This window comes from Mesorhizobium sp. LSJC269B00, assembly GCF_000502815.1.
Lineage (GTDB): Bacteria > Pseudomonadota > Alphaproteobacteria > Rhizobiales > Rhizobiaceae > Mesorhizobium.
Genome location: NZ_AYVN01000014.1, coordinates 1 through 113,184, shown reverse-complemented (window position 1 = coordinate 113,184; position 113,184 = coordinate 1). Strand labels below are relative to the sequence as shown.

At 63.8% G+C, this 113,184-nt stretch carries 112 protein-coding genes and 3 pseudogenes; 48 read left to right on the top strand and 67 right to left on the bottom strand.

What is annotated here, in order from left to right:
* Nucleotides 1-48: 48 nt before the first annotated feature.
* Entirely contained in the window at nt 49-894 is an 846-nt protein-coding gene (locus X771_RS140225; RefSeq protein WP_050587488.1) for a glycosyltransferase family 25 protein, read from the top strand.
* Between the two features lie 19 nt (nt 895-913).
* On the opposite strand, the gene msrA is transcribed toward X771_RS140225, so the two are convergent.
* The 9 genes from msrA to X771_RS140250 form a co-directional block, all read right to left on the bottom strand.
* The gene (msrA, locus tag X771_RS140230) at nt 914-1,432 is read right to left on the bottom strand and encodes a peptide-methionine (S)-S-oxide reductase MsrA (RefSeq protein WP_023689881.1); all 519 of its coding nucleotides are present in this window, start codon (nt 1,430-1,432) and stop codon (nt 914-916) included.
* Between the two features lie 68 nt (nt 1,433-1,500).
* A complete protein-coding gene (locus X771_RS140235) occupies nt 1,501-1,824 on the bottom strand; it encodes a hypothetical protein (protein WP_023689880.1) in 324 nt (107 codons plus the stop codon).
* 3 nt (nt 1,825-1,827) lie between these two features.
* A complete protein-coding gene (locus X771_RS140240) occupies nt 1,828-2,019 on the bottom strand; it encodes a hypothetical protein (protein ID WP_023671459.1) in 192 nt (63 codons plus the stop codon).
* 4 nt (nt 2,020-2,023) lie between these two features.
* Entirely contained in the window at nt 2,024-2,242 is a 219-nt protein-coding gene (locus X771_RS04595; RefSeq protein WP_023689879.1) for a hypothetical protein, read from the bottom strand.
* 96 nt (nt 2,243-2,338) lie between these two features.
* Nucleotides 2,339-2,542, bottom strand: a complete 204-nt coding sequence (locus X771_RS1000000168355) for a hypothetical protein (RefSeq protein ID WP_023689878.1) — start codon at nt 2,540-2,542, stop codon at nt 2,339-2,341.
* Nucleotides 2,543-2,566: 24 nt separating this feature from the next.
* On the bottom strand, nt 2,567-3,211 hold the full coding sequence (locus tag X771_RS01000000165420) for a glycosyl hydrolase 108 family protein (protein WP_023689877.1): 645 nt from the start codon (nt 3,209-3,211) through the stop codon (nt 2,567-2,569).
* Between the two features lie 170 nt (nt 3,212-3,381).
* Nucleotides 3,382-4,326: a glycosyltransferase gene (locus X771_RS0134970; protein WP_023723553.1), complete on the bottom strand. Its 945-nt coding sequence runs from the start codon at nt 4,324-4,326 to the stop codon at nt 3,382-3,384.
* 36 nt (nt 4,327-4,362) lie between these two features.
* Complete coding sequence (locus tag X771_RS1000000169445; RefSeq protein WP_023689874.1) at nt 4,363-6,012, bottom strand: terminase family protein; 1,650 nt, start codon at nt 6,010-6,012, stop codon at nt 4,363-4,365.
* A gap of 373 nt (nt 6,013-6,385) precedes the next feature.
* Nucleotides 6,386-6,931, bottom strand: coding sequence for a hypothetical protein (locus tag X771_RS140250; RefSeq protein ID WP_023689873.1), 546 nt, complete (start codon nt 6,929-6,931; stop codon nt 6,386-6,388).
* A 134-nt stretch (nt 6,932-7,065) separates the two neighbouring features.
* Here X771_RS140250 and X771_RS140255 point away from each other — a divergent pair, with 134 nt between their 5' ends.
* Nucleotides 7,066-7,953 (top strand): hypothetical protein, encoded by an 888-nt coding sequence (locus X771_RS140255; RefSeq protein ID WP_156936037.1) that lies wholly within the window; start codon nt 7,066-7,068, stop codon nt 7,951-7,953.
* A 331-nt stretch (nt 7,954-8,284) separates the two neighbouring features.
* Here X771_RS140255 and X771_RS140260 read toward each other — a convergent pair whose 3' ends face one another.
* From X771_RS140260 to X771_RS140265, 3 genes are read right to left on the bottom strand one after another with little or no spacing between them, the layout of a single operon-like run.
* Complete coding sequence (locus X771_RS140260; RefSeq protein WP_245262759.1) at nt 8,285-9,022, bottom strand: terminase family protein; 738 nt, start codon at nt 9,020-9,022, stop codon at nt 8,285-8,287.
* A complete protein-coding gene (locus tag X771_RS1000000167365) occupies nt 8,922-9,308 on the bottom strand; it encodes a hypothetical protein (protein WP_023689870.1) in 387 nt (128 codons plus the stop codon). The genes X771_RS140260 and X771_RS1000000167365 overlap by 101 nt, the downstream gene beginning before the upstream one ends.
* Complete coding sequence (locus X771_RS140265; protein WP_023689869.1) at nt 9,301-9,726, bottom strand: hypothetical protein; 426 nt, start codon at nt 9,724-9,726, stop codon at nt 9,301-9,303. The genes X771_RS1000000167365 and X771_RS140265 overlap by 8 nt, the downstream gene beginning before the upstream one ends.
* A gap of 440 nt (nt 9,727-10,166) precedes the next feature.
* Between X771_RS140265 and X771_RS140270 the strand changes: the two genes are divergently transcribed.
* The 5 genes from X771_RS140270 (at nt 10,167) to X771_RS140290 (ending at nt 12,661) form a co-directional block, all read left to right on the top strand.
* Nucleotides 10,167-10,982 carry a class I SAM-dependent methyltransferase gene (locus X771_RS140270; protein WP_023689868.1) on the top strand — a complete coding sequence of 272 codons (816 nt, stop codon included), beginning with the start codon at nt 10,167-10,169 and terminating at the stop codon, nt 10,980-10,982.
* Nucleotides 10,983-11,229: 247 nt separating this feature from the next.
* Nucleotides 11,230-11,691, top strand: a complete 462-nt coding sequence (locus X771_RS140275) for a MucR family transcriptional regulator (protein ID WP_050587487.1) — start codon at nt 11,230-11,232, stop codon at nt 11,689-11,691.
* Entirely contained in the window at nt 11,669-11,863 is a 195-nt protein-coding gene (locus X771_RS140280) for a hypothetical protein (RefSeq protein WP_023689866.1), read from the top strand. Before X771_RS140275 ends, X771_RS140280 begins: the two co-directional genes overlap by 23 nt.
* A gap of 128 nt (nt 11,864-11,991) precedes the next feature.
* Nucleotides 11,992-12,261 carry a hypothetical protein gene (locus tag X771_RS140285; protein ID WP_023689865.1) on the top strand — a complete coding sequence of 90 codons (270 nt, stop codon included), beginning with the start codon at nt 11,992-11,994 and terminating at the stop codon, nt 12,259-12,261.
* Between the two features lie 94 nt (nt 12,262-12,355).
* A complete protein-coding gene (locus X771_RS140290; RefSeq protein WP_023689864.1) occupies nt 12,356-12,661 on the top strand; it encodes a hypothetical protein in 306 nt (101 codons plus the stop codon).
* Nucleotides 12,662-12,683: 22 nt separating this feature from the next.
* Here X771_RS140290 and X771_RS140295 read toward each other — a convergent pair whose 3' ends face one another.
* The gene (locus X771_RS140295) at nt 12,684-13,097 is read right to left on the bottom strand and encodes a DoxX family protein (protein ID WP_031203112.1); all 414 of its coding nucleotides are present in this window, start codon (nt 13,095-13,097) and stop codon (nt 12,684-12,686) included.
* Between the two features lie 144 nt (nt 13,098-13,241).
* A complete protein-coding gene (locus X771_RS140300) occupies nt 13,242-13,715 on the bottom strand; it encodes an Lrp/AsnC family transcriptional regulator (protein ID WP_023693744.1) in 474 nt (157 codons plus the stop codon).
* A gap of 114 nt (nt 13,716-13,829) precedes the next feature.
* On the opposite strand from X771_RS140300, the gene X771_RS140305 reads away from it, so the two are divergent.
* Nucleotides 13,830-14,387, top strand: a complete 558-nt coding sequence (locus X771_RS140305; protein ID WP_023689861.1) for an alpha/beta hydrolase — start codon at nt 13,830-13,832, stop codon at nt 14,385-14,387.
* Between the two features lie 83 nt (nt 14,388-14,470).
* Nucleotides 14,471-14,836: a VOC family protein gene (locus X771_RS140310; protein ID WP_023689860.1), complete on the top strand. Its 366-nt coding sequence runs from the start codon at nt 14,471-14,473 to the stop codon at nt 14,834-14,836.
* Here X771_RS140310 and X771_RS140315 read toward each other — a convergent pair.
* Nucleotides 14,833-14,997 carry a hypothetical protein gene (locus X771_RS140315; RefSeq protein WP_023671439.1) on the bottom strand — a complete coding sequence of 55 codons (165 nt, stop codon included), beginning with the start codon at nt 14,995-14,997 and terminating at the stop codon, nt 14,833-14,835. The genes X771_RS140310 and X771_RS140315 overlap by 4 nt on opposite strands.
* 242 nt (nt 14,998-15,239) lie before the next feature.
* Between X771_RS140315 and X771_RS1000000168350 the strand changes: the two genes are divergently transcribed.
* Both X771_RS1000000168350 and X771_RS140320 read left to right on the top strand, forming a co-directional pair.
* A complete protein-coding gene (locus X771_RS1000000168350) occupies nt 15,240-15,416 on the top strand; it encodes a hypothetical protein (protein WP_023671438.1) in 177 nt (58 codons plus the stop codon).
* 113 nt (nt 15,417-15,529) lie between these two features.
* Nucleotides 15,530-15,823, top strand: a complete 294-nt coding sequence (locus X771_RS140320; RefSeq protein ID WP_023685943.1) for a DUF982 domain-containing protein — start codon at nt 15,530-15,532, stop codon at nt 15,821-15,823.
* A 49-nt stretch (nt 15,824-15,872) separates the two neighbouring features.
* Here the strand turns inward: X771_RS140320 and X771_RS140325 are convergent, their stop codons facing one another.
* Nucleotides 15,873-16,592, bottom strand: a complete 720-nt coding sequence (locus X771_RS140325) for a Crp/Fnr family transcriptional regulator (protein ID WP_023671436.1) — start codon at nt 16,590-16,592, stop codon at nt 15,873-15,875.
* Nucleotides 16,593-16,876: 284 nt separating this feature from the next.
* On the opposite strand from X771_RS140325, the gene X771_RS140330 reads away from it, so the two are divergent.
* Together X771_RS140330 and X771_RS140335 are read left to right on the top strand one after the other, a co-directional pair.
* Nucleotides 16,877-17,107 carry a hypothetical protein gene (locus X771_RS140330; RefSeq protein WP_023804964.1) on the top strand — a complete coding sequence of 77 codons (231 nt, stop codon included), beginning with the start codon at nt 16,877-16,879 and terminating at the stop codon, nt 17,105-17,107.
* A gap of 106 nt (nt 17,108-17,213) precedes the next feature.
* Nucleotides 17,214-17,636 (top strand): annotated as a pseudogene (locus X771_RS140335) (hypothetical protein); the annotation flags it as partial.
* Between the two features lie 116 nt (nt 17,637-17,752).
* Here the strand turns inward: X771_RS140335 and X771_RS140340 are convergent.
* From X771_RS140340 to X771_RS140350, 3 genes are all read right to left on the bottom strand, one after another.
* The gene (locus tag X771_RS140340; RefSeq protein ID WP_023689857.1) at nt 17,753-19,867 is read right to left on the bottom strand and encodes an EAL domain-containing protein; all 2,115 of its coding nucleotides are present in this window, start codon (nt 19,865-19,867) and stop codon (nt 17,753-17,755) included.
* Nucleotides 19,868-20,012: 145 nt separating this feature from the next.
* A complete protein-coding gene (locus tag X771_RS140345) occupies nt 20,013-20,570 on the bottom strand; it encodes an RNA polymerase sigma factor (RefSeq protein WP_023689856.1) in 558 nt (185 codons plus the stop codon).
* Nucleotides 20,571-20,721: 151 nt separating this feature from the next.
* The gene (locus X771_RS140350; RefSeq protein WP_023689855.1) at nt 20,722-21,111 is read right to left on the bottom strand and encodes a DUF427 domain-containing protein; all 390 of its coding nucleotides are present in this window, start codon (nt 21,109-21,111) and stop codon (nt 20,722-20,724) included.
* Between the two features lie 818 nt (nt 21,112-21,929).
* On the opposite strand from X771_RS140350, the gene X771_RS140355 reads away from it, so the two are divergent.
* Genes X771_RS140355 through X771_RS140370 form a run of 4 tightly spaced genes read left to right on the top strand, consistent with a single transcriptional unit; the run spans nt 21,930 to nt 26,530 of the window.
* Entirely contained in the window at nt 21,930-22,421 is a 492-nt protein-coding gene (locus X771_RS140355; RefSeq protein WP_023685937.1) for a spore coat U domain-containing protein, read from the top strand.
* Nucleotides 22,422-22,447: 26 nt separating this feature from the next.
* Nucleotides 22,448-23,170: a molecular chaperone gene (locus X771_RS140360; RefSeq protein WP_023715167.1), complete on the top strand. Its 723-nt coding sequence runs from the start codon at nt 22,448-22,450 to the stop codon at nt 23,168-23,170.
* The gene (locus tag X771_RS140365) at nt 23,142-25,559 is read left to right on the top strand and encodes a fimbria/pilus outer membrane usher protein (RefSeq protein ID WP_031203110.1); all 2,418 of its coding nucleotides are present in this window, start codon (nt 23,142-23,144) and stop codon (nt 25,557-25,559) included. Before X771_RS140360 ends, X771_RS140365 begins: the two co-directional genes overlap by 29 nt.
* Before the next feature lie 14 nt (nt 25,560-25,573).
* Nucleotides 25,574-26,530 (top strand): spore coat protein U domain-containing protein, encoded by a 957-nt coding sequence (locus tag X771_RS140370; protein ID WP_023689851.1) that lies wholly within the window; start codon nt 25,574-25,576, stop codon nt 26,528-26,530.
* On the opposite strand, the gene X771_RS140375 is transcribed toward X771_RS140370, so the two are convergent.
* From X771_RS140375 to X771_RS140400, 7 genes and pseudogenes are all read right to left on the bottom strand, one after another.
* Complete coding sequence (locus X771_RS140375; protein ID WP_023689850.1) at nt 26,524-27,510, bottom strand: branched-chain amino acid ABC transporter permease; 987 nt, start codon at nt 27,508-27,510, stop codon at nt 26,524-26,526. The genes X771_RS140370 and X771_RS140375 overlap by 7 nt on opposite strands.
* 1 nt (nt 27,511) lies before the next feature.
* A complete protein-coding gene (locus X771_RS140380; RefSeq protein ID WP_023671423.1) occupies nt 27,512-28,399 on the bottom strand; it encodes a branched-chain amino acid ABC transporter permease in 888 nt (295 codons plus the stop codon).
* Between the two features lie 174 nt (nt 28,400-28,573).
* Entirely contained in the window at nt 28,574-29,278 is a 705-nt protein-coding gene (locus X771_RS140385; protein WP_023671422.1) for an ABC transporter ATP-binding protein, read from the bottom strand.
* A pseudogene (locus tag X771_RS01000000165415) lies at nt 29,275-30,064 on the bottom strand (ABC transporter ATP-binding protein). Before X771_RS01000000165415 ends, X771_RS140385 begins: the two are co-directional and overlap by 4 nt.
* Complete coding sequence (locus tag X771_RS140390) at nt 30,061-31,269, bottom strand: ABC transporter substrate-binding protein (RefSeq protein WP_023689847.1); 1,209 nt, start codon at nt 31,267-31,269, stop codon at nt 30,061-30,063. The pseudogene X771_RS01000000165415 and the gene X771_RS140390 overlap by 4 nt, the downstream one beginning before the upstream one ends.
* A 202-nt stretch (nt 31,270-31,471) precedes the next feature.
* Nucleotides 31,472-32,530 (bottom strand): nucleotidyltransferase domain-containing protein, encoded by a 1,059-nt coding sequence (locus tag X771_RS140395; protein WP_023689846.1) that lies wholly within the window; start codon nt 32,528-32,530, stop codon nt 31,472-31,474.
* A 210-nt stretch (nt 32,531-32,740) separates the two neighbouring features.
* Nucleotides 32,741-33,337 (bottom strand): YdeI/OmpD-associated family protein, encoded by a 597-nt coding sequence (locus X771_RS140400; RefSeq protein ID WP_031203108.1) that lies wholly within the window; start codon nt 33,335-33,337, stop codon nt 32,741-32,743.
* Between the two features lie 171 nt (nt 33,338-33,508).
* Here X771_RS140400 and X771_RS140405 point away from each other — a divergent pair, with 171 nt between their 5' ends.
* A complete protein-coding gene (locus X771_RS140405) occupies nt 33,509-34,123 on the top strand; it encodes a hypothetical protein (protein ID WP_023835356.1) in 615 nt (204 codons plus the stop codon).
* A gap of 190 nt (nt 34,124-34,313) precedes the next feature.
* Here the strand turns inward: X771_RS140405 and X771_RS140410 are convergent, their stop codons facing one another.
* Complete coding sequence (locus tag X771_RS140410; RefSeq protein ID WP_023671416.1) at nt 34,314-35,225, bottom strand: S1C family serine protease; 912 nt, start codon at nt 35,223-35,225, stop codon at nt 34,314-34,316.
* A 427-nt stretch (nt 35,226-35,652) separates the two neighbouring features.
* On the opposite strand from X771_RS140410, the gene yghU reads away from it, so the two are divergent.
* Nucleotides 35,653-36,522 carry a glutathione-dependent disulfide-bond oxidoreductase gene (gene yghU, locus X771_RS140415; RefSeq protein ID WP_023689843.1) on the top strand — a complete coding sequence of 290 codons (870 nt, stop codon included), beginning with the start codon at nt 35,653-35,655 and terminating at the stop codon, nt 36,520-36,522.
* Nucleotides 36,523-36,674: 152 nt separating this feature from the next.
* Here the strand turns inward: yghU and X771_RS140420 are convergent, their stop codons facing one another.
* Nucleotides 36,675-37,871, bottom strand: coding sequence for a PLP-dependent aminotransferase family protein (locus X771_RS140420; RefSeq protein ID WP_023689842.1), 1,197 nt, complete (start codon nt 37,869-37,871; stop codon nt 36,675-36,677).
* Nucleotides 37,872-38,139: 268 nt separating this feature from the next.
* Between X771_RS140420 and X771_RS140425 the strand changes: the two genes are divergently transcribed.
* Complete coding sequence (locus tag X771_RS140425; RefSeq protein WP_023689841.1) at nt 38,140-38,880, top strand: sulfotransferase family protein; 741 nt, start codon at nt 38,140-38,142, stop codon at nt 38,878-38,880.
* Between the two features lie 22 nt (nt 38,881-38,902).
* Here the strand turns inward: X771_RS140425 and X771_RS04780 are convergent, their stop codons facing one another.
* The 4 genes from X771_RS04780 to X771_RS1000000168905 form a co-directional block, all read right to left on the bottom strand.
* Nucleotides 38,903-39,091 (bottom strand): hypothetical protein, encoded by a 189-nt coding sequence (locus tag X771_RS04780; protein ID WP_023671412.1) that lies wholly within the window; start codon nt 39,089-39,091, stop codon nt 38,903-38,905.
* A gap of 285 nt (nt 39,092-39,376) precedes the next feature.
* The gene (locus tag X771_RS140430; protein ID WP_023685922.1) at nt 39,377-40,081 is read right to left on the bottom strand and encodes a Crp/Fnr family transcriptional regulator; all 705 of its coding nucleotides are present in this window, start codon (nt 40,079-40,081) and stop codon (nt 39,377-39,379) included.
* A 171-nt stretch (nt 40,082-40,252) separates the two neighbouring features.
* The gene (locus tag X771_RS1000000168910) at nt 40,253-40,426 is read right to left on the bottom strand and encodes a hypothetical protein (protein WP_023689840.1); all 174 of its coding nucleotides are present in this window, start codon (nt 40,424-40,426) and stop codon (nt 40,253-40,255) included.
* A gap of 140 nt (nt 40,427-40,566) precedes the next feature.
* Nucleotides 40,567-40,722: a hypothetical protein gene (locus X771_RS1000000168905; RefSeq protein ID WP_023671409.1), complete on the bottom strand. Its 156-nt coding sequence runs from the start codon at nt 40,720-40,722 to the stop codon at nt 40,567-40,569.
* A 746-nt stretch (nt 40,723-41,468) separates the two neighbouring features.
* Here X771_RS1000000168905 and X771_RS140435 point away from each other — a divergent pair.
* Nucleotides 41,469-42,305, top strand: a complete 837-nt coding sequence (locus X771_RS140435; RefSeq protein WP_023689839.1) for a hypothetical protein — start codon at nt 41,469-41,471, stop codon at nt 42,303-42,305.
* A 645-nt stretch (nt 42,306-42,950) separates the two neighbouring features.
* On the opposite strand, the gene X771_RS1000000166015 is transcribed toward X771_RS140435, so the two are convergent.
* The 21 genes from X771_RS1000000166015 to X771_RS140535 all read right to left on the bottom strand — a co-directional run bounded on the left by X771_RS1000000166015 (nt 42,951) and on the right by X771_RS140535 (nt 68,934).
* Nucleotides 42,951-43,643 carry a hypothetical protein gene (locus X771_RS1000000166015; protein ID WP_155923581.1) on the bottom strand — a complete coding sequence of 231 codons (693 nt, stop codon included), beginning with the start codon at nt 43,641-43,643 and terminating at the stop codon, nt 42,951-42,953.
* Nucleotides 43,644-43,675: 32 nt separating this feature from the next.
* Nucleotides 43,676-44,854: a hypothetical protein gene (locus X771_RS140440; protein ID WP_023689836.1), complete on the bottom strand. Its 1,179-nt coding sequence runs from the start codon at nt 44,852-44,854 to the stop codon at nt 43,676-43,678.
* A 79-nt stretch (nt 44,855-44,933) separates the two neighbouring features.
* Complete coding sequence (locus X771_RS140445) at nt 44,934-45,656, bottom strand: TfuA-like protein (RefSeq protein WP_023689835.1); 723 nt, start codon at nt 45,654-45,656, stop codon at nt 44,934-44,936.
* A 5-nt stretch (nt 45,657-45,661) separates the two neighbouring features.
* On the bottom strand, nt 45,662-46,816 hold the full coding sequence (locus X771_RS0134940; RefSeq protein WP_023689834.1) for a YcaO-like family protein: 1,155 nt from the start codon (nt 46,814-46,816) through the stop codon (nt 45,662-45,664).
* A gap of 23 nt (nt 46,817-46,839) precedes the next feature.
* The gene (locus X771_RS140450; protein WP_023689833.1) at nt 46,840-50,001 is read right to left on the bottom strand and encodes an AAA family ATPase; all 3,162 of its coding nucleotides are present in this window, start codon (nt 49,999-50,001) and stop codon (nt 46,840-46,842) included.
* A 302-nt stretch (nt 50,002-50,303) separates the two neighbouring features.
* Nucleotides 50,304-51,287, bottom strand: a complete 984-nt coding sequence (locus tag X771_RS140460; protein ID WP_023689831.1) for a substrate-binding domain-containing protein — start codon at nt 51,285-51,287, stop codon at nt 50,304-50,306.
* Between the two features lie 120 nt (nt 51,288-51,407).
* Nucleotides 51,408-52,421, bottom strand: a complete 1,014-nt coding sequence (locus X771_RS140465) for an ABC transporter permease (protein ID WP_023689830.1) — start codon at nt 52,419-52,421, stop codon at nt 51,408-51,410.
* Between the two features lie 38 nt (nt 52,422-52,459).
* Nucleotides 52,460-53,977, bottom strand: coding sequence for a sugar ABC transporter ATP-binding protein (locus X771_RS140470; protein WP_023689829.1), 1,518 nt, complete (start codon nt 53,975-53,977; stop codon nt 52,460-52,462).
* Nucleotides 53,974-54,972 carry a LacI family DNA-binding transcriptional regulator gene (locus tag X771_RS140475; RefSeq protein ID WP_023735418.1) on the bottom strand — a complete coding sequence of 333 codons (999 nt, stop codon included), beginning with the start codon at nt 54,970-54,972 and terminating at the stop codon, nt 53,974-53,976. Before X771_RS140475 ends, X771_RS140470 begins: the two co-directional genes overlap by 4 nt.
* Before the next feature lie 330 nt (nt 54,973-55,302).
* On the bottom strand, nt 55,303-55,767 hold the full coding sequence (locus X771_RS140480; protein ID WP_023715154.1) for a GFA family protein: 465 nt from the start codon (nt 55,765-55,767) through the stop codon (nt 55,303-55,305).
* A gap of 31 nt (nt 55,768-55,798) precedes the next feature.
* Nucleotides 55,799-56,335: an isochorismatase family protein gene (locus tag X771_RS140485; RefSeq protein WP_023685909.1), complete on the bottom strand. Its 537-nt coding sequence runs from the start codon at nt 56,333-56,335 to the stop codon at nt 55,799-55,801.
* Nucleotides 56,336-56,414: 79 nt separating this feature from the next.
* Nucleotides 56,415-58,424 (bottom strand): amidase, encoded by a 2,010-nt coding sequence (locus X771_RS140490; protein ID WP_031203096.1) that lies wholly within the window; start codon nt 58,422-58,424, stop codon nt 56,415-56,417.
* 231 nt (nt 58,425-58,655) lie between these two features.
* On the bottom strand, nt 58,656-60,038 hold the full coding sequence (locus X771_RS140495) for a tetratricopeptide repeat protein (protein WP_156936036.1): 1,383 nt from the start codon (nt 60,036-60,038) through the stop codon (nt 58,656-58,658).
* 80 nt (nt 60,039-60,118) lie between these two features.
* Entirely contained in the window at nt 60,119-61,690 is a 1,572-nt protein-coding gene (locus X771_RS140500; protein WP_023689824.1) for a WD40 repeat domain-containing protein, read from the bottom strand.
* 106 nt (nt 61,691-61,796) lie between these two features.
* Nucleotides 61,797-62,567, bottom strand: a complete 771-nt coding sequence (locus tag X771_RS140505; RefSeq protein ID WP_023689823.1) for an exodeoxyribonuclease III — start codon at nt 62,565-62,567, stop codon at nt 61,797-61,799.
* Between the two features lie 7 nt (nt 62,568-62,574).
* Nucleotides 62,575-63,222, bottom strand: a complete 648-nt coding sequence (locus tag X771_RS140510) for an alpha/beta family hydrolase (RefSeq protein WP_023689822.1) — start codon at nt 63,220-63,222, stop codon at nt 62,575-62,577.
* Nucleotides 63,212-63,574, bottom strand: a complete 363-nt coding sequence (locus X771_RS140515) for a hypothetical protein (protein WP_155923794.1) — start codon at nt 63,572-63,574, stop codon at nt 63,212-63,214. The genes X771_RS140510 and X771_RS140515 overlap by 11 nt, the downstream gene beginning before the upstream one ends.
* A gap of 7 nt (nt 63,575-63,581) precedes the next feature.
* Nucleotides 63,582-64,664 carry a tetratricopeptide repeat protein gene (locus tag X771_RS140520; RefSeq protein ID WP_031203094.1) on the bottom strand — a complete coding sequence of 361 codons (1,083 nt, stop codon included), beginning with the start codon at nt 64,662-64,664 and terminating at the stop codon, nt 63,582-63,584.
* A 51-nt stretch (nt 64,665-64,715) separates the two neighbouring features.
* Complete coding sequence (locus X771_RS140525; RefSeq protein ID WP_023685883.1) at nt 64,716-65,621, bottom strand: Ku protein; 906 nt, start codon at nt 65,619-65,621, stop codon at nt 64,716-64,718.
* Nucleotides 65,622-65,893: 272 nt separating this feature from the next.
* Nucleotides 65,894-68,380 carry a DNA ligase D gene (gene ligD / locus X771_RS140530; RefSeq protein WP_023689820.1) on the bottom strand — a complete coding sequence of 829 codons (2,487 nt, stop codon included), beginning with the start codon at nt 68,378-68,380 and terminating at the stop codon, nt 65,894-65,896.
* Nucleotides 68,381-68,709: 329 nt separating this feature from the next.
* Nucleotides 68,710-68,934, bottom strand: coding sequence for a hypothetical protein (locus tag X771_RS140535; RefSeq protein WP_023689819.1), 225 nt, complete (start codon nt 68,932-68,934; stop codon nt 68,710-68,712).
* A gap of 397 nt (nt 68,935-69,331) precedes the next feature.
* Between X771_RS140535 and X771_RS140540 the strand changes: the two genes are divergently transcribed.
* From X771_RS140540 to X771_RS140555, 5 genes are all read left to right on the top strand, one after another.
* Nucleotides 69,332-70,339 carry an aldo/keto reductase gene (locus X771_RS140540; protein ID WP_023689818.1) on the top strand — a complete coding sequence of 336 codons (1,008 nt, stop codon included), beginning with the start codon at nt 69,332-69,334 and terminating at the stop codon, nt 70,337-70,339.
* Nucleotides 70,340-70,743: 404 nt separating this feature from the next.
* Nucleotides 70,744-71,691, top strand: a complete 948-nt coding sequence (locus tag X771_RS140545) for a substrate-binding domain-containing protein (protein ID WP_023673481.1) — start codon at nt 70,744-70,746, stop codon at nt 71,689-71,691.
* Between the two features lie 231 nt (nt 71,692-71,922).
* Nucleotides 71,923-73,494: a sugar ABC transporter ATP-binding protein gene (locus X771_RS140550; protein ID WP_023689817.1), complete on the top strand. Its 1,572-nt coding sequence runs from the start codon at nt 71,923-71,925 to the stop codon at nt 73,492-73,494.
* Nucleotides 73,491-74,618 carry an ABC transporter permease gene (locus X771_RS1000000166010; protein WP_023689816.1) on the top strand — a complete coding sequence of 376 codons (1,128 nt, stop codon included), beginning with the start codon at nt 73,491-73,493 and terminating at the stop codon, nt 74,616-74,618. Before X771_RS140550 ends, X771_RS1000000166010 begins: the two co-directional genes overlap by 4 nt.
* A 10-nt stretch (nt 74,619-74,628) precedes the next feature.
* The gene (locus X771_RS140555; protein WP_023689815.1) at nt 74,629-75,126 is read left to right on the top strand and encodes an N-acetyltransferase; all 498 of its coding nucleotides are present in this window, start codon (nt 74,629-74,631) and stop codon (nt 75,124-75,126) included.
* A 30-nt stretch (nt 75,127-75,156) separates the two neighbouring features.
* Here the strand turns inward: X771_RS140555 and X771_RS140560 are convergent, their stop codons facing one another.
* Nucleotides 75,157-75,405 (bottom strand): hypothetical protein, encoded by a 249-nt coding sequence (locus X771_RS140560; protein WP_031201948.1) that lies wholly within the window; start codon nt 75,403-75,405, stop codon nt 75,157-75,159.
* A gap of 147 nt (nt 75,406-75,552) precedes the next feature.
* On the bottom strand, nt 75,553-76,182 hold the full coding sequence (locus X771_RS140565; protein ID WP_023689813.1) for a glutathione S-transferase family protein: 630 nt from the start codon (nt 76,180-76,182) through the stop codon (nt 75,553-75,555).
* A 210-nt stretch (nt 76,183-76,392) separates the two neighbouring features.
* Between X771_RS140565 and X771_RS140570 the strand changes: the two genes are divergently transcribed.
* From X771_RS140570 to X771_RS140600, 7 genes are all read left to right on the top strand, one after another.
* On the top strand, nt 76,393-77,373 hold the full coding sequence (locus X771_RS140570; protein WP_023689812.1) for a sugar kinase: 981 nt from the start codon (nt 76,393-76,395) through the stop codon (nt 77,371-77,373).
* Nucleotides 77,373-78,647, top strand: coding sequence for a D-tagatose-bisphosphate aldolase, class II, non-catalytic subunit (locus tag X771_RS140575; protein WP_031203093.1), 1,275 nt, complete (start codon nt 77,373-77,375; stop codon nt 78,645-78,647). Before X771_RS140570 ends, X771_RS140575 begins: the two co-directional genes overlap by 1 nt.
* A gap of 53 nt (nt 78,648-78,700) precedes the next feature.
* Nucleotides 78,701-79,291, top strand: coding sequence for a DUF922 domain-containing protein (locus X771_RS140580; RefSeq protein ID WP_031203092.1), 591 nt, complete (start codon nt 78,701-78,703; stop codon nt 79,289-79,291).
* Between the two features lie 193 nt (nt 79,292-79,484).
* Nucleotides 79,485-80,570, top strand: a complete 1,086-nt coding sequence (gene ugpC / locus X771_RS140585; protein WP_023689809.1) for a sn-glycerol-3-phosphate ABC transporter ATP-binding protein UgpC — start codon at nt 79,485-79,487, stop codon at nt 80,568-80,570.
* Nucleotides 80,571-80,609: 39 nt separating this feature from the next.
* On the top strand, nt 80,610-81,935 hold the full coding sequence (locus X771_RS140590; RefSeq protein ID WP_023689808.1) for an ABC transporter substrate-binding protein: 1,326 nt from the start codon (nt 80,610-80,612) through the stop codon (nt 81,933-81,935).
* Nucleotides 81,936-82,037: 102 nt separating this feature from the next.
* Complete coding sequence (locus tag X771_RS140595; RefSeq protein WP_023673470.1) at nt 82,038-82,976, top strand: sugar ABC transporter permease; 939 nt, start codon at nt 82,038-82,040, stop codon at nt 82,974-82,976.
* Nucleotide 82,977: 1 nt separating this feature from the next.
* Complete coding sequence (locus tag X771_RS140600; RefSeq protein WP_023673469.1) at nt 82,978-83,880, top strand: carbohydrate ABC transporter permease; 903 nt, start codon at nt 82,978-82,980, stop codon at nt 83,878-83,880.
* Nucleotides 83,881-83,911: 31 nt separating this feature from the next.
* Here X771_RS140600 and X771_RS140605 read toward each other — a convergent pair whose 3' ends face one another.
* A complete protein-coding gene (locus tag X771_RS140605; RefSeq protein WP_023715144.1) occupies nt 83,912-84,616 on the bottom strand; it encodes an SDR family oxidoreductase in 705 nt (234 codons plus the stop codon).
* A 117-nt stretch (nt 84,617-84,733) separates the two neighbouring features.
* Here X771_RS140605 and gcvA point away from each other — a divergent pair, with 117 nt between their 5' ends.
* Nucleotides 84,734-85,633 carry a transcriptional regulator GcvA gene (gene gcvA / locus X771_RS140610; protein ID WP_023685899.1) on the top strand — a complete coding sequence of 300 codons (900 nt, stop codon included), beginning with the start codon at nt 84,734-84,736 and terminating at the stop codon, nt 85,631-85,633.
* A gap of 58 nt (nt 85,634-85,691) precedes the next feature.
* Here gcvA and X771_RS140615 read toward each other — a convergent pair whose 3' ends face one another.
* Together X771_RS140615 and X771_RS140620 are read right to left on the bottom strand one after the other, a co-directional pair.
* A complete protein-coding gene (locus X771_RS140615) occupies nt 85,692-86,795 on the bottom strand; it encodes an NAD(P)/FAD-dependent oxidoreductase (protein WP_023685900.1) in 1,104 nt (367 codons plus the stop codon).
* A gap of 450 nt (nt 86,796-87,245) precedes the next feature.
* A complete protein-coding gene (locus X771_RS140620) occupies nt 87,246-87,662 on the bottom strand; it encodes a helix-turn-helix domain-containing protein (RefSeq protein ID WP_023685902.1) in 417 nt (138 codons plus the stop codon).
* 136 nt (nt 87,663-87,798) lie between these two features.
* Between X771_RS140620 and X771_RS140625 the strand changes: the two genes are divergently transcribed.
* Nucleotides 87,799-88,386 (top strand): dihydrofolate reductase family protein, encoded by a 588-nt coding sequence (locus tag X771_RS140625; protein WP_023685903.1) that lies wholly within the window; start codon nt 87,799-87,801, stop codon nt 88,384-88,386.
* Between the two features lie 95 nt (nt 88,387-88,481).
* Here the strand turns inward: X771_RS140625 and X771_RS140630 are convergent, their stop codons facing one another.
* On the bottom strand, nt 88,482-88,910 hold the full coding sequence (locus tag X771_RS140630; protein ID WP_156936038.1) for a VOC family protein: 429 nt from the start codon (nt 88,908-88,910) through the stop codon (nt 88,482-88,484).
* A gap of 247 nt (nt 88,911-89,157) precedes the next feature.
* On the opposite strand from X771_RS140630, the gene X771_RS140635 reads away from it, so the two are divergent.
* Nucleotides 89,158-90,366, top strand: coding sequence for an MFS transporter (locus X771_RS140635; protein ID WP_023689806.1), 1,209 nt, complete (start codon nt 89,158-89,160; stop codon nt 90,364-90,366).
* A 30-nt stretch (nt 90,367-90,396) separates the two neighbouring features.
* Here X771_RS140635 and X771_RS140640 read toward each other — a convergent pair whose 3' ends face one another.
* The gene (locus tag X771_RS140640; RefSeq protein WP_023689805.1) at nt 90,397-92,691 is read right to left on the bottom strand and encodes a cation:proton antiporter; all 2,295 of its coding nucleotides are present in this window, start codon (nt 92,689-92,691) and stop codon (nt 90,397-90,399) included.
* A 238-nt stretch (nt 92,692-92,929) separates the two neighbouring features.
* Between X771_RS140640 and X771_RS140645 the strand changes: the two genes are divergently transcribed.
* Nucleotides 92,930-93,661 carry a DUF2270 domain-containing protein gene (locus X771_RS140645; protein WP_023673885.1) on the top strand — a complete coding sequence of 244 codons (732 nt, stop codon included), beginning with the start codon at nt 92,930-92,932 and terminating at the stop codon, nt 93,659-93,661.
* A gap of 37 nt (nt 93,662-93,698) precedes the next feature.
* On the opposite strand, the gene X771_RS140650 is transcribed toward X771_RS140645, so the two are convergent.
* On the bottom strand, nt 93,699-94,043 hold the full coding sequence (locus X771_RS140650; RefSeq protein WP_023673886.1) for a PQ-loop domain-containing transporter: 345 nt from the start codon (nt 94,041-94,043) through the stop codon (nt 93,699-93,701).
* A gap of 106 nt (nt 94,044-94,149) precedes the next feature.
* On the opposite strand from X771_RS140650, the pseudogene X771_RS1000000169440 reads away from it, so the two are divergent.
* Nucleotides 94,150-94,242, top strand: a pseudogene (locus tag X771_RS1000000169440) (oxidoreductase); the annotation flags it as partial.
* An 85-nt stretch (nt 94,243-94,327) separates the two neighbouring features.
* Nucleotides 94,328-94,633 (top strand): hypothetical protein, encoded by a 306-nt coding sequence (locus tag X771_RS140655; RefSeq protein ID WP_023689804.1) that lies wholly within the window; start codon nt 94,328-94,330, stop codon nt 94,631-94,633.
* Nucleotides 94,634-94,682: 49 nt separating this feature from the next.
* Here the strand turns inward: X771_RS140655 and X771_RS140660 are convergent, their stop codons facing one another.
* Together X771_RS140660 and X771_RS140665 are read right to left on the bottom strand one after the other, a co-directional pair.
* A complete protein-coding gene (locus X771_RS140660) occupies nt 94,683-95,330 on the bottom strand; it encodes a PQQ-binding-like beta-propeller repeat protein (RefSeq protein WP_023805574.1) in 648 nt (215 codons plus the stop codon).
* Nucleotides 95,331-95,359: 29 nt separating this feature from the next.
* The gene (locus X771_RS140665; protein WP_023689802.1) at nt 95,360-96,652 is read right to left on the bottom strand and encodes a hypothetical protein; all 1,293 of its coding nucleotides are present in this window, start codon (nt 96,650-96,652) and stop codon (nt 95,360-95,362) included.
* A 390-nt stretch (nt 96,653-97,042) separates the two neighbouring features.
* On the opposite strand from X771_RS140665, the gene X771_RS140670 reads away from it, so the two are divergent.
* From X771_RS140670 to X771_RS140680, 3 genes are all read left to right on the top strand, one after another.
* Nucleotides 97,043-97,795 carry a thioredoxin family protein gene (locus X771_RS140670; RefSeq protein WP_023695474.1) on the top strand — a complete coding sequence of 251 codons (753 nt, stop codon included), beginning with the start codon at nt 97,043-97,045 and terminating at the stop codon, nt 97,793-97,795.
* Nucleotides 97,796-97,881: 86 nt separating this feature from the next.
* Nucleotides 97,882-98,154, top strand: coding sequence for a hypothetical protein (locus X771_RS140675; protein WP_023685488.1), 273 nt, complete (start codon nt 97,882-97,884; stop codon nt 98,152-98,154).
* A gap of 48 nt (nt 98,155-98,202) precedes the next feature.
* Nucleotides 98,203-99,207, top strand: a complete 1,005-nt coding sequence (locus X771_RS140680; RefSeq protein WP_023689800.1) for an NAD(P)-dependent alcohol dehydrogenase — start codon at nt 98,203-98,205, stop codon at nt 99,205-99,207.
* 18 nt (nt 99,208-99,225) lie between these two features.
* Here the strand turns inward: X771_RS140680 and X771_RS1000000166005 are convergent, their stop codons facing one another.
* The 3 genes from X771_RS1000000166005 to X771_RS140690 form a co-directional block, all read right to left on the bottom strand.
* Complete coding sequence (locus X771_RS1000000166005; protein WP_081727290.1) at nt 99,226-101,088, bottom strand: ATP-binding cassette domain-containing protein; 1,863 nt, start codon at nt 101,086-101,088, stop codon at nt 99,226-99,228.
* A gap of 71 nt (nt 101,089-101,159) precedes the next feature.
* Nucleotides 101,160-102,305: a sugar ABC transporter substrate-binding protein gene (locus X771_RS140685; protein WP_032886623.1), complete on the bottom strand. Its 1,146-nt coding sequence runs from the start codon at nt 102,303-102,305 to the stop codon at nt 101,160-101,162.
* Between the two features lie 158 nt (nt 102,306-102,463).
* On the bottom strand, nt 102,464-103,120 hold the full coding sequence (locus X771_RS140690) for an SGNH/GDSL hydrolase family protein (protein WP_023742412.1): 657 nt from the start codon (nt 103,118-103,120) through the stop codon (nt 102,464-102,466).
* A gap of 166 nt (nt 103,121-103,286) precedes the next feature.
* Between X771_RS140690 and X771_RS140695 the strand changes: the two genes are divergently transcribed.
* From X771_RS140695 to X771_RS140705, 3 genes are all read left to right on the top strand, one after another.
* Complete coding sequence (locus tag X771_RS140695; protein WP_023672525.1) at nt 103,287-104,522, top strand: ROK family protein; 1,236 nt, start codon at nt 103,287-103,289, stop codon at nt 104,520-104,522.
* Between the two features lie 244 nt (nt 104,523-104,766).
* A complete protein-coding gene (locus tag X771_RS140700; protein ID WP_023689797.1) occupies nt 104,767-107,316 on the top strand; it encodes a caspase family protein in 2,550 nt (849 codons plus the stop codon).
* A 12-nt stretch (nt 107,317-107,328) separates the two neighbouring features.
* A complete protein-coding gene (locus tag X771_RS140705) occupies nt 107,329-107,637 on the top strand; it encodes a hypothetical protein (RefSeq protein ID WP_023689796.1) in 309 nt (102 codons plus the stop codon).
* Between the two features lie 312 nt (nt 107,638-107,949).
* Here X771_RS140705 and X771_RS140710 read toward each other — a convergent pair whose 3' ends face one another.
* Nucleotides 107,950-108,570: a TetR/AcrR family transcriptional regulator gene (locus tag X771_RS140710; RefSeq protein WP_031203088.1), complete on the bottom strand. Its 621-nt coding sequence runs from the start codon at nt 108,568-108,570 to the stop codon at nt 107,950-107,952.
* A 292-nt stretch (nt 108,571-108,862) separates the two neighbouring features.
* Between X771_RS140710 and X771_RS140715 the strand changes: the two genes are divergently transcribed.
* From X771_RS140715 to X771_RS140725, 3 genes are read left to right on the top strand one after another with little or no spacing between them, the layout of a single operon-like run.
* Nucleotides 108,863-109,342, top strand: coding sequence for a (2Fe-2S)-binding protein (locus tag X771_RS140715; RefSeq protein WP_023689794.1), 480 nt, complete (start codon nt 108,863-108,865; stop codon nt 109,340-109,342).
* A complete protein-coding gene (locus tag X771_RS140720) occupies nt 109,339-110,322 on the top strand; it encodes a xanthine dehydrogenase family protein subunit M (protein WP_023689793.1) in 984 nt (327 codons plus the stop codon). The genes X771_RS140715 and X771_RS140720 overlap by 4 nt, the downstream gene beginning before the upstream one ends.
* The gene (locus X771_RS140725; protein WP_023689792.1) at nt 110,319-112,619 is read left to right on the top strand and encodes a xanthine dehydrogenase family protein molybdopterin-binding subunit; all 2,301 of its coding nucleotides are present in this window, start codon (nt 110,319-110,321) and stop codon (nt 112,617-112,619) included. Before X771_RS140720 ends, X771_RS140725 begins: the two co-directional genes overlap by 4 nt.
* The last annotated feature ends 565 nt before the right edge of the window (nt 112,620-113,184 follow it).

The window sequence follows — 113,184 nt, the reverse complement described above, 5'->3', positions numbered from 1 at the left end:
CGTGATATTCACTGATCACCGGACAAGGGGGCGCTGATGAGGTGTCTGGTGATCAATCTTGATCGTTCTCGCGATCGGCTGGCGCATGTCGCGTCCGAGTTCGGCCGGATCGGAGTACCATTTGAGCGTGTCTCCGCCATCGATTGCCCCGATTGCTGCTCTGTCGCCAAAAGCCCGCTAAGCGCTGCTGAGGTTTGCTGTTTCCTGAGCCACCGCTCGTGTTGGGAGATCGTTGCGAACGGCGCGGATCAATATGGCGCGGTTTTCGAGGACGACGTCGTTTTCGGCGCGGGCGCCGGCTCGCTGCTTGCTTCCGATCGATGGGTGCCGCGCGATGCCGATGTGATCAAGCTGGAAACGCATTTTGCCAAAGTGAGGGTCGGACGCAAGGAAGTCGCTCTCGATGATGGGTTTTCGCTTGCCAGACTTTATGGCCTGCACGCGGGCGCCGCAGGCTATGTCATCTCCAGATCGGCAGCGCAAAGATTGCTGCGCAGGACCATGCATCTGAGAGGAGAGGTCGACTTCGTTCTTTTTCACCCAGGATTCATGACCTGCTCGCTCAACCGAATCTATCAGATCATGCCGGCGCTTTGCGCACAGCACCATTTTGTTTCGGGACGAGAGCGCTTTCCAAGCCTCGTGCGACGGCCCGGGAGGCGGCCAAAACCGTTTCTCGATCGAATTGTCGGAGAAGCGGTGCGAACCTTCGCCTATCTTCGAAACCAGAGCCTGACCGGAACAAAGAAGATCGAGGCCGTCGCGTTCTCAGGCTCTGAGGTCGACGGCAAACCCGTCCACGGCGCGTTCATCTATGGGCAGCCCGAGCACGGCCACCTCAACAAGGCGGCCGGCATACCGATCGCGCGGAAGAATAGTTCGACCGCCAGATAAGCAGACGATAGCGGCTGCGTTACGAAACAGCCTTTTCGCGGACCGGAAGCTTCCAGCCCGGCCTGACAAAGTGGCAGGTATAGCCGTTGGGGTATTTCTCGAGATAGTCCTGATGCTCTGGCTCCGCCTCCCAGAAATCGCCCACCGGCGCAAGCTCGGTGACGACCTTGCCCGGCCACAGTCCAGAGGCATCGACATCGGCGATGGTGTCTTCGGCGACGCGCTTCTGCTCGTCGCTGGTGTAGAAGATCGCCGAGCGATAGCTCATTCCGACATCGTTGCCCTGGCGGTTCCTGGTGGTCGGATCGTGGATCTGGAAAAAGGATTCGAGCAATGTGCGAAAGCTGATCCTGGCCGGATCGAAAACGATCTCGATGGCTTCGGCATGGCTGCCGTGGTTGCGATACGTGGCGTTGGGCACATCGCCACCGCTATAGCCGACGCGGGTAGAGATCACGCCGGAATAGCGCCGGATCAAATCCTGCATGCCCCAGAAACAGCCGCCGGCAAGGACTGCACGTTCGGTGGACGTCGCCATATCATACCTCCATTGGATTGCTCCTTAGGTAGGCATTGTCGCTGGCTTCTTCCAGCATCTCAAGTGCATCACTCGTTGCCGGCCGAGCCGAACCGCCGCACGATGACCTCGAAGACGATGTCGGAAATCCACATGGCCGAGACGCCGATCAAAAAGGCGGCGGCGAGCGTCGTGGTGTCGTCGGCCGGATCGGGGATAGGCATGCCGGTTGCCCTGAACCAGGCGACGGCAGGCAGCGTCAGATACGCAGCCGCCAGCGCCCCGCAGATCGGCGAGGCAATCATCTCGCGCAGCTTGTAGCGATGGCGCGACAGTGCTCGCAGCACGCCGCCGGCTAGCCCGGCGGCGACGACCGGTCCCTTGATGCCGAGCATGTCGAAGAGGTCGTGCATCGGCTAAGGCCTCCATCCGCAGAGCTTTTGTCCCTTGCGGTTGTGCGCCAAGAGCGCTCTCGCCTCGGCGTCCGACAGGACGTCGACGGCTTCGGCCGACAGGCGCAGCGGGCTCGAAATCGCGCAGAAGCCGCCCGAAGCAGTCGTGCACCCGGCAAGCGCCACAAGCAGCGCAAGCATCAGTCCCTTGCCCATGATTTCAGCTCCTTTGAACAGCGTCCGCCGGCAATGCGCCGATGTCGTTCTGCACCTGCTCAGCGACCGCACGCGCCGCGGCCTCAGCGGCCGCCAGTTTGCCGCGCTCGGCCCTGGCGCCGGCCAGCCGCTGGTGAGCGCCCCAGCAAAGGGCGGCGATGACCGATGCCAGGAAGCCCAGCAGCGCTTTGTTGCCAAGCAGGACGGCGAGGAGCGCGCTCACAGCAGCCACCCGGCGACAAGCCCGGCGGCAAAGCCGATAGCATAGGGTTTCGCGGCTTCGAGATAGGCGATGAGCAGTTGTTGAAACCCTTCCATGTCAGTGCTCCCAGCCGGATTTGCGGGCCAGCCAGTGCCAGGTCTCGGTGACCGAGGCGATGGCGAGACCGGCGGCGATCTCCAGACCAGCTTGAATGTCGGGGTCGGAAGAAAATGCCGCCGCGTCGTCGGCGCCGAGCAGGCCACGCGCGACCAGAACACCGGCGCCGTAACGCAAGCCGATGCGGATGAAGACGGCGATCATGTCGAACTCCTTGCGAAATTGATTTCAGGATTTGAAGCAGCGCACGCCAGAATCGCAGGCGTTCGACGGGGCTGATCGGCCCGCCGGTAGACACCGGCATCGCACTGCCGGGCTTCGGCGAGAGCGCTGGTGGCTGGGCCGGGGGCCCGGCGAAGGTGGGGCCAACATCAACAGCGCCTGGGAACGGACCGACCGGATGCGATCGCTCCAACCCTTGCCGAAAACCGGCCAGGTGGGCAGCCGCCGCAGGAATGCCAGGCGGGCATCGCAAAGATCGTCGATGACTGCGCCCGGTGGCCTGGCGCCGACAGCTTTGAGCGTGGGCGGGCCGATCCTGCCGTCCTGTGCGGTGCCAACTGCCGCCTGCAGATATTTAGCCGCCCTGCCCGGCCCACTGTTCACGGCGAAGTCGAAGACGGCATAGTCGACACCGCCGGGAAGCTCGGCGCCCGCAGCGGCATCCCAATAGAAGCGGCGATAGACCGTCGCCACCTGAGCATCCGTGATATGGCGAAGGTCGTCCTTCGTCGCATCCGCCTTCACGTAGCGGCGGAAATTGGCCAGCGTCACGCCCTTCATGGTTGCGCCGCCGCGATCGGCCGGATTGTCGGACCAGCCGCCTTCCGATTTGAGGACGAGCGCAAGCGCCCGCGCGAAGTTGCGGTCCATGGGTAACCTCAGGAGATTGTGGAATTTAGCTCGGAGACTTTAGCCAGTCACAGATCACGCACAGGAGACGAGTGTCCTGTTGATCCTGACTGTGCCGACGGCATGTCGGTTGGCCAGCTATAACGCTTCCTCACGGGAGAGGAATTTTGGATGGAGCGGCTAAAGCGGGCTCACGGAAGCACTTCGCCGTCAAGGATGCGTTTATAGAGTTCCAGATAGGCCGTTGCGGCTTTCTGGATCGGAAATCTTTCGGCTGCCGATTCACGGCATGTTCGCGCGGAAATGCTGTTGATCTCATTGAGACCGTGAGCAAACTCGTCATCGGTTTCGAAGAAACGCCCGCTGTCTGCATCGACCGTTTCGGCAAGCGCACCGCACGGAGTGGTCAGCACAGGCGTTCCGCACAGCATTGCTTCGACCGCCGCCATGCCGAACGGCTCTGCCCAGGAGATCGGGTTAAGGAAGGCGTACGCCTCGCCGAGCAATCGGAGCTTTTCCTCGCCATCGACAGTGCCGTGGAAGCGGTAGCGCGGCGATAAGCTCTTGAAGAACAGAGACTCTTTCCGGGTTTGGCTGCGCCCGAGCAACTTCCACCTCGAGCCACCCGCAATATCGAGAGCGAAGTTAAATTTCTTCGCCAGATCGACGGCCCGGTTGAGGCCCTTCCCGGCCCTCGCGATACCGCCCAAAAACAACAGCCGCTCACCTTTCCGATCTGCCAGCCGGTAGGCATCCACAGGGAAGCCGTTGTAAACAAACGTTTCTCGATCATGATGATGCGCGTGACTGGCGCTGACGAAGCTGTAATTTTGCCCCTTCCTCGGGGCGTTTGGAACATAGCCGTGCAGAGTGTAAAGCGCACGATATGGGCTTTCTACATCGTACCAGCCGTTGAAATGCACGATGTCAGTATTGATAGGGATCGCCCCCAGACATTCCACTACTGACGCGGCCTGCCGGACCTCGCAACGCGGATGGGTGGAGCCCACTCCGGCAATGAGTGTGATTTCATGTCCGAGAGATGCGAGTGCGCTGGCGAGCCAATCGATTTGCCGCTGGGTGCCGCCATAGCCTCGACAGGGAATTTTGCCTTGCACTGCAATAGTAATATGCATGTTCCAACGTTTAGACCGTTGCTCACATTTCGCTAGCTAGGCCCACGCTCTCACAACGAGTTTCCAGCTAGCGTTCGTTATGTCGTTAAAACCTGTTCCAGCCTTGTTAAGGACTTTAAGTGCGCCAGCAGCATTACCAATCCGCACATTCAAATTGGTCGCATCTGGCACGATGCTAATAGCTTGAGCGGTCGCATCAGTTGTATTGAGAGATGGGTTAATGGGTATCTCGTCACCAACCGAATACCCCGAATTAACCGTAGTACATTGAATGAAGGCCGCATAGAGCTTCGGCTTCACCCCCAGCCCATGAGCCAACGTCAGCGACCCGCCGGATGTGATGGTCTGTTGCGGGCTTTCATAAAACTTCTGAAGCAACGCCGTGGACGACTGGACATAGCGTGCATCCTGTTCGGCCTGCGACCATTGCAGCTTGATCCATCCTCCCCAGGCACCGCCAGCCTGCCTGCGCCGCCATAGCTTTTGGTCTGCCGCCGTAGTGTCGTTGACGAAATCATGCACCGTCTGCGTCCGGTAGCCAGTGCTTCCGTGCGCTTCCACAAACCCCAGGAACCAATTTACGCCGTTTGGCGCATTAGCCGCCGCCGAGGCCATATACCAGCCATTGTCCAGGGCGTTGTTCCAATCGGTGATCGTCTGCGCGACGACACCAAGGTTGGGTCGGCTATCAAGTTTCAGATCAAATCCAGCCTTGACGAACCCCGTTGTAGCCAATTGCGTGGTATTCGTTCCAGGCGCTGCGGTCGGCCCCGTTGGCGTCCCGGTAAATGTCGGGCTGGCCTTCGGCGCCAGGCTGGACACCGCGATCCCACTATCCTTCCCCACCTTGCCCGTCGTGCCCGCGAAAGTGACAATATTGTCGGTTGCCGAAGACGCAGGCCCCAAAAAATCTCCTACTCCCGTCCCGTCGGCGCCTCTGTCGCCGGCCCGGTCGAACATCAGCCAGATGCCGTTGGCCGTCGTCGGCAAAGTGCCGGCGCCACTGACATAGGCGAGCGTCAGTTTGCGGTAGCGCGTCGCGGCCATCAAATCGTCGCGCAGTTTCACCACCTTGCCGTCCTTGCGATGGTAAAGCCGAAATTCCTCGAACCAGGGCAGCAGCGACGAGAACACCTTGAAGCGGCCGGACTGCATGCGGTCGAGCATCTCCATCAGCCCGGCCTCGACCGAGACCGAGCCGTCGGCGAAGCGGGCGTGGCCCGACAGCATGTTCAGCCCATGCGCGGAATATTGTCTGGCAAGTGCGGTGCCCGCCCCTTCCAGCGTCTCGCGGCGGCCGTCGCGCGGCCAGGCCCAGGGCAGCCACTCGCCCCACGGCTTCAGGGCCAGTACCTGCATGGCCGGCGTCTGCTGCGAGGCCCGCGCCGCCTTGGAGATATAGACGACATCGGCCTCCGTATCCCAGGCCAGCTCGACCGCGGCCGACGGATGGTCCCAGCCGAAATCGAGGGCGCCGATCCGCGGCCAGTAGCGCGGCAGCCGGAACGGCTCGCAGGCGATCAGCTCCTCGGCAATCGGAAAGATGCGGCCGGAGCCCAGCACCGGAATGCCCTTGGCCCTCGCTTCGCGCTCATGTTCGGGATAGGCGGCGATGATCGCGGCACGCTCGTCCGGCGAATAGTGTTCGACGTCGTCTATGGTCATGAAGGTGACGTGACGGGTCATGCAAGCATGCTCCAATAGAGTGTGGCCATTGATACCACCGCTCATCAATGCGAAGCTGACCCAAGACTTGGGGGAACACATGATTCGGATTGCAATCGTTGTCGCCATTGCCGCCAGTGCATCGGCATGCACCAGCCAGGCGAATGTTCCTTACGATACGAGTAAAAAAATCTGCAGAACCCGTACCGATCCAGGAACAGGGTTCAAACGCGAGGTCTGCGTCCCCGACACTCCCAATCAATCCTGTATGCTCTATATATACCAGTATACCGGTCGAGAGAAAATATTGTGCGGCCCATTAACGCGCAAATCGCCAACCGCCGAGGGTCGTGCCAGGCAGCTTGCGGGCACCAAATATCCCTGATTGGACTCATCAACTGCCTTTGATGCGGATCACCTTTGGCGCCTGCGCATCCATGAACATGTAGCACCTGCCAAGCAGCGCCTTTTTGCCGAGCTCATCGAACACATTCTGCCCCAGCGGCGTGATCAGCACCTCGCCCGTAGCCAGCCCATCCTGGTGGCGGGCCTCGATCTCTTGCCAATGCGCATTCGCAACGTCGGAAAGCACGACATTGAAGGCTGGATGATTGTAGCTGACCAGCACGTTGCCATCATCCATGTCGGACGGCTTCATGTCCGGGTGATAGTTGTAAATCATGGCAAGCGTCTGGATGGCGGCCATGGCTGCCGCCTCATCGGACAGGCCGGCTTCCGTCAGCACGCAGGTGCCGTTTTCAAGGATGGCAAAGTCACGGCCTCTGTCGAAGTAATAGCCGAACCGTTCCTCGATGCGATCGATGGGTTGTGAAAACGAGGGTCGCCATTTGGGCACCTGGGGCTTTGATACCTCAGCACCACCCGCCGGCGACACGACAAGCGACGACAAACCGCCTGTCAATACCTGCCGCCTGTTCATGGACTTGGTTCCTCGACAACCTAGCCACTAGTCGCGGTTCGCGATTCCGCAACGCGCCGAAACGGGAAAGCTTCGCTCTCATCTTTTCCTTTATCGCTTTATGCGGTAGGTCTTGCCGTGCATCGGCGACATCGATGCGTCTGGGCTGGTGCATTCTGCGCGGCCTGTACTCTACGCGGGTGGGACAGCCACTCTTTGCCATGACAGATCTATTTGAGGCGATGCGCCTGTCCGCCGAGGACAGCGAGGTTGCTCATCTTTTTTTCAGCGAAGGCGGTAAGATCCTGCTGCCACTCGGCAAATCGACAAATGCCATGACAGGTCAGGAGATGCTGGAGCGGCTGCTGTCGTCCCCGCATGATGACGATGGCGCGCTTGCCAACGACCTTCTCGGCGAGCTCGGCAAGACGGTGCCGTTGGAAAGCCTTCGTCTCCTGCTGACATCTGCCAATGCTGAGACGCGAGCGGCGGGTGCGTTTATTGCCACCTTTCAAAACCAGAACATAAGTTCGATGGTGGGTGAGCTGGCCGCGCTGCTTGGGGACAGCAACCCGCGCACGCGCTTCGATGCCGTGGAGTCTATCTTGCGATGCAGTACGCGGAACGATGGTCAGCATCTCGCGCAGGCGTTGTTTGCCCTTGATGATTATCACGATGGTGTACGCATGGGAGCCGTCAAATTTGTGCGCTTTGCAAAAGACTGGCAGTTAAAGCTTGCGCGTCAGCACGCCGCGTTGCTCAGGCCGCAAACGCCGTTTTCGGCGATCGCCGATATCTCCGGGCAATGGCGAGATGATGCATCAGGCATGATCCGTGCGATGCTCGACCATTCAGAGCCGGTAGTGCGCCGTTACGGCCTGGGGCTGGCCAGCCGGGCGAGGTTGGTCGTTGTTGACGCGTTCGTCGAATGGGCGCAGGCGTCCGCCGATCCTGAAATCAGCAAACTGGCAACCGATTGCATCGAGCACAACCAGATATCGCACCACGCCGTATGGCAATCATCATTGCCGGCAATCGCCTGAGGCACCGCTGATCTCGAGGTCAAGATGCGACGTGACAGGACGTAGAGCCTGCCGAACTGATTCAAAGTAATGTCGTATGATGTTGTCCGCGCACGATATTTGCGCCGGGCGTGGCGGTTCTTACCTTCTCCCCTTGTGGGGTGAGAAGCGGTCCGCGTGGCGGACGAAAAGCCAATTGCTTGGCTTTTCGAGCTTCGAACGCCCTGAGCCTGCGAAGGGCCGGGTGGTGGCCGATCCAACCTGCCGGGTCCCCGCCGCTCCGCAGCGTCCCGGCATTCGCCGGCCTTTCGTCGTGCCACTGGCACGACGATTCGCTTCGCGAACCAGCTGCTCACCCCACAAGGGGGGAAGGGAGAACCTCCTGCGCCGTCAAGAACCGCAACACCACGTCGCTCATGCCCAGCAGCGGCGTGAACGTCACGATGGTGATGCCGCCCGTCGCGTTGGTGCGGGTCAGGCCTTCGGAATAGATATCGAGCGGCGGCTCCTCGTCGAACCAGACGCCGTGCAGGGTTTCGCCCTGCCACTTTTCGCGGCCCTTCTCATAGCTCTTGAACGAAAGCACCGATTCATCGGCCTGCACGTCGCCGCCGCCGCCCCAGCGCACCACGATGCTGTCGAGCGCGCCCGGGGCGCCGCGGCCCATGGTCGTGTGCAGGATGGCGTTGGCCGGGATCATGCCGGTGCCCCATGCCGCCTGCTGCTGCGGCGGGCCGACCAGCACGCGCTGCGGGTTGTCGCGCGTGCCCTCGCCCGTCACGCCGGCAGCCCATAGCCTGACGGGGGTGTCGAAGGTCTTGCCCTGCCACCACGCGGGGTAGCGGCCGGTGAGATGCATGGCCCATTCGGCGCCGCCGGCCTTGGTCTTGCCGAGCTGGTTGCCGGCCATGAACAGACGTTCCCGGTTCTGCGCGCCGGCGGCGTGAAACTGCGCCTGCCTGGGATAAGGCCGGTAGGCGGCAAGCTGGTTAGTCCTGCGCCTGCGGTCCAGCTCCTGCAGCAGCGCCAGATAGTGGCGGCGCGTCTTCAGGCTGGTCGCCAAACGGCCCGAGGACGGCTTCGAAGCCACGGATGCGACGGCGGATCTCGTCATCGCTCAGGGCTTCCAGATTGTCAGATGAAACATGCAAATCCTTGGCCAGATCCTTGGGCAGCACCGATTGCACGATCTTCAGATACTGGTCGGGCTTGTCGGCCCGGACCGCGGCAATCACGCCGGCGCCATGGGCGCGGAAATCGGCGCGAACCGCGTCGAGGAAATCATCGCCAAGCGTCTTCTCCGTCCGCTTCGGCTTGGCAGCGGCGGCAGTCGCCTTGCGGCCAGGGCGCGCACGCGGCGCCGTCCGGTCAGCCATGATCCGAGATCCCGGCGGGCTCGGCGGTCGCTGCCTGCTTCGCCTGCTTTGCCGGCCTTGCCCGCTTGATCTTGCCGGACTTGATCTTGCCGGACTTGCGCCGTGCCGATTTTGGCCCTGACCGTTTTGGGGCGGCCTTGCGGGCTGCATCAGCGGCCGGCGCGTGGCGCTTTCCGGCAGACGCGGCTTTCAGGCTTGCCCTGGCGATCGCCCTTGCGTCGTGCGCGCCGCGCGGAAAGCCGAAGCCGCCGATGGCATCGACAGGACCACCGCGAACCATGCCGATCAGCACGCCCGGCACGACCGGCTCCATACGGCCGATGCGCGCCTGCGGGGCAGCGCCCTCGAACACGCCAATGGCGCTGACGACCTCGCGGCCGTCATCGTCGGTGATGATGGTGGCATAGCGGTTGGACAAGGGAGGCCTCGCGGATAAGGCAGAATGAACCGAGGATAGCGTTCCTTCACGCCCCCCTCTGTCCTGCCGGACATCTCCCCCTCAAGGGGGGAGATTGGCAGCTCCAGGGTCGCGACCAATTTGCAGCGCCGACGATTGGCGAAAGCAAGGCGGCAGTCCGATCTCCCCCCTTGAGGGGGAGATGGCCGGCAGGCCAGAGGGGGGTGCTGTCCCGCCGACATCCGATATCCGCACGTTGTGGGCATCAGGAAAACAAAACCCGCCTCGTGGGCGGGTCGGTGGCGCAAATCAGCACCATGGACAAATCATAGCAAAGCTGCCCTCACCCGTCAATGCAAAAAAGGAAATAATTCCTACTTCGGTCAAAGCCGCGTCTTGGCGCGGCCGCGCATTGCGCAAGGGCAGCATCGATGGGATGCTGCGTCTCGTCGGAGAGCGCAATGAGCAATGTGACCAGTCACTATGGCAGCGGCGGCATCGTCGAGCGCATCCTGTCGGCTGTGCCGGACGCCAGGGCCGGCAGCCTCGCGGCCGAACAACTCTATCCGTTCGACCAGCTTCATGGCCGCGAGCTGATCGCCACGCAGGACCATGCCGCGCGTCTTGCGCCCTCCGCCGGCGATCGGGTTCTGGACATCGGCAGCGGCATTGGCGGCCCGGCCCGGTTCCTTGCCGAGACCTATGGGTGCAGCGTCGACGGCGTCGACCTGACGCAGGCGTTCGTCGAGGCATCCCGCCGATTGACCGAGCTCTGCGGCCTCAGTGACAAAGTGCGTTTCCATGAGGCCGATGCGACAAGGCTGCCTTTTGCAGACGACACATTCGACGCGGCAATCTGCTTCTATGTCGGCATGAATATCGCTGACAAGGCGGCGGTCATCGGGCAAGCGTGGCGCGTGCTGAAGCCGAAAGCCAGGCTTGTCTGGACCGAGGCGGTGCTGGCGGACGGCGAGCCTCACTATCCCTTGCCTTGGGCGGTGTCGTCGGCGGCCAGCCATCTTGTCGACGGCGAGACCCTGAAGGCTCTGTTTGCTTCAGCCGGATTCCGGGTCGACGATGTCATCGACGAAACCGGCGATCACGTCGAGCTGGCGTTGAAACGGGCAAATTCCGGCATCGTGCCCTCGCCCGCCCAGCAGCAGGCCAATGAGATCGTGCTCGGCGCCGAGTTCGTGCGTCGGCGAAAAAACTACATAAGCAGCCTGAGCGAGGGAAAACTCGCCTCACTGGCCGTTATTGTTTCCAAGCCGGCATGAAACAAAAACCCGCCTCGGCGGCGGGTTGCTGGCGCAAATCAGCACCATGAAAAAATTATAGCATAGCTGCCCTCACCGGTCAAGATATGTCAGGAAATAATTCCTACATCGACATCGATCGGAGACTCGGCGATGCTAGCGCTACCACATCCGGCGTCAAGTCATATGCATATGTTCTAAAGTGCCATGCCGTCGGCGGATGTTGTCTGATAATTTGCCCTTTGGCATCAAGGGGGCAAAAGAAGCCATGTCTGAGGACAAAATCCGAAATATAAATCTGACCGCCGACATCGTCGCGGCATTCGTGCGCAACAATTCAGTGCCTCCGGATAGCCTGCCGGCGTTGATCGAGAGCGTCAATGCAGCGCTCGCGGCCGTGGACAATCCCGTTGCTCCGCCGCAACCTGCGCCTGAGCCCGCGGTCAACCGCAAGCGCTCGGTGACGCCGAATTTCATTTACTGCCTCGAGGATGGCAAGAAGTTCAGGTCGCTGCGGCGTCATCTCGGCTCCGCCCACGGCATGACGCCGGAAGCCTATCGCGCCAAATGGGACCTGCCCGGCGACTATCCGATGACGGCGCCCAGCTACGCCGCCAAGCGCTCGGAGCTGGCAAAGGAGTTCGGGCTCNAAGACCAAGGCGTAAAGGCACGCCCCCTCCGTGCCGTACGCCTGCTGGAGGACGATCATGGTGGCCGGAGAGCCCAATGACGTTCGCGTGGAACGTGTCGACCGCCGCCAATGGGCGGTGCTGGTTGCCGAGAATGGCACGGTGACCCAGCATCTGTTCATGGCCCAGGAAGCGGCCGAGGAGTTTGCCGACGGCGAGCGGACAAGGCTCGGCCTTCCCGCCAGGCCGCCGGCGGCGGATCCGCTGGCCTGAACAGTCCTTCAACCGGCTGCAGCATATCGCCGGCACTTGCGGCGGATCACAAGACGCAGCCTTCTACAGGCATCGACCGACTGGTCATTAGCTGGCTCTTATGGAACTCCAACTCGGGGGAGAGCGGGATGGACAAACCAGCCATGGCATCCGTGTTCAGGATGCGGCAAGCGCCAGCCACTGTTTCGGGCGTTCGCAGCGTCGGCCAAGGCCAGGCCGATCCGGTCATCGGCAGAAGGCCGCTCGGCGAGGCGATCCGCTTCGTCATCGACGCCCACCCCCATTACGACATCAGCGGTGTTTCGATCGCCTATGGCGACGGCGCCGCCCCGCGCCTCGGCAGCCGGGAGGTCAAGGCGCTGTGGGCCGAATATGGCCGCCGCTGGATAGAAGAGTAGCGCAGGCCATCGACGGACGCCTATCGCTTGTATCCCCGTCCGGATCGTAACAGCGGCTCATGCGTTGAGCCTGAGCCAAATGGGAGCAACAGCCATGAACGTCGCCAATCTGCAACTCGAAGGCCTGCTGATGGCCGTCGCCTCGATCAATCAGGTGCTGGTGCGCAAGGGCCTGCTCACGGTGGAGGATATCGACATTGCGCTGCGCAAGGCCGAGGCCATGGAAACCGGCGAGGAGCGGTCCGACGGCATGTCGGAGTCCAACCGCGACGCCGTCAACTTTCCGATCCGACTGCTGGAACTGGCCAATCAATGCCAGCCGGAGGCGGACATGCCGTCCTTCTCGAAACTGGCCCGCATGGTCGGCCAGATGAAGGAACCCTACAACGACCAGATGTGAGGCGGTCTGCCGACGCGGGGCCTCACCCTCGGCCGAGCTTCGAGGCCAGCACGCTGCCCGGTCCATGCACGGCGGCGAACAACAAGCCGGCGGCGAACGGGAAATGGGACATGAAGGCGCCGACCTCGGCCTGGTTGCCGGTCCAGTGCGACGGACCGTGGAAGGCAAAGCCGAGGAAGACCACATAGACGGCGGCGACCAGGGCAGCCGGCGTGAAGAATGCTCCGGTCAGCAAGGCGATCACCAGCAGCGTTTCGAGGATCGCGGCGCACCAGGCCAGAAACAGCGGGAACGGGAAGCCGGCGGCGGCGATGTAGCCGGCAGTCATGCCCATGTCCGTAAACTTGAGGGCTGCCCCCATCGCGAACATGGCGGCCAGGGTCAGGCGGGCGATGAGAAGGGCCGCAGTCTGCCACGGCGATTGAACGGTTTCCATGATGTCCTCCAAGATTTGCTAGGGGTTTCGCCCCAAGGACGGGCGCGACGCCGCCGATCCGACATCGTCCCGCAAAATTCTTTCCCGGCGAAGCAGAACTTCTGAAAAGGCCGCCGCTTGCGGGCAAGCCTGATTGCCGCCCGCTCAGAGCTTCGCCATCAGCTCCCGCCCCAACCGCTTCGGCGGCTCGGCGCGCAGCACCACATTGGTCGTCACCGCGCCGTAGCGGCCGATGGCGTCGACGATGCTTTCGAGGTCGGGCGGCGACGGGACGACGACCTTGACCAGAAAACAATCCTCGCCGGTCACCCGCAGCACCTCAACCACTTCCGGCATGGCCGCGAATTTCTTCAGGCAGGTCTGGATGTGCTCATGCGTGGTGCGCAGGCGGATCATGGCCATGGTGCCGAGACCGAGGGCGGTGGGATCGATCGCAGCGCGGTAGCCGGCGATGATGCCGCGCTCCTCCAGCCGCTTCACCCGCTCCGACGTCGCGGGCTGGGACAGGCCGACGCGGCGGCCGAGTTCGGAAATGCCGATGCGGCCATCCTCCTGCATGATCTCGATGATTGCCATGTCGGTGGGGTCGAGCCGTGGCCGGTAATCGCCGTTTGCCATGAACACCTTCAATCCATCGGAATTCTTCGTCGCTTTCCGATGATCTCTCATTCCGCGAACAAGGAGAAGCCCTAGGATTGGGACATCATCTGCGGCGAAGAAACAGGATTTTCCATGACCGACTTCATCATTCTGCCGGGCAGCGGCGGATCGGGCGAGGCCCACTGGCAGACACGCTGGCAACAGGCCGACCCGGCGATGCGCCGCTTCAGCCCGGCAAGCTGGGAGCTGCCGGATTTCGACGACTGGGTGGCGGCGCTGGACGTCGCGGTGTCACAGGCACAGACCCCGCCGGTGCTCATCGCCCACAGTCTCAGCTGCCTGCTGGTCGCGCATTGGCAGGCGGTGTCGAGCCGTCGGATCGGCGGGGCGTTTCTGGTTGCGGTTCCCGACCCGGCCTCGCCGGTCTATCCCGCTTACGGAATTCCCTTCGCCGATACGCCGCGCGGGCCGCTTCGCTTCCCCTCGCTGATCGTGGCCAGCACCGACGATCCCTATGATCCGAACGGCTATGCCGGTGAGAAAGCCACACAATGGGGCAGCGAACTGCACATCGCCGGGCCGCTTGGTCACATCAACAGCAATAGCGGGCTGGGCGACTGGCCGGCGGGAATGGAGCTGCTGACGGCCTTCGTGAGAGAGAGACAGGCCGACCACGCAATCGCACCGTAGGCGCCCGAAGCGTGCGCGCGGGCTTGCCCCGACTTGTCCCGCCAGCTATCTCTCGGGAGGGGCCTTTGTGAGGGAGCCTGCGAATGGTGTCCGTCCGATATCTGGTCCGCGATGTCGATCTGTCCATCGCGTTTTATACGAGCCATCTGGGCTTCGCGCTGAAGCAGCAATTCGGTCCGGCGATGGCCATCCTGACGCGCGGCGACCTTTCGCTCTGGCTCGCCGGCCCCCTGGCGTCGGCAGCCAGGCCGATGCCGGACGGCCGGACACCCGAGCCGGGCGGATGCAACCGCTTTGTGCTCGAAGTCGAGCAATTGCCGGCAGTCGTGACTGAGATGCGAGAGGCCGGCGTGGGGTTCCGCAACGAGATCGTCGAAGGTCCGGGCGGGCGACAGATTCTTTGTGAAGATCCGTCCGGCAACGTGATCGAGCTGTTCGAGCCCAGCTAGGCTTCGGCCGTCGCCTCGGATTCGGCGCCGGGCTTTGCCTGGCCTTCCCACTGCCGCTCCGCCTCTGCTTTGCGCTTCGGACAATCCTCGTAGTCATGCTCTCGCGAACCGCAATAGGAGCAGCATTTTGCCGGCGTGTCGGTTCGAAGCATTGTGGCCATGCACAAGAATGCACGAAAATTCATCCGGTTGCAGCAGCGTCTGCGACGTCGCTGCTGGGATGCGTGACCGCCAGCCTGGCGACGCCGCTCAATAGCCGCCGCCGAGGATCGGCAGAATCTCGGCGGCAGACATTGCGCGCGGCGCGTATTCGTCCGGCCTATATCAAAGTTAAATGCGGATGGTGGGGGTGAGGTGGTAGGTGATCGCGATGGGGGGACTCTCAACGCGCTCGAGGTGTCCCATGGACGTTCGAAATCTGATTGCCAAATTGTCAGCCGCGGTATTGCACCGCCGCGCCGCGTCTTCGCCGATACTGTTCAGGCCGATCCGCAACTCGCTCGCCGACATCCCGTTGAAGCCGGCGCCGCGGCCGCCTTATCGTCCGCATCGGCCGATCTGGCCGGCAAGCAACATGTAGCTCGCCGGGCTGCAACCAGTTTGTGATTGCCTCGTTTATGGCGATCCCGTTTTCAAGGAGGCAAGTGATGAGATCGATCCGGGCGAGACGCGAATGGTTTGGATGGTGAGCGCATGAGCCGTTTTCTGCCCCTGACGATCAGATTCGTGGACGGAAGCGCGATGACGGTGTCGTCGATCGCCGACGCCAGGAGGGCGCTAGGCGGAACATGGAAGAACAAGCAGACGGCGGCCTACAAGGCGGCCGACAGGCTGGTGGACGACGCGTTGAACGGCATTTGCCGCCCGGACATCGCCTTTGCCGCTTTCCAGAATGCCGCCGCCCAACAGGGCTTGCTGAAGCCGGCCAAGCCAAGTGCCGCCCTTGCCATGCTCGACGAATTGGCGTCGCTGGATGGGCATCGTTGAAAGACCGGCTGACGGATTGCCTGCGATGTCATGGCGAACGCCGGATGGCCTATCTCGGCTCGCGATTCATGCTGAGATAAGTCGGGTCGAACTCGGCGATTTCCACCAGCTGCTGCCAGTCCAGAATGGTTACCATGTAATTCGCCCAGCCGATCACACCGATCTTGCGCAGCGCGCCGATGACCCGGTTCATGTGGACGACCGAAAGCCCAAGCACATCGGCCAGTTCCGCCTGCGACAGGGGAAGCCGGAAACTCATGCCGTTGGTCTGCTTGACGACCTGGAGCCGCACGAACAGCTCGCACACAAGATGCGCCAGGTGCGAAGTCTTGGACCGCCGGCCCATGGCCACGATCCATTCCCGATGGATGGCGCCATCGACGAGCGTGTCCAGCCAAAGCAAGCGGCTGAGATGAGGCGCCTGTTCGGTGATCGTCCTTAGCCGACTGTGGTCGGCGGCGATCACCCGGCATGGCGACAAAGCGATAATGCCATGGTCCATTGTCTTGAGCAGGAAGGCGTGCAAATCGACAAAATCGCCTGGCACCTGCAACGAGGTGAACTGGCGGCCGCCATCCTCCAGCACTTTGTAGCGCGCCGCCAGACCCTCGATGATGAGCGTGCTGTAGCCTGGCCTCGATCCCTCGGAAACGATGTCCTGACCGGTGGCAAAATCCATCTCGATGGTCATGGCGGCGGCCAGCAGCCCCTTTTCCTGCTCGGACAAAGCGTCATGCTGGCCAAGGTTGAGATAAAGCGGTTCTAGCATCGAGGATCCAGTTCGAGATTTCGTGGACATTGGTGGCCTAGCCAAACGCCGGAGATCGGGTGCGGTTGCAATCGGCCGGCACGGCGACGGCTCCTGGCAGTAAATCTGCTCAGGACACAGTCGCATGGAACCATGGGTGCGGGTTGGGATTTAATCCATGTCGCTCAAAAATGGCCCCGATTTTGAGACAACGACATGCATAAAAACACAGACCTGAAGCGCGTCGCCTGCGCCCTTTCAACCGCGACGCGCTTTAGCGTTCTCCAGCAGGGATGCTTGCACACATGGAACGGTTCTACTTCGACTTGTACAACGCCGAGACCCAGATTGACGAAGAGGGGCAGTTTTTTCCCAGCCGGGAGCGTGCGGGAGCCGAAGCGCTGCGCATATTGCACGATGTGGCGCGCGACGAGATTCCGGAGGGCGACCACCGGCGGATCACCGTCAAGATGCTGAACGAGAACAGGGAGCAGATATTCGAAGCGTCGCTGACCATGGCGTCGCTGTGGAGTTGAACTCGTCGACCCTGTCGAGGACTGTATGGAACCTCTTGCCCTCCCCTCTGTTTCCTAAGGAGGGGCCAGCGGCAGAAGCTGCCCGGCTGATTGACTGGAGGCATCTATGTCCTTGCAAAAGCTTCATCCCGAGCAGGTCGACGACACACGCAGGCTTGCCTATTCGACCTTTGCCCCGGCGCTGCTCGGTTCGCTCACCAAGCGTCTGGCGCGGTGTCAGGGCGTCAAGGAACTGGGCGCCCTCGAAAAGTCGCTCATCCGCCTGATCGAAGACTCTGATGTCGATGGGCCGCAAGCCGAGGCGATGAAAGAGTTCGCCATCGAGCTGGTGGTGTCGACGATATCGGAAGCCCGCGCTCACCCCGACACCAAGAGCGATGTGGAAGCCGTTGGCGAGCGCCGCGCCGAAGGCCGCTCCGAGAACCCGCAGACGCTCGAGGAGCAGTTGCAATCAGGGCTCGAAGATAGTTTTCCGGCCAGCGATCCGCCCGCCGTCGTCTCGACCGCCATTTCCGGCGCCTCGAAGGACCTTGTCGGCACCGACGAGGTGTTGCGCCGCAAGAAGGAGGCGGCGCAGCGAAAGCAGGAAAAGGCCGACGCCGGTTAGCCGGACAAGTCGCGCGAGCCCGAGGCGATGAGAAGCCGTCAGCCGAAGCGCTTTTCCGGCGACTGTCCGCTGGCCGGTGACTGTTCGCCGGCCCGCGCGACGATCGCCTCTAGCGGCTCCGGCCGGTGAAGCAGAAAACCCTGGCCATAGGCCACGCCCATGCCGCGCAAAATGTCGAGCGCTTCCTGCTGTTCGATCTTTTCGGCCACCACCGCGCAGCCGAGACTTTTGGCGATGCCCGCTATGGCCGAGACGATCTCGCGGTCGAAACGGCTTTCCGCGATATTCTCGATGAACGAGCCGTCGATCTTGATCTGATCGACCGGAAAGCGCCGCAAATATTCGAACGAGCTCATGCCGGCGCCGAAATCGTCGAGGCTGACGCGGCATTGCCGCTCGCGCGCCTTGCGCACGAACTGCTCGGCGGCGTCGAAATTGGTGACGGCCGCGGTCTCGGTGATCTCGAAGCCGATGCCGGAATGCGGCGCCCCGGTCTCGGCGATGACGGCGTCGACGAAATCCCACAGCAGCGGATCGCTCAGCGTCTGCGCCGACAGATTGAAGCCGAGCATGATGGCGCCTGACCGCATCGCCTTGCCATGCTGCGAAAGCGCTGTCCTGATGATCCAGCGGTCCAGCCGCGAGGCAATGCCGAAGCGCTCGGCGACCGGAATGAATTCGTTGGGCGGGATCAGCTTGCCATTGCGCCCGGCAAGCCGCGCCAGCACCTCGACATGGCGGCTCTCCTGCCAGGGCTGGCCGAGCAGATGGATTTCCTGGCCGAACAGTTTCAGCCGCCCGTCATCCATGGCGTCGACAGTGTCGGCGGCGACACGCGCAGCGTTGAGGCCGCCGGAGCCCGACGCCGCATCGGCCGAAAACACCGCGAAGCGATTGCGCCCGGCCGCCTTGGCCGCATAGCAGGCGTCGTCGGCGCAGGCCAACGCATCGGCAACCGTGGTGGTGGTGTCCTCGACGAAGGCGATGCCGATGCTGGCCGCGAGTTTTCGCGAGGTCACCGGCAGTCCGAGGTCGGCGTCACGGACCGCCGCAAGGATGGCGCCGGCCAGCGCCTCGGCCTTGGCCGGTTGGCAATTGGGCACCAGCAGCGCGAACTCGTCGCCACCGAGGCGCGCGGCACGCGCCGATGCCGGCAGGCAGCCCAGAATACCGGCGGCCACACCCTTCAGCGCCAGGTCGCCGGCGGCGTGGCCGGCGAAGTCGTTGAGCGCCTTGAAGTAGTCGAGATCGACGTAAAACACCGCCAGCGGCAAAGCCCGCTCGGTGGCGATGTGCACGGCCAGCAGCCGGTCGAAGGCGGCACGGTTCAAGAGGCCCGTCAGCGCATCGTGGTGAGCGGCGTAGGCGAGTTCCCGCTCGCGTTTCTTGTCCTCGGTGATATCGCGCACGGTGCCGAGAATCTGGCCCGCTGTCTCAGGCGCCGCGATGAAGCGCACCAGCGATTCGACATGGCGGATTTCGCCGTCGCGCCTGACGATGCGGTATTGCGCGGCGACGACGCCGTCGGTCGAAAGCGGCGCCAGATGGGCGCGCTCTGCGGCATCCTTGTCGTCGGGGTGCAGATAGGAATGCCAGAGGTCGGCGGCCACCTCGTCGGTGTCGGCGACCAGGCCGAATATCTCCCTGGTGCGGGCGTCCCAATAGCTCTTGTTGGCGTCGATATCGTGATGCCAGATGCCGGTGCCGCTGGCCGCCAGCGCCAGGCGAAAGCGCACATTGACCCGCTCCAGTTCGGCTTCCGCCTCTTTCTGCCGGCTGATGTCAGTCTGCACGCCCATCAGCCTGACAGGCCTGCCCGTCTCGTCACGCTCGACAATGCCGCCGCGGTCCAGCACCCAGATCCAGTGACCGTCCTTGTGCTTGAGGCGCAGCTCGGTCTCGATCGAGGCGGTCAGGCCGGAAATGTGCCGCTCTCCGCTGGCCAGCGCCCGCTGGCGGTCGTCGGGATGCGTCAGCTTCAGCCAGAGGTCGTCGCTGTTGGCAAGCTCGCCATCCTCATAACCCAGCATGTGCGACCAGGTCGGCGAATAGAAACAGTCGCCGCTCAAAATATCCCAGTCCCATACGCCGAGATGAGCGCGTTCGAGCGCAAGCGCCCAGAATTCGCCGTTGCGTATTTTCTCTTCAGCCATGCCCTGGTTTCGCTCACTCCGTCGCCGCCACTATGCACGCAAGCAGAGAAGAAAGCGTTACCGGGTGCGCCGCGCCCACAGTGCGGACAAGGCCTGCAATCGTGCCGGACCATGCCGTAAGGCGTCATCATGCGATTGGGGCTCGTCATGCCATTGGCGCCCTGATTGGAACCGCCCTGGCCGGGCCTGGCTCGACGATCCTTATCGCGCGGCGGCGCGCATTGTCCTCGAGCAGGCCGCGCAGTTCCTCGCGGCCGCGCGCGATGCGCGACATCAGCGTGCCGGCCGGCACGCCGAGCATCTCGGCGGCCTCGGCATAGGAGAAGCCTTCGATGGCGACCATGGTCAGCGGGGCACGGCGGTCGGGGCTGATCGCCTGCAGCGCGTCGATGATCTCGCGGGCCGCGACATTCTCCAGCTGGTCGGCGGGAGAGGCCTGCACCTCGCCGGCCTCCAGCGGCAGCATCGAGGCCTCGCCTCGCCGGTTCACCTTGCGCATCTGGTCGATGAACAGATGATGCATGATCGTGAACAGCCATTTTCGCGGGCTCTCTCCCGTCTGCCAGTTGTCCAGCCGCAGCAGCGCCCGCTCCAGGCAGTCCTGGACGAGATCGTCGGCGGAATCGCGGTCGCGCAGCAGCGAGCGCGCATAGCGGCGCAGGCGCGGGATTTCGTCGAGAATTGCTCTCTGCTTTTCGTCCATGACCTTTTGTCTTCGTTTCGGCATGCCGTTGCCGCAAAACCGCTGCGCCCCCGGGTGAGGACAGCTTTGGCTGATCTGAAAAATTCCTCTGTTCATGCCTGTCGTCGGCTCCAAAAACGCTGGGCACTTTTGGGCGACAGGCATGACGCGCTCAGCGCGGCGCGGCGTCGATGGTGACCCGGTGTGGGTAGAAGGCGCCGTGGTCGCGAATTTCAGTCATCTCGTCGAAAGGCTGCTCATAGGCCCACATCGCGTCGTTGCCGGTTTCACCCGCCGGCAGCACGTTCCAGTAGCTGGCGTCGCCCTTGTAGGGGCACAGCGTCGACCGCTCCGTCTTCTTGAGCTTGCGGAAGTCGATGTCCTCGAACGGGATGTAGAAGGAGAAGGGATGGGGCGGCTCGGTCACCATTTTGGCTTTTGCCGAGGAAGCGATGATGGTGCCGTTTGCAAACACGACGACACGCCCGTTGAAGGGCTCGACGGTGATCACCTTGCCCGGATTGCGCCTGAAGCCGGGTGACGGGTTCGCATGCTGATCCATGACTGCTCTCCTCGTCCGCTGGTGGTTCGATGCCGGTCGACGGCGTCAGCTCTCACTGGTCACTGATGGGCCGGCGACAGCGGTCACACGCGACAGCTTCTGGCGCTTTTCGAGCTGTGGCTTTTCATAGGTCTTCTTCATCGTTCTTCCTTTTCTGACGTCTGGCAGCCGGTCCGCGCGGCTGCCGGTCGTGGATCATGGCTCCAAGGGACAACAGGCGCATCTCCCGTCCGGCCGATGCGCCGCCGAAGGAAATCCGGGCCAGCGTGGCAAGAACGATTCGCATGTGTTTCGCCGCGATCCGACGGCGGTGGATTTATCTCAGCCGGGACGGCCATGCTTGGGCCGGGCGGAACACGGTTTTGGCGAATGCGGCCCTGTCAGCACGACCGCAAGGCTTGGACAGGCGCGAACAGCTACCGGCGCGGCTATGGCGATGGCTGCTTGGCGCCGGTGCACGCCGCGAAATATCGATAATAAAGGACGACAGGTGAGACTCTACAAATCAAGATGATTTGCCAGATATTTTCGCCTTTTCGGCACGAGAAGCAAAATAAATTTTCGACAGATGAACTTTCACTTCGGGAAAATGTCCATTTCATCTCTGTTAACCAAATATTAACCAAAATTATCCGATACATACCGAAGTTATTCGCTGTCGTAATCCGAATCTAAGTTGTAATAATCATTGCACAGTTCGCTTCTGACATTACTGTATCGTTGATGTCTTGCGAAGCATGCAACGGAGGAGCTGTAGGAGTGAAATCCGGGTCAAGACTGTGTTGCGAGGAACGGTCTGCCCGACGGAGGAAACACGCATGAGATTGCTGAAATATGCGCTGCTGGCGGGAGCGTCGCTGCTTCCCATCCTGCCCGCGATCGCCGCGACCGCGACGGGCAGCATGAATGTCCGCATCACGATTACCGACGAATGCAAGGTGCAGACGGCGAGCGATCTCGATTTCGGCTCGCACGGTGTCATTGATGCGAATGTCGACCAGACCAGCACCATCAACGTGCAATGCACGACCGGCAAGTCCTACAATGTTGGTCTGAGCGCCGGAGCGGGCGCGGGCGCAACGGTTGCTGTTCGCAAGATGACCGGGCCGGCGTCGGCGACGATCGACTACACCATCTACAGGGAAAGCACCCGGACGCAGCTTTGGGGCACCACGATCCCCACCGACACGGTCGGCGGAACCGGCAACGGCGCCATTCAGCCGCTGACGGTCTACGGGCGTGTTCCACCGCAGACGACACCGGCGGCGGGCCTCTACACCGACACCGTTGCGATCACCATAACGTACTGACAATCGATACCAACACGAGGACGATCATGCGATCCATGCTTTCACGCATCGGAGCCACGGCTGTTCTGTTGCTGTGCGCCGGTCTCTCACAAGCCGCTTCGCTCAGGGTGGCGCCGACAGGTCTCGAGCTGATCTCGCCCGACGCCTCGGCGGTTCTCAACCTCAGCAACGATGACCCCAAGCGGCCGATCAATGTGCAGATACGCGTCTTCGCCTGGAGCCAGGCTGGCGGGATCGAGACGCTGACGCCGACTACCGACGTCGTCGCCAGCCCGCCATCGACCAAACTCGGACCCAATGCCCAATACGTGGTTCGCGTCGTGCGCGTGTCGAAGGCGCCGGTGCGGGCCGAGGAAAGCTACCGCGTCATCGTCGACGAGTTACCCGACCCGTCGCGCAAGAAGGCCGGTACGGTCGCGCTCGCGCTGCGCTACTCCGTGCCGGTGTTTTTCCGCGACGCCGATGCGGCCGCGCCGGCAGTCGCCTGGAGTGTTTCGCGCAAGGGCGGCAGTCTTGTGCTGACAGCCAGCAATACCGGTGAAAGTCGTCTCCGCTTGTCCAACCTATCCCTGACCCAGAACGGCAAAAAGCTCGGCAACCGAAACGGGCTCGTCGGTTATGTCCTGGGCGGCGCGACCATGCAGTGGCCGATCGGCAGCGGCAAATCACTGTCCGCGGGCTCCGTGCTTTTGAAGGCACAGAGCGATCTTGGACCCTTCGATGCCAACGTTGCCGTCAAGGGCAAGTAGCGTCGCTGTCATCGTCGCGGTTGCGACTTTCACACCTTGCTTGGCGGTGCGTTCGCAGGAATTTCCGGCCGTGACGAACCTCGAACAGCCGGCTTCCGTTTTGCCAGCGGGCCGCAGCCTCTATCTCGAGGTGTTCATCAACGACGTTTCGACCAAGCTGGTCGGCAATTTTATCGAGATGCCGGATGGTGGGCTGGCGGCGGCGCCCCAAGAGCTGAAGGAGGTCGGCCTGAAACCGCCGGAGGACATAGCCGACGCCGGCGGCCTGGTCAGGCTCGACCAGTTGGCCGACGTTTCGTTTCGGATCGATGAGGTAGCCCAGCGCCTCTACGTCACCGCCGCCAATGACAGCCGCGAGGCGCGCATGGTGGACCTCGGCTTGCGCTTGCAGGACCGGCCGGCGCCGCAATCGGGCTTGGGAGCGGTTCTCAACTATTCGCTGTTTGCCAGCTCCAACACATTGTTCGACAAGGACGTCGAGCTGTTCCAGGGCGTTTCCGGCGGCTTCGATGCGCGCGCGTTCAGCCCCTATGGAACGCTCAGCCAATCCTTCATCGCCGGCTATTCCGACGGCAGGCTGGGCGGCTTCACGCGGCTCAACACGACATGGAGCTATTCCGACCCCGACCGGCTGATGACCTATCGGGCCGGCGACTTCATCTCCGGTGGATTGTCGTGGACGCGTCCGGTCTATCTCGGCGGCATCCAGGCGCAACGCAACTTCCACCTGCGATCGGACCTGGTGACGCTGCCCCTGCCCTCCTTCGGCGGCACGGCGGCTGTGCCGTCGACGCTCGAGGTCTATACGCAGAACGTGCGCACCTATTCCGGCGACATCCAGCCCGGGCCGTTCCAGGTCACCAATCTGCCGGTGTTCACGGGCGCCGGACAGGCGCAGGTGGTGCTGCGCGACAGCCTGGGCCGCGAGACCACGGCCACCTTGCCGTTCTATGCCTCCAGCATGCTGCTGCGCCAGGGACTGCTCGACTTTTCCGTCGAGGCAGGGATGGCGCGGCGCAATTTCGGCATCTCCTCCGACGATTATGACGGCCGCGTCATGGGGGTCGCCAGCGCGCGTTACGGCGTGACCGACCGGCTGACATTGGAAGCCCATGCCGAGGGCGGCGCCGATCTGATCAATGGCGGCATAGGTGCTGCCTTCCCGCTCGGGGCATATGGCGCGGCTTCGCTGGCGGTCGCCGGCAGCCATCATGACCGGCGCACCGGCTCGCTGGTCGATGCCAGTGTCGAATTCGGCTATGACGGCTGGGCGATCAACGCCCACATGCAGCGGGCCTTTGGCGGCTATGAAGACATCGCCTCGGTGACGGCGGAGCCGGTTCTCGACCCCGACGACTTCACCCGTTTCAGCGCTGGCGTGCCGCGCTCGGTCGACCAGGTGACGCTCAGCGTGCCGATGCCGATCGATTTCTCCAGCCTTAACCTGTCCTATACGCATTTGAAGAGCGCCGAGGGCGAAAACAGCCAGATCGTCGGCCTGTCCTACAGCCAGGCGATCTTCAAGCGCAGCACGCTCTATGCCACCGCCTTCGCCGATCTCGACGACGACAGCAGCTATGGCGTGTTCGCCGGGATTTCGATCCCGTTCAACGACGAGATCTCGGCGTCGACAGGCGTCGAGCAAGGCCCTGAGGGCCTCAATGTCACTGCCGACCTCGCCAAATCGGAGCGGGCCGAGGACGGCAGCATCGGCTGGCGGCTGCGCACCTCGGAGGGCGAGGTCCCCAATCGTTCGGCAGCGGTCAGCTACCGCGCGCCGTTTGCGCGTTTCGAGGCCGGCGCCCAGCAATTCGACAAGGACTTTCGCGTGACCGGCCAGATGGACGGCGCCATTGCGGTCGCAGGCGGCGGGGTGTTCGCCACCAACCGCATCGACGATGCCTTTGCCGTTGTCGATGTCGGCACGCCTGATGTCGAGGTCTTGCATCAGAACCGGCCGGTAGGCAGGACCGACAGCAAAGGCCGCATCCTGGTCACCGGGCTCAACTCCTATGAGCTGAACACGGTCTCCATCGACCCGAAGAATCTACCAGTCGACGCGGATGTCCCGGCTACCAAGGAGACCGTCGTCCCAGCCGACCGCAACGGCGTCGTGCTGAAGTTCGGCGTGTCCGAGGCGGCGCAGGCCGCGCTGGTGACGCTGGTCGACTCGAGCGGAACGCCGCTCGAAGCCGGACTGTCGGGACGCGTCGATGGCGGCACTGAAGACTTTGTCGTCGGCTATGACGGGCAGGCCTACATCAAGGGCCTCGGCAAGCAGAATTCAGTGCAGGTCGAGCGCGCTGACGGCGGTTCATGCCGGGCAGAGTTTCCCTTCGAGGCGGCGCGCGGCCGGCAAGTGGTGATCGGGAACGTGGTGTGCCAATGAGAGCTGGAGGAAAAATGCTGCGCGCCGTAATCATCGCCCTGCTGCTGGTGCTGCTCCCGTCGCTCGCCCGGGCGCAGAGCTGCAGTTACACCGTCACCAGTTTGAATTTCGGCCTCATCGACACGCTGTCGGGCACCGCGGCGACATCGACAGCCACCTTCACCGCGACTTGCAGCGGCAGTTTGCCATTGCTGCTGCCCGTCCTGGTCTGTCCGCATATTGCCGCCGGCACCGGCGGTGCAACCTCGGCGGCGGCCCGGCAGATGGCGAGCGGCGTCAACAGCCTCAACTATCAACTCTATTCGGACCCCGCAATGAGCGTTGTCTGGGGCACCTATAACTGGGCCTATGCCTCGCGCCCGCCACCGCTGCTGCTGAGCCCCAATCTCTTCGGCAACTCAATCGACACCCTGACGCTCTATGGCCGGGTTCCCGGCGGCCAGGCGACCGTTCCGCCGGGCACTTATCTGTCGACATTTTCGGGCGGGCAACTCGAGTTCCGCTCCCGGACAACCCTGTTGAGCAGCAGCTGCAACACCGGCGCGGGCAACTTGGGCACCAGTCCGACCTTCACCATCAACGCCACGGTCGCGGCAAACTGCCTGGTCGCCACCCAGAACATCGATTTCGGCTCCAAGGGCGTGCTCGACGCCAATGCCGATGCCACCGGCCAGGTCTCGGTCACCTGCACGCCGTCGACCGCCTATACGGTCTCCCTGAATGGCGGCACGACAGGCGGCACGCCGACCAATCGCAAAATGTCGAAGGGCGGCGAGCGGGTCACCTACGGCCTCTACAAGGACATTGCGCGCGCGCAGCCCTGGGGTGATGCCGGAACGCCGGGAAGCACGGTGGCCGGCACCGGAACCGGTACGGCCCAGGCGCTCACCGTCTATGGCCGCGTGCCGCCGCAGACGACGCCCTCGGCCGGCGTCTACACCGACACGGTGGTGGTGACCATCACCTATTGATCGCGGCCCTCCTCGCCGTTGGCCGGCGCCAGCCAGCGCGCGTAAATCTCGCCGACGATGCCGCGGCGAAAGACCAGCACGCAGATCATGAAGATCAGGCCGGTGGCGATGGTCACCGGGAAGCCGGAGGTGGCGAGGGTGTTTTCCAGCCCGACTACCAGGCCGGCGCCGACTACAGGACCGACCATGGTGCCGATGCCGCCGAGCAGTGTCATCAGGATCACCTCGCCCGACATCTGCCAGGTGACGTCGGTCAGCGTCGCGAACTGGAAGACGATCGCCTTGGTGGCGCCGGCAAGCCCAGCAAGGGCTGCCGACATGACGAAGGCGGCGAGCTTGTAGCGGCCGACCGAATAGCCCAGCGAGATGGCGCGGTTCTCGTTCTCGCGGATCGAACGCAGGATCATGCCGAAGGGCGAGTTGACGATGCGCCAGACGGCGAAGACGCCGATGAGGAAGACGGCAAGCACGACGAAATACATGTTGAGCGTGACGTTGAGATCGACGATGCCGAACAGATGCCCGCGCGGCACGCCCTGTATGCCGTCCTCGCCTTCGGTGAACGGCGCCTGGACGCAGAAGAAATAAAACATCTGCGCCAGCGCCAGCGTGATCATCGAGAAATAGATGCCTTGCCGGCGGATGGCGAGGAAGCCCATGACCAGGCCGAGCACGGCCGCTCCGGCGGTGCCGAGCAGGATGCCGGCCTCGGGCGGCCAGCCCCATGCCTTGACGGCGTAGGCGCAGAAATAGGCGGCGGCGCCGTAGAAGGTGGCGTGGCCGAACGACAACAGCCCGGTGTAGCCGAGCAGCAGGTTGAAGGCGCAGGCAAACAGCGCGAAGCACAGCATCTTCATCAGGAAGATCGGATAGACGAAGAAGGGCGCGGCTATCAGCGCCAGTATGGCCAATGCCAGCAATACCCGCTCCAGCCGCACGGAGGCGGCGGTGCGCTGTTGGTGAAGGGTTGCCTCGCTCATCTCAGGCGTCCCTTCCGAACAGGCCGGCGGGGCGCAGGAGCAGCACGACCGCCATGATGACGAAGACGACGAGGTTCGACGCCTCGGGATAGAACACCTTGGTCAGGCCCTCGGCGAGGCCGAGCATGTAGCCGGTGACGATGGCCCCGAGGATCGAACCCATGCCGCCGACCACGACGACGGCAAAGACGACGATGATGATATCGGAGCCCATCAGCGGACTGACCTGGTAGACGGGCGCGGCGAGAATACCGGCAAGGCCGGCGAGCGCCGCGCCGAGCCCATAGGTGAGCGTCAGCAGCAGCGGCACGTTGACGCCGAAGGCCTGCACCAGCTCGGGATTTTCGGTCGCGGCGCGCAGATAGGAGCCGAGCCTGGTCTTTTCGATCAGGAGCCAGGTGCCGATGCAGATAATGAGCGAGGCCACCACCACCCAGCCGCGATAGTTGGGCAGGAACATGAAGCCGAGATTGGTGCCGCCGGCAAGCTGCGCCGGAACGGCATAAGGGTTGCCCGACACGCCGTAGTAGAAACGGAACACGCCTTCGATGACCAGCGCCAGTCCGAAGGTGAACAGCAGCCCGTAGAGCGGATCCAGGCGGTAGAGCCGCGACAGCGCCACGCGCTCGACCGCCATGCCGAAGACGCCGACGATGAGCGGAACCAGGAGCAGCGCCGGCCAGTAGCCGATGCCGAGATGGACGAGCAGCAGGTAACCGATGAAGGCGCCGAGCATATAGAGTGCGCCATGGGCGAAATTGATGATCCGCAGCAGGCCGAAGATGACGGCCAGGCCGAGGCTCAGCATGGCGTAGAAGGAGCCGTTGATCAGCCCGACCAGCATCTGGCCGAGCAAGGCCTGGACGGGGATGCCGAAGATCATGGTCATGGCGTCACCGATGGTGTTGCAAGGGGGATGCGTCTGTGCGCACGTACCCCCACCCGGACCTTCGGTCCGACCTCCCCACAAGGGGGAGGTAGGGCGGTGGCCCTCCACCCTCCCCCTTATGGGGAGGGTCGCTGCGCAGCAGCGGGGTGGGGGTACTGCCGTGGGCTGTCGTCATCATACCCCCAACACCTCGTGCAGCTGTTGCGTGTGAGCGGCAAGCTCGCTTACGGCAAAACCCTCCACCACCTTGCCGTGCTCCATCAGGTAGAAGCGGTCGGCGATGCGGGCGGCGAAGCGGAAATTCTGCTCGACGAGCAGGATGGTCATGCCGCGCTTTTTCAAGGTCGCCAGCAGTTCGCCGATGCGCTGGACGATGACCGGCGCCAGGCCCTCGGTCGGCTCGTCGAGCAGCAGCATCTGCACGCCCGTCCGCAGGATGCGGGCGATGGCCAGCATCTGCTGTTCGCCGCCGGAGAGTTTGGTGCCGGGGCTGTTGCGGCGCTCCTTGAGGTTGGGAAAGAGATCGAAGATCTCGTCGACGCTCATGCCGCCCTTGGCCACCACCGGCGGCAGGATCAGGTTCTCGTCGACGGTGAGCGTGGCGAAGATGCCGCGTTCCTCCGGCACGAAGCCGATGCCGCGATGGGCAACACGATGCAGCGGCAGGCGCATCAGGTCGCTGCCGTCGAAGGCGACGCTGCCGCTGCGCTTGCGGACCAGCCCCATGATGGCGCGCAGCGTTGTGGTCTTGCCGACGCCGTTGCGGCCGAGCAGCGTCACGGTCTCACCGCGAAAAACGTCGAGGTTGACGCCATGCAGCGCATGGCCCTCGCCATACCAGGCATGGAGATCGCGCACGGCAAGCAGCGGCTCACTCATGCTCGGTCCCCCTGCTCGGTCCCCATGTAAGCGATCCTGACGCGCTCGTCCTTGCTCACCGTCGCGTAGTCGCCGGCGGCGAGCACCTGGCCGCGCTGCATGACGGTGATCCAGTCGCAGAGGTCGGCGACGACGGTGAGATTGTGCTCGACCATCAGCACGGCGCGGTCCGTTGCCAGCGAGCGGATGATGCCGGAAATGACGCCGACATCCTCGTGCCCCATGCCGGCCATCGGCTCGTCGAGCAGCAGCACTTTCGGGTCGAGCGCCAGCGTGGTGGCGATCTCGAGCACGCGCTTTCGGCCATAGGAGAGATCGCCGGCCGGACGATGCGCGACATCGTCGAGACCGACGACGGCAAGCAGTTCGCGCGCCCGTGGAGTCAGTTGGTCAAGCGCGGCCAGCGAGCGCCAGAACTGGAAGCCGAGCCCGCTCGGCCGCTGCAAGGCGACGCNGATGCGGAAAGATCGCCGATATCTGGAACGAGCGGACGAGACCCATGCGCGCCACCCTGGCCGGCGCGGTGCGGGTGATGTCGTTGCCCAACAGTTCGATCCTGCCGCTGCTCGGCTGCAGGAACTTGGTCAAGAGGTTGAAGATCGTCGTCTTGCCGGCGCCGTTCGGCCCGATCAGTGCATGGATCTGGCCGTGATGGACGTCGAGGTCGACATTGTTGACGGCGACGAAACCGGCAAAATCGCGCCGCAGGCCGCGGGCGGAGAGCACCACCCGCGGCTTGATTTCGGCACCGTCCGGCTGGACGGCCACGGCTTGCGCCAGCGTCACTTGGTGACGAGCGGGCAGCCGCTGTCTTCAGCCTTGATGAAGGCCTTGTCGCCCGGAATGGTCGCAAGGTAGGTGTAGTAGTCCCAGTCCTTCTTCGACTCCTCGGGCTTTTTGACCTGATAGAGATACATGTCGTGCACCATCGAGCCGTCGGCCTGTACCTTGCCGTTGGCGTTGATGATGTCGTCGACGGGCATTTCATGGAGTTGCTTGGCGACCGCCTCGGTTTCGTCGGTGCCGGCCTTGTCGATGGCCTTGAGATATTGCAGCACCGCCGAATAGGTGCCGGCCTGGATCATGTTGGGCATGCGGTTGGTGCGCTTGAAGAAGCGCCCGGCGAAGTCGCGGCTCTTGTCGTCGCGGTCCCAGTAAAACCCTTCGGTGAGCACCACGCCCTGCGCCGCCTGCAGGCCGAGGCCGTGCACCTCGGCAAGCGTGAACAGAAGTGCTGCCAGCCGCTGGCCGCCGGCGACGATGCCGAACTCGGCCGCCTGCTTGATGGTATTGGAGGTGTCGAGGCCGGCATTGGCAAGGCCGATAACCTTGGCGCCGGAGGACTGCGCCTGCAGCAGGAAGGAGGAATAATCCGTCGATCCCAAGGGGTAACGCACCTCGCCCAGCACTTTGCCGCCGCTTGCCTCAACAACCTTTGAGGTCTGCTCCTTCAGCGAATAGCCGAAGGCATAGTCGACGGTGATGAAATACCAGCTGTCGCCGCCCTGCTGCACCAGCGCGCCGCCGGTGCCGACCGCCTGCGAGTGGGTATCGTAAGCCCAGTGGAAACCGTAGGGCGAGCATTGCTTGCCGGTCAGGTCGGCCGATGCCGCTCCGGTGACGATGTCGATCTTCTTCTTTTCCTTGGACAACCCCTGGACGGCGAGCGCCACCGAGGATGTCGTCAGTTCCATGATCGCGTCGACCTGCTCGGTGTCGTACCACTGGCGCGCAATGTTGGAGGCAATGTCGGGCTTGTTCTGGTGATCGGCGTTGACGATCTCGATTGGCGCGCCCTGCACCTTGCCGCCAAAATCCTCGACCGCCATCCTGGCGGCCTCGACCGACCATTTGCCGCCGAAATCGGCATAGACGCCCGACTGGTCGTTGAGGATGCCGATCTTGACCTTGCCGTCGGAAATTTCGCCGGCCGCCGCCGGCATCGCAGTCGCCGCAAGCAGCGCGGCTGAGACGAGATAGGATGCTTTCACAGGTGGTTCCTCCCTTGTGGCCGACGCTGGAAAACGCGGCGGCCTTGCAATGGTTCAACAGCTCCGTCCGGTACTCGCTGAAATCCGGGCCAGCGCCCGCCACTTCTCCTCTTGGCAACCCCTCCGCCCTGGGTGCGCCGGGAACCGTAGCATCACATTTCGCAAGGGGAGAATGCTATTTTCGTAGCATGGCGTGTGGGCGCTACCAGTCCGGCTCAATTGGAAGGTCTTCGGAAAAGCCGCTCGGGCCAGGAAGGGACAGCGTTGCGGCCGCGGCGTCTCGCAATGCCGCCGGAGGCCTTTTGAGATGTTCGCTGTCCAGCGGAAGGGCAAGATAGGCGGTGGCAATGCGTGCAGCCGCTTCCGCCTGTTCACGATCTCTCATTGCCTTGACCGCAGACCGATCAGGCAGCGTGGCCAGCCAAGCCTTGTGCAGAGCGAACATTCGAGGGTCGACCGTCGGCATGCTTACGGGATAGCCACGCTCATCGATCGCCACAGCCTCCACCTTCGGGGCGTTGATGAGCCATTGCAGCCCCTCCATGGGTGCGCTGTCGAGATCGTCGGCATGCTGTGTAATCGAGGTAGTGGCGTTGTCCTTGAGGACATGTCTTGCCTGCGGACGGATCAGGTCGACCAGATAGCCATCACGGTTCGCTGCCCTGAAGGCCCGGGGCTGGAGCGGCTTGAAGGACCTGTCCACTTTACGCAACACGCCTATCAGGCCGGACTGGCTTACCCTCTCGCCGGTCACGAAGCTGATGCGACGTCGCGAATCGAAGAGCAGGTCGATGTCGCCGGTTGCCGTGAGACCGCTGGTGATCTGGACGCCCGCCAGAGCCTCGTAAGCGAACAGCGCATTCGTGCCGACAACCAGCAACTGCTTGCCCAGCAGGTCTGTTTCGGCGCACCGCCGCAATATCCGTGCGGCGATGGCCGGTACCCTGCCCAACCCCATTGCCACATTGACTTTCGCCAGGCCGTTCAGGCGATCGGCCAGACCTGCCAGCAGATCCTTGTTCTGCACCCTGCCCTCGGAAAACGCAGCGAACGCCTTCTCCGTCTGGCTGCTTTTCGGCCCGAGTGAATTCTCGACCTGCCGGACCTTCCGCAGCAGGTATTCAGCACCGCTGCGCTCAACCCAGCGCATGCTGCCTGCAAAGCGCCTTTGGCGCTGGTCATCAGCACGCTGCCAGGCCTCGTAGACCTGTTGCGTATCTATGAGTTGGCGCCGCTGCTCGCCGGTCAACTCTCTCAGCATCGTTTTCCACTCTTAAGCCAGGATCAAGTTAACATAGTGGAAAACTCTTAATTAACAATATGTTGTTACTTTTTTCCACTATCGCAGCTATCATCCGCACGACGAGTGGAAAATACCGTAAAGACAATATGTTATGTCCGTGCAAGCGAGGCCAGAACCTCACAAGCGGGTTTTTAGCTGCGCGCACCATGGCAGCCGCTTGCCGTCGCCTCACCGCTTCTGCGGATAGATCCTCTCGCCGCGCTTCAGCATCGCGACGAAAGCCTCGATCTTCTTCTTGCGCCCCGCCTCCGTCTTCATGTTGTGGGTGCGGAAGGCGAGCGCGAAGCGGTTTTGGGCGGAAAGCTTCGCCAGCATCTCTTTCGCCTTTGGCTCGGCATCGATGGCGGCCTGCAGATCGTCAGGGATCTTCATGTCCTTGCCTGAGGCATAGGCGCGGTCCCAGCGGCCGTCGGCCTTGGCCGCCTCGACCTGTTTCAGCCCGTGTTCAGTCATGCGGCCCTCCTCGACCAGGCGGGCGACATTGTCGATGTTGATCTTGCTCCAGATGCTCTTCTTGCCGCGCGGCGTGTAGCGCTGCAGAAAGCTCTTGTCGTCGAGCGGCTTGCGTATGGCGTCGATCCAGCCGAAGCACAGCGCCACGTCGATAGCCTGCTTCGGCGTGATCGAGGCGAGGCCCGAGCCGACCTTGTGGACCTTGATCCAGACCTCGCTCTCGCCGGCATGATTTTCGCGCAGCCAGGCGTAAAAACTGTCGGGATCGGGGAATTCATGAACCTTGTCGGGATCGACCTTGAACGGCGCCATCATCACCTCGTTGTTGCCGGGCCGGCTGTATCGGCTGTCGATGCCAGTTTCCGTCATCGGCGTCGATACCCCCTAGCCTATTGCGAGCCGGCTTGCGCCCAAGCCGGCGGTCATGGCAGTTTCCCGGCTGGTCGAGCCGGGCAAGGCAGACTGCAATTCGGGGGAAATGCCATGCGATCGATGTTACTCGGCCTCATCCTTCTGCTGCCGGCCTCGGCGCTCGCCGAACCCATCGAAACCCAGAAGATCATCACCGCGCTGACCGGCGACTTCAATGGGGACGGCGCCGCCGATCTGGCGATGATCGTCGAGACCGAGCCCGAAGATAGCACCATGGACATGCATTTCTTCCTGAGGGACAAAAAGTACAATTTTCTGAAACCCGCCGGCGTCGTGCATGAGCAGGTCTACGGCGAATGGAACGACTACGACCAGCCGCATTATGAGGGCTCCGGCATCGAACCGGAGTTGACCTTGCTGCCCAACGGCTCGATCAAGATCTATCTGCCGGGGCTGATCGGCCCCGGCGAGCGGACCGACATGACGCTGACCATCGCCTGGCGCAACGAGGCCTTCGTCGTCGCCGGCGTTGCCTATGACCATTACAAATACCAGTCTGTTGTCGTCTACAGCAGCTGCGACTACGACGTGCTGACCGGCAAGGGCAAAAGTATGCAGACGCAGGATGATGACAGCAAGGTGAACAGTATCGTGTCTGTCGAAGGCCAGGTCGTGCCCTTCGCGGAGTGGGACACGGGGACGCCTTTTAGGGTATGCGGGGATTGAGGGGGCAGCCAATCTCCCCCCTCGTGGGGGAGATGGCCGGCAGGGGGGCCGCTGTCCCGCCAACGCACCGGCCAGTGTCAGCCACGTTTATCCCGCGATTCTTGTCAGAAAATAGATCGAGAGGTCGCGATCCTTCGCGCCCCCCCCTCTGCCCTGCCGGGCATCCCCCCCACTTGGGGGGAGATTGGCTTCACTGCAGATGCGGTTTCTTCAAAAAGCTGTTTCGGTCGGCGGATTTCACTCGCAGCCAAGTCTCACGACCGTCACGCACGACCCTGAGAGGAATCTCCGAACCCGCCGGATTCTGCCATAGCTTGCGGTAGAAATCGGCGAGACCGTCGACCTCGCCATCGCGCACGTCGGAGATGATGTCGCCCTGGCGCAGGCCGGCCTTGGCGGCGGGGCCGCCTTCGGCGACGCTCATCACCACGACCGCACCGTTGCTCTCGGCCGAGAAGGCGCCGAGCCATGGGCGCGGCGGCTTCGCCACCTGGCCGCGCGTCAGGAGATCGTCGAGGATCGGGGTCAGAAGGTTGATCGGCACGACCATGTTGATGTCGGCGACCTCGCCGTTGCGGCTCATCTGCAAAAGCAGCGAACCGATGCCGAGCAGGCTGCCATCCTGGCCGATGAGCGCCGCGCCGCCCCAGGACGGATGCGCCGGGGCAATGAAGATCGCCTCGTCGAGCAGATATTCCCAATAGCCGGCGAATTCCTGCTTGGTGACGATGTGTGCCTTGACCGAGCGGCCGGTGCCGTCGGCAAACACCACGGGGTCGCCGATCTTGGCCTTCGAGGCGTCACCCAGCGCCACCGCCGGCAGGCCGAGCGGCGCCAGCGCCTGCACTAGGCCGAAGCCTGTCTCCTGGTCATAGGCCAGCGCATGCGCCGGCACGACGCGGCCGTCCTGGTCGGTCAGCCAGACCTCCTCGGCCTCGGTGATGAGATAGCCGATGGTGAGCACCAGCCCGTCGCCGCGGATGACGACGCCGCTGCCTTCCCGGCGCGTGCCCAGGGCATTGGCCGTGAAGGCATCGTCGGGAACCATGGCGCGCACGCCAACGACGGAGCGCAAGAGCGGGGAAACGGGATCGATCGGCATGCGGTCATCCTTGGCAGATATGCGTGGGCAGTATCCTCTATAGGTATGCCGCGCTGCACAGGGCGCAAGGGCTTAGGCAACAAGGCAATCATTTCAGAGGCTGGCGCTGCCCCTCATCCGCCTGCCGGCACCTTCTCCCCGTATAGTGACGGGGAGAAGGGAGATGGCCGCAACATCGGCGCTCTTGGCAACGCTGGCAATTGGGGAAATCAGTAGGCGACAGCGTCCTTCTCCCCGTCACTATACGGGGAGAAGTGCCCGGCAGGGCGATGAGGGGCGGCGCCGACATCGATAATAGTTCAACACAAGTTGAACCTTTCTGAATTGCACCTATGTGTTCCCGTATCTAGGTTCCGCCGACTTTTCCGCCATCAGTCTCGCGCCGTCGCGCAAGTCGTTTCGCCCGCCAAACCAAGGAATTTCCCGCATGACCGAATACACCCCGCCGAAAGTCTGGAGCTGGAAGAAAGCCAATGGCGGTACGTTCGCCAGCATCAACCGGCCTATTGCCGGTCCGACGCATGACAAGGTGCTGCCGGTCGGCAAGCATCCGCTGCAGCTCTATTCGCTGGCGACGCCGAATGGGGTCAAAGTGACTGTCATGCTGGAGGAGCTTCTGGCGCTCGGCCACAAGGGCGCCGAATACGACGCCTGGCTGATCCGCATCAACGATGGCGACCAGTTCGGCTCGGGCTTTGTCGAGGTCAACCCCAACTCCAAGATCCCGGCGCTGCTCGACCGCAGCGGCAAGACGCCTGTCCGCGTCTTCGAGTCCGGCTCGATCCTGCTTTATCTCGCGGAAAAGTTCGGCGAGTTCCTGCCGACCGAACAGCCGGCGCGCGCGGAAACCTTGTCCTGGCTGTTCTGGCAGATGGGTTCGGCGCCCTATCTCGGCGGCGGCTTCGGCCATTTCTACGCCTATGCGCCCGAAAAAATCGAATACGCCATCGACCGCTTCGCCATGGAGACCAAGCGCCAGTTCGACGTGCTCGACCGGCGGCTGGCGGAGACCGAATACCTCGGCGGCGCCTTCTATTCGATCGCCGACATGGCGGTATGGCCCTGGTATGGCGGCCTGGCGCTCGGCCGCATGTACAATGATTCCGCCGAGTTCCTGTCGGTGCAGGACTACGAGCACGTACAACGCTGGGCCAGGGCGATCGACGCCCGCCCGACCGTGCAACGCGGCCGCATGGTCAACCGCGCCTTCGGCGACCCCGCCATGCAACTGCACGAGCGCCACGACGCCAGCGATTTCGAGACGAAGACGCAGGATAAATTGGTGGTGGCGGAGTGAGCTAATCTCCCCCCTTGAGGGGGAGATGGCCGGCAGGCCAGAGGGGGTCGGCTCGACTGGGCGCGACCTCCTGCGACTGATGAAGGTTAGCGCTCCACGCGCGGCGACCCCCTCTGTCGCCTTCGGCGACATCTCCCCCTCGAGGGGGGAGATTAGCCCATCAATTTCGCCAGCCTCGGCACGCCCTCACCCACGGCGCGTTCATCAGCCAGCGTAAAGCTCATCCGCATCGTGTTGCGGCCCGAACCGTCGGCGTAGAATGCGTTGCCCGGCACGAACGCCACGCGGGCTTCCTTGACCGAGCGGGCGAGCAGTGCCGTGGCGTCCGCACCTTCGGGCAGCGTCAGCCAAACGAACATGCCGCCTTCCGGTCGGCTCCAGCTGACGCCATCCGGCATTTCCGCTTCGAGTGCTGCAAGCAAGCCGTCGCGGCGCTGGCGATAGGCGCCGATCAGCTTTTCCACCTGGCTGTCGTACACGGCCTCGGAGACGCGGTGCATGACCAGCTGGTTGATCGACGGGCTGTGCAGGTCCGACGCCTGCTTCATCAGCACCAGCCGCTCGACGACACGGCGCGGCGCGCAGACCCAGCCGACGCGCATGCCCGGCGACAGAATCTTTGAGAACGAGCCGCAATAGAGCGTGCGGGCGTTTTCGATGCCGCCGGAGCGTTCGCAGTCGAGCGCCAGGATCGGCGGCTGGCCCTCGCCGTCATAGCGCAGCGCGCGATAGGCGGCGTCCTCGATGACGGCAATGTCGAGCTCGCCGGCAAGGTCGAGCACCGCCTCGCGCTGCTGGCGGTTCAGCGTCTCGCCGGTCGGGTTGGCGAAATCGGGCACGAGATAGGCAAATTTCACCTTGCCGCCTGCAGCGGCAGCCGCCGCCTGGTAGGCGGCGGGCGTCATGTTGCCGCCATCCGGCGTCAGCCGGTGGTAGCGCGGCTCATAGGCGTTGAAGGCCTGCAACGCGCCGAGATAGGTCGGCCATGTCACGAGTGCTGTGTCGCCCGGCGACAGGAACAGCTTGCCGAGATAATCCAGCGCCTGCTGCGAGCCGGAGGTGATGAAGATGTTGTGCTCGTCGCAGGCGATGCCAAGCTTGCCCATCTGGCCCGCCAGCCATTTTCTGAGCGGCAGATAGCCTTCGGAGACCTGATACTGAAGTGCTGCGCTCGCCTCCGCACCGCCCAGCACCGAGGCATAGGCATCGGCGATCGCCTGGGCCGGAAACAAGGCCGGATCGGGGATGCCGCCGGCAAAGGAGATGATGTCGGGCTGGTCGAGCAGTTTGAGCAGCTCGCGGATTTCCGACGCCTTCATGCGCGAGGCGCGCGACGCCAACAGGTCCATCAAACTCACGAGCCCACCTCCCGGGATACGGCATCTGGTCCAGCATGACCGTTCTGGCCATGCGATTTAGGTCAATCTGACTGACCTATTATCAGGCTCCCTCACCCGCTGGAATAGCCAAACCCTCATTCCGCGTGGCCCAGACGAAAAAGCAAACACATTTCTGCCCTGGACAGGGAAAATTGTTGCGCGCCGAGGGGCGCGGATGCAACCTCATTCCGAGCGGACCGGCATAAAAAGAAAAGCGGTCTCAACAAGGGGGGTTAAAATGACGCTTGAGCTCATCGGGGCCGGATTCGGCCGCACCGGCACATGGTCGACCTTTGCCGCGCTGAACAGGCTGGGCCTTCCCAGCTATCACATGCAGGAAGTCATCCTCAACAAGGCCAACAACGGCCATCTCGACTTCTGGCGCAAGGTGGCCAACAGCCCGCCCGGCAGCCAGCACGACTGGACCAGAGTGTTTGCCAACTACAAGGCGACGGTCGACAATCCGGGATGCTGCGTGTGGCGCGAATTGATGGCCGCCTATCCCGACGCCAAGGTGCTTTTGACGCTGCATCCGCGCGGCGCCGAGGCCTGGTACGACAGCACCATCGACACCATCCACTTCACCGAGACATTGTGGCAGTTCAAGGTGCTGGAATGGCTGACGCCGTTCGGCCGCAAATTCGGCGACATGTCGCACAGACTGATCTGGGGCCGCACGCTTGCCGGCGTGATGGACGACCGCGCCAAGGCGGTGGCGCGCTACAACGCCTACACCGAGGAGGTGATAGCGGCCGTGCCGCCGGAGAAGCTTCTGGTGTTCAAGGTCAGCGATGGCTGGGCGCCGCTCTGCGGCTTCCTCGGCGTGGCGCTGCCCAACGAGCCCTTCCCCAACCTCAACGACCGCGAAAGCGTGAAGAAGATCATCCGCGACATCATCAAGGGCAGCTACATCATGCTGGGGCTGTCGGTGGCGGCGGTGCTTGCGGCGATCGCGGCGCTGTGGTGGTGGCTGGGGTAGCCGCCGGACCGTCAGAATATTGCTACTTGCGCGTGATCCAGCCGAGCAGATCCGGCTCGACGTCTTCGTGGTCGGTCAGGTCGCGAACCAGGGAGGCGGCGAGCGCGCGCCAGCGCTTTTCCGGGACATTGTCTTCCATCACCGATTTGATGAAGGCGGCGCGCAGGATGGCGCAATCGAAGGCGGATACATCGAAAAGCAGTTCTGCCATTTCGGTTTTCCCCGTTCACATCGGGCGCGCGAGCCTGTCGAAGCCTCAGGCGCCAGCGCCCCATATACATGGTCGACGACAGCAGATTCATACTCTTGCCGAACCAAGGTTCAACACAATTCGATTGTACGGTTTTTACCAAGCGATTGCGGTTCGTTGCCCGCTTTTGCGCCGATGCTAGATTTGCCGGGCGGCCTCTCCCCAGATGGCCGCAAATGGCCGGCGCGGCTCTGGCAACATGCTTTCACCGGCATTCGCGTCGGCCATTTCCAGCCCGTGCCAGGCTCAGCCCAGCAGGCGTTCGTATTCGGCCTCGGCTTGGCCGTAGAAACCGTCGGCGACGGCGATCAGGCCATCCCGGTCGCGAATGACGATCTCGCCGCGCCTCGACCGGATCAGGCCGCGCCCTTCCAGGATCTGCAGGCCGATGGTGACGCCGGGACGCCTGACGCCGAGCATGACGGACAGGAACTCATGCGTGATCTGGATCTGGTGGCCGACCACCCTGTCGTCACACATCAGGAGCCATCGGGCCAGCCGATCCTCGAGCTTGGCGCGGGCATTGCTCAGCGCCGTGGATTTGGTCTGGCCGTGCAGGTAGTGGGCATAGCGGAGCAGGAAGGCGCGAAGCGTCGGGCTTTTCTGCAGCGCTGCCTTGAACGGCTCGGAATCGATGCACACCGCCTCGCCTGGCATCTGCATGTAGCAATCATGGGGCGCCCAGTCGGCGCCCATCACCAGAGCGGAGCCCGACATGCCTTCGTGGCCGATGATGCCGACCTCGGTGTCGAGCCCCGGCCGGTTCCTCGCCACCACCGAGGCCAGGCCGCTTTCCAGGAAGCATACCGAGGCGACCGGCTCGCCCGCCATTTCGAGCGGGGCTTTGAGATCGAGCACACGATGATGCAAATGCGGCGCAAGCAGTGCGAAGTCGGCCGGGTTCATGCGGCGCAAAAGGCCGCTTTTCTCCTTGCTGACCGACTGGTCCATCGCTCTCTCCCCAAGGGCAAGAGCACATGTCATCTCCCAGCCGTCGGCGCCCTGCCCAAATGCAAACGGTCATTGGACGATAGCTGACTCGGATTCAGCCATTGTACTTCGTACAAAACCGACAAATCAGGGGCGACGCCCCATGGATCAATCCAGCAGCTTTTTCCTGGATCAGCGCTTCGGGCGGTCAGCCGCAACCATGCGCGCTTCGCGCACGATGGACGAGCGATCGTTGCCGATCAGCGATGCGATCTCTTGTATCTGCTGCTCGGAGGCCCCGGTTTCCCGCGCCAAGGCCGCGAGCGCCTCGGCGCTCAGACCGGACTGTCTCGGTTGCTCCGCCATGGCTCCAATGCCTCCTGTCGGGGCAGGAGTGCGATGGTCGCTCCCAAGCGTCAGCGCCCATTGATGTGGCTGACGATGCTATACTGTACGCTTCCGAACAATCGATGGCGAGCGATATATTAGCGACGCTGGATGCGGCCCTAGAACGGCAGCCTTATCTCATCGATCGACCTCGACTCCGTCCAGCCAATGTCCTTCTGGATCTCCGTCGGCAGCGCATTCAGTGCGCGCACGGTCTTCCTGTGCTTGCTGGCGCGCGCCAGGGCAGCGCGAATTCTGCTGAGACTTTCAAACATCGGTTACCTCCATGCAGCAGCAGAGCGCTGCCTCAGGCCCGCTCTTGCGCCACCTCTGTAACCGATCGATTGCGCGGCAACGGTGAAGCGCTTCACAAACCGATGCCGCCCAGAAACATTTGTATACAAATTAGTTGCGCTCCCGCGGTGGCGTGATCCGACCTTTGGCAGGACGACCGCATATGGCGCTCCCTCGGATTCGGCGACCCACCTTCCCTTCGTCGGCGCAAGGCGATCACATATGAGTTCTTACGAAGAGGACCCCCACCCTAACCCTCCCCACAAGGGGGAGGGAACGCTGCCGCAAGCCACCCATTCTGGCGTGGAACCTAGGCGATTTGCGGCGATCAGCGCCTACCAAGTCTCCCTCCCCCAAGGGTGGGGGTGTTCGCAGAGCGCAAACCCGTCATATGCGATTGCCTCGCTCCGCGGAGGGAGAGGAAATGCCAATCACCGAGGTCGCGGCCTTGATGGGCTTGGGTTCCCTCTCCCCATGGACATGGGGGAGGTGGCCGCGGCGGACGGAGTGGGGCTGGCGCCGCCTTATGCGATTGCCCTGCCCTCCTCCGCACCATTGCCCGCATCCTCGTCCGCCCGCTCGGCTATGGACGAATCCCATCATGCGCAATAAGGATGGGGTCTGCCGTGGCGCTTTCGCGCCGGGGCAGGCGACGTTCGATCAATGACGCTGCGCCGGGCGCCTTTGATGCCGCTCCGCAAACGTGTCGATACCGGGGGATCTGGTCATGACCGAAAACAAGCCGACCGTAGACGTTACCAAGGACTGGCAGGCAACGCAGGGCCAGAAGTCCGGCGCCACGCGGCTGCGCCTGTTCGCCGTGCTGTCGTGGGTCATCGCCATTGGCGGCGAGATCGCCGGGATCGTCTTGCTCTACAAGCACAAGTTCGACCAGGGCAACCTGCCGCTGCTGATCGGCATCCTGGTCGGCATCGCGATCTTCGCCATCGCCGGCAGCCTGCTCTGGAAGGCGGCCAACCGGAAGGACCCGGCCCGCGAATCCGACACGTTCCGGTTCTTCGTCCAGAACCAGCTCGGCGCGATCATCACCCTGATTGCCTTCCTGCCGCTGGTTATCTTGATCCTCAACGACAAGAACATGGACCCGAAGAGCAAGAAGGTGGCCGGCGGCATCGGCGCCGTGCTGGCCGTGCTGGCGACGCTGATCGGGGTCAGCTACCAGCCGCCATCGGTCGAGCAGTACACGCAGGACATGAACACCTGCGCGGAACAGATCAAGGCGGGGCAGCCGACCACGGCCTGTTCGCCCGAAGTCGCCGCCCAGGCGCAGGCGATCGCCACCGACTCCACCACGGTGGCCGCGGCGACGAAGGACGCGGCGCACCCCAATGGCCAGGATATCGTCTACTGGATCGCGCCGGAAAACGGCGCCGCCAAGTCCGACACCGAGCATGTCTTCCACCTCTGCGCAGCGGTCAGCCCGCTGAAGGACAAGACCGTCAACAGCGGCTCGGTAACGCAAGCCTACGCCCAGAACGCCATCCGCATCACGAAGCAGATCGAGATGGAACAGAAGCAGTGCGGGTTTACGGCTGCGCCGTGAATGAGGCTGCGGGCTGGCGTGGCCGATTGGGTGCGCCAAACTGGTGGTCCACATCATAGTTGTCCGTCAGTGGCGTGCGGTCCCTCGTGGCGCGAAGGCTTACATGGCGGGACTAGACGCAACGTAAGCGGCTGGGGCACGCCAAATCCCTGGCAGGGGCACGACGAAAATTGAATGTCGCATTTGGGCCGCTTCCTGCCTGTCCGGTTTCGGGTGGTAGCATTCGGAAAGCGGACACACTCGTTGACTGGCGCGACAGCTAAATCCCGTTTGCCGGACACGGCGAGGATGCCGAGGGCCTCTCGGATATCGATGTGATGAAGCCTTTCGCGTTCGTGTCGACAGGATTCAATGGATCTCGGCCGGCGGTGACAACCAGGGCGCACAACATGGCCATCGTGCGGAACTCCCGTCGCCAGTTATGTCGCCGAGCCGATGCGCCCCACGCCCGCCCTCTAGACCGAGGACAGCCCCGAGACCAAGACACGGAAGGCCGTACCCAACCCGCGGAATGAGAGTCTGATCAACCGTCGTCTCTGAGCTCCACCCCCAGCCCTGTGCAGCTTCAGCCGATCCGACTGCATGGCAAACCTGCCAAGCAGGCGAGCCTTCTTGCCTTCAACCTTTGACAGGGAACATGAGAGACTAGTCGTTCAGCTTTCCGCCACGGTGTCCCATCGTCATCTTGGATGCGTACATCGTCGGTGAACGCTTGCCTGGAAGGTTCGCCTCGAGGACGATCTGTTCGACAAAGCCCTGGTTCATCTCCAACTCCACGCATTCGTTGAGCTTATCGACGAGCCAAACCGCGTAGCCTTCAGGTTCCTTGGCGTCAAATTCCGAATCGTCCGCCGGAATCTTGGGTTCCGGAAACGCCGGGATGATCATTATCTTGGGCTTTGGCAAATCGTAGGTATGTCCCTCATAGGCATAACCGACAATTATCCCGCACGATGTTTTCTGTTCTGGAGATGATCCGAGCATGAAGGTACTGCCTACCGTTGAAAGGACCGCAGCGCCAAAATTCTTCAGGTCGATCTTGAAATGGTAGGAGACTCTGATTGGTATTTTTGGAAATGGGATATTTCCATTTATTATATCTTGGCGGCCTTTGTTGCTGTCATACTTCTTCAATACTTCAAGTGCGTTGACATGTTGCTCGTCGGTGATAGGTTCCCCAGGCGCGGTTTCGACATACATGCCGGTGTCACCAAAGGGTGCTGGCGCACCGGGCACGCTGAGTCCAATTTCCGCCCCCAAGCCATAGAGCCTAACCTGTGTTGCGTTGTAAGCGCCTGACGGAAAGGTTAGTGTCGGTCGGTGATAGTCGTCGCTCATTTTCCTCGCTCCTTTTTGCTGCATCCTTCAGTTCACAAGATCTCCCGCCAGCTGAAATTCTCATCGAATTTTTCCGCGAGCATCGGCGCGACGCGATCGCTGGAGTCCACCACCAACGCCGCGGCCTTTTCGAACGACAGGTCGTCCGCATCGAGGCGTGGCCATGCCTGAGCAAGTGCGAGAGCCACCTCGTCCCTTGCTCTGATCAGCATGCTCTTGAACATGAAGGGCCGAGCGCGGAAGGCGCGGGACGTGAAATCCGAAATGCGCTGCATGTCGGATTGGTCGACATCCTTGATATCGATCCCCAGCAGCCGCTCGTCGGCCAACCCCTCGTGCACCAGTGCCGCGTGGTAGACGTGGACGATCGTGTCGAACACAGCCCCCGTGAATGGCCGTGACCTGTCATGGATTTCCGCCGTCACCTCCGACATGCGGCGTGCGTTGCTGGCGAGGCGGATCTGCCGATCGCCAGTCAGCTCGGCAATCCGGTTCAACTCATTGAGAACAAGCAGGTTGCCATTGCAGTGCCGCAGCAGCCGGTCCATGCCGCTGTCGAAATTCAGGAAGGACAAGAGCGAGACCAGATCCGAGCTGGCTTCGTGGAACGGTCCGAAATCGCCTTGAGTCAGGCCGCCAGTTGGTGTCCCGAACAGCGAAAACAAGATTGCGTGGCCGACCTCATGTGCGATCACATCGAAGTTGAGCGCATAGGGATAGTTGCCTCCGTCGATGCCGCGCTCTCGGCCGAGTTCCAGATAGCCATAGCCCGATTGCGCATTCTCCCAGTCGACGAAGGGGATGATTTCGAGCCGCTCGAACGTCTCGGCGAAATACCAGACAATCGGTTTGCCGAGGTAGCTTTCCCAGATGTCCAGCACGCGGCTGACCGAGGCGAAAGCGTGCGCAGAAAGGAACTGCCGCGAGGTCAAGGAAAGCTGATCGAAATGGCCGTCAAAGCCAGCCTGTGCAGGTGGAAAGGTTTCGCCGACAAACGGTGGCAGATAAGGGTAGTCGTAAGGCTCCTTGTCGAGGAGCGGATCGCGAACGTAGATGCGGTGATCTTCCGGGCCGGAGCGGATCAGATCGGGTGGAGTAGAAATCCATACTGTTTCGGGTGTTCCGTAACCCGAAAGGTGAGGGACCTGCGGGTAGACCAGGAACCGCGTACCCAGCACACCTTGCGCAACGGCACGATCGACCGCGTCCAATTGCTTGGCCCCCTCTGACGATGCCACGCTATCACGGTGCTTACGTTACGTAAATCGTCGGCCGCCAAGAGGTCAGGGCCTATAGCGCCAGCCCCGCATCATCCATATCCTTGGAGAAGGCCGTGGTTAGCTGTAATTCCGGCACGGGGTATGCTTTTTCAAATGCTTGCTCTCGCAAAAGTTCGAGTGCCCGCAGGGCATCTTGCTTTTTTTGCTGGACGAAAGCGGCGCCGAGGTCCCTGCACAATTTCTCGACGTCGTCCTTGCCGTCGTGCGCATCCCGGACCATCCGTGCCAGGGTGCGATCGCGAAAATTGACGGCCTGTGCCGCACCCTCGAGCCTCGCCTGCTGTTCGGGTGAAATCACGCCGCGCCGGCAAGCAGCACGAAGGGTCCGGCGCAGGTCAATCAGCGCATGCGTCAATTGAGCGAAATTCACCTCGGCCGGTCCATGCAATACCGCTACTGCGTCGTCGGGTGCAAAGGCGCAGCGGCGATACCATCGGTAGATAAGCCCGACGCCTTGCATATGGGGGAACAGCTCGGCTGCTCGAAGGGCACCCATGCTGGCCGCGCCGACGACATGAATGCCGCGGCTGAGGGCCCACAGGATTTCCTTGTGCCGAACCGCCGGCTCGGTCTGAAAACCGCCATCTATGAGAAGGATCGCACTCGGGTCGAAATGCTGCACGGCCGAAACGATCGAGCCTTGCACGGCCGGGGGAAGGCATACCGCATCGACGACCTTCAACGCGTCGGAATGGGACACGGTAGGGCCAGTGAAGACGAGTTTCGGGCGCATAATCCCTACCCCTGCAAGAGCGGCTGCAAGGCAGGGATGACAATCCTGACAACCGACAGGGCGTCGAACGGTTTCGTTCCCACCCGGATTAGGTGAACCGCATCGAACCCTCTCTCTTCGAGAATTGCCAAGAGGACCGACAGCCCGTCCGACGCCGTGTTGAACTTCTGCTCGGCGAACGCGCCGAAATCCACGCTGCGCGGGCCGTCGCGGAGGAGCCGGCGATGCGCTGCAATCACCTGCCGATCGGGGTATTTCGGATAGGACGCGCGCGTCAGGTCATCGCGCGCGCCCGAGATCGCCGCCAGACGGGCCTGGGCCGCTTCGTAGATGGCGTGCACCGCCGCGCCGGCGGGACTGAAACCGGCAGCCGAGCCATCAGCCGGATGATCCAAAAGGACCGTTTCTGTCGGTTCGTCTTCCAGCAGATGGCACCACACCACCGGTATGCCCAACGGCGACAAAGCTTGCCAAAGGCCAACCAGCACGTTCTTGGCCGCCAAAGTTTCCAGGAGATCGCGGAGCGACGGATCATCGATCGTCTCGGGATCGATGCGTTGACGGTGGAAAAACCCGTGGGTCCGGTATGCCGTGGCGATCGCGTCGCGTTCGATGCATTCAAGCATGCCATGAACGATGGCATCCGGCTCCGCGAAGCCTGCTGCCAAACCGCTCGTCGATGCCGCGAAAATGCCGTCATGGGGCAGCGACGGCAACACATAGGCGGTGTGCACGAGCTCGAACGGGACCAGGTCGCGGCTGCCGGTAAGAAGATTGTCTGCGGCTACCCACGCGGTCTCCCTGCCGCGCCATCCCGGCGCGGTGCCCCCTTGGAGATACCTTTCGAAACGATCTGGCGGGATGCCCAATTGATCGGCGCAGCCGACGACTGGTTCGAAATTCGCCACCTGCTCTGCAAAGAAGCTCTCGGCCGATTCCAGCATGGCCGATATCCCGGCTTGCACCAGGGTGGCGCCCTTGCCTTGCGCGACCGCGTTGGAGAGCGAGAAAGGTCTTGTCACCTGCACGACCGGGATACCAAGCTGGTCGAGCCCGGTGATGTCGGCGATCCGCGTGATGCCCAGGCCTTCGCGCATCTTCATCAGCCTCGCCAGCGCCTCGTCGGGCGGCGGACCAAGGCGTTGATATCGCTCCAGCATCGCGGATGCTCTTGCAGGGCCCGCTAGTGCCGAACGGCCGATTCGGGATTGACGATCAGCGCGGCGCCCGGCTCGAGAGCGGATTTCGCACGTTCGACCCGATCGCGATAGCGCGACGACAGTTCAGGCGACAGGCCTGATGATTGAAGGGTCTCGTATGTACTGACGAGGAAAGGCACGGCACTTTGCTCCGCGGCTATGGCGATGCTCTTTTCGAGGGCAGCGATTACGTCCGCCTCCGCATCGCCCTGGAGAAGAAGTAGCTCCGCCCTTCGCCTGTAGAGCTCTGCCAGCCAGAAGCGGCTGCCGCCGGCCTCGGCCTGCGCCACAGCCGAGCCCAGCAACGCGAGCGCCTCATCGACCTCGGCAGTTCGTGTCAAAAGCTCTGCCAGCATGCCGCAATAGACCGGTTCGTCCTCAGGCGTCTGGAACTCGCCATGGAGGCCAAGGCCTTGCCGCATTTTCTCCCTGCCGCTCTCGACCTGGCCGGCGTTGCCGTCGCACCAGCCTTCGAAGATTTGCGCTGCGGCGGCGAGAGCGGGCATATAATGGCGCTCCGTCAAGTGGCGCAGATCCGCTATCACGCTTCGTAACCTCGAAAAATCTCGGCGATAGCAATGCAGCATCGCCTCGTTGAGATAGGCATGTGCGATGCTGCCGGCATGTCCGGTTTGCTGCGCCCAGCTCCTAGCTTCCGACATCGAATGGATCGCGCTTGCCGGCTTTCCGACAAACCAAAGCGACAAGGCGCGGTGGGCGAGCCCGCAGACCCTCGCGTCATGCCCGCCGAACAACGCAGCATTGGCTTTGCCCTGGCCGTGCTCATAGAGCGAAAGTCCTGCGTCGACTGCCGCGATGCAGCGGTCGTGGCGGCCAAGATTGAAGTCGATTGCCCACACGCAATGCCTGGCCTGGAGTTGCACTTCGGCATCCTCGACATCCCTGAGATCGCTGAGCACCACTTCCGCGCGCTCGCCGTCCATGACGGTATCCGTGAACCACCAGCCCCAGTAGATCGGGAACCACTTGGCCCGCTCGGCCACCGGCCGCCGCCGGGCTATCACCACGCCGTCCTCGTACAATTTGCGGGCGGGCCCCGAGTTCGGACCTTCGACAGCGGTCAGGATGGGACCGAGCACGATCATGGCCGATAGCCGCAGCGCGTCTCGCCTGTCGGCTGCCGCAACGTGCTCGCAGAGCGCCAATGCATGCTCGAGTATCTGCCTCGCTTCCGCCATTGCCGAGCGCGACGAGCTTTCCGTGCCTGCGATCACGAACTGAGCGATCGCGTCCTCCATAAGGCCTGCGCGCTCGGCGTGCTCGGCGACCTCGGCGGTGCTCAGCCACCCGGCCAGGTTTCGGTTGCGGCTCACCGCGGCAAACAGGTGGCGATGCAAGGCCTGCCGTTTCTTGCGCAGCGTTGCGTTGTAGATCGTCTCCTGGATAAGCGCATGGCGCACGCCATAGACCGGAACGCCAAAAGGCCGCACGCGGATCAGGAACCCGGCCTCGCTCAGTGAATCCAGCGCGTTTGCGATGAGTTCGCCGTCGAGCTCCGGCAACAACGCGCGCAACAATTCCTGATTGAAACGATTGCCCGCGACGGCCGCGGCGCGCGCGACTTCGCGTGCCGGCCCTAGCGTTTCGAGCCTGGCCTCGATCACGCTTTCAAACACCGAGGCATGACTACGCGTCGCGGTCTGCGCCAGCCGATCCGTTGCCGAGGCCGCGTTCTCGGCCATCCACTGGCAGATTTCTTCGATGAACAGCGGGACGCCTCCGGTCACGCGTTCCACCACGTCGAGCAATTCCGGGGAAGTTGAAGGCTTGCCTTGCGGCCACATGGCCGCGATCGCCAGCCGCGTTTGCTCGCGGTTGAGCGGCTTTAGCGAGATATGCCTTGGATTCGATGCTGCCAGCCAGCTCCCGGATTCAGGGCGCGTGGTCACGATGACAAGCGCCCGGAAGTGACGGGCCGACTGTGCAAGCTCAGCCAACAATTGTCTAGACGTCAGGTCGATCCAATGGATGTCCTCGACCACCAGGACGATCGGTCCGCTGGCGCACAGGGCTTCGAGCGAGTGGCGAACCGCCCAATTGGCTTTCGCGCGCATCGCCTCGGCGTCGATTTCCTTAAGCATCGGATCGGCTCCCGCAGCGCCGAGCAGGAACGAGAAGACGTCTATGATTTCAGGATCGCGGACGTCATGATCGCGGAATACTTCTGCCACAGCGGCAGCGCTCAGCTGTCCTTCGTTGCCGGCGAAATCGCCGCGTACGTTCTGTAGCAGCGGATGCAGCGCCGAGCGCAAGCCGCCGGGCGTGCACTGGAAGAGCAGCAGTTTCGCGCGCTGGTGACGCGTGCGCCGGCGCACTTCGTGAAGAATGCGCGACTTGCCGATCCCGGCCTCGCCCTCGATCACCACCACGCCGCCGTTTCCTGCAACGGCGCTGTCCCATGCTTCGGCGATCGTGGCAAGTTCGGCCTCGCGATCGACGAGCGGACTGCTCAGCCGCCCGAAGGCGAAGAAGCGGTCGACCTCGCGCTTGTGACTCAGCGCGCGCCAGACCAGCTCCGGCTCGGCAAAACCCTTGATCGTATGGCTGCCCCTAAAGCTGAACACATGCGACCGTCGCGCCAGGTTGCGTGTCGCCTCCGAGACTAACACCGTATCCGGCTGCGCGATGGCCTGGAGCCGCGTGGCCATCGCGAAGGCAGGGCCGGTGACATTGTCACGACCCGTCTCGGCGTCACCCTTCTGGATCAGGGTCATCGATGTCGCGATTCCGACCCGGACATGCAAATCGGCGCGGCCTTGGTTCGAACCGACGCGCCTGCAGGCGTCGATGATTTCGAGCCCGGCCCGGATCGCCAGCGATGCCGCATCCTTGGCGTCTATTTCGGCAGGAAACAAAGCAACGCCGCCATCGCCGACCTCGACCTCTACGGCACCCGAGCACGACGCGACCGCCTGTCTCGCCGCCCGCTGGAAGGCTGATATCAGTTCCTCGAACTCTTCAATGTCCAGGATGCCAAGAAGGTCAGTCGATCCGACCAGGTCGTAGCAGAGCGCGGTCAGGATCCGGCGCTCATGCCGGGCTTCCGACGCATTGTTACCGTTGCCGCCCAGAAAACCTGTTGCCACCGACGCCGCCGGCAACGCGACCGGACTCTTCTCCGACATGCTGGGATTTCCTCGCCGAGCACAGTGACGGCAATATTAGCAAAGTGCGATGCTGTTCACAAAACACTTGATCAGTAGGGAGGGCAGGAAAAAGCCGATGCTGGGATCATTATGGAGAGAAATGCTCACGGCGCAAACTCCCCATGGCGTTGACACCAACTGTGACCGCTTTTGGCGGGCGGCCGGGATGACTTCGATGACCGAGATGAGGCGCGAAGCGGCCGTTCCCATACGTTGCCGCAATGCAACAAGGCCCCTCGGGGCCTTGCGCATCACCTCAATAGACGCGCTCTGCCCGCCCCTCACTTCCCCATCAGCTGCTTGGCATTCTCGGCCGTGATCGCGGTGGTCTCCACCGTCACCGTCTTGTCCACCTCGGTGGCGCAGTCGAGCAGGATCTTTTTCGACATCTCGATCGCTTCCTTGGCGCCTGTCGGGTAGGTGAAGGTTGCGACCCAGTCGCCCTTGGCGACGGCCTCGATGCCGCCGGCCGGGCCCGGCAGGCCGTCGGTGCCGATGATCTTGACGTCCTTGCCTGCACCCTTGGCGGCGAGCAGCGCGCCGGCGGCCATCATGTCGTTGGAGGCGTAGAGCACCTTTATGTCGGGGTGCGCCTGCAGCATGGCGGCGAAGGCGACCTGCGCTTTGTCCGGCACCCAGTCGGCGGCCTGCTCGGCGACGATCTGGACCTTCGGGTTGCCTTTCACGCCTTCCTTGAAGCCGTTGAGGCGCTCGACGGCCGGCGTCGAGCTCGGCAGGCCTTGCAGCACCGCCGCCTCGCCGCCATCGGGCAGCAGCGTCTTGGCGGTGTATTTGCCGGCTTCCTCGGCGATCTTGAAATTGTCGCCGCCGATGAAGGCGGTGTAGTCCTTGCCGGGGTCGCCCACCGTCTTGCGGTCAAGCTCGATGACCGGGATGCCGGCATCCATGGCGCGCTTCACCGCCGGAGTCAGCGGCGCCGCCTCGAAGGGCGAGATCAAAAGGATATCGACCTTCTGGGTGATGAAATTGTCGACCTGCGAGGTCTGCGTGTTGACGTTGCCGGCGCCGTCGGCGATCTGCAGCGTGAAGCCAGGTACTTCCTTGGCCGCCGCCTCCAGCTCGTCATTGACGTGCTGGCGGTAGGGCTCGGCATTGTTGGCCTGCGAAAAACCGATGACGAACTGGCCGTCCTTGGCGCAGGCTTTCACCAGCGGCTCGGCGGCGTAAGCGGAGCCTGCAATGCACAGGCCCGCGCCGGCCAGCAGCACGGCCTTGAGGGTCGATCCTCTTAGTGTCGTTTTCATAACTCACTCTCCTCCTCGTCCGGCCGGGGGGCCAGATCTTGGTTTGACGTTCACGTGTTGCCGTCTCCTCCTTGTTTGTTTGTGCATGTCGTCATCGCAAAACCTTTTGCGCGACATGCACTAACGACCCAACCCCTCGCGGCGGCGAACGAGGGATTGAAGCACTGCCGCCAGAACGATGATCGCGGCGGTCGCGAGCAGTTGCATGGCGGGCGTGATGTTGTTGAGCTGCAGGATGTTGGCGAGCGCGCCCAGCATGATGGTGCCGGCTACGGTGCCGACCATCGAGCCGGCGCCGCCGAACAGGCTGGTGCCGCCGATGACCACGGCGGCTATGGCCGTCAGCTCATAGCCCATGCCGTCATTGGCGCTGCCGAAATTGAACTGGCCGGCATGGACGATGCCGGCAAGGGCGGCGGCAAAGCCGGTGATGGCGTAGACCGAGATTTTCACCATCGACACCGGCACGCCGGATATGCGCGCGGCGCGCTCATTGCCGCCGACGGCAAAGACATAGCGGCCGAAGCGCGTGGTGTTGAGCACGATGGTGGCGATCGCGGCAAAGACGACGAAGACGAGCGTTGCCACCGGCACGGTGTTGTTGAACAGCCGCTCGCCCAGCACGGCGAACACCGGCGGCGCCAGGCCCGGCCCTTCGCCATAGGAAATGTTGATGTACTGGTTGCCGGAGACGACCAGCGCCAGGCCGCGCGCGGCCTGGAGGCCGGCCAGCGTGACGATGAACGGCTCCAGCCGGAAACGGGTCGAGATAGTGCCCTGGATGGCGCCGAAGACGATGCCCAAAGCGAGCACGGCGAGGATGGTGGGGATCAGGCCGAAGCCGCCGGAGATCATCATCGATGCGGTGACGACGCTGGACAGGCCAAGCACTGCGCCGACCGACAGGTCGATGCCGGCGGTGATGATGACGAAGGTCATGCCGATGGCGATGATGCCGGTCTCCGACACGGCGCGCACGATGTTGGCGATGTTGTCGGGGTTGAGGAACAGGATTTCGCCGTGGCGGCGCGGCGAGAAGATGATGCCGCCGATCGCCACCAGCACCAGGCCGATCAGGCTCTGGAAGCGCACGATGAGCGCCAGCGGGTCGCGATGCTTTTGAGGCGCCGCCATCACCGGGCTCGCTGCCACTGGGTTGTTGTCCTGAGACATCAGGCCTCCCTGCCGTTAGCCGCGGCCAGCACCGTGTGCTCGTCGACGCCGCCCAAGAATTCCGCCACATTGCGCCCCTGGCGCAGCACCACGATGCGGTCGCACAGACCGATCAGTTCCGGCATCTCGCTGGACGCCACCAGAATGCCGAGCCCTTGCGCGGCGAGTGCCCTGAGCCGCTGGTAGATCTCGCCCTTGGCACCGACATCGACGCCGCGCGTCGGCTCGTCGAGCAGCAACAGGCGGGGGTTGCCGAGGATTTCTTTTGCCAGCACCACCTTCTGCTGGTTGCCGCCGGACAGTGCGCCGACGGCGATATCAGGGTTCTTCGGCCGGATGTCGAACTGACCGAAGGATTCCTTCACCGCCTCGGCCTGGCGGCGCGGCGAGACCAGCCAGTTCGGCGAGATTCTGGATATGACCGACATCACCAGATTGAGGCCGACCGCCATGCGCAGCATCAGGCCCGAGCCCCGGCGATCGTCGGTGACGAAGGCGATGCCGGCGTGGCGGGCAGCACTGATCGAATCCAGTTTCACCGGCTTGCCCGATATGGCGACCTCGCCCTCCCAGCGGCCGGACAGGCCGGTGCCGTATAGCGCGGAGAGCAGTTCGGTGCGCCCTGCCCCCATAATGCCGGCCAGGCCGACGATCTCGCCTTCATGGACATCGAGCGAAACACCTTGCGGCGCCTGCCAGCCGGCGCTATCGCGGGCGAGCCTGAAGCTGGCGTTCCTCAGGCTGAGCAGCGGCTTGCCCGCCGCTTTGGCGCGCTGCGGATAGAGCTCGTCCAGGGGACGTCCGACCAGCAGCCTGACCAGCTCCGCCTGCGGCGCGTGCGGCTCGGTGATGCCGGCGACGCGGCCGTCGCGCATCACCGTCACCCGGTCGGCAATCCCTGGCACTTCCTCCAGCCGATGCGAGATATAGACGATGCCGACGCCGGTGGCTGCGAGTTTTCTCATGATGTCGAACAGCCGCTCGACTTCGCCGACGGTAAGTGCGGCCGTCGGCTCGTCCATAATCAGCACGCGCGAGGCGTAGGACAGCGCCTTGACGATCGCCACCACCTGGCGCTGGCCGATCGACAGGTCCGCCACCATGGCGGACGGATCGATGGCGATCTCGATCGCCTCCAGCCGCTTCTTCGCCTCACGGCGCATTGCCGGCACGTCGAGGAAGCCGCCCGGAAGCATCAGTTCGCGGCCGAGGAAAAGATTGGCCGCGACATCCAGCGACGGCACCAGGTCGAGCTCCTGGAAGATGGTGGCGATGCCCGCCGCTTGCGCCTCGCGCGGGTTGTTGAAGCGCACGGGTCTGCCGTCGATCTCGATCATGCCTTCGTCCGGCGTGTAGACGCCCGACAGAAGGTTCATCAGCGTCGACTTGCCGGCGCCGTTTTCGCCGAGCAGCGCATGGATCTCGCCCGCCTTGAGGTCGAAGTCGACGCCGCGCAGCGCCTGCACGCCGCCGAAGCGTTTGACGGCGCCCGTCATCACCAGAAGCGGCGCCTTCATTTCGGCCTCCCGCAGGAGGCGCGCGCCCGCAGCGTCGCCTGCAGCCGCACCGAACGTGGCTCTGAACCGGTCGCCGCGATGCGGGCGCTGAGCAGGGCTGCCGCCTGCCTGCCTATCTCGGTGCAGGGCTGCGCGACCAGCGTCAGGCGCGGTTCGAAACAATCGGCCCATTCGAAATCGTCGAAGCCGGCCAGCGACAGATCGCCCGGAATGGTGAGGCCTTTTTCGCGGATGGCGCGGACGGCTCCGATCGTCGTCATGTTGTTGCCGGTGACCAGTGCGGTTGGTGGCGACGGCAGCGACAGGATGGCGTGGGTGGATGCGGTCGCCGCCGCCGTGTCGACATTCTCGGCCGAGAGATAGTGCGGCACGCTTTCAAGTCCATTGGCGGCGAGCGAAGCCTGGAACGCCTCGATGCGCTCGCGCGTCGTCGTCAGGCCGGGCTGTCCGGCGATATAGCCGATGCGCTTGTGGCCGAAGGAGGCGACATGGTCGATCAGCGCGCGCATCGACGTTTCGTTCTCGACGCCGATCTGATCGAAGCGCTCGTCGGCGAAACGGTCGATCAGAACGCATGGCATCTTCTTGTCGGCGAGGTAATCGATGGCGCGCTGCGGCGAGCCCGACGGGGCCAGGATGACGCCGTCGACGCGGCGCTGATGGAAAGCGCGCACCACCTGCAGCTCGCGGTCGGGATCTTCCTGGGTGTCCGACAGGAAGACCATCAGCCCGAGCCGCGCGCATTCGGCCTCGACCGCGCAGATGATGTCGGTGAAATAAGGGTTGGAGATCGCCGAGATCGCCAGGCCGACGCTGTTGGTGGTCGAGGCCTTCAGTGAGCGCGCCAGCTCGTTGGGCTGGTAGCCCATGGCGGCAATGGCGTCGTTGATCAGCCTCGCCTTTTCCAGCGAAACGAAGCGCGTGTTGTTGACGACATGCGAGACGGTCGACACCGACACACCGGCGCGCCGCGCCACTTCAGCCATTGTCGGCAAGACAAATAAGCGCCTGCAAGCGCTCCTCCCTATGCGTTTCCCGTCCGCTCTGATGGCGGATTTTGAGGGAGTTTAGGGCCATCGAAACGTTTGCGCAATCGATTCGATGCAAATTTTTAGCGGGGCTTATCTCCCCCCTCGAGGGGGAGATGTCGCCGAAGGCGACAGAGGGGGTCGCCGCGCGTGNGCGGCTAATCTCCCCCCTCGAGGGGGAGATGTCGCCGAAGGCGACAGAGGGGGTCGCCGCGCGTGAAGCGCCAACCTTCCATCTGCAGCAAGGACGTCGAGCCCAGTCGCACCGACCCCCTCTGGCCTGCCGCCATCTCCCCCTCAAGTGGGGAGACTCGCGGTTTCAGCAAACTCCGCCACCAGCCCTTCATATTCCTCAAAGGCCGGCAGCGCCTCATAACTGTGCACCGCAGGCGTCGTCGCCCAGGGCAGCTTCTCGCTGGTCCATGTCTCGATGAACGGCGTGAACCAGCCGGGCTCGTCGAGCATGGTCGGACGCAGATTGACGAACCAGTCGAGCCCTTCGGGGCGCGTGAACATCCAGCTCATGCAATGTGGGCAGAAGAAATGTTTCGAGGCGCCGTGCAGCCCGCCGATCACCGGCTCGCCTAGCGTGATCTCGAAGCCGTCGGAGCGAATGGCGGCGCTTAGCGAATAGGCGCTGGCCGACATGGTCTGGCAGCCGGTGCAATGACAAGCCATGGTCAAAAGCGGCTTTGCGGAAATCTTGAGCCGCACGCGTCCGCAGCGGCATCCGCCTTCGGCCGGCAATTTCAGGGTTGGCACGGCAGTCTCCCACTCTTCGAAGCGCGGTGCTTCAGTCGCCGGTCAGCGCCTTCGTCGTCACCAGCGTGACGCCGGCATCGGTGAAATCAGCATTGTACCGGGCGATGATCTCGGTCGCGGTTTCGCCTTCAGTGTCCAGCGTCGAGTGCGCATCGGAAACGACAGTGACGCCGAGGCCCTCGGCCAGGGCGCCCTTGACGGTGCCGGCGATGCAGAAATCGGTTTGCGCTCCGGCGAGCACGACTTCGCCGGCCCCCTGCCCGGCCACCCAGGCGCCAAGCTCGGCATTCGAGAATGCGTTGCGGACGGTCTTGGAGAATGTCGGCTCGTCCTTGGCCTGGCCGAGTTCCGGCCATACCGGCCAACCCGGCTCGCCCGGCGCCAGCGGATCGCCGGCCGGCCCGTCATGCCGCACGAACGCGATTTTTCGCCCGCTGCGCCGTGCCCAGTCGATCAATGAGCGGGTACGCTCGGCTATGCCCGGCGCATCATGGATCGGCGGCTCGACGCGCCCGTCGAACATGTTGGTCTGGAGATCGATGACGATGAGGGGAGCGAGGTTTGGCATGGCGAGAAGATAACGCGGGCGATGGGAGGGTCAAGACGGCGAAGCTGCTGATCTCCCCCTTGGGGAGATTACATGTACCTCACCCGATTCCACCCGCGACCACGTAAGCACCAGCCGTGCGTCCATCCTCCAGCCGTATGACGGCCGTAACGATCGAGCCGTAAGCGCCTCGCCACACACTGTGCATTCTTTCGTGCTCGCCGGCGGGCACCAGGATGCGACCGTGAAAGCTTGTGCCGCTGCGCCGCAGAGCGACCGGTTCGCCATTGACGTGAACCTTGACGCCAGCGGTCTCCGCATCGAGTTCAACCGTCACGGCGATCTCGGCCTGGTCTCCTCGCCGCGTCGTCTCGGCAACAAGCGTAAGCCTCGGCGCCGGCGCATCGCTGGCCCGCAATCCACCAGGCCGCCCCGCAAACACATCGTCCGGCAATTCCGGCGTGCGCGGCGGGCTGGTGCGGCGTTGGGTGGCGCGCTCGTAATCGCCGGCGAGCCGCAGCAACTCCGCATCATCATAGGCCTTGCCCGCAAAGGTCAGCCCGACCGGCATGCCGATATCGGCCATCGTTCCCATAGGCACGGTGACGGTCGGAATGCCGAGATGACGCCACACCAGATTGCCGTTGGCAACCCAGGTGCCGTTGCGCCAGGCGATTGCTGCAGAGGTCTCGTTGACGTCGGCATCGGCCGGGCCGACATCGGCGACCGCCGGCAGCACGACGGCGTCGAGCCGGTTCGCGTCCAGCCAGTCCTCGAAGTCGATGCGCCGCGTCGCCTCCAATCCCTTGAGACCTTCCGCCAGCGTTGGGATATCCAGCAATGGCATCACGCCCTGCTTGGCGCTCGTGACGTAGTCGGCCAGATCGAAACCGTCGTCGCCATAGCGGTCCGGCAGCGCGCCCGGCGGCTGCGGGAAAATCTTTGGGCCGTCGACCGCAGCCAGATCGGGGATCGCCGGATCGGCATTTGCGCGCAGGAAATCGTCCCAGCCCCAGATGCAGAGATCCCAGATTTCGCGCTCTGCAAAGGCTTCCGGCACCAGCCCGCGTTCGACCATGGTTTTTGTGCCCGGACGGTCGCGCTCATAGTTCGAGACGACGGGGAAATCGACCTCGACCACCTCCGCGCCGAGCTTTTCAAGGTCACGCGCCGCCTGCCGCCAGAGGTCGAGCACCGAGGCGCGGGTCTCGATGGGTTTGGGCGCGCCGCCATCGCGGCCGATATACATTTTCGGCACGCCGAGGCGTTTGCCTTGTAATGAGCCTTGCAGTTGGAGCGCAGTGTAGCTTGGCGGCCTGAGAGCAGCGCTCTTCGCGATCGACACCCAGGGCTGCACACGCCAGAAATCGCCGCGCGTCTCGGCATCGTCGGCGACGATCACGTCGAGCAGTTCCAGCATGTCGGCGATGCCGCGCGTGTGCGGCACCACCACATCCATGGTCGGCACCAGCGGCCAGTTGCCCCTGACCGAGATGACGCCGCGCGACGGCGTGTAGGCGACAAGTGCATTGTTGGACGCCGGCGCGCGGCCGGAAGACCATGTCTCCTCGCCCAGCCCGAAAGCGGCAAAGCTCGCAGCGGTCGCGGTGCCGGAACCGTTGGACGAGCCGGAAGCGAAGGCGGCGGTCAAATAGTCGGCATTGTAGGGGCTCTCGGCGCGGCCATAGACGCCACGCTGCATGCCGCCATTGGCCATAGGCGGCATGTTGGTCAGCCCGATCAGCACAGCACCACCGGCCCTCAGCCTGGCAATGGTGAAAGCGTCCTCGTTGGCGACGAGATGCTCGAAGGCGGGCGAGCCGGCGGCCACCGTCAGGCCCTTCACCTTATAGCTGTCCTTGGCGGTGTAGGGGATGCCGTCGAGCGGCCCGAGGGTGGCACCATTGCGCCGCCGCAGGTCGGACGCCGCCGCCTCCTCGAACATTGCCGGGTTAAGCACCGGCACGGCATTGAGCGCGATGCCATGGCGGTCGTAATGCGCGATGCGCCTGAGATAAGCGCCCACCAGCTCGACGCTGGTGACGGTGCCGGCCTCCAGCGCCCGGCGCAGGTCGGCGATCGTGGCTTCGACGAGCTGGAGGTTGGGCATGGGATTCTCGAGATGCAGCGGCAAATGAGTCTTCGCATCGTGCGATGCGAGTGTCACGCCGCAAACGAAAGGCGTGACGGCGACGCTGCTGATTTCCCCCAAGTGGGGAGATGGCCGGCAGGCATAAGTGGCCTCCGAAATTGACTGATGAAAGACAGTTTTGGTATCCGCTGCCGATGTCCATTATGGACACGACCTCACCGACGTCATCGGCGTTGCCTGACCCTGAGCTCACAGCGTCTTGCTGTCGAACTGGCCTTTTTCCTTCATCATTTCGAGGAAGGTCCTGGCCTCCGCATTTCCGTGGCTTGCCGATGTGGAAAACCACTTGGCAGATTCCGGATAGTTCGGCTTGCCGCCGATCCCGGTGTAATAAAGCTTGCCAAGGTTGAGTTCTGCTTCGACATTTCCCACCTTGGCTGCCTCCAGCAACCAGAATTCGGCGGATTTGTCATCCTTGGCTATCCCTCTGCCGCGGGCATAGGCAACAGCCAGGTACAGTTCAGACGAAACGTCCCCCTGCTTTGCGGCCTTGAGCCACCACGAAACGGCATCAGCGTCGCTCTGGGTCAGTCCGACGCCCGTCCAATATGCAAGGCCGAGGTTCGCCTGCGCATAAGCGTCTCCCTGGCTCGCCGCCTTCAGCCACCAGGACGATGCTTCGGCATCACTTTTGGCAGTGCCCTTGCCCGTAGCATAGGCATAGGCCAGCGCAGACTGCGCCCGGACATTGTCCTGTTCCGCCGCCTTGACCAACCAGGCGAACGACTGGGCGTCGTCCTTGCCGATGCCTTTTCCCAATTCATACGCATTTGCTAATGAGTATTGCGCTTCCGGCACACCGGCGACCGCGGCCTTCATCCACCATTCGAAGGCCAGGCGGTCATCCTGACCGACGCCGTGGCCAAGCGAATACAGCGTGCCCAACAGAGACTGGGCATTCGGCTCACCCTTGTCGACCGCCTTTCGCACCCACGTCACGGCGAGCTGATCGTCCTTCTCAACACCTTCACCGAGATAATAGGATCGACCGATGCAGTAGGCAGCTTCGGTACTGCCGCCATCGGCTGCCTTGCGCCACCAGGAGAGAGCTTGCTCATAGCTTTGCGGAACACCTTGGCCCTGCGCGTACAGGGTGCCGATGGCATAGTAACCATTCGCGTTGCCCTTGTCGGCCGACTGTGTGGCAAATTTTAACGCCAGCTGGTCGTTTCTTTCGACACCTCGGCCATGGGAATAGGCCTGGGCGAGCAAGGATGCCGCATCTGCATTTCCTTGCTCGGCTGCTTTGCCCCACCAGTAGGTCGCCTGCCTGTCATTTTGGGCAATACCCTGGCCACGCCAGTACATTAATCCCAGATTGTACTGTGCGTCAGCATTTCCCAGGTCGGCCAGCACGGAGATCTGATGGAATTGCTCGCGATAATCCTTTGCCAGGACAGCCGCTTGAATCTTCTTAATGGCCGACCACTGCACATAGCAATTTCGGCCAGGACCGAGCAGCACAAAAGCCGCCAGCAACACCAGAACGACGGTAAGGACCCCTCGGCGACGCGACTTGGGCGGGCTGTAGACAGGTGTATCCACTTTGGGCGCCCAGTCGTTGTTGCTCACCGTCCCCAATCCATTTGCAGCCACCAGTAATCCATAGCGCAAGCCAGGCTGTTCTGGAATATCCAAAGCATTTGATATCGCTACTGCGCCGCGCCGGCAAAGAGGATCTCGCCATCGCCGCCAGCCGCCGGCCAATCCCTGATGGTGCGATCGTTGCCGCCGGTGAGCAGTGTGCCGTCGGCGGCGAAGGCAACGGCGTAGATCGGGCCGGTGCGGCTGTCGAACATGGCGATCTGGTCGCCGGTGCCGACATCCCACAGCCGCGCCGTGCCGTCGAGCGAGCCGGAGGCCAGGCGCTCGCCGTCGGCCGACAGGGCCAGCGTATAGACGGTGCCTTCGTGGCCCTCGAAGCGGCGCAATTCCCTAAACGTGTCGAGGTCCCAGAGCTTGATCGTGTAGTCGCCGCTGCCGGTGACGACATGATGGCCGTCGGCGGTGAAGACAGCGCCGTAAGTGCCCTGCTCGTGGCCGTGCCAGCTTCGCAATTGCTTGCCGCTTTCGACGTCCCAGAATTTCAGCGTGCCGTCGATGGAGCCGCTGAGCGCGCGCGTGCCGTCGGGCGAGATTGCGACCGTGCTGATCGGCCAGTCATGTCCGGTCATCACATGCAGCACCGATTTGTTGACGAGATCCCAGACGATGACGTTGCCGGTGTCGTGGCCACTGACGGCGCGCTTGCCGTCCGGGCTGATCGCCAGCTTGCGCACGCCGCCATTCGCGCCCGACGAGAAGACATGCAGCACCGCGCCGTCGGCAAGCTTTCGCAGCACGATCTCGCCATCGTCGCCGGCGGTCAGCGCGGTTGCGCCGTCGGGCATGAACAGCGCCGTGCGCGCCATGTCCTTGTGTTCACCAAGGTTGCGGATCAGCCGCTTGCCGGCGATGTCCCAGAGCTTGATCATATGGTCGGTGCTGGCGCTCATGATGTCGCGGCCATCGGCCGAGACGGCGAGCCAGACGACGGCGTCGCGATGGCCGTCGGGCTCGGTCGGCAGCGCCGGCGGAGGCGGCGGCAACGGCGCGACGGTTTGCGGTGGCGGTGTCGCCGGAGCGAGTGCGACTTGTGGCGGCCGAGGGGGAGCAGCCGGAGGCGTAGGCTGCGCCGGTTCCGGCGGTTTGGCAGCCTGCTCAGGCGGGGTTGGCTCGGGAGGCGTGGCGAGCGGCGGCGAACTCGGTGGAACCGCCGGCGTCGCCAGGTCCGGTGGGACGCCGGCGATATCCTGGCCCTTCGGCTCGGCTTTGGGCTCTCTCGGGGCGACGACCTCAGCGCCCGGGCCGGCGTCACGCGCCCAAGGGAAGTGGTCGGCCAGCAGCGCCAACACGGCGAGCACCGGCAACATGAGGAAGGCGCGCCGCCAGCCCGGGCGACCCTTGGATTCCATCTCGGCGTCGCGGCCAAAAAGCGGCGTTCCAGCAGGCTGGCTTCGCCGACCCGGCAGCAGTCCGGCCCAGAACAACAGGGCGCCAAGCAGGCAAAACCCGCCGACGGTCAGGAACACCACCGGTCGCAGCGTGGCTGGGCCGTGCAGCATGTGGTCGATCCCGCTCCAGCTGAAATCTCTGTCGCCGAGCAGCAGATACGCCCGCACCAGACAAGCCAAAGCGGCCGCCAGCAGCGGAAGCGCAAACAGCCTTTCGGCCAACCTTTCCATCGGACTCCCCCTCCGGTGCCGCACCTTGCTCATCATGCGGCCGCCGCAGCGAAACAAGTAGCGCAAAACTGCGCCCACGAAAGTGGGCGCGATCACGCAGCCAAATTCACTTCAATTCGACCCATACCGGCGCGTGGTCGCTGGCGCCGTCCTCACCTCTGACATCGCGGTCGATGCCGGCAGCGGTGAGGCGGCGCGCCAGTTTCTTCGACAGCAAGATGTGGTCGAGCCGCAGCCCGGCATCGCGCGGCCAGCGGTTGCGGCGATAATCCCAGAATGTGTAGAGCGTTTCCTTCGGATGCTTCTTGCGCAGCGCATCGGTCCAGCCCTGCTCGAGCAGACGCTGGAACGACGCCCGGCTTTCCGGCTGCACCAGCGCGTTGTCGTCATAGGAGCGGGTGGCGTAGATGTCGCGCGGCTCGGGCACGATGTTGTAGTCGCCGACCAGCGCCACCGGCAGGCCGGTGTCGAACAGTTCTGCGGCATGCGCCTCCAGCCGCGCGTGCCACGCCAGCTTGTACTGGAATTTCGGCCCCGGCTGCGGGTTACCGTTGGGCGCGTAGAAACAGGCGATGACGACGCCCGACACCGCCGCCTCGATGTAGCGGCTCTGCTTGTCGGCGGTATCGCCGGGCAGTTCGTCACGGGTCAGCACCGGCTCGGCTCCTCGCGCCAGTATGGCTACGCCGTTCCAGGTCGGCTCGCCCTTCCACACCGCGCCATAGCCGGCGTCGGCCAGTGCCGTGCGCGGAAACTGCAGGTCGCGCGCCTTCAGCTCCTGCAGGCAGACGACATCGGGCTTGGCTGCCGCCAGCCACGCCAGCAGGTTTTGCAGCCGGCTGTTGACGTTGTTGATATTGAAGGTGGCGATTTTCATTTGGCGATCAGGAAACGATCCGCCCTGTCCACGCCTTCACCGTGCCGGCCAGCGTCTTCAAATGATCGGCGGTCGAAAACCCCGACACGCTCTTGCGCGGCTTCAGGTCGTGGTCGCCATCCTCCAGCCAGATCACCTCGATGGCTTTGGAAAGGCCGTAGGTCGCGACCTCTTCTTTCGTGCCGAACTCGTCGCGGGTGCCCTGGAAGATCAGCGTCGGCGTCTTGAGGTCGGCGAGATGTTTTGTCCTGAGTTGCTCGGGCTTGGCCGGCGGATGAAAGGGATAGCCGAGGCAGACGAGGCCCGAAATCTCGCCCTTGGCGAACATCTCGTCGGCGACCATCGAGGCGACGCGCCCGCCCATCGACTTGCCGCCGATGATGAGCGGACCAGCGACGCCCCTCGCCCTCAGATCGGCGATGGCCTTGATGTATTCCGGGTTGACCGTCTCGGCGCGCGGCGGCGGCTTGCGCTGGCCATAGCGTCGCGCCGCCATATAGTGGAATTCGAAGCGCGCAACCTGGAAGCCGGCTGTGGCGAGCGCCTTGGCGGTGTCGGTCATCGAGGGGGAATCCATCGACGCGCCGGCGCCGTGGGCCAGCACGATGGTGACCGGGGCTGTGTCAAAGCCGTCGAAGAGGAAGCTAGTGGGCATCAGGCTGCGGGACCCCGATATAGTGGTAGGTGGTTTTGGAACCGTGAACTTCCTTACGCCACTGCTCCGGATGCAGGGTAACATGGGTGAAAATGGCTGCAAAAAACCCCACGAGCACGATGAAGAATGGCCGGCCGAAGCAAACGCGCTGTTTGTTCGACATACGGTCCTCGGGGCGCTGGGGAAATGGCCAAGTTCTGCGGTTGTAATATGTGGCCCAATTGATTTTGCTGTCTTCGAAAAAATTCCAGCCATTGCTCCAGTAGAAGAGCAGCTCGCGGGCCTCCTGCACCGCCAAAACGATGAAGCACGCGGTTAATCCCATACTCGAAATCTGAACAAGATTATCCACGGCAGCCTCACCCCGCCGTCCGCGCCAGCTGCAGATCGACGAACTGTATCCCCTTTTGCGCAGTGCGCGCCCATTCGCTGTCAGCATCGAGTTCGAGATAGCGCACCCAGTGGCGGCGGGCTTCGGTCAGATTGCCGGCGTCGAACTCCAGCCGGGCAAGGTTGAACACCGGATCGGCGTAGCTCTTGTCGAGCGCGATGGCCTTGACCAGATGCCGGCGCGCCGAGGCGATCTTGCCTTCGTCGCTCATCAGCCCGGCGAGGTTGAACCAGGCCTCGACGAACGCCGGATCGAGCTTGATCGCTCTTGCATAGTCGTGCGCCGCGTCGGCCACGCGACCGGCGCCACGCAAGCAATTGGCGCGGTTGAACGCGGCGATGGCGTCGCTCGGATCGATGCTGAGGCAGCGTTGGTAGAGCGCCGCGGCATCGTCGTGCCGGCCCTCCTCTTCCGCGCTTTCAGCCTCGGCGAACAATTCTTCCAGCGTGTCGTCGCCGGCGGCGCTTGCGCTGCCGAGATCGAACAGCAGCTGGCCGTCGAGTTCGCTCTGGCCATCCTCGAGATAGATCTGATCGGGCCGGCCATGCTGCGAGCCGACATTGAGCGATTTGGCGGTGAGCGAAGCGACCGGACCGGAGCGATGCACGGAGCGCGCGATCGCGCCCCAGGATGCACCGCCGGCAACCAGCCCCGCATATTTGCGGGCAAGGATCAGATCGCGGAACGAGTAGGGTTCACAATCGTGCTCGAAGGCGTCGAACAGGCTGAGCAGGTCGAGGTCGGCACCGGACAGTCTGGACTGGTCGACGAGAGACTGCCTGGACAGCGAAGACGCCTCCGGCGCCTTCATCAGACCAAGCAGGCGCAGGAAGCCATTTTCGCTAAGGAGTGTTCGGCCAGCGGAGCCCTCGGCTGCAACCCGGCGCTCGATCTCGGCATCGCCGCCCTTCGCCGTGCCGGCCTTGGCGATAAGCGTTCGGCCGAACACAACATGGCTGGTGCGCCTGGTGACGCCGCGCCGCAACTGGCCGTGCTGACGCTCCACCTCACGGGCCGCGAGCCGCAGCGGAAATGCCGCCAGCGCGCCGATGGCGCCGAAGACGNCCGAAGACGGCGCCCGGGATTATACCGGTCGGCGCCGTCACCCCTTGCTCTTGCCGACGGCCTTGAGCAGATTGGCCTTCAACGGGTTTTCCTTGGCCGCACCCGCCTTACCCTTGGCGGCAGGTTTTTCAGCGTCGTCGGCCTTGCTCTTCGACTTGGCCGGCGGCTTGGCTGATTGCGACAGGCTCGCCTTCAACGCGTCCATGAGGTTGATGACATTGCCACGCTCGGGCGCCGCCGCAATGATCGGCTTATGGCCCTTCAGTTTCTCGCGGATCATCGTCATCAGCGCGATCTCGTAGCGGTCCTCATAATTCTTCGGATCGAAGGTGGTTTCCTTCTGCTTGATCAGCGCTTCGGCCAATTGCAGCATTTCGGGATCCGGCTTGCCAGCCGGGATGTTGCCGAAATATTCAGCCGTGCCGCGCACTTCGTTCGGGTTCCTCAACGTACACACGAACATGCCGTTCTCGCGCGCGCCGATCGTCACCACGCGCTCGCGGCTGGACAGGACAAGGCGGGCAATGGCCAGCTTGCCGGATTTGCGCATTGCCTCGCGCAGCACGGCGAAGGTTTCCTCCGCCATGGCGCCATCCGGCGCCATGTAGTACGGCGCATCCTGATAAATGACGTCGACCTCGTCTTCGTCGACGAAGGCCTCGATGTTCATCGTGTGATTGGATTCGATGCGCACTGCTTCGAGGTCGGCCTCATCGATGATGATGTACTGCTTGTCCTCGTATTCGTAACCCTTGACCAAGTCCGCGCGCTCGACGAGGCCGAGTTCAGGGTCGACCGGCTTCATGTTGATGCGGTTGTGGGTCTTCTTGTGCAATTGGTTGAACGATATGCGCTCGCTGGTCGTCGTTGCCGGATAGAGCCGGACCGGACAGCTGACGAGGCTGAGCTTGAGGTAACCTTTCCAACTTGCCCTGGGCGCCATGATACTCTCCTACGCGGCCACGCACTGACATTTCAGACTGAGCATGATCTTACCGACAACCGGTTGCCACTTTTCGGGATCATGCTTACTGCAGCGCTTCGTCCAAAGGACGAATGGTGCTGCGGAAATCCTACACCGACCGGGCACGATACAGGCAAATCCCTAGCGAAATCTTCCAGTCGCCCTGAAGGTCCAAGGCCGAGAATAATTCAAATTGTCCGAAGCGTCGATGGACTTGGGTTCCTCGCCCCCATGAAATGGGGAGAAAAACCTTATTTGAAGGCCGGCAAATCCCTCGCGAAATCCTCCATGTCCGCCCAGGGGTCGCCCGAGGTCGCCAACAACCCCGGCAGCGAGGAATAGTTCAGATCCTGCGGCGCATCGATCGTCTCAAGGTCGCTCCAGCTCACCGGCGTCGACGCCGGCAGGTTGGTGCGGGCGCGCAGCGAATAAGGCGCCGCGGAGGTGTGGCCGCGCGCGTTGCGGTGATAGTCGATGAAGATGCGGCGCTTGCGGTTTTCCTTGCCCATTGTGGTGGTGAAAGTGTCGGGCGCGGTGGCCGCTAGGTGCGTGGAGATGGCGCTGGTCGCCTGGTGCAGCTTCTTCCAGTTCTGCTTTTGCGTCACCGGCACGGTTATGTGGATGCCGCTGCCGCCGGATGTCTTGGCGAACGGCACCAGGCCGAGCCGTTCCAATTCGCCCTTGATGTGGACGGCGGCCTCGACCACCTCGCGCCAGGCGATGCCCTCACCCGGATCGAGATCGAAAACGATCTGGTCGGGCTTGTCGAGGCTCAAGCGATGCGTGCCCCAGGTGTGGAACTCGACGACGCCGAACTGCGCCAGCGCCAGATAGCCTTTTGCTCCCTCGACCGACAGATAGGATTTGGTTTCACCTTCGGAGTTGGTGGCGTCAAAAGTGACCACCGACGGCGGCATGCCGGTGAAGGCGTGGCGCTGGAAGAAACAGTCCTTCGGCAGGCCCGTCGGGCAGCGCACCAGCGACACCGGGCGGCCCATAATGTGCGGCAGCATGAAATCGCCGACCAGCGCGTAATAGACGGCGATGTCGAGTTTGGTCGGTCCGGTCTTGCCGAACAGCCGCCGCTCCGGATTGGTCACCCAGATGGTTGCGAGATCGGCTTCGGCGATCAGCCGCTTGCGCTTCGGCGACACCGGCGTCGACAGGCCGACATCGCGCAAGCCCCGAAACACACCGTGGCGCAGCGAATTGTCCGCCGTGCGGTTGGCGTAGTGGATGCGGGCCGACAGCATCGGCCGCACCCATTTCATCTCGCGCATGATCTCGCGCGGCACACCCTCGGGTGCTGTCGCGCCGTCGCGCAGCGGCTGCAGCCGGGCCAGCAAGTCGCCCGCCGTCGCGGCATCGAAGCCGGTGCCAACCTTGCCGCGATAGTGCAGTTCACCATCCGCGAATTCAGCCATGCCGATTGCCGCCAGTCCTTCGGCCGCGTCGGAAACGGTGTAGCCGGCGATGATGAAATCGCCGGTCTCAAGCGCTTTGACCTTGGTCCAGCTCTTCGTGCGGCCGCTCTGGTAGATGGCGTTGGCGCGCTTGGAGACGACGCCTTCCAGTCCAAGGATCGAGGCCTGATCGTAAAGCCCCTGTCCGTCGCCTTCGACATGGTCGCTCAGCTGGATGGCGGAGGTAGCGCCCTGCCCGGCTAGCAGTTCGGCGAGCAGGGCCTTGCGGTTTGCGAGCGGCGCCTTGCGGAGGTCCCAGCCGTCGAGATGCAGCAGGTCGAAGGCATAGAAATGGAGCTTGCTGCCCGCACCCGCCGACAGCGCATCCTGCAGCAGCGCGAAACGCGAGATGCCCTTCTCGTCCAGCACCATGATCTCGCCGTCGATGATCGCCTGGCTGAGCGGTAGCCGGGAAAAGGCTTGCGGCAGGTCGCCGTAACGCTTCGTCCAGTCGATGCCGCCGCGGGTGATCAACCTGACCTCGCCATCTCCGACATGCGCCATGGTACGATAGCCGTCGAATTTTATTTCGTGCAACCAGAGTTCACCTGTGTCTTCCACTGGCCCACCCGGTGGCTTCGGCACCTGCGTGGCGAGCTGCGGCTCGATGCGCGACGGCGGATCGCCCCTGACCGCACCGGGCAACGCACCGGGTTTCAGCGCGCCGGGTTTGGGGGGCAGGCGGGCCGGCTTTTTCGGCGGCGCCACCAGCTCCTCGATGCGCTTGCCGGACTTCACGCTTTCCGGCCGCGCTTCCAGGATGTCGAGGCCGGTATCGGCGGCGAGATCGCGCTCCTTGAACAGCAGCCAGTTTTTCTTCTCGCTGTCTTCGCCGGGCTTGGGCTTCAGACGGGTCAGCATCCAGCCGCCATTCAACTTGTCGCCGGCCAGCCGGAACTTGAAGGCGCCGGTGCGCAGGCTCTTGTCGACATCGTCCATCGGCGCCCACGTGCCGGTGTCCCAGACGATCATCGGCCCGCCGCCATATTCGCCTTCAGGAATGACGCCCTCGAAGTCGATATATTCGAGCGGATGGTCCTCGGTCTCAACTGCGAGCCGCTTGTCGGCCGGGTTGAGCGAGGGCCCGCGCGGCACCGCCCAGCTTTTCAGCACGCCGCCGACCTGCAGGCGCAAATCGTAATGGTCGGCGGTGGCGTGATGCTTGTGGACGACGAAGCGGTTGCCGTCGCCTGAAATGACCCCGCCCGCCGGTTCCGGCGTCTTCGTAAATTCGCGCTTGGCGCGATAGGCCTTGAGCTTGGGCGGGTTTGGCATGGATCAGGTAGGAGCGGCGCTTTCCCAGCGCCGCATTCCGTCACACCCCCCTCTGTCCTGCCGGACATCTCCCCCGCAAGGAGGGAGATCGGATGTCGCTGATGCTTTCGCCAATCCCCACCGTCGCAAGAGAGGCGCCGTCGATGAAGCTGCCAATCTCCCCCCTTGCGAGGGAGATGTCCGGCAGGACAGAGGGGGGTGCTGTCCCGCCAACATTTCAGATTTCCCAGCACGGTGCGAAGGAACGAAGATCACGCTCAATCGTCAGCAGCCGGCATCNGCCAACATTTCAGATTTCCCAGCACGGTGCGAAGGAACGAAGATCACGCTCAATCGTCAGCAGCCGGCATCAACTCAAGCTCGGCCGGCGACAGCCCCTGCTGCAGCTGGCTCAGCCGGAATTCGTCGACCCAGTAGGCCTCGCCGTCGACCAGCACGCGGGCCGAGTAGACGCCGCCGGAAAAGCTTTGCGCGGTGACGTACACCTTGTGGCGGTCGAGCGCCTTGCGCACCGCGGCGCGCTTGGAATTCTGGCTGGTGACGGAACTGGCCATGGCTCACTCATACACAAGACCGCAAGACATGGCGGCGGCATAAGGATGCTGGAGATCGGCCGCTCTGTCAATTTTGACCGCCTGCTTCTGGCAGCGCTACGATCCAACGGCAGCAAAAAACCGCTGCGCCTCGGCAGCGGACTTTGCAATGGCGACGACAATATTCGGTTAGTGGTCCGAAGGAATTATGAGCGCGGTGACGCGCGAGAGCTGCTGACGCCGGTTCAGCGTCGGCTTCTCGTAGATCTTCTTCATTGGTGTCCCATGGCCCCCAATGGCCGCCGGCAAAGGCGCTTGCGGCTTGTTTTGTCAAGGGAAGCGCTGTTCTTCCGCCGAACAGCTATGGAAACTGGAGGAGCGGCCGCTATAGTTTTCCTCAGCCCCAAGGAGAACGGCAATGACCCTCAGCACCCGCAAACTCGGCAGCCAGGGGCTGCAGGTCTCGGTAATCGGCCTCGGCTGCATGGGCATGAGCCAGTCCTACGGCCCTGCCGACGAGGCGGAATCGATCGCCACCCTGCACCGAGCCATCGAACTCGGCTGTACCTTCCTCGACACGGCGGAAGTCTACGGCGCTTATGCCAATGAAGAACTGCTCGGGCGGGCGCTGAAGGGCCGGCGCGATGAGGTGACCCTTGCCACCAAATTCGGCTTCCGCATCGAAAACGGCAGACAGGTCGGCACGGAGCGTGACAGCCGGCCCGACCATATCCGCGAGGCGCTGGAGGGCTCGCTGAAGCGGCTCGGCACCGACCATATCGACCTTTACTACCAGCATCGCGTCGATCCGGCCGTGCCGATGGAAGACGTCGCCGGCACGATCGGCCGGCTCGTCGCCGAGGGCAAGGTGCGCTTCTTCGGCCTGTCGGAGGCTGGTGCGGCCAACATCGGCCGCGCACATGCCGTGCATCCGGTCTCGGCGCTGCAGAGCGAGTATTCGCTGTGGGAGCGCAATCTGGAGCCGGAAATCATCCCGCTGCTCAAAAAGCTCGGCATCGGCCTGGTGCCGTTCGCGCCGCTCGGCCGCGGTTTCCTCGCCGGCGATGTCAAGCGCGCCGAGGATTATCCGGAAGGCGATTTTCGGCGCGGCGACCCCCGCTACCAGGGCGCCAACTACGACGCCAATGTCGCGGCAGCGGCTGCGGTGCAAGAGGTGGCCGCGGCCAAAGGGGTAAAGCCCGCACAGATCGCGCTGGCCTGGGTGCTCGGCAAGGGCGACGGCTTCGGCATCGACATCGTGCCGATCCCGGGGACAAAGCGGCGCAAGTATCTGGAGGAAAATGTCGCTGCCGCAGCGATCACGCTCGAAGCCGCCGAGATGGCTGCGCTCGACGCGGCACTCGCGCCGGGCAAGGTCTCAGGGCCGCGCTACAATGAGCGGGTGACGACGACCATCGACAGGTAGAGGCGTCTAAGCTGCCAATTTCCCCCCTCGTGGGGGAGATGCCTGGCAAGGCAGAGGGGGCGCGAAGGATCGCCCGCATCAAGTATTCTGCGTAGGGGTTAGCTCAAAGATGTAAGTGAAATTGGCCAATGTCGGCGGGACAGCGCCCCCCTCTGTCCTGCCGGACATCTCCCCCGCAGGGGGAGATTAGCAGTTTCAGCCCCTCGCCTCACCTTGCGTAATCGATTTTCCTTGGCTAGCATCCTCGGGTCGGCGCCGTGCGGAGGAGAACGTTGCGGCGGACCGGCTGGAGCGCCTCGCGTCCCCTCGGGGCGTTCACAGGACACTCCATTTTTGAATTGACGCAAGGACCGTCCCGAGCCGCTCCCGGTTTCGGGCTCCTGCGTTCATGTGGAGGATATCTGATGAACAGACGCGAATTCCTGTTGTCGACCGTGGCGACCGGCGCCATGGCGCTGGCCGCGCCCATGGCCTTTGCCGCCGACAAACTGACCATATTGGGCTCGGTGCCCAATCTCGGCTTTCCGTTCTTTGTGCACATGCTGAACGAGATCAAGGCGGAGGCGCAGGCGCAAGGCGTCAACCTGACCGAGAGCGACGGCCAGAACTCGGCGCCGAAGCAGACCGCCGACATCGAGGCCGCACTCGTGCAGAAGGTCAACGCCATCGTGATTTCGCCGCTTGACGTCAACGCGCTGGCGCCGGCGATCGAGGAAGCGGTCAAGGCCGGCGTTCCGGTAGTGACGATCGACCGCCGCGTCGACGGCGTCGAGGGCATTCTCGCCCATGTCGGCGCCGACAACGTCAAGGGTGGCGAAGCCGAGGCGCAGGCCATGGTGGCGGCGTTCCCGAACGGCGCCAAGCTGTTCCATTTGCAGGGCCAGCCGGGTGCCGGGCCCGCGATCGACCGCAACAAAGGCGTCCACAATGTGCTCGATCCGCTCAAGGACAAGTACCAGATCATCTTCGAGCAGACCGCTAATTTCGCCCGCGCCGAAGCGCTGTCGGTGACCGAGGCCGGGCTTGCCGCCAACGGCAAGCCGGACGCCATCATCTGCGCCAATGACGACATGGCGCTCGGCGCGCTCGAAGCCTGTGCCGCGCGCAACTTCACCGACGTCAAGATCTACGGCTTCGACGCGCTGCCGGAAGCGCTGGTCGCCGTGCGCGACGGCAAGCTCGCCGGCACGGTCGAGCAGTTCCCCGGCGAACAGTCGCGCAAGGCGGTGCAGATCGCGGTCGCCTTCGCCAGGGACAAGACCGAGCCGAAGGAGAAGCTGGTGCTGTTGACGCCGATCGTCATCGGCAAGGACAATCTCGACAAGGCGGAGAGGTTGAACGAGACGAAGTGAAAGTAGGGCCCATGACGGGTGGAGGTCGCGCTCTGTCGCGCCCCCCTCTGTCCTGCCGGACATCGCCCTCACTTGGGGGGAGATTGGCCGTCACGTCTGCTTTCGCCAATCGCCAACGTTATAGAAATAGTGCTGCCGGCAAAACTGCTGATCTCCCCCCGTGTGGGGGAGATGTCCGGCAGGACAGAGGGGGGCGCTGTCCCGCTGCCTATCGCAATCCGGGAGCAATGCTTGTCCGCCGTTGAACCCACCGCATCATCGCCCCCGCTCCTTTCCGTCGAAGGCGTGACCAAGCATTTTTCCGGCGTCACCGCGCTCATCGACGTTTCGCTCGAGGTGCGGCCCAGTGAGATCCTTGGCCTGCTCGGCGAGAACGGCGCCGGCAAGTCGACGCTGCTGAAAATCCTGTCCGGCGTGATGCCGCCGTCAAGCGGCCGCATCGTCTTCGACGGCGCCGACTACGCGCCGTCCAGTCCGCAGGATGCGAAGCGGCATGGCATCGTCACCATCTATCAGGAACTGAGCCTGATCCCGACGCTGACGGTTGCGGAAAACATCTTCATCGGCCGCGCGCCGCTCGGGCCGCTCGGGCTGGTCAGCTGGCGCAGGATGGAGGACGCCTCGCGCGCGATCATCGCCCGCGTCGGTCTCGACATCGATCCGGCGACGCCGGTGTCCTCGCTGTCGGTAGCCGAACAGCAGCTGGTCGAAATCGCCCGCGCTCTGTCGCTGGAAAGCCGCCTGATCATCATGGACGAGCCGACCTCGGCGCTGACCGAGACCGAGGTGCAGAAACTGATGTCGATCATGGACAGGCTGCGCAAGGACGGTGTCGCCATCATGTTCGTCACCCACCGGCTGGAGGAAGCGTCCGCCATTTGCGACCGCATGACCGTGCTGCGGGATGGCAGGCTGGCCGGTCATCTCGACCGTGACGGCCAGCCGATCCAGATCCCGAAGATCATCGAGAAGATGGTCGGCCGCGCCGCCTCCGAGCTCTACGCGCGGCCGACGCAGCGCGATGTCGCCGGCGAGGTCAGGCTCTCGGTGCGCGGGCTGCGGACGGTACGCGACCCGTTGGCGCCGCATGCCATCGTACTCGAAGGCGTCAACCTCGATCTGAAGGCCGGCGAAATCCTCGGCGTTGCCGGCCTCGTCGGTTCCGGCCGCACCGAGCTTGCCCGCGCCATTTTCGGCGCCGACCGCATCGCCGCCGGCACGATTGCGCTCGACGGCAAGCCGATCGCCCCGGCCTCCCCCGCAGACGCCATCAAACTCGGCATCGGGCTGGTGCCGGAAGACCGCAAGCACCAGGCGATCTTTGCAGCACTGGGCATTCTCAACAATTTCTCGATCGCCTCGCTCGGCCGCTACAGCAATGGGGCCGGCTTCATGGCCGAACGGCGCGAGCGCGAGGCGCTGGCCGGCTATCGCAAGGCACTGTCGATCCGCATGGCCTCGCCCGACCAGGCGATCGAGGGCCTGTCCGGCGGCAACCAGCAAAAAGTCATCCTGGCCCGCTGGCTGGCGCGCGACCCGAAAGTACTTATCGTCGACGAGCCGACGCGCGGCGTCGATGTCGGCGCCAAGGCCGAAGTGCACCAGATCCTGGTGCAGCTTGCCGCACGCGGCATCGCCATCATGATGATCTCGTCGGAGCTGCCGGAAGTACTGGCGGTGTCGGATCGCATCGTCACCATGCGGCGCGGCCGTATCACCGGCGAAATGCCGGGCATCGAAGCGACCGAGGAAAAACTGATGGAACTGATGGCGCTCGACCGCAAGCAGGACGCGATGCAATGACCAGCACCACCGAACAGACCCAGCGCAGCGGCATCAACATCGCGCGGCTTCTGATGAGTTTTGGGCCGCTGATGTTCCTGGCGGTGTTGATCGTCATCTTCACCGTGCTGAAGCCGAGCTTCATCGATCCAATCAACCTGTTCAACATTTTGAGGCAGATCTCGATCACCGGGCTGATCGCGCTTGGCATGACTTTCGTCATCCTCACTGCCGGCATCGACCTGTCGGTCGGCTCGCTGCTCGCCTTCTGCGGCATGGTGGCGGCGGTGGTGGCCAAGGGCGGCACCGCCAACACGCTGTCGCTGTCGACCACGGGCACGCAAGGATATGGCTGGTTCGCCGCCTTGCTTGCCGCCGTCATCGTCGGGGCGCTGGCCGGCGGCGTCCAGGGCTTTGCCATCACCCGGCTGAAAGTGCCGCCCTTCGTCGTCACGCTGGGTGGGCTCACCGTGTTTCGCGGCCTGACGCTGACCATCTCCAATGGCGGACCGATCTCCGGCTTCGACGCCTCGATGCGCTGGTTCGGCACCGGGCTCATCGGACCGGTGCCGGTGCCGGCGATCATCTTCGCGGTGGCGGCCATCCTGTGCCACATCGTGCNGATCTCCGGCTTCGACGCCTCGATGCGCTGGTTCGGCACCGGGCTCATCGGACCGGTGCCGGTGCCGGCGATCATCTTCGCGGTGGCGGCCATCCTGTGCCACATCGTGCTGCGCTATACGCGCTATGGCCGCGCCGTCTATGCCGTCGGCGGCAATGCCGAGGCCGCGCGCCTTTCGGGCCTGCGCGTCGACCGCATTCTGATCTCGGTCTATGTCATCGTCGGCTTCTTCGCCGGGCTGGCCGCCTTCGTTTTGTCAGCACGGCTCAACTCCTCCGAAGCCGTGGCCGGCATCGGCTACGAGCTTACGGTGATTTCGGCCGTGGTCATCGGCGGCACCTCGCTATTCGGCGGCATCGGCTCGGTCGGCGGCACGGTGGTGGGCGCAGCACTGATCGGCGTGCTGCAGAACGGGCTACAGTTCAACAATGTCTCTTCCTACACACAAAGCATCGTCATCGGCCTGATCCTGATCCTGGCCGTGGCCTTCGATCGTTGGCTGAAGTCGCGGGTGAGGCGGTGAGGGATCGGCCATGGTTCAGATCAGGGCGATGACAGAGAACGATGTAGCGTCGGTATCGCGGCTGCTGGGAGACTCCTGGCGGCGCACCTATTCGCCGATCCTGGGACCCGAGACCACGGCACGCCTCTCGGACGACAAGCATGCGCCCGAGCGGCTGGCAGCCGAACTTCTGGACGACAACAAGATGTCGTTCGTGGCCGAACGGCCGGACGGTTCGATCGCCGGCTACGCGATGGCGGCGATGGACGATCGTGGCGATGTCCTGCTCGACCGGCTGCACATCGACAAGTCAGAGTTCGGCAGCGGGCTCGCCACCGACCTGCTGCACGCGGTGCTTGTCGCGCATGCCGGCATCCCCAGCATTGCGCTGGAAGTGATCGAGGGCAACGACCAGGCGATCGCCTTATATCGCAAGCACGGTTTCGAGGTGGTCGAACACCGCCCGGCCGCGCACGGCGTCGCCGGCCATGCCTCGCTGATCATGCGCCGGCTGCTGTCGAGGGCATGAAGTGAATGGGAAACCGCAGTAGTCAGGGCCCTACTGCCCTAACCCCTGCGCCGCCACCGCCTGTGGACCGTCCTCGTCGTCCGGCATATCGAGGAGTTCGATCAGCCGCGCCACCTTCGTTCCCGGCAAGGGGCGGCCCTCGTTGACCAGCGCCTCGTCGGCACCGAGCCAGGCGAACGCCTCGCGCAGTTCTTGAAGGGTGGCGCCGGTCAGCGCGATGTCGGCTATGACCGCCTCGTCTACCGGCCCCAACACCGAAATGATGTCGTCGCGTGTCATGGTCACCTCCATGCTAAGTGCCGGCAGGTCGTCGAGTTGATGCCGGGATCCGGCCATCCAGTCAACGGATTGCGAGCGAAAGCCGCCGACAAAGCAGAATCTGGGTCTTCTTTTCGACTAAGCAAGGTGAACGCGCGCCTTTTGCCGTCAAGCAGCCGAATGCCGATCGATGCTGTAGAGATGCACGGGATAGCCGGGACCGATGGCGTCGCGTACCCGGCCCGTCCAGGCACGAACCGCCGGATAAGCCGCCAGCGCAAAGCCGCAATCTTCGGCACGGTGGCCGTAGGCATAGACAGCAATGTCGGCGATGGTGAGCATGTCGCCGACAAGGAACGGCGTGTCGTTCAGGCTGCGCTCCAGCGCTGCCAGCGTGCGGGCGCCGGCTTCGCGCTTGGCCGGAAGCGTCGCCTGGTTGCGCTCCAGCCTTCCGGCCAGCGTCCAGAAGCGCAGGGAGCCGATGACCGGCTCGACATGGTACTGTTCGAAGAACAGCCATTGCAGAACTTTCGCGCTGACATAGCGATCCGCCGGCAGCAAGGGCGTGCCTTCGGCGAGATAAATGAGGATCGCATTCGATTCGGCGATCGCACGGCCATCCTCGAGTTCGAGCACAGGAACGGCGCCGGCCGGGTTGAGCTTCAGGAAGGCGTCGGTGTGGCTCTCGCCCTCGAAAATCGACACCAGGCGGCTTTCATAGGGAATGTTGAGCAGGCCGAGCACGACCCTCGCCTTCCAACCGTTTTGCCACGGCAAATAATCATGAAGCGTGAGCATGGCTGTCCTTTCGCTGCGGTCGACGCCTGATTTGCACGGTGCCACGATACCAGCCACCCGAATCCTGCAATGTGTACGCGCGGAAACAGATAAACTATACGCATGTAGAGTTTTATTGACTTCGCTGTATGTGCGATTTACCCGATAAACACTTGCGTCGGATAACTGCGCGGGCAAGCAATCAGTTTGCGTGTGAGAGGAATCGCAAGCATGAGCCTTTCGCGCCGAAGCGAGATCGCCGCCGAGGCCGTGGGGCCAACGATTGTCGCCGGCGAAATCCTGGTCGAGATCATGGCGACGGAACGGGGTTTCGGCTTCCTCGAGCCGCAATCGCTTGTCGGGCCATTCCCCAGCGGCGCGCCGGCGATCTTCATCGATCAGGTCGCCCGGCTGGGAGGCGGCGCCGGCATTATCGGCTGCGTCGGCCGCGACGATTTCGGCACGCTCAACCTGGACAGGCTGGAGCGCGACGGCGTCGACGTCTCAGCCGTCGATATCAGCGACCGCTTCCCGACGGGATGCGCCTTCGTGCGCTACCGGCCCGATGGTATCAGGGACTTCGTCTACAACATCGCCGAATCCGCCGCCGGGCAGATCCACCTGACCACTGCTGCGCGCCTGCTGGCGGACAGGGCCGGCCATCTGCATATCATGGGATCGACGCTGTCGGTGGCAGGGCTGAAGGAGATCGTCAGCTACGCAGTGCAGGCGGTTCGTGCCCGCGGCGGCTCGACCTCATTCGACCCGAATGTGCGCAAGGAGCTGATCGACGGCTCCGACGGCGCACTGTTTTCCGCACTCATCGACGATGCCGACCTGCTGCTGCCGTCCGGCGACGAATTGCTCGCTACGGCGGGCGTCGATGACGAGCACCGGGCGGTGGCGGCGCTGTTTGCCAGGGGCGTCGGCGAGATCGTGCTGAAGCGCGGTGCTGACGGCTCTTCCTGGTTCGGCGCCGACGGCGCCAGGATCGACTGCGCCGGTTTTCAGGTCGAGGAAGTCGACCCCACGGGCGCCGGCGATTGTTTCGGCGCCACCTACCTGACCTGCCGCCGCCAGGGGATGGAGCCCGGCAAGGCGCTGCTTTATGCCAATGCCGCCGGCGCCCGCAACGTCACCCGGCGCGGCCCGATGGAGGGCGTCACCAGCTTCGACGGACTCGATCAATTCATCAAGGGAACAGCGAGATGATGGCCAATCCCCTTGCCGGTCTCGCGGCGGCCCGCCGGAACGGAGCACCCTACGGCATCACGTCCATCTGTTCGGCTCATCCGCTGGTGATCCAGACAGCGATACGGCGCGCCGTTGCCGACAGGGAGAAAAACCTGCTGATCGAGGCAACCTGCAATCAGGTCAACCAGTTCGGCGGCTATACCGGAATGACCCCGGCGCTGTTCGTCGCCTTCGTGCTGGAGATCGCCTGCCGCGAGGGGCTGGAAGCCTCGCGCATCATCTTCGGCGGCGATCATCTGGGACCGAACCCGTGGCGCGCCGAGCCGGCGGCGCAGGCGATGGACAAGGCCGAGGCCATGGTCGGCGCCTATATCGCGGCCGGCTTCACCAAGATCCATCTCGACGCATCGATGGGCTGCGCCGGCGAGCCGGCGGCCCTGGACGACGAGACCATCGCCACCCGGGCGGCGCGGCTGGCAAAGGCGGCCGAAACGGCCGCGCACGCCGCAGGCAGCACCTTGCCGGTCTACATCATCGGCACCGAAGTCCCCGCCCCCGGCGGAGTCGACCATGCGATCAGCGAGTTGAAGCCGACCGAGGCGGCGGCGGCGCGGCGCACGATCGAGGTTCACCGGGAGATCTTTGCCCGCGAAGGCCTGACCGAGGCGTTCGGCCGCGTCATGGCCGTGGTGGTGCAGCCGGGCGTGGAATTCGGCAGCCAGAATGTCGTCGCCTACGCGCCCGAAAAATCCAAGGGCCTGACCGGCTTGCTCGATGAGCAGCCGTCGCTCGTCTACGAGGCGCATTCGACCGACTACCAGACCCGTGCGGCTTTGACCGCGCTGGTCGCAAACGGCTTTCCTATCCTCAAGGTCGGCCCCGGCCTGACCTTCGCCTTGCGCGAGGCGCTTTACGGGCTCGACCTGATCGCCTCCGAAATGGCCAGGGACTATGGCGACCGGTCGCTCGCCCGGACCATGGAAAGCGCGATGCTGGCAGCACCCGGCCATTGGCACAGCCACTATCACGGCAACGAAGCAGAGCTCTATGTGCAGCGGCATTACAGCTACAGCGACCGCATCCGCTATTATTGGAGCAACCCCACCGCTGTCGCGGCCGTCGAGCGCCTGCGCAAGGCGCTGGACGGCGTTGCCATTCCCGAAACGCTGATTCGGCAATTCCTGCCGGCGCTGCCAGCCGAACTCGGGCCGGCGGGCAATCCCGAGGCTATTCTTCTCGAAGCTGTCGATCAGGTGCTGGCCGATTATGACGCGGCCTGCCGTGGGACCTGAGTGCATTTGCGCCGGGTTGATCTTTGCCTCAGCCCAGTGTCTCTGACGTTTCCATGAAACCAGTCATGTTCTTTCTCCTGTTCGCGGCCTCTCTGCTGGCGTCGCCGGCACGCGCCGACTGGAAGCCGGTCGAAAAGGTCGAGAACTACGCCATCGCAGGACAGACCGGCCCGGAACTCTATGCCGCGATCGGCGAAGCCGGCCCCTTGCTCGGCAAGGGTCGGGTCATTGCGCACACCAATTTCAAGCTGACCTGGACCAGAGACTACAGGTCGAAAGGCGACGCCTGCGTGCTCAAATCGGCGCGCCCGAAACTGATCATCACCTACACCTTGCCGAAGCCGGCCGAACCGTTGCCGGCTTCCGTCCAGAAGAACTGGACGGTGTTCATCGCCGGGCTCGCCGCCCACGAGAGAGTGCATGGCGCAGCCATCGCCGAGATGGTGCGCAAGATCGAGGCGGTGAGCGTCGGCCTGACCGTTACTGATGACCCCGCCTGCAGCAAGATCAGAACCGAGCTGACGAGGCAACTCGCCCAGATCTCGCTGGCTCAGCGGCAGGCGAGCCGCGACTTCGACCGGGTCGAATTCGGCCCCGGCGGAAACCTGCAGAAGCTGGTGCTGGCTTTTGTGAATGGGGGGTAGTTTGCCGGCGAACCGGTCATTGCGCCGGTGTTCCGAACGACAAGAGCACCGGCCGCATGGCCGCTTTACAGGCAGGCTTGGTAGCGCTACCGTCTGATCGTCACGCGACCTGTTGGGGGAATGGGAGACGGTCGCGAGGCGGAGAGGAGCGGTTTCCTTCGGGGCGTCGCAAGAAGCATTCGGGAGGAGATCGATGGCGTCTGTCGCGATCGGCGATGTTTACAAATCGTTCGGGACCGTCGAGGTCCTGCATGGCGTCAGTGTGGATATCGACGACGGCGAATTCGTCACGCTGGTCGGCCCGTCGGGTTGCGGAAAATCGACCCTTCTCAGGATGATCGCCGGCCTGGAAAAGATATCTCGGGGCGAGATCGCGATCGGGGATCGGGTCGTCAACAACGTTGCGCCGAAAGAGCGCGACGTTGCCATGGTGTTCCAGAACTACGCGCTCTACCCGCACATGACGGTCGCCGAGAACATGGCGTTCTCGCTCATGCTCAAAGGTGTTTCGAAGGCCGATTGCGCTACCAGCATCCAGCGCGCCGCCGAAATCCTCGGGCTGGTGCCATTGCTGACGCGATATCCGCGCCAGCTTTCCGGCGGCCAGCGCCAGCGCGTCGCCATGGGCCGGGCGATCGTGCGCGATCCACAGGTTTTCCTGTTCGACGAACCGCTCTCCAATCTCGACGCCAAGCTCAGGGTGCAGATGCGCGCCGAGATCAAGGAACTGCACCAGCGGCTCAAGACGACCACAGTCTATGTCACCCACGACCAGATCGAGGCCATGACCATGGCCGACAAGATCGTCGTCATGCATGACGGCATCGTCGAACAGATCGGACCGCCGCTGGAGCTCTACGACAGGCCAAACAATCTCTTCGTCGCCAGTTTCATCGGCTCGCCCGCCATGAACCTGATCAAGGGCGAGATCGTCACCGACGGGTCTCCGTCCTTTCGCGGCGCCGGGGGAATTTCCGTGCCGCTGGCCGGCGCGCCGGCCGTTGGCAACGGTCATCCGGTGGTGCTGGGAATACGGCCCGAGCATTTGCGGCTATCGTCAGACCAAGGCATTCCAGTCACCGTCGCGGTGGTCGAGCCGACCGGGTCGGAAGTGCAGATCATCGGCCGCACCGCCGGCGGCGACGAGATCGTCGCCAATTTCCGCGAACGCCATGCCTTCACACCGGGCGAATCCATACGGCTCTCTGCCGCGCCTGGCCTGATTCATCTCTTTGACGGCAAGACCGGAACACGATTTGAAACGCGTAACGGATGGTAAGGACCGCATAGCAAGGAAGATAAACCGGAGGAGACGACCATGAAATTCACGAGACGCGATGTAATCCGCACGACCGCAGGTGCCGCGGCGGGAGCTCTGGGAAGCCGGTTCGTCGGCTCGCCGGCTTTTGCCCAGGAGGGCTTGAAATACAAGCCCGAGGAAGGCGCAAAGCTGCGGCTGCTGCGCTGGTCGCCCTTCGTCAAGGGCGATGAGGATCAATGGCTGGCCAACACCAAGCGCTTCACCGAGGCGACAGGTGTCGAGGTTCGTGTCGACAAGGAAAGCTGGGAGGACATTCGCCCCAAGGCAGCGGTCGCCGCCAATGTCGGTTCCGGGCCGGACCTCATGTTCGTCTGGTTCGACGACCCGCATCAATATCCCGACAAGCTGCACGACGTGACCGAGCTCGGCGACTATCTGGGCTCGAAATATGGCGGCTGGCACGACGGACCAAAGCAATATGCGACGCGGGACGGCAAGTTCGTCGGCCTGCCGCTGGCCACGATCGGCAATGCCATCGTCTATCGCGAAAGCTGGGTGAAGGAGGCCGGCTTCTCCGAATTTCCGAAGGACACGGCAGGCTTCCTCGAGCTTTGCAAGGCGTTGCAGGCGAAGGGACATCCGGCCGGCTTCACGCACGGCCACGGCGTCGGCGACGGCAACAATTACGCGCACTGGCTGCTGTGGAGCCATGGCGGCCAGATGGTCGACGAGAGCGGCAAGGTGGCGATCAACAGCCCCGAGACGCTAAAGGCGATCGGATACGCGCAGGAACTCTACAAGACCTTCATTCCCGGGACCGAAAGCTGGCTCGACGTCAATAACAACCGCGCCTTCCTGGCCGGCGAACTCGGCGTCATCGCCAACGGCATTTCCGCCTACAATACGGCCAAGATCAACAAGGACAACGATCCGAAGCTGGCTGAGATCGCCAAGGACATCCGCACCACCAACCTGCCGATCGGTCCCGTCGGGAAATCGGTCGAACTGTTCCAGGTGACCACCGCCGTCATCTTCAACTACACGCCCTACCCCAATGCGGCCAAGGCCTATCTGCAGTTCATGTTCGAGGATCCGCAGATGACCGACTGGATCACCTCCTCGGCGGGCTATTGCTGCCAGACGCTGAAGGCCTTCGACAACAATCCAGTGTGGACGGCCGACCCGAACAATGCCGCCTATGCCAAGGCCTCGGCGACGCTGCGCCCCAACGGCTATGCCGGGCCGCTCGGCTATGCCTCGGCGGCGACCATGGCCGACTATGTCCTGGTCGACATGTTTGCCAAGGCGGTGACCGGCCAGGCGACGCCGCAGGAGGCGATGGAGGAGGCGGAGAAGCGCGCCAACCGCTACTACCGCGTTTGATCACGGCACCGCCGGGCAGCGTCTAGTGCGCTGCCCGGCCCGTCGCACAATCCCATGGCGGCCGTTGACGCCGTGACCTGATTCCCCGATGAGGAGCCCTCCATGGCCGTGCCGTCCGTTGCCGCCCAGCCGCGTCCGTCGATGCTTTCGCGGATCTCCGAAAGCCGCAACGCGCTGGGCTTCGGCTTCATGCTGCCGGCGGCGGCGCTGCTGCTGGTCTTCCTGACCTATCCGCTCGGGCTGGGCGTCTGGCTCGGTTTCACCGATGCCCGGATCGGCCGCCCCGGCATCTTCATCGGCGTCGAGAATTATCAGTACCTTTGGAATGACAACGTCTTCTGGCTCTCCGTCTTCAACACGCTGCTCTACACGGTCAGCGCCTCGATCCTGAAGTTCGTGCTCGGCCTGTGGCTGGCGCTCATCCTCAATGAAAACCTGCCGTTCAAATCGTTCTTCCGCGCGATAGTCCTGCTGCCCTGGGTGGTGCCCACTGTACTGTCAGCCATCGCCTTCTGGTGGATCTACGATTCGCAGTTCTCCATCCTGTCCTGGGCGCTGCAGCAAATGGGCCTGATCGACCACCGCATCAATTTCCTCGGCGATCCGGAGAATGCGCGCGCTTCGGTTATCGCCGCCAACGTCTGGCGCGGCATTCCTTTCGTCGCCATCACGCTGCTCGCCGGCCTGCAGACCATTCCGCAGTCGCTCTACGAGGCGGCCACGCTCGACGGCGCCAGTCGCTGGCAGTTGTTTCGTTATGTGACTCTGCCGCTGCTGACGCCGATCATCGCCATCACCATGACCTTCTCGGTGCTGTTCACTTTCACCGATTTCCAGCTGATCTACGTGCTGACCCGGGGCGGACCGGTGAATGCCACGCATCTGATGGCGACATTGTCTTTCCAGCGCGGCATTTCCGGCGGCCAGCTTGGCGAGGGCGCGGCCATCGCGGTGGCCATGATCCCGTTCCTGCTGGCGGCGATCCTGTTCAGCTATTTCGGCCTGCAACGCCGCAAATGGCAACAAGGCGGCGGAGACTGACATGGTCAAGACGGCCGCGACAAGGAAGGCGAAACGTGGGGATATCGACGAAGGCGGCATGGGCTACCTGCAGAGCCTGCCGCGCCGCGTGGTGACGGTCTATCTGCCGCTGCTGGTGTTCGTCTTCGTGCTGTTGTTTCCGTTTTACTGGATGACGATCACGGCGGTTAAGCCCAATCTCGAGATGACCGACTATGCGCAGTTCAATCCGTTCTGGGTGGTGCATCCGACATTGGAGCACATCCGCTATCTCCTGTTCGAGACCTCCTATCCGGGCTGGCTGCTCAACACGATCATCATCTCGACCGCCGCCACGTTCCTGTCGCTGCTGGCGTCGGTGTTCGCCGCCTATGCGATCGAGCGGTTGCGCTTCTCCGGGGCGCGGCAGGTCGGCCTCGGCATCTTCCTCGCCTATCTGGTGCCGCCCTCGATCCTGTTCATTCCGCTGTCGGTGATGGTGTTCAACCTCGGGCTCTACGACACGCCCTTCGCGCTCATCCTTACCTATCCGACCTTCCTGGTGCCGTTCTGCACGTGGCTGTTGATGGGTTACTTCCGCTCCATCCCGTTCGAACTGGAAGAATGCGCGCTGATAGACGGAGCGAGCCGGTGGCAGATCCTCACCAAGATCGTGCTGCCGCTGTCGGTGCCCGGCCTGATCTCCGCCGGCATATTCGCCTTCACCCTGTCATGGAACGAGTTCATCTATGCGCTGACATTCATTCAGTCCTCGGAAAACAAGACCGTGCCGGTGGGTGTGCTGACCGAGTTGGTGCGCTCCGACGTCTACGAATGGGGGGCGCTGATGGCGGGAGCGCTGATCGGCTCGCTGCCGGTGGTGGTGCTCTATTCGTTCTTCGTCGAGCACTATGTCTCGTCGATGACCGGCGCGGTGAAGGAGTGACGCGCCGGCTCACGCGAGGCGACCGGCGCGGTCAGATCGCGCCGATGATGCCGCCGTCGACGCGGATGTTCTGGCCGGTAATGTAGCCCGCACCTTCGGAAGCGAGGAAGGCGATGGTCGCGGCAATTTCCTCCGAGGTGCCGTAGCGCTGCATCGGCACGCTGTCGCGGCGCTCCTCGGTGGCCGGCAGGCTGTCGATCCAGCCGGGCAGCACATTGTTCATGCGCACATTGTCGGCGGCGTAGGTGTTGGCGAAGATCTTGGTGTAGGCGGCAAGACCGGCGCGGAACACGGCGGATGTCGGGAACATCGGGCTCGGCTCGACCACCCAGGCGGTCGAGATGTTGATGATGGCGCCGGCCTTCTGCTTGACCATCTGCGGCGCCACGATGCGCACCGGCCGGATGACGTTCATCAGATAGACGTCGAGACCGGTGTGCCACTGCTCGTCGGTGATTTCGAGGATCGGCGCGCGTGGCCCGTGGCCGCCGCTGTTGACCAGCACGTCGATGCGGCCGAAGCGCTCGAGCGTCAGGTCGGCGAGCCGCTGCAGATCGTCATTCGACTGGTTGGAGCCGGTGACGCCGAGGCCGCCAATCTCCTTGGCCAGAGCCTCGCCCTTACCGGAGGACGACAGGATCGCGACCTTGAACCCGTCCGCCGCCAGCCGCTTGGCCGCCGCCGCGCCCATACCGCTGCCACCCGCGACGACGACTGCCACTTTTTCTACACTCATTTTTCTCTCCTTGGGGTTTTGCGGCGTGTGTCTCGCGACTTCAAAGGATGATATAGCCGGTCTTGCCATCTGGTTCGAACCAGAAAGCCTGAAATCAAGCTGTAGAAAAACTCCTGCATGCCCGAAGCCTTCCTGAGCCTGCCGCCGTTGAATGCGCTGCGTGCCTTCGAAGCCGCCGCGCGTCATCTCAACTTCCGCATCGCCGCGCAGGAGCTGAACGTGACGCAAGGGGCGGTGGCGCAGCATATACGCGGGCTGGAGGCGGATCTCGGCGCAAAGCTGTTCGACCGGCTGCCGCGCGGCCTGGCGCTGACCGATGAGGGACGTGCCTATGCGCCGAACATTCGCCGCGCCTTCGAGCTGATCTCCGAGGCAACGCTGCTGTTGCGGCCCGAGCCGGCGCGGCTGACGATCAGCGTCACGCCGAGCTTTGCCACCAAATGGCTGATCCCCAAACTGCCGGAGTTCGTCGCCCACAACCCGCTCGTCGATTTGCGCATCCTGGCCAGCCAAAGCCTGTCGAGTTTTCAGGCCGACGGCGTCGACATTGCGGTCAGGCAAGGCCGCCCGCCCTTCGGCGCCGGCCTGATGGTCGACCTGTTGTTCCCACAGCAGATCGTCGCCATCTGCAGCCCTGCCCTGCTGCCAACCGAGGCGAACGAGATCGCGACGGCCGATATCCAGCATCATGTCCTGTTGCACGACGCGCACAATCTGTGGCCGGAATTCATGGAGAGAGCGCTCGGGCTGAAGATGGCCACCGAGGCCAAACGCATGCGCTTCAACCAGACAGGCCTCGCGATCGACGCCGCCATTGCCGGCCAGGGCATCGCGCTGGCCAGCCGGTTTCTCGTCGCTGCCGACATTGCCGCCGGCCGGCTGGTGCAGCCGATCAACGCAGAGATGCGTGGGACGCACGATTTCTATGTCGTGATGCCGCGCAAGCAACGGCACCCAGAACCGACGCAAGCCGTGCGGCAATGGCTGCTCGATGAGGGCGACGCGGCGGGGCTGTGATGGATAGCCGATCTCCCCGCAAGGCGGGAGATCCGCAGCTTGGCCGACGCCGCCCCTTTCAGCCTCGCCGAGCAATGTCGGCCGCCACTGCCTTCGCCTCGCGTCCAATTTCCCTGAGCAGACCGGTGACCGGATTGTAGAAGCCGACGAGGTAGAGGCCGAGTTGCGAGGCGCGGGCGTTGACGCCACTGCGCTCCGGCTGCAATTCCACGGGCAGAAACTTTTCGTAGCCCGGGCGATAGCCGGTGGCGAGGATGACGGCGTCGAAATTTTCCTGCCTGCCGTCGGTGAACGCAGCGCCGCGCTCGGTGAAGCCCGCTATGTCGGGCGCGATCTTGATGGCGCCTTTGGTGATGGCGTCGACCGTGCCGACGTCGATGACCGGGATGCGGCCGACTTCGTCGATCTGTTGCAGGATGCCCTGTTTCGGCCTGACGATGCCGTATTTCTCGAGCTTGCCCAGCGCGAAATCGAGGATGATCGGAAACATCCAGTCGTTCAGCGCCTGCGGCATTGGCCGGCTGGCGATGCCGACCATCTGGATCGGCACGCCAAACAGCTGGCGCGGCACGATGTGGACGCCCTTGCGCACCGAAATGGTCGGACGCGCGCCACTTTCCGCCAAGTCGAGCGCGATCTCGGCGCCGGTGTTGCCCATGCCGACGATCAGCACCGAGCGGCCGGCAAAGGGCGCCGCTTGCGTATAGTCGGCGCTGTGCAGCACCTCGCCCTTGAAAGCCTCGATGGCAGGGAGCCGGGGGACGATCGGCTCGGCATTGTTACCGCTGGCGATAACGACATGGCGCGCCTTGAGGTTGTCCGATCCTGTCTCGACCAGAAAACCGCCGTCCCCGAGGCGAATGGCTTTCACCGTCACGCCGAAGCGCGGGCGCAGATCGAATTTTTCCGCGTAGTCGTCGAGATAGCGGACCACCAGTTCGCGCGGCACGTAGCGCGGATAATTTTTGGGAAAGGGCAGGAACGGCAGCGACGAGAACGACTTGACCGTATGCAGATGCAGCCGCCGATAGTGCCGCCGCCAGGCGGGCGCGATCTCCTGCGATTTTTCGAGCAGGATGAAATCCACTCCTGCCCGCTTCAGGCAGGCACCGACCGCAAGGCCGGCGGGCCCGGCGCCGACAATAACGACAGTGGTGTCCAAGCGATTCTCCTCCCGCTAGCTCCTTAGGCTACGCGTAGAAGCGCAGGCGGGACAAGGCGCGCCTCACCTTCTCCCCTTGTTGGAGAAGGTGGACGGCGCGCTAGCGCCGAGACGCCTTCGCATCGCGGCGCGCACGCTACGCATCCTGTCCGGTCTCGGCTCACCCCGGTGACGAATGTCTATCCCGGCAATCGCCCCATGCTGTCGGACGGGCTGCCTGTCGCCGGCCGCACCGCGGTCGAAGAGCTCTACGTGCATGGCGGCATAGGCCCAATCGGCATGCATGCCGCCCCCGCCACCGCGCGCTGGCTGGAGGAGGCCGTGGTTCGGGCGATGGCAATCCGAAGCAGACATGGCTCCGGCCACAGCGATTTGCGGGATGGGAAGGGTGAGGCTGCGCGATGTCGTGTCGATCTAGCCCGCCACCAGCGCGAAGGGAGGCGTTCCTCCCTAGCCGACATGCTCGGCGCGCAGCTTCTTCTTTATCTGCTCGAGCGCTGCCTCGCCGCCGGCCGCCAGTTCGTCGGCGATCCTGGCCAGCTTGTCGTCGGCGTTGCGGTATTTGCTGCCCCAGGCGCCGAGCGTCGCCAGCACCGGCAACAGGTCGATGCCGGCCTCGGTCAGCCTGTAGATCGCCTTGAGCTTGTGCGTGGGGTCGTCGCTTCTGGTGACGATGCCCTCATCCTGCAAGTTCTGCAGCCGCTCGGCCAGCGTGCGCGACGAGATGCCTTCGCCTGATAGCAGGAACTCCCTGAAGTGCCTTTTTCCCGCGAAAATCATGTCGCGGATGATCAGCAGCGTCCAGCGGTCACCCAGCAGTTCGAGCGACAGGCTGATGGGGCAGCCGGATCTTTCCCTGGTCGACATTTCAATGCTTCCATTTCTAAATCACTTTACTATTGACATCATTTTTCTCTCGTGTCAATGGTTCCGAAAGTAAAGCAATAACCAACGCCGCCTGACCTGGCGCTGGTGACACCAGAGCTCAATCAGGAGAACGACGATGAGAAAACTGATCCTGCAGATGCAGATGTCGGTCGACGGTTTTGTCGGCGCGGCCGGCGATGAGCACTGGCAGCTCTGGGAATGGGGCGCCAACTGCCCGTGGGACGACGACTTGAAGCAGGATTTCAACGCGGTGTTCGCCGGCATCGATACCATTCTGCTCAGCCGCAAGATGGCCGAAGAAGGCTATCTAACCCATTGGGGCAATGCGGCAAAAAACTATCAGCGCGATCCCTTCTACGCCTTTGCGCAGCGCATCGTCGAGGCGCGCAAGGTGGTGCTGAGCGACAAGCTCGCGGCATCGCGGTGGGAGCGCACGACGCTTGCCAGCGGCGACCTGCCGCGCGAGGTCAAGGCCCTGAAAGCTGAAGGTGAAGGCGACATGGCGGTATTCGGCGGCGCCGGCTTTGCCTCGGCGCTGATTGCAGCGGGGTTGGTCGATGAGTTCCAGCTGTTCATCAATCCGGCCGCGCTGGGCGACGGCGAGCGGATTTTCGACCGTGGCGGCTTCCGGAAATTGCGCCTGCTCGGCTCTAAAGCCTATGCCTGCGGAATGGTGGTGAACCGCTACGCGCCGGCAATGTGAAGCAGTTCAGCGATTGAATCCGTGGACCGCTTCAACTCTTTGTTTTTACGAGAACTCCGGACGGATCACCGCAACCCGCTCCTCGTGAACCTGCGCTAGAAATTGATCTCGACCGAAGCGGCACTTCGCTTTGCCGGCCCGTGAAACACCGCCTCGATGTTGTTGCCGTCGGGGTCGAGCAGGAAGGCGGCGTAGTAGCCGGGGTGGTAGGGCCGCTCACCCGGCGCGCCATTGTCGGCGCCGCCGGCATCGAGGCCGGCCTTGTAGAAGGCATCGACCATGGCCTTGTCCCTGGCCTGGAGGGCCAGATGATGGCGCCCGGTCAGCTGTCCCTTCGCCGCCCGGCTGTCGAGGCTTGAGATGAACAGCTCGTCGGCCCAGAAATAGTCCTCGGCCTCGCCGCCGATCGGAATGCCGAGCACCTTGAAGACGGCTTCATAGAAGCGCCGGCTCGCCTTGAGGTCCCTGACCACCAGCTGGACGTGGTCGATGAGGCGGCCGCGATGCAGTTCCATGAGCGATATCTCCCGTCGCGAGACCACAAAGCTAGTGCCGCGGAGCGGCTCGTCAATTCGGCAGTCTATCTTGTCGGCGCGCTTGGCAGCCTTACACCCCTGCTTTTGTCATATCCGGATGGACTTCCACGCAGACCGGATAAAAAATGCAACCGGATTGTCGGATTCGAAATCCCGCCAACGTCCTTCGGACGCAAGCGGCGCAACGGAGCTGGAGCGAGTGGCGCCGCATCGAAACCGATCTCGGGAGAAGAGCATGAACAGTTCCTACCGTTGGGTGATCGTCGCGTGCGGCGCGCTGATGACCTGTGTGGCGCTCGGCGCGATGTTTTCGCTGGCGATCTTTCTCGAGCCGATGGCGCTCGACACCAACTGGTCGCGAACCGGCATTTCCAGCGCCATGACGCTGAATTTCTTGGTGATGGGTGCAGGCGGTTTCGCCTGGGGCGCCATCTACGACCGTGTCGGCGCCCGCCCGGTGGTTTTTGCCGGCGCGGTGCTGCTCGGCCTGTCGCTGGTGGTGGCGAGCCGAGCCCAATCGCTGCTGGTCTTCCAGCTGAGCTATGGCGTCATCGTCGGGCTGGCGGCCAGCGCCTTCTTCGCGCCGATGATCGCGCTGACCACCGCCTGGTTCGAGACCCATCGCAGCCTGGCCGTGTCGCTGGTCTCGGCCGGCATGGGCGTGGCGCCGATGACCATTTCGCCCTTCGCGCGCTGGCTGATCACGGCCTATGACTGGCGTACCGCCATGTTCGACATCGGGATCATGGCCTGGGTGCTGTTGCTGCCGGCCGTCTTCCTGGTGCGCCAGCCGTCGGCGGCGGTCGCGGCAGCGGATGGCAGCGCGCCCGCGCCTGCCGCGGCCCCCGGCATGTCAGTCGGCCAGGCGCTGCGCTCGCCGCAATTCCTGGTGCTGGGCATGACCTTCTTCGCCTGCTGCGCGGCGCATTCGGGGCCGATCTTCCACATGGTGAGCTATGCCATGTCGTGCGGCGTGGCGCCGATGGCAGCCGTGTCGATCTACAGCGTCGAGGGCCTTGCCGGCCTTGGCGGGCGCGTGCTCTACGGCGTGCTCGGCGACAGGTTGGGCGCCAAGCCGGTGCTGATCGTGGGCCTCGCCATCCAGGCGGTGGTGATCGCCGCCTATCTCGCCGTCGGCAATCTCGAGCAGTTCTATCTCCTGGCGATCATTTTCGGCGCCACCTATGGCGGCGTCATGCCGCTCTATGCGGTTCTGGCGCGCGACTATTTCGGGCCGCGCATCATCGGCACGATACTTGGCGCCGCGACCCTGTTGTCCAGCCTCGGCATGTCGTTCGGCCCGCTCGCCGGCGGCATGATCTTCGACGCCTATGCCAGCTATTCCTGGCTGTTCATCGGCTCGGCGCTGATCGGACTCGGTGCTGCCGGCATCGCCATCGGCTTCCCGCCGCAGCCCGGCCGAGAGAGGCTGCAGGCGGCATGAGCGAAATTTCCCCTCGAGGGGAAATACTCATCACCCTGTCCCCGTTCCCGAGCGCAGCTCTTCCCTGCCCTCGTCGTCGCGGCTGAGCCTGGCGTCCGAGATCAGCACCACCGGGCATTGGCAGCGCTGCAGCACGCCGGTGGTCGTCTCGCCAAAGAAGAGTTCCTCGCCAGGGCGCCGCGCCACGCCCATGACGATCAGCGCCGCCGCCCTGCCGGCCTGGCGGGCAATGGCATCGGCGGCGGCGGCCCGGCTGCGGATGGCCGTCTCGATCTCGACGCCATAGCGGTCGGCTAGCGCGACGGTATCCTTCAGCACCGCCTCCCTGTGGCGATGCGAGACAGTGTCGCGCGGTTCGTCGCGGCCGACGCGCGCGACATAAAGTATCTTGACCCGCGCACCCGTGACCGCTGCAATCGCCAGTGCCATTTCGGCACCCCGGCGGGCGATCGCGGTGCCGTTGACCGGAACCAGAATCTTCCCGCCTTCAGGTCCTAGCCTTGGCATTTGGCGGCCGGCGCCGGTCGCCTTCAGCACCAGGCATAGCGGACCCTCGAAGGCGCCGGCGATCTCGTTGATGCGGCGGGTAAACCCACCTTTCGAGGTGACCGCGCGGCCGAGCCCGATCAGCAGCAGCCCATAGCCTTTGCGCGCCTCCTTGGCAACCGTTTCGGCCGAAAGCTCGGCCTCGTGGCGCCGCGTGACAGGCGCCGCGCGGGCCAGCTCCTCGTCCGAACTCCTGGCGGCCTCGCGGCTGTCCTCGGCACCCTTTTCGATCGGCTCGAGCTTCGCATCCGTGCCGGGCTCGGCCTCCTCCCCCTCGCCTCGGGCATGCAGCACCGTCGTCGGCCTGCCGGCGCCCACGACTCCGGCGAGGTAAGCAGCAAAGCGGCCGACAACGCCCTCATCGGTCACCACCAGCAGTCGTTCCAGGTTGGCGATGAAGCCGCGTTGGTCGATCTCCTCGCGCTCCAGACGCTTCTTCTCGTTCTCGCCCATCGGCAAGCGGCCGAGTGCCCAACGCAAGGTCGGCGGCATGGCGAGCGTGGTGATGACGGCCATGGTCACGATCATGGTGAAAAGATCGTGCGACAGAACGCCGATCGACAGGCCAATCGAGGCGACGATGACTTCGGTCGAGCCGCGCGCGTTCATGCCGCAACCGACGGCGATGCCTTCCTTGCGGCTCATGCCGGCAAGCTCGGCGCCGATGAAGGCGCCGGCGAATTTGCCGAAGCTGGCGATCAGCACCAAAGCGGCCGTGAGTAGCGCAAGCTCGTGGTCGACAAGCACGGTGAGATCCGCCGAAAGGCCGGCGACGCCGAAGAAAACCGGCATGAACAGCGCCATGATGACGCCGCGCAATTGCCCTTCGATATGACGCGACAGGATCGGCGATTCCCCAACCAGTATGCCGGCGACGAAGGCGCCAAGCACGGTGTGGACGCCGATCAGATCGGTGATCAGCGCCATTGCGCCCATGATGGCGAGAATGACGGTGACGACGGCGTATTCGCTGCGGAACGTATCGTTGGTCCAGCGGATGGCGTCGAAGACGATGCGGCGGCCAATCGTGAAGGAAAACCCCATGAAGGCGGCAACGCCGACAATGGTGAAGGCAAGGCTGCCGAGCTCGAAGCGCCCCTTGGTGGCGATGCCGATGGTGATGGCGATGATCACCCAGCCGATCGTGTCCTCGATGATGGCCGACGAGACGATGGTCTGACCGAGATCGCGGCGCATGAAGTTCATCTCGCGCACCACCATGGCGACGATCTTGACCGAGGAGATCGACAGCGCCGTGCCGAGGAAGAGACCGGCGACAATGCGCTCGGTTCCGTCGGCCAGCAGCGAGGCCGGCATGAGCTGTGCGGCGGTGAAGCCGAGCGCGAAAGGCACGGCGACGCCCGCGGCGGAGATGGAAAAGCACGCACGGCCGACCCTGCGCACCAGCCGCAGATCCGTCTCCATCCCGGTGAGCAACAGAAGCATCAACACGCCGAGCTGTGCGATGGCGCTGATCATGCTCTTTTGGGTGGCGTCGCCTGAAAAGATCACGCGTTCTGCTTCCGGCAATAGCCAGCCGAGCAGCGATGGCCCGAGCAGGATGCCGCCGATGAGCTGACCCATCACCGCCGGCTGGCCGAGACGCTCCAGCAATTCGCCGATGCCGCGGCCGACGAGAAGCAGAAGGAGGATTTCGAGAACGAAAATGCCCTCGCTGGACATGCCGGTCTTTTCGGCTGCCAACGATGCGGCCGGCATGAATGCGAAGGCTGCCGCGGCAAGCGCGACCGACCGGCGCCGGTTGACCACGAAGGACATGCACCCCCTCATCGTGCCCGGTATAACGTTTGCGGGCGAGATCGGTTGCACGCCACGCTCCCTTGGCGCGCCGCAGGTTCCTCCTTACCTGAATCGCATAACGGGCCTATCTGACTGCGGATAAACCGCCGAGACCCGGGCCGGCGACGGAACATTTTCAACCGATTGCGCGTTGCGCGGATGGGGATGACCGGCGTCGTTTCGGCCGGCCATGGCGTTGGGAGGCGCGTGGCAAGGGATGTCCCAGGTCAAGACCGTGAAAACCGACGAAGCGGCTGCAGCGCCGCGGGCCTCTGATGCGTTCGCGCTGAAGCTCACCTCATCGGAATTCGTGGCCACCATGTCGCATTTCCACCGCGCCGAAATCGCCCGCATGGCCGGCTGGCGCGACCGGCTGGACCGTACCAGCAACTGGGCGATTACTGTCGTCGCCGCCATGCTCTCAGTCTCACTCTCGACGCCCAGCGCCCATCATGGGGTGCTGCTCTTTGCCATGCTGCTGACCACGCTGCTGCTATGGATCGAGGCGCGGCGCTATCGTTTCTTCGACGTCTACCGGGCCAGGGTGCGCCAGTTCGAGCGCTATTATTTCGCGCAGATTTTCTCGCCGCAGCCCGACTACGCCTCCAACTGGCTGGCCATCGTCGGCGAAGGCCTGCGTTCGCCGCGCTTCCTGATCTCGCAACGCGCGGCGTTGGTGCGCCGGCTGCGCCGCAACTACATTTTCATGTACACGATCCTGATGCTGGCGTGGGTGCTGAAGATCACGACGCCCAGTCTGCAGCGCGAAGGGTCGCCGATAGGCTTGGGCGCGTCATTTCTCGACGCCGCGCGCGTGGCGCAGCTCGGCCCGGTTCCAGGCATCTATGTCGTGTGCATGGTCGGGCTGTTCTATGTCGGCCTACTCGCAGCCGCTTTCCTCATCTCAAGCGACGAGGGCGAGCTTTCGCATGGCACCGTGCATGTCTGAGAGCGGCCTCGAAAAGCGCAATCTGCCGCGGTGATCTTCAGCAGACATTGTCGACCATCAGAGCGGTCGCTTCCGACCGGCTTGCGGCTTCCTCAACCGGAAGCCGTGCGCGATGGCGCTTGTAGGCGGTGAGCGCGATGACCAGCACGCAGCATACGGCGTTCAGCCAGTTGATCGCCGCCAGAGCGGGATCGTTCAGATTGATGTGGGCGTAGAGTCCCGTCGTGGCGTTGGCGCCTGTCCACAACAGCCAGGTCGCGTAGGAAATCGCCGACGCCCCGTGCCTGTCCCGGGCCACCCGCACGATCTGCGGCAGGTAGGACACCACCCGCAAGCCATTGAAAATAGTGAAAAGATAAAAAGACAGATCAGCAAGTGTCATCCGAAACCCCTGTCATGGCCGGACGTCCCATAGCGTTCCTTGCAGTGGCGGCATGTGAGCCCGTTCACATGCCGGTTTCGATTTTCCTGTTGCGGCCCGGCATCCGGATTCTTTCGCCATGGGGGCGTTCGCCGTGAGCCAGCCCGACGAGGTCGACATGAACCAGATCTTGTTTCGGCCGACGGCGCGGGAGTGCTAAACAGATCTCGTGCTTGGGCAAAGTTCGGGTTGACCGCTGCCAAGCGCGCGGCGACTATCCCTGCAACGTGCAGGAGGACATGAGAATGGACGAACCCGATCGCTGGCGGCACATGGCGAGCGCGCCCAAGGACGGCAGCCGCATCCTGGTCACGGTCAGGCCATCGGAACAGGGGCCGGCCGAGGTCGACCTCGCTTACTGGTCGCGCGCCGACCAGTTCGGCACGGAGGGCTGGCGCTCTTCCGATTCGTCGCCAGGACGGGTGATCGAATACCCCGAACCGGAGTTGAAATGCTGGATGCCGCTGCCGACGGCCAATCTGAGCCGGGCTTCAATGCCAAGTCCGTGGCAAGGCGAAGACGTCCCGCTGCTCGACGGCTCCGGGATATGATCTCGGCGGGACGTTTCGCACCATAAAGCGAACGCCGCCGGCCGCGGCCTTATACGCTGCCGGCCGATCTGGGCCGGCGCACCGATCGCACCACGCCGCCGGGGCCGCTGCCGCAGAAGAAGCGGTCGCCGCCGTCGGATTCGAGCCCGGAAACGCCCACCCCTGCCGGCATGTCGAGCCGTTCCAGCACCTTTCCGCTTTGCGGATCGACGCGCCGGACATCGCTCTGGTCGCCTTCCCAGGTGCCGTGCCAGAGCTCGCCATCGACCCAGGTCACTCCGGTGACGAAGCGGTTCGAGTCGATGGTCCGCAGGATTTTCCCGGTCTCGGGATCGATCTGGTGGATCTTGCGCTCCCGGTTCTGCCCCACCCAGAGCGTGCCCTCGGCCCAGGTCATGCCGGAATCGCGGCCGCCGCCGGGCGCCGGGATGGTGGAGAGCACCTTGCCGGTATCCGGGTCGATCTTCTGGATGCGGTCACCGGCGAGCTGAAACAGATGCCGGCCGTCATAGGCGGTGCCGGCATGGGCGGCGACATCGATCGAGCGCAGCGTCTCACCGCTTGCCGGATCGAAGGCGGTCAGCCGCTCGCCCGTCGCAAACCAGACATTCTGTCCGTCGAAGCTCACGCCGTGCACGGTGTCGACATCAGGAAAGGGCCCGTATTCGCGCAGGATTTCCGCTGCTGAATGTTTCATGTCCTGGTCCTCGATCATGGTCACCTTTCCTAGCCGTTCGGCAGCGGCGACGGGAGTAACAAGGTGGTCGTGAAACCAGCGACCGGTGGCGTCATCCAGCGCCGCGCCCGGCCGTGGCCGAAGGATTGCACTTTGCCGGTCTCGGCCAACTGCTCGAGCGCCCGCTGTACGCTGCGCTGTCCGGCGCCCAGCGCCAGCGCCAACGCCGAGCTGGCCCAGGATTCACCATCGGCCAGGAAGGCCAGCACCGCGGCGTGCCGCTCCTCGATCGGCCGCGCCAGCACCGCCACGGAGCCTGCTTCGCGCGGCTTTAGCGCAAAGCCCTGGCTGGTCGCGCCGATGCCCGCCAGCGGCCGCAATTCGGCGCGCAGCCGGCCGATCTCGACCCGCAGCCTGGCGCGATGCGATTCATCGGCATGCCGGCCGCCAAAGGCGCGGGCAATCAGCGTCGCCCTCGGCACATCCGCCGGCCAGGCTACGGCAAGCGCGCGCGCCAGCGCAAACAGCACCGGCCGCGTTGCTAGCGAGATCGTTGTTTCCTGCTTGTGCACGATATAGCGGAACGTATCGACGACCAGCGCGCGCGACGCCTGCAGCGCCTCGACCTCTTCGAGCAACAGCGGATGCTCCTCGCCGCCTGCGATCAGCCGCGCCGCCGGCGTCTCCAGCGCCAGGAAGGCGCTGTCGACCTCCGCCATGAGACCCGGAATGCCGGCCCGGCGGGCGGCATGGCGCGCCCACTCAAGGGCTGCGCGCGCGGCCTTCGTCTTCAGGCGCCGCATGGCGATGCCGGCAACCGCGAGTTCATGCGCGGCGCGTGAGGCCGGCGGAAGCGGCGACGGATCGAGCCCAGCCAGCACGTCTTCAGCCTCGTCGAGGCGGCCGATCAGCAGCAGGCGGCGCACTTTGAGATGCCCGGCATGCGCCGCGTTCAGCCGGTCGCCATGCTTTTCCAATGTCGACCGCGCCGCGTCGAGCGCCTTGGACGGCCAGCCGAGATCACGCGAAACAAGCGCGATNTTTTCCAATGTCGACCGCGCCGCGTCGAGCGCCTTGGACGGCCAGCCGAGATCACGCGAAACAAGCGCGATCTCGGCTTCGGCGACAACGCACCTGGCGCGCGCCACCGCCTCCTTTGGACCGAAGGCACGGCCGGCCCTACGCAACAGTACTTTGGCGCGATCGAAATCGCCGAGCTGCGCCATGGCAATGCCGCGCAACGCCAGCGCCGGGGCATCCTCGCGCAAGGCGACGCGGTCGAGTGCCGCCAGCGGATTGCCCGCCGCCAGCGCCAGCCCTGCCGCGGTGATCAGCGAGTCCATGCAAATCCCGTCACATTTGTAACTCCCACCGCTCCCCTTACCGGCCCTAACTTAAGTCACCACCGCCAAGCAGCAAGCCGCGGACGGCGACCTAGCCATCTGGACTGGTTGAAGACGCCCAGGCCTGCGTTGACGGCAATATTCGCATTCGCTAGCCTGAGCATCTCAGACAGTCGTATTAAGCTTCTCAATAGGGAAAATCCGACCATGCCTGCTTCCGAGGACTTCGAGCCCACCGTGCGGCCTCGCCACCCCTGCTGCGGTGGCCCGCCTGCAAATGCCGTCACATTTGTAACTCCGCCCTCGCCGCCTCGCGGCCCTAGCCTGCCTCACGATCAACAGTCAACGACAAGCCACAACGGCTCAACAACTGGCAAAGGAAACAAAGCAATGACCAAGCACGTGGCAATGAAGACCCCACCGGTCGTTTCAAGGCAGGAATGGGAAGCCGAGCGCGAAAAGATGCTGGTGAAGGAAAAGGCAACGATGCGCGCCAGGGACGCGCTGTCGGCCGAGCGCCGGCGCATGCCATGGATGGAAGTAGACAAGGCCTATGTGTTTGAAGGTCCCAACGGCAAAGCGAGCCTGCTCGATTTGTTCGAGGGCCGGCGCCAGTTGATCGTCTACCGCGCCTTCTACGAACCCGGCGTCCACGGCTGGCCCGAACATGCCTGCCGCGGCTGTTCGCTCGGCGCCGACCAGGTCGGCCATCTCGCCCATCTCAACGCCCGCAACACCACGCTTGCCTATGCCTCCCGCGCGCCGCAGGCCGACATTGCCAGCTTGAAGCAGCGGATGGGTTGGGAGATGCCCTGGTACACAATCACCGACAGTTTCGACAAGGATTTCGGCGTCGACGAATGGCACGGCCACAACGTGTTCATCCAGGACGGCAAGAAAGTCTATCGCACCTACTTCATCAACAACCGCGGCGACGAGCAGATGGGCACGGTCTGGAGCTACCTCGACGCAACGCCGCTCGGCCGCCAGGAAATCTGGGAGGATTCGCCCGAAGGCTATCCGCAGACCGAGCTCTACAGCTGGTGGAACTGGCACGACAATTACGACGCCGCACCCGACAAGACGTGGGAGGAAGTGTCGGCGGCCGGCGAAGCCGCGTTCCGCAACAAGGACGGCAAGTAAGGACCTGGAGCGGCGCCCATCCAGCTTGGTTTCCTGTGCCTCACGGGACAGGAAACCCGGGCATTGATCATCAAGGGATTACGACCATGAGCGATATCGGCACAGGCACCGGCAGTGAGGTCCCTCAACGCTCCGATGCAGTTTCTCTCCGCACCGCCGACTGGCTGTGCCTCGCCGCGGCCCCTGTTTTCGCCGTGATGGCGCTGCTTACCTGCATTCACGCTGGCGACGGCGTCATGTCGTGCCTGGGGGCCGATGCCTCCCCGCTCACCGGCATGCCGCTGATGTATCTCTTGATGAGCGCCGTCCATCTGGCGCCTTGGCTGCGCGTGATTTCCGGCCGGCCGGTCCGGCGATAGGCTGGACCGCCGCCGCCATGCTAACGCTCTTTACGTCGGAGAGAGACTATGAAGCTGGTCAGGCTGAGAGCGCCGGGCGGGTTGGACAAGCTAGACCTGGTCGAGGAGGATCAGCCCCGGCCTGGGCCGGGAGAAATGCTGGTCAGGATTCGCGCCTGCGCGCTGAACATGCGCGACGATTTCGCCGTACAAGGCAAGGTGCCGCTCGCCGACGGCCGCGTGCCGCTGTCGGATGGCGCCGGCGAGGTGATCGCGATCGGTGACGGCGTCGACACGTTCAAGCCGGGCGACAGCGTCGTCAGTGTTTTCTACCCCTGGTGGCTGGCCGGCGACATGAGATCCGATACAAGCCGCGACATTCCCGGAGACAGTTTCGACGGCTTCGCCAGCGAGTATGTGTGCATGCCGGCGCACGCCTTCACCAGGGCGCCGGCGGGCTATACGCATCTCGAGGCGGCAACGCTGACCTGTACGGGCGTCACCGCCTGGCGCGGGCTGGTGACATGCGGCAAGGTAAAGCCCGGCGACACCGTGCTGATCCTTGGCACCGGCAGCGTGTCATTGTTTGCGCTGCAATTTGCCAAGGCCGCCGGCGCAAGGGTCATCGCCACGTCGTCCGACGAAGAGAAGCTGGAGAAGCTCAGACGACTCGGGGCCGACAGCGTCGTCAACTACAAGGCGGTGCCGGAGTGGGGCGGCAGGGCCAGGGAACTGACGGACGGACGCGGCGTCGATCATGTGATCGAGGTCGGCGGACCGGCGACGCTGGCGCAGTCGATAGCGGCCTGCCGGACAGGCGGGCATATCGCACTCATCGGCGTCCTGACCGGCTTTGCAGCAGAAGTTTCGATCCCGGCGCTGTTTTCAAACCAGATCCGCATCAGCGGAATTTCCATCGGCAGCAAAGCCGACCAGCAGGACATGATCCGTGCGATAGAGGTCAACCGCCTGAAGCCTGTCATCGACAGCAGCTTTCCACTGCAGGATATCGCCGCCGCCTTCAGGCACTACGAAGCGCAAAGGCATTTCGGCAAGGTCTGCCTCGAGCTTTAGATCCTGCGATCGGCATTCCTACCCAGCGGCCGGCGCCAGCGTCCCGCTTGCCATCAGGCCCCAGAGCTGATCGGCGGTCAGCTGTTTGGCCGAGCCGTCGTAAGCCACCCTGCCGAGGCTGAGCACGACGATCCTGTCGGCCAGCGCCCTGACCGTCGACAGGTCGTGCGTGACCAGGATGACGCCGGTGCCGCTGGCGGCGATCGAACGGATCAGCTTGACGACCTGCGCGGTCTGCTTGACGCCGAGCGCGGCGGTGGGCTCGTCGAGGCAGATAAGCTTGACGTGATCGGCAAGCGCGCGGGCAATGGCGATGGACTGCCGCTGGCCGCCCGACAGCGAGCGCACCAGAACGTTTTCGTCGCGAAGCGTGACGCCCAGCGCGGCAAGCCGGGCACGACACTGCTCGGCGGCCTTTCGGTCGTCGCGAACCGGGAAGACACCGAGCCAACGCCGCGTTTCCTCACGCCCGAGGATCATATTGTGGGCGACGCTGAGGTTCGGGCAGAGCGCCAAATCCTGATAGACGGTCTCCAGGCCGGCGCCGCGTGCATCCTGCGGGCTCCTGAAGGAAATCGGCTGGCCCTCGAGGGTCATCGCGCCGGCATCGGGCCGGATGGCGCCCGAAATAATCTTCACCAGCGTCGACTTGCCGGCGCCATTGTCGCCGAGCAGACAGACGATCTCGCCTTTGCCGACCGTGAAACTCGCCTCTTCCAATGCCGTCAGCGCGCCGTAGGATTTGCGGGCGCCGGCAATCGAGAATGCCGGACCTTGCGGGGCTTCTCCATTGCCCTCCGTCACGGCAGGGCCGGCCGAGGCGACGGCACCATTGTCCGCCACCGTGAAGTTGGTCGCGGCGGCCCGAGCGCGCCGGCCGCGAAAACCGATCGCAGCCTGGTCGGCCACCAGCGCCAGCAACAGCATGCTTCCCACCGAAATGGATTGCCACCATGATTGCAGGCCGACGAAGATCAGTCCTGCATTGAGGATGCCGATGGTGGCAACGCCGATGGCGATGCCGAGCGGCCGGCCGGAGCCGCCGGAAAAAGCGACGCCGCCAAGGATCGCGGCGGTGAGCACGTCGAGCTCGAAGCGAACGCCGATGGTCGGCGTGATGCTGCCGAGGCGGCCGGCGATCAGCACCGATACCAGACCGATCAGCAAGCCATTGGCGGCGTAGAGGCCGACCACCGTGCGCCCCACCGGAATGCCGCAGAGTTCGGCCGCGCGCGGGTCGCCGCCTATGGCGTAGAGCCTCAAGCCGGTGACCGTGCTGGTCAAAACAAAGGCTCCGATCACAAAGACCAGCGCGGCGATGATCACGGTGTACTGGATGCCGAAGATCTTGCCCCGCCCCAATTCGAGCAGAGCCTCGGGAAAACCATAGACCGCGGTGCTGGAGACGACGAAGGCAAGGCCGCCATAGAGCGCCAGCATCGCCAGCGTGACGATCAACGGCGAGATGCTCAGCCTGCGCACCAGCAGACCGTTGAGCAGACCGAGTAAAAGGCCCAGACCCAGGCCGACGCAGATTGCCAGCAGCGCGCTCTGCGTCGCCACCGCAACCTTGGCAGTGATGATGCCGATCAAGGCGACCATGCTGCCGATGGAGAGGTCGACATAGCCGGCGATCAGCAGCGCGGAGGTGCCGAGCACGGCGATCAGGATCGAGGTCGAGTTGACGCCAATGACGACGAAATTGTCGAGGCTGAAGAACGATTTGTTCAACAGCGAGAAGGCGACGATCAAGCCGAGCGCGACCAGCGCCAGCCCGATGCGGCCAGACGCTTCGCCCGGCGCCTTGACGCCCGGCAGCAAGGATGAAAACCGGCCCGTTTGCAGCGGTGTCGTCCCCGTTCGAAGGCTGTCTGTGCTCATGCTTGCCTCTCACTGAAGCGGGCGGTTTCAGGTCAGGCTGAACCGCCCGTATCGCGCGGGAAAAACAGGCGCTACTTTGCCTCGGATGACCAGGGGAAATTCACATACTGGTCGCGCGTATCGTAGCAGATGTTGCCGTACATCCTGAGATAGATATCGCGGCGCTTCGGGTCCTTGTAGACCGCGGCCGGGTCGGCGACATCGGCCTCGTACTGGGCCATGTAGTCGCTGGTCAGCGCCACGGGCAGGATATCCATCGCCTGCGGGATGCTCTTGCCCTCCAGCCAGTCGGCCGCGTGCTGGCCCATGGCATAAGCGAAGACCGGCGACGCCAGGCTGATGCTTGCCTTGTAGGGACCGCCGCCTTTCTTGATCGCGGCGACTGCCTCCGGTTCGCCGTCGATGCCGCCAAGGAACTGGTCCGGCCGCGCCTTGCCCGCCGCTTCCAGGGCAGCCAGCGCGCCGAGCACGACCGTGTCGGCGCCGAGCACGACATCGACGTCGGGATGGGCCTGGAGAATGGTGCTCATCGTGGCAAAGCCGCCTTCCTTGTTGACGGGATTGGGTGAGATGTCGGCGACGATGGTGACATCAGGCATGGCCTTGAAGATGTCGCGCATGGCGGCAAAGCGCGGCGCCAGGAATTCCATGCTGTCATGGGACAGGATGACGACATTGGCCTTGCCGCCGAGCTTGTCCTTTATGTAGGCTGCGGCCGCTTCGGCCAGCACCTTGCCGGTCTCGTATTGCGGCGCATTGAGCAGCGACGTGGCTGGCGGCGGCACGATGGTGCCGACATAGGCGCCCGACCAGATAAGCTCCTGCAGGCTGCGGCTCATGGAGGCCGGGTCCACAGGCGCCGCCACCAGACCGCCGATCTTGGAGGCGAGAAACAATTGCACCTGCTCGACCCCCTTGGCGGCGTCATTGTTGGCAAGCGCGCGGCGATATCCCAGCCCGCGATCCTTGGCGGCGGCGGCCAGGCCGCGGTCGACGCCCTGCATGAATTCACGCTCGTTATCCTGCGCGAAGGCCAGCACCTTGTTCAGGCCGGGCGGTGGGCTGCAGGCCGGCGCCTTCGGATCGAACGGCGCAAATACCGCCGGCTTGGTGAGCCCGGCCGGGCCGTCCTGCGCGCCTGCCAGAATGGTACCGCCCGCGAGCACACCGGCAACGCCGAGCAGCGTCGCCAGCATCATGTTCCTGTCAGATCGCATTTCACTTCCTCCCTGTCGTTGATTGTTGCCGCGCATCGCAAGCCTCGCGGTCGCTACTCTTCCCAGTCTCCCCAGATACCCACCTTCCCGCTCGCAAGTCAAAACTTTTTCCAGTGGAATTAATTAATCAGAGATAGTCGGGTGACTCGCCCACGCGATCACGCCTTGCCGATCAGCGACTGGACGACTTTGGCCAATTCCGTGCCGAGCACGCGATGCGCGTCGCTGTCGAGGTGAATGCCGTCTACCGCGCTCGACTCGACGACGTCGCCGGCGTTGAAGAACGCGGCGCCGGCGCGCCGGGCGGCATCGCGGAACAGGCCGGCAAAGTGCATCGACTTTGCGGCGCCGCCCAGGAACATCTGGCCGAACCAGTCGACCTCCAGCATCGGCGGCGGCGCAACAATCAGGACCGCGGGCGCCACGCCCGCGGGGCCAGCTTCGCTGCGCAGGACAATTCTGGCCAAAATCTCAACGGAATCAGCGACGTCGTTCGGCGTTACCGAGAACCTATGCTTGAGATCGTTGGTGCCGAGCATAAGGATCACAAGGTCGAGCGGCATATGCGTTTCCAGGCACACCGGGAGCGATTTGAGCCCGTTCTTGTGGAGACCTTCGATTGGATCGTCGTGCACGGTGGTGCGCCCGCCCTGCCCTTCTTCGATCACATCCCATCCGCTGCCGAGCTGGCGGCGCATGATGCCCGGCCAGCGGCGGTCGGGCGTGAAGCGGCGCCGTCCGACGCGGGCCAGGGTGGGAATGGCGCCATAGGTATTGGAATCGCCAAAGCACATGATTGTCCGGGTCTGCGTCACGGCATTGCTCCTCCAGGCTTGCATACTTTGAACGACAGCAGGCCGGCCGGCGTCAACTACATTTTTCCATCGGGTGGATTTAAGTGTTGCCTTGCCAGGCCCGCATTGCTACGTCAGCGCTTTGATCGGCTCGCCTTGCGGCCAACCTCCTTGCGCAGGGGAAAGCGTGACCGGCACCAGCTTCTTCAGTCTCGAAAAGATCGCCGAGGGCCGCAGCGGCGGAACCACGCAGGCCGAGAGCCGCGTCTACAACGAACGCCTGATCGTCTCGCTGATCCGCCGGCACGGCCAGCTGGCAAAGACCGATTTGACGCGGCTGACCGGGCTGGCCGCGCAAACCATCACCACCATCGTCAACCGCGCCGCCGACAACAAGCTGCTGCTGCGCCTGGAGCCTTTGCGCGGACGGCTGGGGCAACCCTCGGTTCCCTATGCGTTGAACCCGAAAGCCGCGTACGCCTTCGGCCTCAAGGTCGACCATCGCAGCGCCGATGTCGCCCTGGTCAATTTCGTCGGCGACGTGATGGCGTTCGAACGCACACTGTTCGACTATCCGACGCCCGTCGAGGTGATGAAATTCGCCAAGGGCGCCATCGCGCGCATGTGCCGCAAGCACAGATCGATAGAGCAAGACCGCATCGCGGGTCTTGGCATCGCCTCGCCATTCCATCAGTGGAACCTGAGCGAAGAGGGCGCGGTGCCGGCGAGCAGGCTGGATGCCTGGAGGGAAATCGACATTCGCGCCGAACTGGACCGGGCGTTCGACTGGCCGGTGTTCCTCTACAACGACGCCACGGTGTCGGCCGCGGCCGAACTGATGTTTGGCGCCGGCGGATCGCGCGCCGACTTTCTCTATGCCTATGTCGGGCACTTCATCGGCGGCGGCCTGGTGCTCGATCATCACTTGTTCCCCGGCCGCAACAAGCTGGCCGGGGCGCTGGGCGACATGCCGGTGCCCGCGCCGGGGCGCAAGGGCGACCGGATGACCCCGTTGCTGCGCGTCGCTTCGCTGCATTCGCTGGCCGGCAAGCTCAACGACCAGGACAATGGGGACGAGGGCGCCGGCCGCATCTGGTCGTCGCCCGACGACTGGGGCGACCTTGGAGAGCCGCTCACCGCGTGGATCGATGAGGTTTCGGACGGGCTTGCCTATGCCACCCGCAGTGCCGTTGCCTTGCTCGACATCGACAATGTGGTGATCGATGGCGCCATACCGAATGGCGTGCGCAAGGAGATCGCCAAGGCCATGCGCAGAAAGCTGGCACGGATCCTTGTCGATCGCCCCGAGCCGTTCTCCGTCATCGAGGGGACGTTTGGCCATCTCGGCCCCGTCATCGGCGGCGCCAGCATTCCGCTGCTGGTGAAATATTCGAACGACAAGGAATTGCTCTTCAAGGAATAGGCGCGCAGCCGCCGGCACCAGGCATTCCCCCAAAACAGCGAACTGTGAGACTTGTCACATACCTGCTCGTGAAGCGCGTGCTACTTGCACTCTGCGGTCGGTCGACGCCGAAAGAAATCGCCTGCCATGGTCTGGCGGTGACGGGCCTTTCACTTTATGCTGTGGCAGGTTGCATACTCTCAACGGACCTTGATGCCGCAAGCGGTGTTCTCGTCGGCGTCAGGCGGCGACCAGGAGTTTTGTCATGCTCCGACTTTGCGGATTCATCGCGGCCTTCATCCTTGCCGGCCTCACAAGCTTCGAGGCCTGCGCCGATCGAAGGGTCGCGCTTGTCATCGGCAATTCCGAATACCGCAACATTCCGGCGCTGAAGAACCCGGCCAAGGATGCCCAGGACGTATCGGCCGCGTTCCGGCTGGCGGGCTTCGAGGTTTTCGTCGCCGAGAATCTCACCAAGCAGCAGTTCGAAGGCCAGTTCCGGGACTATCTGGCCGCCGCCGACGGCGCCGATCTCGCCGTCGTCTACTATTCCGGGCACGGCTTTCAGATCGGTGGCGAGAATTTCCTGATACCGGTCGACGCCTCGTTGAAGAAGGCGGCCGATATCGAGGTCCAGGCCATCAAGCTCAACGACGTGCTGGAGCAGTTGCGCTCGAAGTCGAAGATCCAGGTGATCATCCTCGATGCCTGCCGCAACAACCCCTTCCCGCGCAACAATTACTGGCTGCGCGACCAGCTTGTCACCGCCGGCAATACCGGGCTGGCGCAGGTGCGAAGCTCGCTCAACACGCTGATTGCCTTCGCCACCGAACCAGGTGCGGTCGCCTATGACGGCAGCGGCGACCTGAGCCCGTTTTCATCGGCGTTTTCGCGGCGCGCGCTGGCGCCGAACCAGGAGATCCGCGCGGTCATGTCGGCGGTGCGCCGCGATGTCGTGCAAGCCACCAACGGCATGCAGGTGCCCTGGGAAAATTCCTCGCTGATCGACGACGTGGTGCTGGTGCGCCGCAACAATCGGCCTTCGCTGCCGCCAGTGCTGGAGAAGGTAGTGCTGTCGGGGGTCGGTCCTGTCGCTCTCGGCCTGCCGGAGCCGGTCGATGTCGATGGCGGCGCTATTACCGTCAGCATCGAAAGGCCGCCCGCAATGGGCCGCCTGATGCTGGACGGCAAAGACGTCGCGGTGGGCGAACCGATCGCCGGCAAGGACCTGCCACGCCTGCAGATGGATATCCCCAAAGGGGCCGCCACGCAGGACGAGGTGGATATGCTGGCCTATGCCACGCATGACAATTGGGGCGGCGGAAGCCAGGGCATATTGGTGTTCCGCGTCAAGAGCGGCGAAGGTGCAGCGGGCCAGCAGATCATGGCTTCGCTTGAGGCCGAGCAGAAGCAGCAGGTGCTGGAGCGCGGCATCCACATCACCGGTGCCGCCGAGGCGATCGAGAACCGCAGCATCGACGTTGCCGTCGGCGTCGGCCCGGTTGCGCTCAATCTGGATTTCCCGACCGACGATCCGGCGGTCAGCCTGAAGGTCTCGGGGTATCCGGCAACGGGAACGCTGTCGCTGCCGGACCGAACCTTGTCGCCGCAATCCAGCCTTCTGGCCGGTGAAGTCGACTATCTTCGCTACGAGCCGCAGATCGGCGCCGGCGCGCCGGTCGAGGTCGGCTTCGAAATCCGCGCCGACAGCAGCTCGGCCAAGCCCGCGACGATGAAGCTGTCGCCGACGGTCGATGCTTGCGATACCGCCGCCGGCGAGCCTCTCGACCTGCAAGGTGTGGTGCCCGGCCTGCTGCCGAACGAGATCGGCGCCGGTGCGGTGGCGGCCTGCGAGGCCGCGGTGAAAACCTATCCCGATGTCGCCCGCTTCCGCTACGAACTCGGCCGCGCACTGCTTGCGGCCGGCAAGGTCGGCGAGGCCAGGACAGCCATCGAGAACGCCGCCAAGAAAGGCCATGTGCGCGCCGTCTTCGAACTCGGCTATCTCTACGCAACTGGCGTTGGAACAGGCGTCGATCACACGCAAGCCAACGCCCTCTACAAGGCAGCGGCCGACAAGGGCGATCCCTACGGGATGATGGCGTGGGGCCGCGCTCTGTTCAACGGCTACGGCGTCAAGCCCGATACCGGTCAGGGCTTGGACCTGCTGCTCAAGGCAGCGGCGATGGGCCACACCTATGCCATGAATGAACTCGCCTCGATCTTCACCCAAGGCCGCAACGGCGTGACAGCCGATGCAGCCCGCGCCGTTGCCTTCCTGGAGGCCGGCGTGCAGCGGCAGGACATGTATTCGATGAACCTGCTCGGCCGCAATTACCTCAACGGGCAAGGCGTCGAGAAGGACCCGAAGACGGCGCAGGCGCTGTTCCAGCAAGCCACCGATCTCGGCCAGCCCTACGCGCCGGGCAGCCTCGCGCGCATGTACAGGGATGGCGCCGGTGTGCGCCAGGACCCGGCGGAAGCGCAAAGGCTGTTCGAACTGGCGACCACGCGCGGCGATCCGTCGAGCGCCTATGACCGCGCGGCACTCGAAATGGCGAAAGGCGACAAGGCCGATCAGGCTGTCGCGGTGCGCTTCCTGGCATTCGCCGTCGCGCTCGATCTACGCAAGGAGCTTCCGGACGCCAAAAAGGGCCTGGCGCAGTTCGGGACGAAGCCGAAAACGGCAGCTTTGGACGCGCTGCGTCAAGAGCTCAAGTCGAAGATCCCCCCGTCCGGTTCGCTGGACACGCAACTGGTCAATGCGGCCCGGGGGGTCTGGGAAGAAGCCAATCCGCGTCGGGATTTGTTCTGAACAAAGGAGGCCATGGTGGGCAAGGCATTCAAGCAGACATTCATCGGGCAGATATTCATCGGGACAATTTTATCCGGGGTTCTGGCCGGGCTCATGGGCTGCACCTCGGTGTCGCCGATGTTTGAGCCGGCGCCACCGGTGAAGCATCGCAAAGTGGTTCGCATGACGCCTCAGCCAAAGGTGGTCAGATACAAGAAGGCGGCCGCCCGCAAAGTGGTGACGCCGGCCGAGGAGACACCGCAAAAGCCACCGGTGATTCCCGCCCTCGGTGGCAGCGGCGGCGCTGGCGGAGGCACGGGCAGTGGCGGCAACAGTTGGTGACGCTACTATCGTCAATCAAGGGGCGACGCCCGCCCAGCGGCCCAGCGCGTCTTGCCGGCGCTTGAGGTTCCGCCGGTCGCAGGAGCCGAAAGTCGTCAGGTACGAGGTGGCGCGTCTGTCCTCCCTAACCGGCACGAAGGGGTAGCCGGCTCCGGGTTCTTGTCAGAACCGGCAGTTTTTTTGCAGGTTTTTTGGCTTGAAGCGTCAAACGCCGCGAAATGTTCCTGCAGCGCCTGATCGACGGCGGCTCTGGTTGTAGCCACCGCATCGGGTTGGAGATGATTGCCTGGGCCGAGGTGGCGGGACCGTCCCTCACCTCGCCTTGGCAGCCCCGAACCTCAACCCGTCCATCAGCAGCTTAACCAGCCGGCGCGAGCGGTCGCGCCAGTCCTTGGTGTCGGGGGCCGAGTAGATGCCGCCGAGTGCGTGCAGCACATCGGAGGCGTCGACGTCGCTGCGGATCGAGCCTTCGGCCACCGCCGCCTCGACCAGTTGCCGCAAGGCCAGCGACACCCGGCCCGACATGTCGGAGAACACGGCGGAATTGGTGTTGAACAGGATGCGCAGGCTGGCCGCCAGGCCGCGCTTGGTGGCGATGTAGTCGACGAAGCGCTGCATCCACTGTTCCAGCGCCATGTCGGCCGAATGGTGGCTGGCGAGGTCATCGGCAGCCGCGCAGAGCGCCTCGACTTCACGCCGGTAGACCACTTCGACCAGATGCTCGCGGGTTGGGAAATGCCGGTAGAGCGTGCCGATGCCGACGCCGGCCTGGCGCGCGATCTCCTCCAGCGAGGCATCGACGCCGTGCGCGGCAAAGGCCGCTGCCGCAACCTCGACCAGCCGGTCGCGGTTGCGCTGCGCATCGGCGCGCAGTTGCCTTGGCGCTGCGGCTTCGCGCTTCTCGTCGGCAATTGCTTGCGACTGCTCGGTCAATTTTTTCTCCACTGTCGATATATGGGGGCTTGAACCCAAAGGGGTAAGCCCCCAACTAGATAAACGGAGGCGCCTCCGTTTTAGTGGAGCAGCCTGATCATATAATCAGGGGAGCCGGTATGTCACGTGTTGAGATTGTGAAGACTGAAGCATCCCCTGCCCGCTGGAGAGTCGGGGCGGCAGAGCTGCCAATCTCCCCCACAAGGGGGGAGATTAGGCGCACCGCCCTTGCCCTCTCCTACCCGGACGCCATTTCATTCCCCTGGCGTCAAGCAACTGGAGCCAGACGCCCATGACCAGCCAGACCACCATCCATCTCATCATCAACGGGCACGACCATGAACTGCAGATCGAGCCGCGCGTCACGCTGCTCGATACGTTGCGTGATCGCCTCGACCTGACCGGCACCAAGAAGGGTTGCGACCAGGGCCAGTGCGGCGCCTGCACGGTGCATGTCGAGGGACAGCGCGTGCTGGCCTGCCTGACGCTTGCAGCACAGGTCGAAGGCCGCGAGATCACCACCATCGAAGGATTGGCCGGCGACGACGGCACGCTTAACGCGGTCCAGGCCGCCTTCCTCGACCAGGATGCTTTCCAGTGCGGTTACTGCACGCCGGGACAGATCATGTCGGCGGTCGGCTGCATCCGCGAGGGCCATGCCGGCTCGGATGACGAGATCCGCGAATACATGGCAGGCAATCTCTGCCGCTGCGGCGCATATCCGCACATCGTTGCCGCCGTGCGCCAGGCGGCACTGGAGGTCGCGTCATGAGGGATTTTTCCTACGTTCGCGCCGATAGCATCGATGCGGCACGACAGGCGGCCGCCCTGCCTGGGGCCATGCTGCTTGCCGGTGGCACGACGCTGGTCGATCTCGCCAAATGCGGCGTGGCCGAACCCGACAGCCTGGTCGACATCACCCATCTCAAAGGACTCGACGCCATCAAGGTCGACGCTGACAGTGCCATGATCGGCGCGCTGGCCAAGATGAGCCACGTCGCCGACCATGCCGAGATCAAGAGCCGCTTTCCCGCGGTCTCCGAAGCGCTGTGGCAGGCGGCTTCCGCGCAACTGCGCAACATGGCGACCATCGGCGGCAATCTGATGCAGCGCACGCGCTGCCCCTATTTCCGCGATCCCGCGAATTTTTCCGCCTGCAACAAGCGCTCGCCCGGCAGCGGCTGCTCGGCGATCGGCGGCGTCACCCGCGGCCATGCCGTGCTCGGCACCAGCGACGCCTGCATCGCCATGTATCCCGGTGACCTCGCCACCGCGCTGGTCGCCTTCGACGCCGTGGTTCACCTTGGCGAACGCCAGGTTGCCGTCGACGACTTCTTTCTCCTGCCCGGCGCCACGCCCGACAGGGAACATGCCATGCAACCGGGCGAGATGATCACGGCCATCAGCATCCCGGCTTCAGTCGCCGCCCGGCAGTCGACCTATCTCAAGGTTCGCGACCGGCAGTCCTATGAGTTCGCCGCTGCAAGCGCCGCAGTCGGCATCGACTTCGAAGCCGATGGCCGCACCATTCGCGACCTGCGCGTCGCGCTGGGCGGCGTCGCGACGAAGCCGTGGCGGGCGCACGCCGTGGAAGCGGCGTTGAAGGGCAAGGTGCTCAGCGAAGACAGGGTGCGGGCAGCCAGCTTGCTCGCCATGGAAGGGGCGATCGACCACGGCGCCAACCACTACAAGATCGAACTGGCGCCGCGCGTCGTTGCCCGCGCCATCCTCAAGACGGGAGCCATGTCATGACCATTCACGACCCGAGGACACGGCACGGCGACGCTTCGGACGGCACTGCCGATCAGGTCGGCGGGCGGCTGTCGCGCGTCGACGGCCCGGCCAAGATTACCGGTGCGGCAAAATATGCCGTCGAGCAGCAGCTCGACGGGCTAACCTACGGCGTCCTGGTCGAAAGCACGATCGCGTCAGGCAAGGTGCGCTCGATCGACACGTCAGCCGCGGCGGCGGCACCTGGTGTGCTCAAGGTGCTGACGCCGGACACCATCATGCCGCTGAAGACTGCATCGGACTGGTTCGGCACGCCGCCGCCGGGCAAACCCTACTGCCCGCTGGCGCGCGACATCACCTTTTCGGGCCAGCATGTCGCCGCGGTCATCGCGGAGACTTTCGAGCAGGCCGTCGCGGCAGCGGCGATGGTCAAGGTCAGCTATGACGAGACGCCGGCCATCGTCGACCTCAGCGACGCCAAGGCCGGCGACGGCATTCCGATCGCCGCCATGACCAAGGAATGGGGCGATGCGCAGGCCGCTTTCGCCGCTGCCCCGGTGCGCGTCTGCGGCGCCTATAACACGCCGCGCGAATACCAGGCGCCGATGGAGCCGCATGGCCTCATCGCCCGCTGGGAGGGCGACCGGCTGACCGTGTGGGAACCGAGCCAGTGGCTCGACGGTATGGCCCGCACCTATGCCGAATGGTTCGGCGTGCCGTTCGAAAATGTACGGCTGGTCTCGCCCTATATTGGTGGCGGCTTCGGCTCCAAGGCGCTGGCGCTCGGCCACGGCGCGGTAGCGGCTGCCGCAGCCAAGATGCTGGGACGGCCCGTGAGGGTGGTCATGACTCGGCCGCAGACTTTTACCGGCTATGGCGGCCGCGCCGCGACCCGCCAGACGGTGACGATCGGCGCCGACCGTGACGGAAAAATCCAGTCGATCGTGCATCGCGGCGTCAATGAAACGTCGATCGACGGCATGTGGGTCGAGCCTTTGGGCGTGGTCACCTCGATCATGTATGCGACGCCCAACTTCTCCTCGAAGCAGAATGTCGTGCGGGTGAATTCGGTGGTGCCTGGCGCCATGCGCGCGCCGGGCGAAAACCCTAGCGCCTTCGGCATCGAAAGCGCCATTGACGAGCTCGCCTACGAGGTCGGCATCGATCCGCTGGAGATCCGGCTGAGGAATTACGCCGAGCAGGATCCGCACGCAAAAAAGGCTTGGTCGACGCGGCAGTTGCGCGAGGCTTTCGCGGCTGGCGCCGAACGCTTCGGCTGGGCCCAGCGCACGTCCAAACCGCGTTCGATGCGCGACGGCAACCAGCTGATCGGCTGGGGCGTCGCCGCCGGCACCTATCCGGTGCGGCGCGCTTATGGCGAGGCCATCGTGCGTATCCTTGCCAACGGCTCGGTCGAGGTCGAAAGCTCCTCGATCGACATGGGCCAAGGCACGTACACGATCCTGGCGCAGACGGCGGCCGAAACGGTCGGCGTGGCGGCCGACCATGTCGTCGTGAAGCTCGGCGATTCCCGGTATCCCCGCGCCGGCGTGGCCGGCGGGTCGCGGCTGGCCGGCGTGATGACGGGCGCGGTCTACAAGGCGGCGACATCGGCGCTCGATCAGCTTGTCGGACTGGCGATCAGCGATCCGCGCTCGCCCTTCCACGCGCTGCAGGCCAACACGCTGGTCATCGCCAATGGCCGCATCAGGTCGCCGCGCGGCGACGGTCCCGATGTCTCGATTGCCGAACTGCTGGCCAGCGTCGGCCGCGACCGCATCGAGGCCACCGGCGACACCATGCCGGCGAACTCGACCGCCGAGGATCGCTACAAGAACTACACCACCATCGCGGCGGCGCTGCCGCACACCGAGGGCGATTACTCGCGCCACTCCTGGTGCGCGCATTTCATCGAGGTGCGCGTCGACGAGGATTTCGGCACGGTGCGCGTGTCGCGCGTGGTATCGGCGCTGGATTCGGGCCGGCTCTACAACCCCAAGCTGGCCGAAAGCCAGTGGAAGGGCGGCATCATCATGGGCATCGGCCAGGCGCTGCTGGAAGAAGGCATTGTCGACCGCAGGCATGGCCGCATCGTCAACAACAATCTCGGCGACTATCTGGTGCCGACCAATGCCGACATCCCCGATATCGAGGTCATCTCGGTCGGCATTCCCGACCTGCACTCTTCGGTGCTCGGCGGCAAGGGTGTCGGCGAACTGGCCATCGTCGGCGTAGCGCCAGCGATCGCCAATGCGGTGTTCCATGCGACGGGAAAAAGAGTGCGGGATTTGCCGATCACGCTGGAGAAGTTGATCTAGGAAGCGGCGTGCGTAATCTCCCCCCTTGAGGGGGAGATGTCGCCGAAGGCGACAGAGGGGGTCGNTACACGACGCTCTTCCGATCTTGGAGAAGTTGATCTAGGAAGCGGCGTGCGTAATCTCCCCCCTTGAGGGGGAGATGTCGCCGAAGGCGACAGAGGGGGTCGCCTCTCGTAGAGCGCCAACCTCCTTCCGCCGCAGTAGGTCGAGCCCGGTCGGACCGACCCCCTCTGCCCTGCCGGGCATCTCCCCCTCAAGGGCATAGGCGCTAAGATAGCTTTGGCATGGACTGAAACTTGCGCTTTCGTGGTGGCTCACGCCAGCGATATCGCAAGGCACGGAGATTGTGGCGCAGGGTTGCCAAGGGAGGTTGAGCGAAGATCGCTGCGATCAGAGGGGCGACGATCTGGCGGGTGGCGCGCCACAGCAGCGGGCGCCCGTCGCTCAAGGGGGAGAGACACCCAACTCCTGCGAGAGGGGTTCGGTCACAAGCGCGATGAGGAAGTGTGCAAGGATCCAAGGCTTTGCGATCCTTGGGTCTTTGGCGGGAGGAGAGCGCAGCCCG

Coding starts and splice junctions, on each gene's coding strand:
- X771_RS140605 (WP_023715144.1), bottom strand. CDS start 84,616: ATGAGTGTAGAAAAAGTGGCAGTCGTCGTCGCGGGTGGCAGCGGTATG.
- X771_RS1000000166005 (WP_081727290.1), bottom strand. CDS start 101,088: ATGAGCACAGACAGCCTTCGAACGGGGACGACACCGCTGCAAACGGGC.
- X771_RS140290 (WP_023689864.1), top strand. CDS start 12,356: ATGAACGTCGCCAATCTGCAACTCGAAGGCCTGCTGATGGCCGTCGCC.
- X771_RS140645 (WP_023673885.1), top strand. CDS start 92,930: ATGTCCCAGGTCAAGACCGTGAAAACCGACGAAGCGGCTGCAGCGCCG.
- X771_RS140420 (WP_023689842.1), bottom strand. CDS start 37,871: ATGGACCTGTTGGCGTCGCGCGCCTCGCGCATGAAGGCGTCGGAAATC.
- X771_RS140405 (WP_023835356.1), top strand. CDS start 33,509: ATGCGATCGATGTTACTCGGCCTCATCCTTCTGCTGCCGGCCTCGGCG.
- X771_RS1000000168350 (WP_023671438.1), top strand. CDS start 15,240: ATGGACGTTCGAAATCTGATTGCCAAATTGTCAGCCGCGGTATTGCAC.
- gcvA (WP_023685899.1), top strand. CDS start 84,734: ATGCCCGAAGCCTTCCTGAGCCTGCCGCCGTTGAATGCGCTGCGTGCC.
- X771_RS140670 (WP_023695474.1), top strand. CDS start 97,043: ATGACCAAGCACGTGGCAATGAAGACCCCACCGGTCGTTTCAAGGCAG.
- X771_RS140460 (WP_023689831.1), bottom strand. CDS start 51,287: ATGAAAACGACACTAAGAGGATCGACCCTCAAGGCCGTGCTGCTGGCC.
- msrA (WP_023689881.1), bottom strand. CDS start 1,432: ATGGCGACGTCCACCGAACGTGCAGTCCTTGCCGGCGGCTGTTTCTGG.
- X771_RS140410 (WP_023671416.1), bottom strand. CDS start 35,225: ATGCCGATCGATCCCGTTTCCCCGCTCTTGCGCTCCGTCGTTGGCGTG.
- X771_RS04780 (WP_023671412.1), bottom strand. CDS start 39,091: ATGGCAGAACTGCTTTTCGATGTATCCGCCTTCGATTGCGCCATCCTG.
- X771_RS140450 (WP_023689833.1), bottom strand. CDS start 50,001: ATGTCGGAGAAGAGTCCGGTCGCGTTGCCGGCGGCGTCGGTGGCAACA.
- X771_RS1000000167365 (WP_023689870.1), bottom strand. CDS start 9,308: ATGGCTGACCGGACGGCGCCGCGTGCGCGCCCTGGCCGCAAGGCGACT.
- X771_RS140300 (WP_023693744.1), bottom strand. CDS start 13,715: ATGGCAAACGGCGATTACCGGCCACGGCTCGACCCCACCGACATGGCA.
- X771_RS140330 (WP_023804964.1), top strand. CDS start 16,877: ATGGAACGGTTCTACTTCGACTTGTACAACGCCGAGACCCAGATTGAC.
- X771_RS140535 (WP_023689819.1), bottom strand. CDS start 68,934: ATGGCCAGTTCCGTCACCAGCCAGAATTCCAAGCGCGCCGCGGTGCGC.
- X771_RS140345 (WP_023689856.1), bottom strand. CDS start 20,570: ATGGACGAAAAGCAGAGAGCAATTCTCGACGAAATCCCGCGCCTGCGC.
- X771_RS140250 (WP_023689873.1), bottom strand. CDS start 6,931: ATGAACAGGCGGCAGGTATTGACAGGCGGTTTGTCGTCGCTTGTCGTG.
- X771_RS140685 (WP_032886623.1), bottom strand. CDS start 102,305: ATGCGATCTGACAGGAACATGATGCTGGCGACGCTGCTCGGCGTTGCC.
- X771_RS140370 (WP_023689851.1), top strand. CDS start 25,574: ATGCTGCGCGCCGTAATCATCGCCCTGCTGCTGGTGCTGCTCCCGTCG.
- X771_RS140570 (WP_023689812.1), top strand. CDS start 76,393: ATGAGCCTTTCGCGCCGAAGCGAGATCGCCGCCGAGGCCGTGGGGCCA.
- X771_RS140340 (WP_023689857.1), bottom strand. CDS start 19,867: ATGGCTGAAGAGAAAATACGCAACGGCGAATTCTGGGCGCTTGCGCTC.
- X771_RS140700 (WP_023689797.1), top strand. CDS start 104,767: ATGCTCCGACTTTGCGGATTCATCGCGGCCTTCATCCTTGCCGGCCTC.
- X771_RS140445 (WP_023689835.1), bottom strand. CDS start 45,656: ATGCGCCCGAAACTCGTCTTCACTGGCCCTACCGTGTCCCATTCCGAC.
- X771_RS140430 (WP_023685922.1), bottom strand. CDS start 40,081: ATGGACCAGTCGGTCAGCAAGGAGAAAAGCGGCCTTTTGCGCCGCATG.
- yghU (WP_023689843.1), top strand. CDS start 35,653: ATGACCGAATACACCCCGCCGAAAGTCTGGAGCTGGAAGAAAGCCAAT.
- X771_RS140525 (WP_023685883.1), bottom strand. CDS start 65,621: ATGGCGCCCAGGGCAAGTTGGAAAGGTTACCTCAAGCTCAGCCTCGTC.
- X771_RS1000000166015 (WP_155923581.1), bottom strand. CDS start 43,643: ATGAGCGACGACTATCACCGACCGACACTAACCTTTCCGTCAGGCGCT.
- X771_RS140580 (WP_031203092.1), top strand. CDS start 78,701: ATGAAACCAGTCATGTTCTTTCTCCTGTTCGCGGCCTCTCTGCTGGCG.
- ligD (WP_023689820.1), bottom strand. CDS start 68,380: ATGCCAAACCCGCCCAAGCTCAAGGCCTATCGCGCCAAGCGCGAATTT.
- X771_RS140655 (WP_023689804.1), top strand. CDS start 94,328: ATGGACGAACCCGATCGCTGGCGGCACATGGCGAGCGCGCCCAAGGAC.
- X771_RS140680 (WP_023689800.1), top strand. CDS start 98,203: ATGAAGCTGGTCAGGCTGAGAGCGCCGGGCGGGTTGGACAAGCTAGAC.
- X771_RS140240 (WP_023671459.1), bottom strand. CDS start 2,019: ATGGGCAAGGGACTGATGCTTGCGCTGCTTGTGGCGCTTGCCGGGTGC.
- X771_RS1000000169445 (WP_023689874.1), bottom strand. CDS start 6,012: ATGACCCGTCACGTCACCTTCATGACCATAGACGACGTCGAACACTAT.
- X771_RS140285 (WP_023689865.1), top strand. CDS start 11,992: ATGGACAAACCAGCCATGGCATCCGTGTTCAGGATGCGGCAAGCGCCA.
- X771_RS140620 (WP_023685902.1), bottom strand. CDS start 87,662: ATGTCGACCAGGGAAAGATCCGGCTGCCCCATCAGCCTGTCGCTCGAA.
- X771_RS01000000165420 (WP_023689877.1), bottom strand. CDS start 3,211: ATGGACCGCAACTTCGCGCGGGCGCTTGCGCTCGTCCTCAAATCGGAA.
- X771_RS140560 (WP_031201948.1), bottom strand. CDS start 75,405: ATGACACGCGACGACATCATTTCGGTGTTGGGGCCGGTAGACGAGGCG.
- X771_RS140365 (WP_031203110.1), top strand. CDS start 23,142: ATGCCAACGTTGCCGTCAAGGGCAAGTAGCGTCGCTGTCATCGTCGCG.
- X771_RS140625 (WP_023685903.1), top strand. CDS start 87,799: ATGAGAAAACTGATCCTGCAGATGCAGATGTCGGTCGACGGTTTTGTC.
- X771_RS140675 (WP_023685488.1), top strand. CDS start 97,882: ATGAGCGATATCGGCACAGGCACCGGCAGTGAGGTCCCTCAACGCTCC.
- X771_RS140510 (WP_023689822.1), bottom strand. CDS start 63,222: ATGCCCACTAGCTTCCTCTTCGACGGCTTTGACACAGCCCCGGTCACC.
- X771_RS140545 (WP_023673481.1), top strand. CDS start 70,744: ATGAACAGACGCGAATTCCTGTTGTCGACCGTGGCGACCGGCGCCATG.
- X771_RS1000000168355 (WP_023689878.1), bottom strand. CDS start 2,542: ATGATCGCCGTCTTCATCCGCATCGGCTTGCGTTACGGCGCCGGTGTT.
- X771_RS140650 (WP_023673886.1), bottom strand. CDS start 94,043: ATGACACTTGCTGATCTGTCTTTTTATCTTTTCACTATTTTCAATGGC.
- X771_RS140600 (WP_023673469.1), top strand. CDS start 82,978: ATGGTCAAGACGGCCGCGACAAGGAAGGCGAAACGTGGGGATATCGAC.
- X771_RS140360 (WP_023715167.1), top strand. CDS start 22,448: ATGCGATCCATGCTTTCACGCATCGGAGCCACGGCTGTTCTGTTGCTG.
- X771_RS140500 (WP_023689824.1), bottom strand. CDS start 61,690: ATGGAAAGGTTGGCCGAAAGGCTGTTTGCGCTTCCGCTGCTGGCGGCC.
- X771_RS140295 (WP_031203112.1), bottom strand. CDS start 13,097: ATGGAAACCGTTCAATCGCCGTGGCAGACTGCGGCCCTTCTCATCGCC.
- X771_RS140395 (WP_023689846.1), bottom strand. CDS start 32,530: ATGCTGAGAGAGTTGACCGGCGAGCAGCGGCGCCAACTCATAGATACG.
- X771_RS140505 (WP_023689823.1), bottom strand. CDS start 62,567: ATGAAAATCGCCACCTTCAATATCAACAACGTCAACAGCCGGCTGCAA.
- X771_RS140305 (WP_023689861.1), top strand. CDS start 13,830: ATGACCGACTTCATCATTCTGCCGGGCAGCGGCGGATCGGGCGAGGCC.
- X771_RS140565 (WP_023689813.1), bottom strand. CDS start 76,182: ATGCTCACGCTTCATGATTATTTGCCGTGGCAAAACGGTTGGAAGGCG.
- X771_RS0134970 (WP_023723553.1), bottom strand. CDS start 4,326: ATGCATATTACTATTGCAGTGCAAGGCAAAATTCCCTGTCGAGGCTAT.
- X771_RS140720 (WP_023689793.1), top strand. CDS start 109,339: ATGAGGGATTTTTCCTACGTTCGCGCCGATAGCATCGATGCGGCACGA.
- X771_RS1000000168910 (WP_023689840.1), bottom strand. CDS start 40,426: ATGGCGGAGCAACCGAGACAGTCCGGTCTGAGCGCCGAGGCGCTCGCG.
- X771_RS140715 (WP_023689794.1), top strand. CDS start 108,863: ATGACCAGCCAGACCACCATCCATCTCATCATCAACGGGCACGACCAT.
- X771_RS140725 (WP_023689792.1), top strand. CDS start 110,319: ATGACCATTCACGACCCGAGGACACGGCACGGCGACGCTTCGGACGGC.
- X771_RS140575 (WP_031203093.1), top strand. CDS start 77,373: ATGGCCAATCCCCTTGCCGGTCTCGCGGCGGCCCGCCGGAACGGAGCA.
- X771_RS140255 (WP_156936037.1), top strand. CDS start 7,066: ATGCGTCTGGGCTGGTGCATTCTGCGCGGCCTGTACTCTACGCGGGTG.
- X771_RS140385 (WP_023671422.1), bottom strand. CDS start 29,278: ATGAGTGAGCCGCTGCTTGCCGTGCGCGATCTCCATGCCTGGTATGGC.
- X771_RS140660 (WP_023805574.1), bottom strand. CDS start 95,330: ATGAAACATTCAGCAGCGGAAATCCTGCGCGAATACGGGCCCTTTCCT.
- X771_RS140400 (WP_031203108.1), bottom strand. CDS start 33,337: ATGGCGCCGTTCAAGGTCGATCCCGACAAGGTTCATGAATTCCCCGAT.
- X771_RS0134940 (WP_023689834.1), bottom strand. CDS start 46,816: ATGCTGGAGCGATATCAACGCCTTGGTCCGCCGCCCGACGAGGCGCTG.
- X771_RS140540 (WP_023689818.1), top strand. CDS start 69,332: ATGACCCTCAGCACCCGCAAACTCGGCAGCCAGGGGCTGCAGGTCTCG.
- X771_RS140350 (WP_023689855.1), bottom strand. CDS start 21,111: ATGGATCAGCATGCGAACCCGTCACCCGGCTTCAGGCGCAATCCGGGC.
- X771_RS140235 (WP_023689880.1), bottom strand. CDS start 1,824: ATGCACGACCTCTTCGACATGCTCGGCATCAAGGGACCGGTCGTCGCC.
- X771_RS140590 (WP_023689808.1), top strand. CDS start 80,610: ATGAAATTCACGAGACGCGATGTAATCCGCACGACCGCAGGTGCCGCG.
- X771_RS140280 (WP_023689866.1), top strand. CDS start 11,669: ATGGTGGCCGGAGAGCCCAATGACGTTCGCGTGGAACGTGTCGACCGC.
- X771_RS140490 (WP_031203096.1), bottom strand. CDS start 58,424: ATGCCCAACCTCCAGCTCGTCGAAGCCACGATCGCCGACCTGCGCCGG.
- X771_RS140465 (WP_023689830.1), bottom strand. CDS start 52,421: ATGGCGGCGCCTCAAAAGCATCGCGACCCGCTGGCGCTCATCGTGCGC.
- X771_RS140555 (WP_023689815.1), top strand. CDS start 74,629: ATGGTTCAGATCAGGGCGATGACAGAGAACGATGTAGCGTCGGTATCG.
- X771_RS140595 (WP_023673470.1), top strand. CDS start 82,038: ATGGCCGTGCCGTCCGTTGCCGCCCAGCCGCGTCCGTCGATGCTTTCG.
- X771_RS140470 (WP_023689829.1), bottom strand. CDS start 53,977: ATGAAGGCGCCGCTTCTGGTGATGACGGGCGCCGTCAAACGCTTCGGC.
- X771_RS1000000168905 (WP_023671409.1), bottom strand. CDS start 40,722: ATGTTTGAAAGTCTCAGCAGAATTCGCGCTGCCCTGGCGCGCGCCAGC.
- X771_RS140485 (WP_023685909.1), bottom strand. CDS start 56,335: ATGCCAAACCTCGCTCCCCTCATCGTCATCGATCTCCAGACCAACATG.
- X771_RS140315 (WP_023671439.1), bottom strand. CDS start 14,997: ATGGCCACAATGCTTCGAACCGACACGCCGGCAAAATGCTGCTCCTAT.
- X771_RS140355 (WP_023685937.1), top strand. CDS start 21,930: ATGAGATTGCTGAAATATGCGCTGCTGGCGGGAGCGTCGCTGCTTCCC.
- X771_RS140320 (WP_023685943.1), top strand. CDS start 15,530: ATGAGCCGTTTTCTGCCCCTGACGATCAGATTCGTGGACGGAAGCGCG.
- X771_RS140435 (WP_023689839.1), top strand. CDS start 41,469: ATGACCGAAAACAAGCCGACCGTAGACGTTACCAAGGACTGGCAGGCA.
- X771_RS140270 (WP_023689868.1), top strand. CDS start 10,167: ATGAGCAATGTGACCAGTCACTATGGCAGCGGCGGCATCGTCGAGCGC.
- X771_RS140310 (WP_023689860.1), top strand. CDS start 14,471: ATGGTGTCCGTCCGATATCTGGTCCGCGATGTCGATCTGTCCATCGCG.
- X771_RS140635 (WP_023689806.1), top strand. CDS start 89,158: ATGAACAGTTCCTACCGTTGGGTGATCGTCGCGTGCGGCGCGCTGATG.
- X771_RS140425 (WP_023689841.1), top strand. CDS start 38,140: ATGACGCTTGAGCTCATCGGGGCCGGATTCGGCCGCACCGGCACATGG.
- X771_RS140640 (WP_023689805.1), bottom strand. CDS start 92,691: ATGTCCTTCGTGGTCAACCGGCGCCGGTCGGTCGCGCTTGCCGCGGCA.
- ugpC (WP_023689809.1), top strand. CDS start 79,485: ATGGCGTCTGTCGCGATCGGCGATGTTTACAAATCGTTCGGGACCGTC.
- X771_RS140380 (WP_023671423.1), bottom strand. CDS start 28,399: ATGACCATGATCTTCGGCATCCCCGTCCAGGCCTTGCTCGGCCAGATG.
- X771_RS140325 (WP_023671436.1), bottom strand. CDS start 16,592: ATGCTAGAACCGCTTTATCTCAACCTTGGCCAGCATGACGCTTTGTCC.
- X771_RS140375 (WP_023689850.1), bottom strand. CDS start 27,510: ATGAGCGAGGCAACCCTTCACCAACAGCGCACCGCCGCCTCCGTGCGG.
- X771_RS140705 (WP_023689796.1), top strand. CDS start 107,329: ATGGTGGGCAAGGCATTCAAGCAGACATTCATCGGGCAGATATTCATC.